The 113,775-nt window shown below is 73.0% G+C and carries 100 protein-coding genes and 2 pseudogenes (2 of these 102 only partly in view); 39 read left to right on the top strand and 63 right to left on the bottom strand.

Annotation, left to right across the window (positions count from 1 at the left end):
* The 12 genes from OG286_RS33450 to OG286_RS33395 form a co-directional block, all read right to left on the bottom strand.
* A protein-coding gene (locus tag OG286_RS33450) for an HAD family hydrolase (protein ID WP_405358950.1) crosses the window boundary here: on the bottom strand, positions 1 to 635 show its 5' portion. It extends 25 nt beyond the left edge of the window; the window shows 635 of its 660 coding nt (coding positions 1-635); it begins with the start codon at positions 633 to 635; its stop codon lies off the left edge, out of view.
* Between the two features lie 455 nt (positions 636 to 1,090).
* Positions 1,091 to 3,340 carry a pyridoxal-phosphate dependent enzyme gene (locus tag OG286_RS33445; RefSeq protein WP_405358952.1) on the bottom strand — a complete coding sequence of 750 codons (2,250 nt, stop codon included), beginning with the start codon at positions 3,338 to 3,340 and terminating at the stop codon, positions 1,091 to 1,093.
* Positions 3,337 to 4,290 carry a kinase gene (locus OG286_RS33440; protein ID WP_396321049.1) on the bottom strand — a complete coding sequence of 318 codons (954 nt, stop codon included), beginning with the start codon at positions 4,288 to 4,290 and terminating at the stop codon, positions 3,337 to 3,339. The genes OG286_RS33445 and OG286_RS33440 overlap by 4 nt, the downstream gene beginning before the upstream one ends.
* Positions 4,287 to 5,786 (bottom strand): argininosuccinate lyase, encoded by a 1,500-nt coding sequence (locus tag OG286_RS33435; protein ID WP_396321048.1) that lies wholly within the window; start codon positions 5,784 to 5,786, stop codon positions 4,287 to 4,289. Before OG286_RS33435 ends, OG286_RS33440 begins: the two co-directional genes overlap by 4 nt.
* Complete coding sequence (locus OG286_RS33430) at positions 5,783 to 7,090, bottom strand: phosphotransferase enzyme family protein (RefSeq protein ID WP_405358955.1); 1,308 nt, start codon at positions 7,088 to 7,090, stop codon at positions 5,783 to 5,785. The genes OG286_RS33435 and OG286_RS33430 overlap by 4 nt, the downstream gene beginning before the upstream one ends.
* A 45-nt stretch (positions 7,091 to 7,135) precedes the next feature.
* Complete coding sequence (gene ahcY / locus OG286_RS33425) at positions 7,136 to 8,572, bottom strand: adenosylhomocysteinase (RefSeq protein ID WP_396321046.1); 1,437 nt, start codon at positions 8,570 to 8,572, stop codon at positions 7,136 to 7,138.
* A gap of 1 nt (position 8,573) precedes the next feature.
* Entirely contained in the window at positions 8,574 to 11,111 is a 2,538-nt protein-coding gene (locus OG286_RS33420; protein ID WP_396321045.1) for a lantibiotic dehydratase, read from the bottom strand.
* A gap of 79 nt (positions 11,112 to 11,190) precedes the next feature.
* Entirely contained in the window at positions 11,191 to 12,102 is a 912-nt protein-coding gene (locus tag OG286_RS33415; protein WP_396321044.1) for a PHP domain-containing protein, read from the bottom strand.
* A complete protein-coding gene (locus OG286_RS33410) occupies positions 12,099 to 13,109 on the bottom strand; it encodes a radical SAM protein (RefSeq protein WP_396321043.1) in 1,011 nt (336 codons plus the stop codon). The genes OG286_RS33415 and OG286_RS33410 overlap by 4 nt, the downstream gene beginning before the upstream one ends.
* 1 nt (position 13,110) lies before the next feature.
* Positions 13,111 to 14,766, bottom strand: a complete 1,656-nt coding sequence (locus tag OG286_RS33405) for an ATP-binding cassette domain-containing protein (protein WP_405358958.1) — start codon at positions 14,764 to 14,766, stop codon at positions 13,111 to 13,113.
* The gene (locus OG286_RS33400) at positions 14,760 to 16,523 is read right to left on the bottom strand and encodes an ABC transporter ATP-binding protein (RefSeq protein WP_405358960.1); all 1,764 of its coding nucleotides are present in this window, start codon (positions 16,521 to 16,523) and stop codon (positions 14,760 to 14,762) included. Before OG286_RS33400 ends, OG286_RS33405 begins: the two co-directional genes overlap by 7 nt.
* Positions 16,524 to 16,528: 5 nt before the next feature.
* Positions 16,529 to 19,093: a lantibiotic dehydratase gene (locus tag OG286_RS33395; RefSeq protein WP_396321040.1), complete on the bottom strand. Its 2,565-nt coding sequence runs from the start codon at positions 19,091 to 19,093 to the stop codon at positions 16,529 to 16,531.
* Positions 19,094 to 19,437: 344 nt separating this feature from the next.
* On the opposite strand from OG286_RS33395, the pseudogene OG286_RS33390 reads away from it, so the two are divergent.
* The 3 genes and pseudogenes from OG286_RS33390 to OG286_RS33380 form a co-directional block, all read left to right on the top strand.
* Positions 19,438 to 19,668: pseudogene (locus OG286_RS33390) on the top strand (hypothetical protein); the annotation flags it as partial.
* A gap of 240 nt (positions 19,669 to 19,908) precedes the next feature.
* Entirely contained in the window at positions 19,909 to 20,853 is a 945-nt protein-coding gene (locus OG286_RS33385; RefSeq protein WP_396321039.1) for an ROK family protein, read from the top strand.
* Positions 20,854 to 20,876: 23 nt separating this feature from the next.
* Positions 20,877 to 21,281, top strand: a complete 405-nt coding sequence (locus tag OG286_RS33380; RefSeq protein ID WP_405358962.1) for a hypothetical protein — start codon at positions 20,877 to 20,879, stop codon at positions 21,279 to 21,281.
* Between the two features lie 354 nt (positions 21,282 to 21,635).
* On the opposite strand, the gene OG286_RS33375 is transcribed toward OG286_RS33380, so the two are convergent.
* From OG286_RS33375 to OG286_RS33360, 4 genes and pseudogenes are all read right to left on the bottom strand, one after another.
* Entirely contained in the window at positions 21,636 to 22,172 is a 537-nt protein-coding gene (locus tag OG286_RS33375) for an acyl-CoA thioesterase (RefSeq protein ID WP_396321036.1), read from the bottom strand.
* Positions 22,169 to 22,498, bottom strand: a complete 330-nt coding sequence (locus OG286_RS33370) for a hypothetical protein (RefSeq protein WP_396321035.1) — start codon at positions 22,496 to 22,498, stop codon at positions 22,169 to 22,171. Before OG286_RS33370 ends, OG286_RS33375 begins: the two co-directional genes overlap by 4 nt.
* A gap of 254 nt (positions 22,499 to 22,752) precedes the next feature.
* A pseudogene (locus OG286_RS33365) lies at positions 22,753 to 23,328 on the bottom strand (DUF6528 family protein); the annotation flags it as partial.
* Positions 23,329 to 23,451: 123 nt separating this feature from the next.
* Entirely contained in the window at positions 23,452 to 23,799 is a 348-nt protein-coding gene (locus OG286_RS33360) for an ArsR/SmtB family transcription factor (protein WP_405358964.1), read from the bottom strand.
* A gap of 107 nt (positions 23,800 to 23,906) precedes the next feature.
* On the opposite strand from OG286_RS33360, the gene OG286_RS33355 reads away from it, so the two are divergent.
* Positions 23,907 to 24,893, top strand: a complete 987-nt coding sequence (locus OG286_RS33355; protein ID WP_396321033.1) for a zinc-binding alcohol dehydrogenase family protein — start codon at positions 23,907 to 23,909, stop codon at positions 24,891 to 24,893.
* Between the two features lie 117 nt (positions 24,894 to 25,010).
* Here the strand turns inward: OG286_RS33355 and OG286_RS33350 are convergent, their stop codons facing one another.
* Positions 25,011 to 25,409 carry a cupin gene (locus OG286_RS33350; RefSeq protein WP_396321032.1) on the bottom strand — a complete coding sequence of 133 codons (399 nt, stop codon included), beginning with the start codon at positions 25,407 to 25,409 and terminating at the stop codon, positions 25,011 to 25,013.
* Complete coding sequence (locus OG286_RS33345) at positions 25,406 to 26,854, bottom strand: MFS transporter (RefSeq protein WP_405358966.1); 1,449 nt, start codon at positions 26,852 to 26,854, stop codon at positions 25,406 to 25,408. Before OG286_RS33345 ends, OG286_RS33350 begins: the two co-directional genes overlap by 4 nt.
* 107 nt (positions 26,855 to 26,961) lie before the next feature.
* Here OG286_RS33345 and OG286_RS33340 point away from each other — a divergent pair, with 107 nt between their 5' ends.
* Complete coding sequence (locus tag OG286_RS33340) at positions 26,962 to 27,630, top strand: TetR/AcrR family transcriptional regulator (protein WP_405365978.1); 669 nt, start codon at positions 26,962 to 26,964, stop codon at positions 27,628 to 27,630.
* 89 nt (positions 27,631 to 27,719) lie between these two features.
* Here OG286_RS33340 and OG286_RS33335 read toward each other — a convergent pair whose 3' ends face one another.
* Positions 27,720 to 29,132 (bottom strand): NAD(P)/FAD-dependent oxidoreductase, encoded by a 1,413-nt coding sequence (locus tag OG286_RS33335; protein ID WP_396321029.1) that lies wholly within the window; start codon positions 29,130 to 29,132, stop codon positions 27,720 to 27,722.
* A gap of 386 nt (positions 29,133 to 29,518) precedes the next feature.
* Positions 29,519 to 30,010, bottom strand: a complete 492-nt coding sequence (locus tag OG286_RS33330) for a cysteine/serine endopeptidase inhibitor (protein WP_396321028.1) — start codon at positions 30,008 to 30,010, stop codon at positions 29,519 to 29,521.
* Between the two features lie 292 nt (positions 30,011 to 30,302).
* Here OG286_RS33330 and OG286_RS33325 point away from each other — a divergent pair, with 292 nt between their 5' ends.
* The gene (locus tag OG286_RS33325) at positions 30,303 to 30,491 is read left to right on the top strand and encodes a hypothetical protein (protein WP_396321027.1); all 189 of its coding nucleotides are present in this window, start codon (positions 30,303 to 30,305) and stop codon (positions 30,489 to 30,491) included.
* 85 nt (positions 30,492 to 30,576) lie between these two features.
* Here OG286_RS33325 and OG286_RS33320 read toward each other — a convergent pair whose 3' ends face one another.
* Entirely contained in the window at positions 30,577 to 31,389 is an 813-nt protein-coding gene (locus tag OG286_RS33320; protein WP_405365977.1) for an SMP-30/gluconolactonase/LRE family protein, read from the bottom strand.
* A 1,001-nt stretch (positions 31,390 to 32,390) separates the two neighbouring features.
* Here OG286_RS33320 and OG286_RS33315 point away from each other — a divergent pair.
* From OG286_RS33315 to OG286_RS33290, 6 genes are all read left to right on the top strand, one after another.
* Complete coding sequence (locus OG286_RS33315) at positions 32,391 to 33,044, top strand: 4'-phosphopantetheinyl transferase (protein WP_405358975.1); 654 nt, start codon at positions 32,391 to 32,393, stop codon at positions 33,042 to 33,044.
* The gene (locus OG286_RS33310; protein WP_405365976.1) at positions 33,041 to 33,424 is read left to right on the top strand and encodes a barstar family protein; all 384 of its coding nucleotides are present in this window, start codon (positions 33,041 to 33,043) and stop codon (positions 33,422 to 33,424) included. Before OG286_RS33315 ends, OG286_RS33310 begins: the two co-directional genes overlap by 4 nt.
* 277 nt (positions 33,425 to 33,701) lie before the next feature.
* Positions 33,702 to 34,013 (top strand): WXG100 family type VII secretion target, encoded by a 312-nt coding sequence (locus OG286_RS33305; protein ID WP_396321022.1) that lies wholly within the window; start codon positions 33,702 to 33,704, stop codon positions 34,011 to 34,013.
* 3 nt (positions 34,014 to 34,016) lie between these two features.
* The gene (locus tag OG286_RS33300; RefSeq protein ID WP_396321020.1) at positions 34,017 to 35,597 is read left to right on the top strand and encodes a peptidoglycan-binding protein; all 1,581 of its coding nucleotides are present in this window, start codon (positions 34,017 to 34,019) and stop codon (positions 35,595 to 35,597) included.
* Positions 35,598 to 35,622: 25 nt separating this feature from the next.
* Complete coding sequence (locus OG286_RS33295; protein ID WP_396321019.1) at positions 35,623 to 35,994, top strand: hypothetical protein; 372 nt, start codon at positions 35,623 to 35,625, stop codon at positions 35,992 to 35,994.
* Entirely contained in the window at positions 35,991 to 36,452 is a 462-nt protein-coding gene (locus OG286_RS33290; protein ID WP_405358980.1) for a protease inhibitor I42 family protein, read from the top strand. Before OG286_RS33295 ends, OG286_RS33290 begins: the two co-directional genes overlap by 4 nt.
* Positions 36,453 to 36,510: 58 nt before the next feature.
* On the opposite strand, the gene OG286_RS33285 is transcribed toward OG286_RS33290, so the two are convergent.
* The gene (locus OG286_RS33285) at positions 36,511 to 37,443 is read right to left on the bottom strand and encodes a polysaccharide deacetylase family protein (protein ID WP_405365975.1); all 933 of its coding nucleotides are present in this window, start codon (positions 37,441 to 37,443) and stop codon (positions 36,511 to 36,513) included.
* A 224-nt stretch (positions 37,444 to 37,667) separates the two neighbouring features.
* On the opposite strand from OG286_RS33285, the gene OG286_RS33280 reads away from it, so the two are divergent.
* The 4 genes from OG286_RS33280 to OG286_RS33265 all read left to right on the top strand — a co-directional run bounded on the left by OG286_RS33280 (position 37,668) and on the right by OG286_RS33265 (position 41,146).
* Entirely contained in the window at positions 37,668 to 38,549 is an 882-nt protein-coding gene (locus OG286_RS33280) for an SMP-30/gluconolactonase/LRE family protein (protein WP_405358984.1), read from the top strand.
* Positions 38,550 to 38,662: 113 nt separating this feature from the next.
* Positions 38,663 to 38,902, top strand: coding sequence for a hypothetical protein (locus tag OG286_RS33275; protein ID WP_396321015.1), 240 nt, complete (start codon positions 38,663 to 38,665; stop codon positions 38,900 to 38,902).
* Positions 38,903 to 39,046: 144 nt separating this feature from the next.
* Positions 39,047 to 39,553 carry an ATP-binding protein gene (locus tag OG286_RS33270; protein WP_396321014.1) on the top strand — a complete coding sequence of 169 codons (507 nt, stop codon included), beginning with the start codon at positions 39,047 to 39,049 and terminating at the stop codon, positions 39,551 to 39,553.
* A 606-nt stretch (positions 39,554 to 40,159) separates the two neighbouring features.
* Positions 40,160 to 41,146, top strand: a complete 987-nt coding sequence (locus OG286_RS33265) for a MinD/ParA family protein (RefSeq protein ID WP_396321013.1) — start codon at positions 40,160 to 40,162, stop codon at positions 41,144 to 41,146.
* Between the two features lie 201 nt (positions 41,147 to 41,347).
* On the opposite strand, the gene OG286_RS33260 is transcribed toward OG286_RS33265, so the two are convergent.
* Positions 41,348 to 41,854, bottom strand: coding sequence for a DinB family protein (locus OG286_RS33260; RefSeq protein ID WP_396321012.1), 507 nt, complete (start codon positions 41,852 to 41,854; stop codon positions 41,348 to 41,350).
* Between the two features lie 474 nt (positions 41,855 to 42,328).
* On the opposite strand from OG286_RS33260, the gene OG286_RS33255 reads away from it, so the two are divergent.
* The gene (locus tag OG286_RS33255; protein WP_396321011.1) at positions 42,329 to 43,138 is read left to right on the top strand and encodes a class I SAM-dependent methyltransferase; all 810 of its coding nucleotides are present in this window, start codon (positions 42,329 to 42,331) and stop codon (positions 43,136 to 43,138) included.
* Between the two features lie 168 nt (positions 43,139 to 43,306).
* On the opposite strand, the gene OG286_RS33250 is transcribed toward OG286_RS33255, so the two are convergent.
* From OG286_RS33250 to OG286_RS33235, 4 genes are all read right to left on the bottom strand, one after another.
* Positions 43,307 to 43,948 carry a hypothetical protein gene (locus tag OG286_RS33250; RefSeq protein WP_396321010.1) on the bottom strand — a complete coding sequence of 214 codons (642 nt, stop codon included), beginning with the start codon at positions 43,946 to 43,948 and terminating at the stop codon, positions 43,307 to 43,309.
* Between the two features lie 27 nt (positions 43,949 to 43,975).
* Entirely contained in the window at positions 43,976 to 44,371 is a 396-nt protein-coding gene (locus tag OG286_RS33245; RefSeq protein ID WP_396321009.1) for a hypothetical protein, read from the bottom strand.
* Between the two features lie 164 nt (positions 44,372 to 44,535).
* On the bottom strand, positions 44,536 to 45,654 hold the full coding sequence (locus OG286_RS33240) for an alpha/beta hydrolase (RefSeq protein ID WP_396321008.1): 1,119 nt from the start codon (positions 45,652 to 45,654) through the stop codon (positions 44,536 to 44,538).
* Positions 45,655 to 45,732: 78 nt separating this feature from the next.
* Complete coding sequence (locus tag OG286_RS33235; RefSeq protein WP_396321007.1) at positions 45,733 to 46,569, bottom strand: trypsin-like peptidase domain-containing protein; 837 nt, start codon at positions 46,567 to 46,569, stop codon at positions 45,733 to 45,735.
* Between the two features lie 487 nt (positions 46,570 to 47,056).
* Here OG286_RS33235 and OG286_RS33230 point away from each other — a divergent pair, with 487 nt between their 5' ends.
* Together OG286_RS33230 and OG286_RS33225 are read left to right on the top strand one after the other, a co-directional pair.
* Positions 47,057 to 49,654, top strand: a complete 2,598-nt coding sequence (locus OG286_RS33230; protein ID WP_405365974.1) for a helix-turn-helix domain-containing protein — start codon at positions 47,057 to 47,059, stop codon at positions 49,652 to 49,654.
* A 293-nt stretch (positions 49,655 to 49,947) separates the two neighbouring features.
* Entirely contained in the window at positions 49,948 to 50,682 is a 735-nt protein-coding gene (locus OG286_RS33225) for a dienelactone hydrolase family protein (RefSeq protein WP_396321005.1), read from the top strand.
* Positions 50,683 to 50,899: 217 nt separating this feature from the next.
* Here the strand turns inward: OG286_RS33225 and OG286_RS33220 are convergent, their stop codons facing one another.
* The 7 genes from OG286_RS33220 to OG286_RS33190 all read right to left on the bottom strand — a co-directional run bounded on the left by OG286_RS33220 (position 50,900) and on the right by OG286_RS33190 (position 57,926).
* Positions 50,900 to 51,751, bottom strand: a complete 852-nt coding sequence (locus OG286_RS33220; protein ID WP_396321004.1) for a class I SAM-dependent methyltransferase — start codon at positions 51,749 to 51,751, stop codon at positions 50,900 to 50,902.
* Between the two features lie 284 nt (positions 51,752 to 52,035).
* A complete protein-coding gene (locus OG286_RS33215) occupies positions 52,036 to 52,380 on the bottom strand; it encodes a hypothetical protein (protein WP_396321003.1) in 345 nt (114 codons plus the stop codon).
* Positions 52,381 to 52,684: 304 nt separating this feature from the next.
* Positions 52,685 to 54,211: a M1 family metallopeptidase gene (locus OG286_RS33210; protein ID WP_396321002.1), complete on the bottom strand. Its 1,527-nt coding sequence runs from the start codon at positions 54,209 to 54,211 to the stop codon at positions 52,685 to 52,687.
* 207 nt (positions 54,212 to 54,418) lie between these two features.
* Positions 54,419 to 55,291, bottom strand: a complete 873-nt coding sequence (locus OG286_RS33205) for a sulfurtransferase (RefSeq protein ID WP_396321001.1) — start codon at positions 55,289 to 55,291, stop codon at positions 54,419 to 54,421.
* A 133-nt stretch (positions 55,292 to 55,424) separates the two neighbouring features.
* Positions 55,425 to 56,504 carry a class I SAM-dependent methyltransferase gene (locus OG286_RS33200; RefSeq protein ID WP_396321000.1) on the bottom strand — a complete coding sequence of 360 codons (1,080 nt, stop codon included), beginning with the start codon at positions 56,502 to 56,504 and terminating at the stop codon, positions 55,425 to 55,427.
* Between the two features lie 328 nt (positions 56,505 to 56,832).
* On the bottom strand, positions 56,833 to 57,159 hold the full coding sequence (locus OG286_RS33195) for a hypothetical protein (protein ID WP_396320999.1): 327 nt from the start codon (positions 57,157 to 57,159) through the stop codon (positions 56,833 to 56,835).
* A 161-nt stretch (positions 57,160 to 57,320) separates the two neighbouring features.
* On the bottom strand, positions 57,321 to 57,926 hold the full coding sequence (locus OG286_RS33190) for a polysaccharide deacetylase family protein (protein ID WP_396320998.1): 606 nt from the start codon (positions 57,924 to 57,926) through the stop codon (positions 57,321 to 57,323).
* Between the two features lie 526 nt (positions 57,927 to 58,452).
* On the opposite strand from OG286_RS33190, the gene OG286_RS33185 reads away from it, so the two are divergent.
* Positions 58,453 to 59,310 (top strand): SAM-dependent methyltransferase, encoded by an 858-nt coding sequence (locus tag OG286_RS33185; protein WP_396320997.1) that lies wholly within the window; start codon positions 58,453 to 58,455, stop codon positions 59,308 to 59,310.
* A 104-nt stretch (positions 59,311 to 59,414) separates the two neighbouring features.
* Here the strand turns inward: OG286_RS33185 and OG286_RS33180 are convergent, their stop codons facing one another.
* Entirely contained in the window at positions 59,415 to 60,284 is an 870-nt protein-coding gene (locus tag OG286_RS33180; RefSeq protein ID WP_396320996.1) for an Fpg/Nei family DNA glycosylase, read from the bottom strand.
* A 110-nt stretch (positions 60,285 to 60,394) separates the two neighbouring features.
* Here OG286_RS33180 and OG286_RS33175 point away from each other — a divergent pair, with 110 nt between their 5' ends.
* The 4 genes from OG286_RS33175 to OG286_RS33160 all read left to right on the top strand — a co-directional run bounded on the left by OG286_RS33175 (position 60,395) and on the right by OG286_RS33160 (position 63,225).
* Positions 60,395 to 60,868, top strand: a complete 474-nt coding sequence (locus OG286_RS33175) for an SRPBCC family protein (RefSeq protein WP_396320995.1) — start codon at positions 60,395 to 60,397, stop codon at positions 60,866 to 60,868.
* Between the two features lie 69 nt (positions 60,869 to 60,937).
* The gene (locus OG286_RS33170) at positions 60,938 to 61,630 is read left to right on the top strand and encodes a hypothetical protein (protein ID WP_396320994.1); all 693 of its coding nucleotides are present in this window, start codon (positions 60,938 to 60,940) and stop codon (positions 61,628 to 61,630) included.
* A 114-nt stretch (positions 61,631 to 61,744) separates the two neighbouring features.
* On the top strand, positions 61,745 to 62,614 hold the full coding sequence (locus tag OG286_RS33165) for a DsbA family protein (protein ID WP_405359000.1): 870 nt from the start codon (positions 61,745 to 61,747) through the stop codon (positions 62,612 to 62,614).
* Positions 62,611 to 63,225 carry a vitamin K epoxide reductase family protein gene (locus OG286_RS33160; RefSeq protein WP_396320992.1) on the top strand — a complete coding sequence of 205 codons (615 nt, stop codon included), beginning with the start codon at positions 62,611 to 62,613 and terminating at the stop codon, positions 63,223 to 63,225. Before OG286_RS33165 ends, OG286_RS33160 begins: the two co-directional genes overlap by 4 nt.
* Before the next feature lie 74 nt (positions 63,226 to 63,299).
* On the opposite strand, the gene OG286_RS33155 is transcribed toward OG286_RS33160, so the two are convergent.
* Positions 63,300 to 63,686, bottom strand: a complete 387-nt coding sequence (locus tag OG286_RS33155) for a tyrosine-type recombinase/integrase (RefSeq protein ID WP_396320991.1) — start codon at positions 63,684 to 63,686, stop codon at positions 63,300 to 63,302.
* A gap of 83 nt (positions 63,687 to 63,769) precedes the next feature.
* On the opposite strand from OG286_RS33155, the gene OG286_RS33150 reads away from it, so the two are divergent.
* Positions 63,770 to 64,192: a trehalase-like domain-containing protein gene (locus tag OG286_RS33150; RefSeq protein ID WP_405365973.1), complete on the top strand. Its 423-nt coding sequence runs from the start codon at positions 63,770 to 63,772 to the stop codon at positions 64,190 to 64,192.
* A 62-nt stretch (positions 64,193 to 64,254) separates the two neighbouring features.
* On the opposite strand, the gene aspA is transcribed toward OG286_RS33150, so the two are convergent.
* The 5 genes from aspA to OG286_RS33125 all read right to left on the bottom strand — a co-directional run bounded on the left by aspA (position 64,255) and on the right by OG286_RS33125 (position 69,824).
* Entirely contained in the window at positions 64,255 to 65,664 is a 1,410-nt protein-coding gene (gene aspA, locus OG286_RS33145) for an aspartate ammonia-lyase (RefSeq protein ID WP_396320989.1), read from the bottom strand.
* Between the two features lie 44 nt (positions 65,665 to 65,708).
* Positions 65,709 to 66,725, bottom strand: a complete 1,017-nt coding sequence (locus OG286_RS33140; protein ID WP_396320988.1) for an asparaginase — start codon at positions 66,723 to 66,725, stop codon at positions 65,709 to 65,711.
* Positions 66,726 to 66,835: 110 nt separating this feature from the next.
* The gene (locus OG286_RS33135) at positions 66,836 to 68,275 is read right to left on the bottom strand and encodes an amino acid permease (RefSeq protein WP_396320987.1); all 1,440 of its coding nucleotides are present in this window, start codon (positions 68,273 to 68,275) and stop codon (positions 66,836 to 66,838) included.
* Positions 68,272 to 68,949 carry a FadR/GntR family transcriptional regulator gene (locus OG286_RS33130; RefSeq protein WP_405363666.1) on the bottom strand — a complete coding sequence of 226 codons (678 nt, stop codon included), beginning with the start codon at positions 68,947 to 68,949 and terminating at the stop codon, positions 68,272 to 68,274. The genes OG286_RS33135 and OG286_RS33130 overlap by 4 nt, the downstream gene beginning before the upstream one ends.
* Positions 68,950 to 69,035: 86 nt before the next feature.
* Positions 69,036 to 69,824 carry a gamma-glutamyl-gamma-aminobutyrate hydrolase family protein gene (locus OG286_RS33125; RefSeq protein WP_396320986.1) on the bottom strand — a complete coding sequence of 263 codons (789 nt, stop codon included), beginning with the start codon at positions 69,822 to 69,824 and terminating at the stop codon, positions 69,036 to 69,038.
* 262 nt (positions 69,825 to 70,086) lie between these two features.
* Between OG286_RS33125 and OG286_RS33120 the strand changes: the two genes are divergently transcribed.
* The gene (locus tag OG286_RS33120) at positions 70,087 to 70,995 is read left to right on the top strand and encodes a LysR substrate-binding domain-containing protein (RefSeq protein ID WP_396320985.1); all 909 of its coding nucleotides are present in this window, start codon (positions 70,087 to 70,089) and stop codon (positions 70,993 to 70,995) included.
* A gap of 73 nt (positions 70,996 to 71,068) precedes the next feature.
* Here OG286_RS33120 and OG286_RS33115 read toward each other — a convergent pair whose 3' ends face one another.
* The 3 genes from OG286_RS33115 to OG286_RS33105 form a co-directional block, all read right to left on the bottom strand.
* A complete protein-coding gene (locus OG286_RS33115) occupies positions 71,069 to 72,331 on the bottom strand; it encodes a hypothetical protein (RefSeq protein ID WP_396320984.1) in 1,263 nt (420 codons plus the stop codon).
* Positions 72,332 to 72,929: 598 nt separating this feature from the next.
* Positions 72,930 to 75,512, bottom strand: a complete 2,583-nt coding sequence (locus tag OG286_RS33110) for a GH32 C-terminal domain-containing protein (RefSeq protein WP_405365972.1) — start codon at positions 75,510 to 75,512, stop codon at positions 72,930 to 72,932.
* Between the two features lie 91 nt (positions 75,513 to 75,603).
* The gene (locus tag OG286_RS33105) at positions 75,604 to 76,614 is read right to left on the bottom strand and encodes a carbohydrate kinase (RefSeq protein ID WP_405366092.1); all 1,011 of its coding nucleotides are present in this window, start codon (positions 76,612 to 76,614) and stop codon (positions 75,604 to 75,606) included.
* Between the two features lie 211 nt (positions 76,615 to 76,825).
* Between OG286_RS33105 and OG286_RS33100 the strand changes: the two genes are divergently transcribed.
* The 4 genes from OG286_RS33100 to OG286_RS33085 are packed head-to-tail and all read left to right on the top strand — an operon-like array spanning position 76,826 to position 80,798.
* The gene (locus tag OG286_RS33100) at positions 76,826 to 77,839 is read left to right on the top strand and encodes a sugar ABC transporter substrate-binding protein (RefSeq protein WP_396320982.1); all 1,014 of its coding nucleotides are present in this window, start codon (positions 76,826 to 76,828) and stop codon (positions 77,837 to 77,839) included.
* Between the two features lie 56 nt (positions 77,840 to 77,895).
* Positions 77,896 to 78,894, top strand: coding sequence for an ABC transporter permease (locus tag OG286_RS33095; protein ID WP_396320981.1), 999 nt, complete (start codon positions 77,896 to 77,898; stop codon positions 78,892 to 78,894).
* Entirely contained in the window at positions 78,891 to 79,718 is an 828-nt protein-coding gene (locus tag OG286_RS33090; protein ID WP_396320980.1) for an ATP-binding cassette domain-containing protein, read from the top strand. Before OG286_RS33095 ends, OG286_RS33090 begins: the two co-directional genes overlap by 4 nt.
* Before the next feature lie 57 nt (positions 79,719 to 79,775).
* On the top strand, positions 79,776 to 80,798 hold the full coding sequence (locus OG286_RS33085; RefSeq protein ID WP_396320978.1) for a LacI family DNA-binding transcriptional regulator: 1,023 nt from the start codon (positions 79,776 to 79,778) through the stop codon (positions 80,796 to 80,798).
* A 169-nt stretch (positions 80,799 to 80,967) separates the two neighbouring features.
* On the opposite strand, the gene OG286_RS33080 is transcribed toward OG286_RS33085, so the two are convergent.
* A complete protein-coding gene (locus OG286_RS33080) occupies positions 80,968 to 82,299 on the bottom strand; it encodes a PHB depolymerase family esterase (RefSeq protein WP_405365971.1) in 1,332 nt (443 codons plus the stop codon).
* Between the two features lie 414 nt (positions 82,300 to 82,713).
* Between OG286_RS33080 and OG286_RS33075 the strand changes: the two genes are divergently transcribed.
* Positions 82,714 to 83,172: an RHS repeat-associated core domain-containing protein gene (locus tag OG286_RS33075; RefSeq protein WP_396321293.1), complete on the top strand. Its 459-nt coding sequence runs from the start codon at positions 82,714 to 82,716 to the stop codon at positions 83,170 to 83,172.
* Positions 83,173 to 83,381: 209 nt separating this feature from the next.
* On the opposite strand, the gene OG286_RS33070 is transcribed toward OG286_RS33075, so the two are convergent.
* A complete protein-coding gene (locus OG286_RS33070) occupies positions 83,382 to 84,398 on the bottom strand; it encodes an adenosine deaminase (RefSeq protein WP_405365970.1) in 1,017 nt (338 codons plus the stop codon).
* 309 nt (positions 84,399 to 84,707) lie between these two features.
* Here OG286_RS33070 and OG286_RS33065 point away from each other — a divergent pair, with 309 nt between their 5' ends.
* Together OG286_RS33065 and OG286_RS33060 are read left to right on the top strand one after the other, a co-directional pair.
* Positions 84,708 to 84,938 (top strand): DUF6269 family protein, encoded by a 231-nt coding sequence (locus tag OG286_RS33065; protein ID WP_396320975.1) that lies wholly within the window; start codon positions 84,708 to 84,710, stop codon positions 84,936 to 84,938.
* A gap of 98 nt (positions 84,939 to 85,036) precedes the next feature.
* Complete coding sequence (locus tag OG286_RS33060) at positions 85,037 to 85,228, top strand: hypothetical protein (protein WP_396320974.1); 192 nt, start codon at positions 85,037 to 85,039, stop codon at positions 85,226 to 85,228.
* 244 nt (positions 85,229 to 85,472) lie between these two features.
* Here OG286_RS33060 and OG286_RS33055 read toward each other — a convergent pair whose 3' ends face one another.
* Together OG286_RS33055 and OG286_RS33050 are read right to left on the bottom strand one after the other, a co-directional pair.
* On the bottom strand, positions 85,473 to 86,315 hold the full coding sequence (locus OG286_RS33055) for a LuxR family transcriptional regulator (protein ID WP_396320973.1): 843 nt from the start codon (positions 86,313 to 86,315) through the stop codon (positions 85,473 to 85,475).
* Positions 86,316 to 86,393: 78 nt separating this feature from the next.
* Complete coding sequence (locus OG286_RS33050) at positions 86,394 to 87,074, bottom strand: response regulator transcription factor (RefSeq protein WP_396320972.1); 681 nt, start codon at positions 87,072 to 87,074, stop codon at positions 86,394 to 86,396.
* 755 nt (positions 87,075 to 87,829) lie between these two features.
* Here OG286_RS33050 and OG286_RS33045 point away from each other — a divergent pair.
* Genes OG286_RS33045 through OG286_RS33035 form a run of 3 tightly spaced genes read left to right on the top strand, consistent with a single transcriptional unit; the run spans position 87,830 to position 91,955 of the window.
* A complete protein-coding gene (locus OG286_RS33045) occupies positions 87,830 to 90,589 on the top strand; it encodes an AMP-binding protein (protein ID WP_396320971.1) in 2,760 nt (919 codons plus the stop codon).
* Positions 90,586 to 91,539: an NAD-dependent epimerase/dehydratase family protein gene (locus OG286_RS33040; RefSeq protein WP_396320970.1), complete on the top strand. Its 954-nt coding sequence runs from the start codon at positions 90,586 to 90,588 to the stop codon at positions 91,537 to 91,539. Before OG286_RS33045 ends, OG286_RS33040 begins: the two co-directional genes overlap by 4 nt.
* A gap of 11 nt (positions 91,540 to 91,550) precedes the next feature.
* Positions 91,551 to 91,955, top strand: a complete 405-nt coding sequence (locus tag OG286_RS33035; protein ID WP_396320969.1) for a nuclear transport factor 2 family protein — start codon at positions 91,551 to 91,553, stop codon at positions 91,953 to 91,955.
* A gap of 59 nt (positions 91,956 to 92,014) precedes the next feature.
* Here the strand turns inward: OG286_RS33035 and OG286_RS33030 are convergent, their stop codons facing one another.
* On the bottom strand, positions 92,015 to 93,604 hold the full coding sequence (locus OG286_RS33030) for a tryptophan halogenase family protein (RefSeq protein ID WP_396320968.1): 1,590 nt from the start codon (positions 93,602 to 93,604) through the stop codon (positions 92,015 to 92,017).
* 159 nt (positions 93,605 to 93,763) lie between these two features.
* Between OG286_RS33030 and OG286_RS33025 the strand changes: the two genes are divergently transcribed.
* Positions 93,764 to 93,913 (top strand): hypothetical protein, encoded by a 150-nt coding sequence (locus tag OG286_RS33025; RefSeq protein ID WP_396320967.1) that lies wholly within the window; start codon positions 93,764 to 93,766, stop codon positions 93,911 to 93,913.
* Positions 93,914 to 93,958: 45 nt separating this feature from the next.
* Here the strand turns inward: OG286_RS33025 and OG286_RS33020 are convergent, their stop codons facing one another.
* The 3 genes from OG286_RS33020 to OG286_RS33010 form a co-directional block, all read right to left on the bottom strand.
* The gene (locus OG286_RS33020) at positions 93,959 to 95,878 is read right to left on the bottom strand and encodes a BTAD domain-containing putative transcriptional regulator (RefSeq protein ID WP_396325241.1); all 1,920 of its coding nucleotides are present in this window, start codon (positions 95,876 to 95,878) and stop codon (positions 93,959 to 93,961) included.
* A 241-nt stretch (positions 95,879 to 96,119) separates the two neighbouring features.
* Positions 96,120 to 99,149 carry a BTAD domain-containing putative transcriptional regulator gene (locus tag OG286_RS33015; RefSeq protein ID WP_396325242.1) on the bottom strand — a complete coding sequence of 1,010 codons (3,030 nt, stop codon included), beginning with the start codon at positions 99,147 to 99,149 and terminating at the stop codon, positions 96,120 to 96,122.
* A 76-nt stretch (positions 99,150 to 99,225) separates the two neighbouring features.
* A complete protein-coding gene (locus OG286_RS33010) occupies positions 99,226 to 99,666 on the bottom strand; it encodes a hypothetical protein (protein ID WP_405359011.1) in 441 nt (146 codons plus the stop codon).
* A 315-nt stretch (positions 99,667 to 99,981) separates the two neighbouring features.
* Between OG286_RS33010 and OG286_RS33005 the strand changes: the two genes are divergently transcribed.
* Positions 99,982 to 102,132 (top strand): MMPL family transporter, encoded by a 2,151-nt coding sequence (locus tag OG286_RS33005; RefSeq protein WP_396325244.1) that lies wholly within the window; start codon positions 99,982 to 99,984, stop codon positions 102,130 to 102,132.
* Between the two features lie 124 nt (positions 102,133 to 102,256).
* Here the strand turns inward: OG286_RS33005 and OG286_RS33000 are convergent, their stop codons facing one another.
* From OG286_RS33000 to OG286_RS32970, 7 genes are all read right to left on the bottom strand, one after another.
* Positions 102,257 to 103,297 (bottom strand): polyprenyl synthetase family protein, encoded by a 1,041-nt coding sequence (locus OG286_RS33000; RefSeq protein ID WP_396325245.1) that lies wholly within the window; start codon positions 103,295 to 103,297, stop codon positions 102,257 to 102,259.
* Between the two features lie 196 nt (positions 103,298 to 103,493).
* The gene (locus OG286_RS32995) at positions 103,494 to 103,706 is read right to left on the bottom strand and encodes an MbtH family protein (protein WP_396325246.1); all 213 of its coding nucleotides are present in this window, start codon (positions 103,704 to 103,706) and stop codon (positions 103,494 to 103,496) included.
* A gap of 73 nt (positions 103,707 to 103,779) precedes the next feature.
* Positions 103,780 to 104,421, bottom strand: coding sequence for a 2-hydroxychromene-2-carboxylate isomerase (locus tag OG286_RS32990; protein ID WP_396325247.1), 642 nt, complete (start codon positions 104,419 to 104,421; stop codon positions 103,780 to 103,782).
* 110 nt (positions 104,422 to 104,531) lie between these two features.
* On the bottom strand, positions 104,532 to 105,257 hold the full coding sequence (locus OG286_RS32985) for an IclR family transcriptional regulator (protein ID WP_396325248.1): 726 nt from the start codon (positions 105,255 to 105,257) through the stop codon (positions 104,532 to 104,534).
* Between the two features lie 4 nt (positions 105,258 to 105,261).
* The gene (locus OG286_RS32980) at positions 105,262 to 106,008 is read right to left on the bottom strand and encodes a thioesterase II family protein (protein ID WP_396325249.1); all 747 of its coding nucleotides are present in this window, start codon (positions 106,006 to 106,008) and stop codon (positions 105,262 to 105,264) included.
* A gap of 22 nt (positions 106,009 to 106,030) precedes the next feature.
* A complete protein-coding gene (locus tag OG286_RS32975; protein ID WP_405359012.1) occupies positions 106,031 to 106,990 on the bottom strand; it encodes an ACP S-malonyltransferase in 960 nt (319 codons plus the stop codon).
* Between the two features lie 403 nt (positions 106,991 to 107,393).
* Positions 107,394 to 108,215, bottom strand: coding sequence for a LuxR family transcriptional regulator (locus OG286_RS32970; protein ID WP_396325251.1), 822 nt, complete (start codon positions 108,213 to 108,215; stop codon positions 107,394 to 107,396).
* Between the two features lie 281 nt (positions 108,216 to 108,496).
* On the opposite strand from OG286_RS32970, the gene OG286_RS32965 reads away from it, so the two are divergent.
* Complete coding sequence (locus tag OG286_RS32965; protein ID WP_405359013.1) at positions 108,497 to 109,027, top strand: YbaK/EbsC family protein; 531 nt, start codon at positions 108,497 to 108,499, stop codon at positions 109,025 to 109,027.
* Between the two features lie 74 nt (positions 109,028 to 109,101).
* Here OG286_RS32965 and OG286_RS32960 read toward each other — a convergent pair whose 3' ends face one another.
* The 4 genes from OG286_RS32960 to OG286_RS32945 all read right to left on the bottom strand — a co-directional run.
* The gene (locus OG286_RS32960) at positions 109,102 to 110,214 is read right to left on the bottom strand and encodes a prephenate dehydrogenase (protein WP_396325253.1); all 1,113 of its coding nucleotides are present in this window, start codon (positions 110,212 to 110,214) and stop codon (positions 109,102 to 109,104) included.
* Complete coding sequence (locus tag OG286_RS32955; protein WP_396325254.1) at positions 110,211 to 112,655, bottom strand: aminotransferase class I/II-fold pyridoxal phosphate-dependent enzyme; 2,445 nt, start codon at positions 112,653 to 112,655, stop codon at positions 110,211 to 110,213. The genes OG286_RS32960 and OG286_RS32955 overlap by 4 nt, the downstream gene beginning before the upstream one ends.
* 347 nt (positions 112,656 to 113,002) lie before the next feature.
* Positions 113,003 to 113,257, bottom strand: a complete 255-nt coding sequence (locus tag OG286_RS32950) for a LysR family transcriptional regulator (protein WP_396325255.1) — start codon at positions 113,255 to 113,257, stop codon at positions 113,003 to 113,005.
* 188 nt (positions 113,258 to 113,445) lie between these two features.
* On the bottom strand, positions 113,446 to 113,775 hold the 3' portion of the coding sequence (locus tag OG286_RS32945; protein WP_396325256.1) for a hypothetical protein. It continues 66 nt past the right edge of the window; only the last 330 of its 396 coding nucleotides appear in the window; its start codon lies beyond the right edge, outside the window; its stop codon occupies positions 113,446 to 113,448.

The raw sequence follows: 113,775 nt of genomic DNA, 5'->3' as shown, positions 1-113,775 counted from the left end.
GCAATCAGGTCCGGGAGCTCGGCAAGCAAGTCGATCCGGAAAGTCGCGCGATCGGCTTCGGGGTCGTGCTGTTGGATCCAGCCCCACGGCCCCCGGCGGATCAGCGCGGTCAGCATCCCTGCGCGGGCGGCGGGAAGCACGTCGTTGTCCAGGCGATCGCCGACGTAGAGGATCTGGTCGGGTTCGGCCGGTACCACTGCGGCGACCCGGTTGAAGAATGCCTGGTCCGGCTTGCTCGCGCCCCAGTCGTCGGACGTGCCGATCAGGTCGACGTCGTCGGTGAACAGCCGGCGAAGGATCGCCCCGGCCCGCACGGTCTGGTTACCCGCGATCGCCAGCCAGAGACCGTCCGCCCGAAGCCTGGCAAGGGTCGGACGAACGTCCGGGTACAGATCCTCCTCGCCGAACGTCTCGGGCCGGCCTGCCATCGCCCGCTTCTCGCGCTCCTCATACAGATCGAAGCCGGGCCGGAAAACCTGGAAGGTCTCGCGGTAGTCGCGCCCCTCGGCGATCACCGCGCCGAACTGCGCCACAAAGGTATGCCGAGGCACACCCAGCCAGTCCGCCCAGGTCCCGTACTCCCGGGTCTCGTCCACCAGGCACTCGCCGACATCGAACACCACTGCGCGAATCATGGCCGCAGCCTAGCGAGACGACCTGCCCGCCGCGCTCGGGCGAGCGCGGCGGGCCTCTTTCGGGGGTCCTCCGTGGCGGTGGTGGTTGTCGGGTTGAGCGGGGTCGCCGGGGTGTTCCAGCCCCTCGACCAGGGTGAGGCGTTGGGCGCGGGCGTGGTCGCGCCAGCGGACGAAGGCCACCCTGCGGAGTCCACAAGGACCTCCAGGCGACCCTCGCCCTGATCATCGCCGTCACGGTGCTCGCCCTGGCGCTGGGCTGGCACCTGGTGGCCTCGATCGGCGGCGGCCGGGCCGAGCACCAGTCCGAGGAACCCGACCACCGCCGCTTCGATCAGCAGCAGCACCGCTGCCGCCGTCAGTACCGCCCTGCGCATGCGCCTTCCCGTGTCCGCGAGAGCCCGAGGTTACTGACAAGTTGTCTTGCCCCGCCAGGGGTCGGCGCCGCTTTGCGGCGGTCAGACCACCAGCCGCACCGCCGCCGTGGCGGCGTCCAGCACGGGACCCACGGCCGCGGACTCGTCGGCGCGCACGATCACATGCCCGAGGCGGTCGTAGGCGCTGCGCGCCGGACGGACGGTGTCGCCCACCCGTCCGGTCACCCGCACCTGCGTCACCCCGGGGACGAGCGCCGCCTCCGCCTCACCCTGCACGGCCGTCAGCACACCCTCCCGGCCGGCCAGCAGGAACTGGATCCCCGCATACCCCTCCCGGCTCGGCTCAAGCTGCGGCCGCAGGCCGACCGCGGCCCGCAGCTGCTGCTCCAGCAGGTCGACGCCGGTGGCCAGCCGGACCAGCTCGGGGATCATGCCGCCGGCGAGCCGCGGGTTGATCTCGATGATCGCCGGCCCCTCGGCCGTCAGCCGCACCTCGGTGTGGGTCGGGCCCTCCTCGATGCCGCAGGCGGCCAGCGCGGCGGCCACGGCCGCCGTGAGCGCCCCGGCCGAGGCCTCGGGCAGCGCGGCGGGGAAGAGGTGGCGGTGCTCCACGAAGTACGGCGAGCCGCCGACCTGCTTGGCGGTGATGCCCACGCACGAGGCCCGTCCACCGCTGCTGAACATCTCCACGCTGAACTCGGGGGCGTCCACGAACTCCTCGACCAGCACCGTCCGGGCCGTCGGCATCCCGCGGACGTTGGTGTGGATCGCCAGGATCAGCTCCGCGTGCGCCCGCACCTGCTCCGCCGAGGTGCACAGCAGTACGTTGTTGGAGGCCGAGTCGTCGGCCGGCTTCACCACGCAGGGCAGCCCCACGGCCGCCACGGCATCGTCCGCCTCGGCCGCGTCCCGGACGATCGCGTACCGGGGCTGGCGCACACCCGCCCGGTCCAGCGCCTCGCGCAGCAGCGCCTTGTTGCGGCAGGCCGTGACCGCCCGTGCCGGGTTGCCGGGCAGCCCGAGCCAGTCGGCGATCTCCGCGACGGCCGGGACGTAGAAGTCGCTGGTCGTGGTGACACCGGCGATCTCCTCGCGGGCGAACCGCCCCTGGATCGCGTCCTGCAGCGCGTCGAGCACGTTGGTGTCGCAGCGCAGGATCTCGCAGCCGGTCTCCTCCAGGCCCGCGTAGCGCTCGGGAGCACCGGTCAGCAGCACCGGACGCAGGTCGAGCTCTGCGGCGGAGCGCAGCGCCATCATCCCGGTGCCGGTGGTGTTGGACTCGACGAACAGCAGGTAGCGGTCGCCGTCGACGGCGCTCTTGGCCATCGCCCGGGACCACGACCGCACCGGGGTCCCGTAGTCCACCGCAGTCGGCGCGGCCGCCGCCTCCAGCTCGCCCAGCCTCTTCGCGGCCCAGTACTCCGGGCTGTGCACCGTCTCGGCGTAGCGGTCGCCACGGTCGGGGAAGATCCCGACGATCCGGGCTCCCGGCTGCGCCCGGGCGGCCACGTCACCGAGCACCCGGTACACCGATCCGGCCGTGTTGCCGGCGAATATCTGCTGCTCCACGGCGAGTGCGGCGGCCGCCTCGAAGGCCTCCCGGTCGTTCAGCCAGTGCACCTCGTCGACCACCCGCCGGTCGAGATTCTTGGGGTGCAGGCTGTTGCCAAGCCCGCTCTGCAGCCGCTTCGGCTCGTCCGGCTGGTCGAACAACACACTGCCCACGCAGTCCACACCCACCACCCATAGGTCCGGCTGGCCGCGCCGCAGGGCGCGGGCCGAGCCGCACAGCGAGCCGCCGGAGCCGACGGCGCCGACCAGCACGTCGACCCGGCCCAGGTCCTCGCGGAGTTCCTCGGCCAATTGCCGGTAGGCGCCCGGGTTGTCGGGGTTGCTGTACTGCTGCGGCCAGAAGGCGCCGGGGAGTTCGCGCATCAGCTGGTCCAGCCGCTCCAGCCGGGCACCCTGCCAGCCCTGCTCGGACATCTCGGTGACGATGTGCAGGGAGCAGCCCAGCGCGCGCAGTTTGGCGAGGGTCACCGAGTCGATCCTCGGATCGGTGACGATGTGCACCTCGTGGTCCAGGGAGCGGCCGACCAGGGCGACCCCGAGGGCCATGGTGCCGGAGGAGCTCTCCACGATCGGCGCTCCGGGGCGGAGCACGCCGCGGCGGCGGGCGCTCAGGATGGTGTGCCGTGCCACCCGGTCCTTCATCGCGAACGGATTGGCCAACTCCAGCTTGGCGAACACCTCGACGCCGGGCGGAGCGTCCATCCGCAGGCGGACGAGCGGAGTGCGCCCGATCACCTCGTGCATGCTGTCGTAGATCACGGCTCTTCCCTCCCATCGGTGCCGGTGGACCACACGCCGCCGCGGCCGAGCGAGCGGAAGACCGCCGTCGTGCCGGGCAGTGGTGCGCACACCGCGCGTATGTACTCGGTCTTCCGGGCCAGTTCGGGGTCATCGGCGTCGAAGGCGACGCCGAGCATGGTGCCGCTGTGTGCGAGCACCAGGCCGACCCCGTCGGTCTCCTGGCAGGCGAGGCGCATCGGGGCGAGGTCCTGCCGGGCCCGCACCGCGGAGTTCAGCTCCGCGCTGCGGGTGGAGACCCGCCCGACGGTCGCCAGGTCACCGCCCGCGACGGCCTCCCCCAGTTGCTCCAGCAGCCTGGCGTACTCCGCCCGTTCGGCCGGGCCGTGCCGGAGCGGGATCCGATTGTGGCTCACCGTGTCCACCTGGCCGCCCTCGTCGTGCGCCACGATCGCAAACGCGGGCAGCCGGCCGAGGCGTTGGCGCAGCCGCACCTCCCGGTGGTGGAAGGCCACGACCTCGTCGTACATCACCCCGTCGGAGGGCTCTATCCCGCGCAGAAACTCCTCGATCTCGGCGGGGCCGAAGCCGACGCCGGCCGCCTCGGCCACCGCCCGGACGGTGGCCACCAGGTCGGCGGAGGAGCTGGCCAGGCCCTTGCCCTCGGCCAGCTCGCTCGCCAACTCCAGGACTCCTCCGCCGCGGTGGCCGACGGCGTCGAGCACCAGGCGGGCCACCGCCCGGGCCTTGTCCTTGCCGTCGGGCCGGACCAGGATCTCGCCGAGGTCCTCGCGGCGCTCGAATCTTGCCCGGCTCCAGCTGTCGATGGGCAGGGTGACCAGGAAGGCGCTGCCGTCCGGCAGCACGCCCTGCAGCAGTTCGCCGAAGGTGCCGAAGGCCGCGCCCGTCCCCACGGGCCCGCCCGGGCGGGCCGGGTGGAGAAGGGAGTCGCCCGGCAGCACCCGGCTCATCGGCCGATCCCCAGCAGGCCGTCCGTCTCCCGCAGACCGGCCGCCACTCGGTCCGCCCTGCTCGCCAACTCCTCCTCCAGACGCAGGTACTCGCCCCGCTGGGCGTCGAGCACGGCCAGCGTCGCGTCCGGGTGCGCGGAGCCGCTGGACGCCAGGCGGCGCAGCCCCGCGTCGACGTCCTGGATCGCTGTGAGCACCTTGGCCGGATCGGCGAGGGTGAAGCCGTGCTCGGCCGCGACCTTCCGCAGCAGATCCGCGTCGGGCCGGGCCGGCGGCAGGCCCGCCGCCATCGCGGCGACGATGTACGCCCCGGCCACCACCTGCGCCCGGCGCCAGGGCACGCTCTCGTCGACGGTCAGCGCGTTGGCGAGGCTGAAGCCGCCCAGGTACTCGCGCTCGCAGGCGGCCCGCATCCGGTCGGCCCGGAAGCCCAGCCGCTCGACGACCTCGGTGAACAGCCGCAGCACGCTGCGCAGCGTCCCGAAGGCGGTGGCCAGGTTGGCTCCGGCCTCCTTGCCGACCTCGACCAGGTTGGTGTACGGGGTGTTGCGCTGGCCGAGCACCGCGTCGAGGTGGTAGCTGGTCAGGTGCGCCGTGCGGCCCCGGATCCGCTCCAGCACCGGGAAGTTCTTCTTCTGCGGCATCGCGGAGGAGATGCCGCAGAGCTCGTCGGGCAGATCGATGAAGCCGAGGTCGCTGCTGCCCCAGGTGAGCAGGTCGGTGGTGAAGCGGCTGAGCGCGACGCCCAGCAGCCCTAGCTCGGCCGTCACCTCGGCGACCCAGCCGCGGGAGGCGACGGCGGTGAGTGCGACGGGCTGGGCCTGCCGGAAGCCCAGCAGCCGGGCCATCCGGTCGCGGTCCCAGGCGAGTTCCTGGCCGGCCATCGCCCCCGCCCCGAGCGGGCAGGCGTCGAGGCCGTCGTAGGTCGCGAGCAGCCGCCGCAGGGTGTGCAGCACCTGCTCCGAGACGGCGGCGAGGTAGTAGCCGGGGGTGATGATCTGCGCGGCCTGGAAGTGCGTGTAGCCGGGCATCGGCAGCTCGCGGGTGGACCCGGCCAGCCGGTGGACGGCCCGGCCGAAGGCCAGCAGCCGGTCGGCGGTGACGGCCAGTTCCTGCCGCCCGAACATCAGTTGGGCGCAGGCCTGGAGGTCGTTGCGGCTGCGGTCGACGTGCCAGGCCGGGACGGACTCGGCCAGCTCCTGCTCGACGTGCCGCTCCAGCGCGAAGCTGATGTCCGACATGTTGGCCGCCGGGTCCGCCACCAGCCGGTCGGCGGTGACGGTCTCCAGGGCCCGGCCCAGCCGGCTGGACTCGGCCGCGGTGAGCACGCCGAGCCGCTGGTACTCGACGGCCAGCACCTTCTCGATCGCCCGGTACCAGGGCAGCAGGTTGGCCAACTCGTACTGGAAGTGCGGGCCGAGCACCTCCTCGTGCCACATCGCACTGGGTCCGGCGTTGACGCGGCCGCTGAGCGGCGCGGGGGCATCCTGGCTCACTTCACGTCCTTTGCGAGAGTCCTGGCCCGCTCCACGAGCATCGCCAGGCGTTCATGGTCGACATCGCCGGTGCCGAAGACGACGCAGAGCATCGTCACGCCGTCCAGCCGGAGCACGGCCTCCACCGCACTGTCCACCTCGGGGAGCGGGGCGACCTTGCGGTAGCCGGCCAGCAGAGCCTCGATGTCCAGCCCGTTCTCGGGCAGTTCGGCGTTCTCGGCCACCCGGGCGAGCTCCAGGGCCGGGTGGCCGATCATCGCGCAGCCCCAGTCGAAGAGTCCGCCGACCTCGTCGCCCACGGCCGCCATGTTGCTGCCGCGGACATCGAGGTGGAGCAGCCGGGACTGCTCTGCGATCGGCTCAAGCAGCTCCAGCATCCGTTCCAGGGGCGGAAGTTCGGGCAGGTCGGCGACGCGCTCGGCCAGCCAGGTCCAGCGGGCGGTGACCCGGCGGGCGATGTTCACGTCGATCGGCCAGCCGTCGTGGTCGAGCGGGCGGATGCCGGGCGGCGGGGTCTCCTGGTGCAACCGGGCCAGCAGTGCGCCGATCCGGTCAGAGGCCGGCACCGTGCCCGCTCCGGGCAGGAAGCGGGAGGCCAGCACGGGGGCCGTCGCGGTCGGCACGACGGCCAGCGGCTCGGCCACCGGCAGCCCCCGGGCGTGCAGGTGGGCCGCGATGATCCGCTCCTGCTCCAGCGCCTGCCGGGTGGTGTAGGGCGGCCGGCCGGTGTAGTGGCTCACCGGCAGGCGCGGCACCCGCAGGGCGACCTCGCCCGCCTCTCTGCTCTGCGCCCGGAAGACGACGAACTCCAGACCCTCGCCCACCGGTTGGGGTCCGGAGAGCCCGAGCCGGTGCGCCGCCTCGGCGGCGATCTCCTCGACTGCCGCGTGCTCGCGCTCCGCGTCGCGCTGTGCGGTGGCGTCCCAGCGGCCGAACAGCGGCCGGATCCGGCCGAGTTCGTCCGCCGCCAGTACCTCGGGGTCGGCCGCGTACGCGTCGGCCAGCCAGGGGATCGACGCCACCGGGTTACCGGGGAGAGCGCCGTCGGCGCCCACCGCCTGCCGGACCGCCTGCGGGTCGAGGCCGGCGGCTCGTCCGGCCACGAGCAGCGGCACCCCCGGGTGCGCCACCCGCGCGGCGGCCGCCGCGCGGGCCATGCCCTCGGTCGGGGCGGGCTCGCCGGTGAGCAGGACCACGAGGTCCGGCCCCGAGGCGGCCCCCGCGTCGTGCCCGGCCGCGGCGAGCGCGGCTGCCACCCGGGGCACCGCCCCGTCGCCGTGGTGGTCGAGGAGTTGGATGTGCAAGGTTGCGTCCTGACGGTCCGTAGGATTCGGTGGCCCGGTCCGGGTTCAGTACCGGTAGTCGTCGCGCTTGTACGGGCCCTCCACCGGCACGCCCGCGTACTCGGCCTGACGTGGCGTCAGGACAGCGAGCTTGACGCCCAGCGCGTCGAGGTGAAGCCGGGCCACCTGCTCGTCCACGGCCCGGGGCAACAGGTGCACACCGATCGGGTACTCGCCGCGGTTCCCGGCGAGTTCCAGCAGGGCGAGCGCCTGGTTGGTGAACGAGGCCGACATGACGAAGGCCGGATGGCCGGTGGCGTTGCCGAAGTTGAGGTCGCGGCCGTCGGAGAGGACGAGCAGGGAACGGCCGTCGGGCCAGATCCACTCGTCGACCTGGGCCTTCAGCTCCCGCTTGCGCACGCCGGGGACCTGGGCCAGCCCGGCCACGTCGACCTCGACGTCGCTGTGGCCCATGTTGCCGAGGATGGCGAGGTGCTTCATCCGGGCCATGTGCTCGGGGCGGATCACCTCGCGGTTGGCGGCGGCCGTGATGAAGATGTCGCCGATCGGCGCGGCCTCCTCCAGGGTGGTCACCTGGTAGCCGTCGAGGGCGGCCTGTAGTGCACAGATCGGGTCGACCTCCACCACGATCACCCGGGCGCCGATCCCGGACAGCGCCGAGGCGCAGCCCTTGCCGACGTCGCCGTAGCCGACGACGACGCCGACCCGGCCGCTGATCAGCCGGTCGGTGGCCCGGTTCAGACCGTCGATGAGGGAGTGCCGGCAGCCGTAGATGTTGTCCAGCTTGGACTTGGTCACCGCGTCGTTGACGTTGATGCCGGGGAACATCAGCTCCCCGGAGTCGGCGAGGCGCCGCAGCGCGCGCACGCCGGTGGTGGTCTCCTCGGCGACGCCGCGCACACTCGCCGCGATGCCGGTCCAGCGGCCGCCGTCCTCGGCCATCGAGGCGGCGATGAACCGCAGCAGCGCGGCGCGCTCGGCGTCGTGGGCGGTGGCCGGGTCGGGCGCGGTTCCGTTCTTCTCGTGCTTCACCGACTCGTGCAGCAGCCGGGTGGCGTCGCCGCCGTCGTCCTGGATGAGGTCGGGGCCGCTGCCGTCGGGCCACTGGAGGGCCCGGGAGTGGGCCCACCAGTACTCGTCGAGGGTCATGTCCATCCAGGCGAAGACCGGGATGCCCTGCGGGTCGTCGGCGCTGCCCGCCGGGCCGGCCACGATGGCGGCGGCCGCGTGGTCCATGGTCGACAGCACGTTGCAGGTCGCCCAGCGGACGTCCGCGCCGAGCTCGATGAGGGTCTCGATCAGGACGGCGGTCTCGACGGTCATGCCGAGCGAGCCGGCTATCCGGACGCCCGCGAGCGGCTTGCTCGGGCCGTACTCCCGGCGGACGGCCATCAGGCCGGGCATCTCGTTCTCCGCGAGCCGGATGGCGATCCGGCCCTCCTCGGCCAGGCCGAGGTCGGCGACGCGGTGGTCGAAGGTCATGTCAGCTCTCCCTGATCGGCTCGGGAACGGTCGGCTCGGGAACGGTGGTGAAGACGGAGCAGCGCAGCTCGCTGGTGTAGCTCAGACCGTTGCGACGCAGCCACAGCTGGTCCGGGCCGGGCAGCATCTCGCTGAAGGTGGCCAGGCCGGTGTCGCCGTGGGCGAGGCGGAACATCTGCCGGACGAGCAGCGGCGCCTCGAAGTCCACGTACAGCGGCTTGGGTTCGGAGTCGAACTTGACGAACGCGTGCCGCGGCAGCCCGTGCCGGGCGCGCAGCTCGCAGGCGGCGAAGAACTCGGCCGCGTTGCCCTTGCGGCGGGAGCCGTCGGCGCCGAGGCCGGCCAGCTCGGCGACCGGGATCCGCCACAGCCGGCGCTGGAGGACGGTCCGGCCGGTGCGGATCCGCGGCATGTGGGCGTGGTGGTCGGCCTGGAGTAGCAGACCGCCGAGCCGCCGCGCGAAGGCGAACGGGGCGAGCGGGTCGAGCCTGATGCTGGGACCGCCCGACGGCGGGGCGAGCAGCCGCAGCCGGCCGGTCACGCCCTCCGCGTACAGGCCCAGCCGTCCGCCGCTGACCTTGAGGTACATCGCGGAGGGCTGGACGACCTGCTCGCGCGGGCGGCTGGAGCGGCCGAACACCTCGACGTCGACCATGTCGAGCGGCGCCCGGGAGGCCGTCTTGTCGGGGTGGACGCGGGCGAGGTCGCACAGCACCTCGTCCTCGTCGACCAGTTCGCGGTAGGCGGCGGTGACGTCCTCGGTGAAGCCGGCGTACTCCTCGGCCATCAGCGGCGCGAAGGAGGAGTGGCTGAGCAGCTCCCGGGTGCCGTGGCAGTCACCGACGATGGCGAGGTACTCGCCCCGGGCGAGCGCTTCGGTGTTCTCGGCGGCGAGCATCACATCGGGGTTGAGCAGGGCGGGCGGACCGTCGGGGCAGCGAGCCAGGAAGGCACGCAGCCGCTCGGGGGCGACCTCGATCTCGGCGATCGCCGGGTCGGCGTCGCCGAGCAGAAGGTCGGTCAACTCGGCGTCGAGTCCGTCCAGTTCGGCGTCGATCCGGTCGCACTCGCGGAGCAGGGCCGGGCGGTCCTCGAAGTAGGCGGCGTAGAACCGGTCCAGCGGGACGGCGGTGTCGCTGCCGAAGCGCTGCGCGGCCCAGCGGCTGAGCACCTCGCCCTCGCGCAGGATCCGCAGCCGGGGCACGGCCAGGGCCAGGGCGTAGACGGGTGCGAGCTCGTCCTCGATCAGCTCCGCGAGGTCGGCGCCGAGCCGCACGTCCCCGACCGGGCCGTGGCACTCCTCGTAGAAGACGCTGCGGTCCGCGTAGTGCAGGCCGGTGCCGCGGTTGGCGGCGCTGCCGGTGGTCTCGACGAAGGTGGACTTGAGCCGCTCGATCGCCGCGGGGCGGTCGGTCGGCTCGGCGACGGGGATCGCGGCGAGGTCGGCGGCCATCCGTTCGACGGCGGCGGCCTCGCCGACCTGCTCGCGCAACGCCTCCAGCGGCTCGGTGACGCCGACCGGCACCTCGAAGCGGGCGACCACGAGCTCCCGTTCGACCAGCGAGGTGAGCGCGGCGTCGACTCCGGCGCCGAGCTCCTCGCGCAGCCGGGCCAGCGTGGTGCTGCCGTCGCAGCGCCGGAAGACGGCGAGTTCCTCGGCGGAGAGGGCCACCGCCGGGCGGTCGCGGAACTGCCAGTCCGCGGAGAAGCCGTCCTCGGTGGTGAACTCATAGAGGGTGACGGCGCCTTCGCGCTCGAAGGCCCAGGGGCGGCGGCGCGGGCGCACCTGGCCGGCCAGGGCGGGGTCGCGGCTCAGCGCGCCGGCCAGCTTCTCGGCCGCCCAGGCCGCCAGGAAGACCCGCCGGCGCAGCGGCGCCTGCGCCCAGTCGACGCCGTGCAGGTCGCGGTCGAACCGGCCGACGCTGAGCGGGCCGAAGTGGGAGGCGGTCTCGTTCTTGGTGGTGACCCGCTGGAGGTAGCGGATCAGCAGGTCCGTCATCTTCCTGCCGCGCGGCCCGGCGACTCCCTCGGGACCGTCCAGCCACTCGGCGAACAGCTGGTAGCCGGCCTCGTTGGAGAGCAGCAGCGCATCACGCAGCAGCGGGTCGGTACGGAAGGCCTCGCGCAGCGTCGACTTGGCGGCCTTCAGGCGCTCCTCGTAGGCCTGCTCCCACTTCAGCCAGCTGTCGGCCAGCCCGGTGGCGGCCCGCTGGTAGGCGTGCAGGGTGCGCAGGTCCTCCGGTGCGAGCAACTCCTCCAGCAGGGCGAGCTGTTGGGCGGAGAGCGGGCGCTTGGTGGCGACGGCCGAGGAGCAGCCGCCGCTGTCCGCCGGGCGGGCCTGGCGGATCCGCTCCTTGAGTGCGGGTATCAGCCGGTCGAGCTCCCTGCGGGTGTCCGCCATCCGCCCGGCCTCGGCGACGGCGTCCGGCTCCGCGTACGGCTCCAGCAGTTCGAAGCCGAAGCCGGACTGGCGGAGCGCGAACGCGGGCAGCAGCCGCCAACTGTCGGCGGACCGGCCATGGTGCGGCCGTGTGCTCATCTGGGGCTTCTCCCTTGGTTCCTGGGGTGGTTCACGGTGTCTGGGCGGCCGGGCCGCCCATAGGGCGGGACGGGCCGGTTCAGGCGCTGGCCCGGTGGAGGCGGTCCAGCAGGGCGAGCGGGTCGGGTGCGGCCTCCGGGACGAGTCCGGGCGCGGGCGACCAGGGCTTGAGCCGGCCGCCGTGGAAGTCGGAGCCCTGGGTGGGCACCAGGCCCAGGGCCTCGCAGGCCGCCACCACGCGCCGGGTGTCCGCCGGGTCGTGCCAGGTGGTCCAGGCCTCCAGGCCGGTCACGCCGAGTCCGGGCAGCTCGGCGAGCGCCTGCTGCGGGTCGTCGGTGATCCGTCCGGGGTGGGCGAGCACGGCGGCGCCGCCGGCCTCCCGGATCCAGCCGACCACCTCGGCCAGTGGCGGTCGCCGGGGCGCGGGGACGTGCAGCGGCTTCCCGGCCTTGCACCAGTCGGTGATGAACTCGCGGTGGTGGCCTCCCTGTTCGTAGCTCGCGAAGCGAGGGTCGGGGTCGGCCGCGGCGAGGAAGAGGTCGAGGTAGTCGCCGAGGAAGGCGACTCGGTCCGCGCCGAACCGCTCAGCCGCCACCGACCAGTCGATGTCCACGCCGAGAGCGCCGGCCTGCTCGAACCAGGTGCGCCACCAGGCGACTTCGGCCCCGCGCACCCCGGCGAGGCGGGCCTGGAAGGCCTGGTCTGCCGGGTTGACGAAGTAGCCGAGGCAGTGGATCTCCTGGCCTTCCCAGTGGGCCGTGATCTCGGCGCCCGGGACGACGGTCAGCCCGGCGGGCTCCGCGACGGCGCGGAACTCCTCGTAGCCGGCCATGCTGTCGTGGTCGGTGATCGCGACCGCCTTCAGCCCGGCCGCGACACAGGCGCGCGCGAGGGCGGCCGGGGTGTCGTCGCCGTCCGACACCGTGCTGTGCAGGTGCAGGTCCACGGTGGTGCGGGCGGTGGCGGTGGGCCGGTCGGTGACGATGCTCACTGCGGGCCGACCCCCTCCGGCACCTCAAGGGTGTTGAAGCAGACGCAGCGGCGGCAGGTCGGGTCGTTGGCGACGTCCAGTTCGGAGCGCCAGCGCACGGCCTGCGGGGAGTTGATCACCGCGTCCAGACTGCCGGTCTCGTGCAGGTTGCCGTAGGCCTCCTGGAAGAAGCACGGCCGCACGGTGCCGTCCACCTCGATGACGGCGGAGGCCCAGGGCAGGTTGCAGGTGACGGCCGGGTACTCGGCGCGGCGGTGGAAGCCCTCGTAGTACTGGAGGATGTAGGTGCGGACGTAGTCCGGGGTCTCCTTGACGATCCCGCCGTCGAACTCGTCGGCACACTCGGTGAACATCCGCTCCAACTCGGCTTCGAGCTCCGAGAGTTCGTCAGCCGGGACGACCAGGTCGCCCTGCCGGTCGGCGTCCCAGCCGCCGGCCCGGTTGAAGGCCTCGCTGGTGACGTCGGCGGGGATGAAGCTGAGCCGGTTGACGCCGAGTTCCCGCGCGGCGCGCACCGTCTCGGCCAGGTGCCGGTAGTTGTGGCGGTGCACGGTGCAGCGGGCGGCGACGCGGATGTCGGGCCGCAGCTCGCGCAGGGCGTCCAGGCCGGCCTTCAGGTGGTCGAAGGCGCGAGGCACCCGGCGGACGCTGTCGTGCACCTCGGGCGGACCGTCGAGGCTGACCAGCACCACCTCGTAGTCCTCGACGACCTGCTTGGCATGCTTCTTGAGCAGCAGGCCGGTGGAGAGCAGCACCAGCGGGATGCCGCGCTCGCGCAGCGGCCTGGCGACCGCCGACAGGTCGCGGTGCATCAACGGCTCACCGCCGGTCAGGATCACCTCCTTGACGCCGAGCCGCTCCCAGTCCTCGGCCCAGCGTTCGATGTCCTCGGCGGACAGCTCCCGGCGGGACTTGTCCTGCCAGATGTCGCAGGAGATACAGCGGTGGTTGCAGCCCGCGTGCGGCCAGATGAAGAGTTCGGCGATCTGCGAGATGGCGTGTGGCATGTCAGGTTCCTCGGAGCTCAGGGATGTGTACGGTCAGTTGGGAATCGTCGAGATGCAGGATGTGGCTGGCCCGGGCGCGCAGGTCCGCGCGGTCCGAGACGACCACGACGGTGCGGTGCCGGGCGACCTCGATCAGTTCGGCCGCGAGCCGGCGTGCCACGCCGGCGTCCAGCGCGCTGAACGGGTCGTCGAGCAGCAGTACGTCGGCTCTGGAGAGCAGGGCCCGGGAGAGCGCGACGCGCTGGCGCTGCCCGCCGGAGAGCGCCGCCCCGCCGGTGCCGAGCCGGGCGTCCCAGCCGTCGGGCAGCGCGGGGACGAACTCGGCGACGCCGGCCTGCCCGGCCGCGGCGCGGATCTCCTCCCCCTCGGCGCCGAGCCGTCCGAGGCCGATGTTCTCGGCCAGGCTCATGGAGAACAGTGCGTCGTGCTCGGCGACCAGGACCACTCGACGCGCGAGGTCTTCCCGGCGCCACTCGGTGGCGTCCACGCCGCCGATCCGCACCGAGCCGGCGGCCGGGGCCTCGACTCCGGCCAGCATCTGCAGCAGGGTCGACTTTCCGGAGCCGGTGGGCCCGGTGACCACCGCCAGCGAGCGCGGCGGGAGGGTCACCGCGATCCGCGGGGGCAGCTGCCGTCCCTCGGCGGGGACCGCGTCCACCGCCTCCAGCTGCGGCACGTCCGCGTCCGGCCGGAACGACCCGCCGTCCGCGGGCCGCAGGCCCGTGAACAGCTGGTGGATCCGCGCGATGGCGGCGAGTCCGTTGGCGAGGGCCGGGTAGGCCGCCCCGGCCGAGAAGGTCGGGCCGCCCAGCAGCAGCAGAAGGCTGTGGTAGCCGACCATGTCGCCGACGGTGAGGCGGCCGTCCCTGGCCAGCAGCAAGGCGTGGGCGAAGCCGATCCCCTGCACCACGCCGAGCAGCAGGAAGAGCGGGGTGCGTCGCTCCTCGCGGCCCTGGCCGACGACGGCGTCGCGGTGGGCGGAGGCGGAGGCCCGCAGCCGGCCCCAGACGGCGTCCGGACCGCCCGCGTCGCGGACCGCCTCGATGTTCTGCAGCGCCTCGGTGACCCGCTCGGTCATGTCGGCCGACTGGGCCCGGGTGGTCCGCGCGGCACGGCTGATGCCGCGCAGCATCCGGACCGACACCCACGCGAAGCCGATCGCGTAGAGCGCCGGCGCCAGCACGAGTTGCGGCGACCAGATCACGGCGGAGCCCAGCACCACGACCACGAAGGCGCAGGCCGCCACGCCGACGTCGACCCCCGGCGTGATCATGTACCGGACCGCGCGGACGTCGCTGATCAGCGTCGACAGCCGGACACTCCGGTCGCCGGGGCGGGCGTCGGTGAGCACGCCGGTGACGAGCTCGGACCGCAGGTCCCGCTCGAGCGCGGTGCCCAGCCGGATGCTCGCCAGCTGACGCAGGTAGAGCACCAGGGCGCGGATCAGCTGACTGGCCAGCAGCGTCCCGCCGAGGGCGAGCAGCGGCCCGGCACCGACACCGCGCTTGAGCGCCTCGTCGAGCGCCATGCCGGTCGCCCAGGAGGCCACCACCGCGAGGAACGCGGTCACGACGCCGCCCGCCATGACCAGCAGCAGCGGCAGCCGGGAGGCCCGCAGTCGCGCGGCGAGCCAGCGGACCTGTTCGGTGGTCAGCACGGGCCACCGCCGACCGGTGCGGTGCGGGTGTCGGCGGAGGCGTACGCGAAGTCCTCGTACAGCGCCGCGTACTCCCCGGCGGCGGCGAGCAGTTCGGCGTGCGTGCCGCTCTCGGTGATCCGTCCCTCGCGCAGGACGGCGATCCGGTCGACGCTTCGGACGGTGTTCAGGCGGTGCGCGATCATGACGCAGGTGACTCCGGCAAGCAGGGTTCGCAACGCGGTCTGGAGGTGCTCGTCGGTGGCCGCGTCCACGTTGGCGGTCGGCTCGTCGAGCAGGACGAGGAACGGCTTCTTGGCCAATGCCCTTATCAGGCAGACGATCTGGCGCTCGCCGTGGGAGAGCTGCGCGCCGCGCGGTCCGACCGGGGTGTCGAGCCCCCGCGGAAGGGCGGCGAGCCAGTCGGCCAGTCCTGCTTCGGCGACCAGCCGGGTCAGCTCCTCGTCGGTCGCATCGGGGGCGGCCAGCCGGAGGTTGTCCGCGAGCGTGCCGTCGAACAGCTGCGGCTGCTGCGGCACGTAGGCCACCCCGCGGCGCAGTTCGGCCTCCGGGATCGAGGCGAGCGGACGGCCGTCCAGGTGGACGGTGCCTCCGGTAGCGGACTGCATCCGGGCCAGCACCTTCAACAGGCTCGACTTGCCGGAGCCCGAGGGCCCGACCAGCCCGAGGTGGCAGCCGGCCGGCACCTCCAGCGAGAGGCCGCGCAGCGCCTGGTTGCCGGAGGAGTAGGTCAGGCTGAGGTCGGTCACCCGGATCTCGCCCTTGGCCGGCGCTGGGGGCTCGGCGGCCGCGGTGTCCTGGACCCGCGCGTCGATCAGTTCGAAGACCCGCTCGGCGGCGGCGAGCGCCGTCTGCGCCTGGCCGTCCAGGGCGCCGGTCGAGCCCAGCAGCCAGGCGACCCGGTCGGTGGCCAGGACGAACAGGTACCAGGCGGAGACGGTGAGCACCGCGTCCTCGACCATCAGGCCGCCGGCGAACACCAGCATCGCCATGATCGCCCCGCTGATCACCGAGAGCAGCGGCTGGAGCAGCGCAGCGAAACCGTCGGACCGCCGGTTGGCCTCGAACAGACGGGAGTTGAGCCCGGCCGCGGCCGAGATCAGCGGCTCCTCGCAGCCGAAGGCCCGGACGGTGGCCAGCGCCGAGGTGCTCTCCGCGATGGCCGCGGTCAGCTCCCCCGTCGCCGCCGCCGCGCGGCCGGCCCGTCCGCGGGTGACCCGGCCGAACCTGCGGGTGGTCCAGGCGATCAGCACACCGCCGAACAGGGTCGCCAGCGTGAGGCGCCATTCCAGGAAGAACATCAGCGGCACCAGCAGCACCACGACCAGCAGTTGCTGCAGCAGCTCCAGCAGGTTGAACGTCGCCTCGCCGAAGGACTCCAGGTCGTTGGTGATCCGGCTGGTGATCTCCGCCCGGTCGTTGCGGTCGTAGTACTCCAGGTCCTGGCCGAGCGCCGAGCGCAGCGCGTCGAGCCGCAGCTCCAGGACGGCGTCGGCCACCAGGCACTTGGTCAGGTAGGCCCGCCACCGGTTGAGCGCCCAGACCGCCACACCGCCGGCGATCACCCCGGCGGCGAGCAGGTTCCCGCCGGTGGTCGAGCGCAGGCCGTAGCCGGGGCCCTGCGCGATCAGCACCGGCGCGGACGCGCTCACCAGGGCCATCGCCAGGGCGACCAGGGCCAGCCGGGTGAGCCGACCCCGGTCCCGCCCGACGTAGGCCCACACCCTGCTGCCCGGGCCTCGGGTCGTTGCGTCCACGGCGGTCACCGCCCTTCCGGTCGGGAGAACACGGCGTACCGGAACTCCGCGGTGTGGCCCCGGCCGTCGAGCTCCAGCCAGAGCTGATCGGGGCCGGGCAGCATCTCGCTGAGCTCGACCTCGGTGACGGCGGATCCGACCGCGCGGCACAGCTGACGGACCAGCAGCGGCGCGTCCAGATCGAGGTAGAGCGGCTTCGGCTCGCCCGGCACCTTGGCGAACAGGTGCCGGGGCAGGCCCAGCCGGTGCCGGAGCCCCTGGACGGCGTGGAAGTCCACCGCGTCGCTGTCACCGGCGCCCGGGAACGGCCGGGCGCCGCGGAGTGCAGTGGCCGGGACCCGCCAGCTCTCGCGCCGCAGCACGATCCGGCCGCAGTTGATCCTGGGCACGTGGTCCCGGTGGCGGGCGCGCAGGCTGACCCCGCCGTAGTGGCGCGGGAATCCGAGCGGTGCGAGCGGGTCCTGCCGGATGCTCTGCCCACCGGCGGGCACCGAGAGCGGGCGCAGCCGCTGCTCCAGCCCGTCGGCCCGCAGCTCGATCCGCCCCTCGCGAACCAGCAGGTACAGCTGCTGGGGCTGGAGCACCTGCCCGCGGGGTTTGCCGGAGCGGCCCGTGATCTCCACATCGGGGATGGGAAGCAGCAGTTGGGCACCGGTCTTGTTCGGGTGGGAGCGGACCAGGTCGCAGAGCACCTCGTCCGGTCCGAGCATCCGCTGGTAGGCCTCGTGCACCAACGGGCCGAGGTCCGGCGCCCGTTCGGCCAGCAGCGGCGCGTAGCTGGCGTGCGACAGCAGCTCGCGCACCGCATGGCACTCGCCGAGCACGGCCGTCAGCCGGCCGGCCGCGAGGTCGGCCGCACTCGCGGCGGCGAGCAGCACGTCCGGGTTGCACACCACGGCCGGGTCGCCGGGCCGGGCCGCGGCCAGCGCGGTCAGGATGTGTGGGGTCACCTCGATCGCCCGGGCCCCGGGACGGGCGTCCGCCAGCAGCGCGGCGGTGATGTCGTCGTCCAGCGCGAGGAGGTCGCGATCCACCGCATCGCACGAGGCGAGCAGGGCGTCCCGGTCCTCGAAGTACCCGGCGTAGAACTCGCCGAGCGGCACCGGGCGTTCGGCCCCGAAGCGGTCGGTGGCCCAGCGGGCGAGGATCTCCCGCTCGCGGCGCATCCGGAGCCGGGGGCCGGCCAGGATCAGGTCGTAGACCGGAGCGAACTCCTCGGCGAGCAGCCGCTGGATCTCGTCGCCGATGGTCAGGTCGGCCACGCGGCTGTGGCCCTCCTCGTAGAAGACCGCGCGGTCCGCGTAGTGCCGTCCCGAGCGGCGGTTGGCGGCGAGGCCGGTGACGGCGGTGAACTCCTCCTTGACGGCCGCCAGCGCGGCGGGGCGCTCGGCCGGCCCGGCCGCAGAGAACTCGGCGAGCCGCTGCTCCAGCGAGGCGACCAGCCGGTGTGCCTCGTCGACAGCAGGCGAGTGGCCCGGATCGGGCAGCGCCTCGCGCAGCGCGCGGAGCGGATCGGCGGCACCGATCGGGATCTCGAACCGGTCCACCAGCCAGTCCCGCCGGGCGAGGTCGGCAAGACACTCGTCGAACCCGCCGTCGCTTCCGCTTTCGGTCCCGGCTTCGGGTACGCCTTCGGATACGCCGTCGGATGTGTCTGCGGACGGGCCGAAGGGCCACTCGCGGCGAAGCTCGGCGAGCTGGCGGACCCCGTCGCAGCGCTCCAGCAGCCACTGCTGCCGCTCGGTCAGCCGTTCGTCGGCGGTCCGTTCGAAGCGCCAGTCGGCGAGGAAGCCGGTGGCCGTCGTGGGGGCGTAGAGGGCGAGCCGTCCGGCCTCGGCGAAGGCCAGCGGACGGCGGCGGGGGCGGACCAGGCCGCGCAGGTCGGGATGGCGGCCGAGCACCTCGGCGAGCGCCTCGGCCGCCCAGTGCGCGGCGTGGACCCTGCGCTCCGGCGCGCCGGTGTCGGTCCAGCTCACCCAGGCCGCGCCGGGCACCACCCGGCCGGTGGCGATCGGCCCGAAGTGGGCGGTGGTCTCGTTCTTGGTGGTCACCCGCTGGAGGTAGCGCACCAGCAGGTCGGCCATCCGGCGGTCGGCCTTGCCGAAGCGCGCGCCGTCGCGGTGCTCGTCCAACCAGGCGGCGAACCGGGGGAAGTGGGCGTCGTTGGAGAGCAGCAGCACCTCGCGGAGCGCCGCGTCGGCGCGGAACTCCGCGGCCACGTACCGCCATCCGGCCTCCAGCCGGTCCCGGTGCGCGGTCTCGTACCGCTCCCACCGGTCGACCAGCTCGGCCCGCGCCCGCTCGTACTCCTGGGCGTGCGGCACACTCTCGGGCAGCGCGGCAAGCATCCCGATCCGGGAACCGACCCCCGCCGGTGCGGCCGTTCCGCGCAGCTTCTCCAGCAGTGCCGAGCCTGCCTCGGCGGCCCTTTCGGCGGCCTCGCGCAATGCCGCGGCCTCCAGCCCTGCGTCCCGTTCGGAGAGTGCTTCCAGCAGCTCAACGGGAAAGCCCGCGTGCCGCAGCGCCACCACCGGCAACAGAGACCAGCCATTTCCCGGATTCACGCCCATGCGCCCTTTTCTTTATGTCAATCCCGGTTGGTTCGACGACGGAAGAGGATGGCGAGAAGAGAGAGCGGAGATGTCCGAATTTCGCCGGAATCGACGCCCCCGCGCAGGCAGGCCTGCAGATGCACCAATTGCATCAACTGCACGAGAAATCCCCCTGGTTACACCCGACCCGTCCGTCACGACGTTACCTGAAAGAAACTCTACTAACAAAGGCCTATCCGAAAAGACCCGGCTTCACCGCTTGGGCAGCATCTCACCGGATTGCGTCCCGTCCGCACACTTGATGGCGATTCTGCAGGATCATGCCAATCGCGTTCAATTCCATTGACAAGTCATGTCATATGATGGCGGTGGCACTTCCGTCCGGCCCTCGCCAGAATGGCCGGACGACCCTCACCACCGCCGAGGCGGAGCAGATCCTCAGCGACAACCTCGCCCCCTGGGCGCACGCCCTCGGCCTCACCGTCACCGAGACCGGAGCGCAGCGCACCGTGCTGCGCCTGCCCTGGTCCGACCAACTCACCCGCGAGGGCGGCGGGTTGTCCGGGCAGGCACGAATGGCCGCCGCCGACACCGACCTGACCGGGGCCGGCTCACCGCCTCGTTCCCGCCGGCCGGGGCGGTGCCCTGCGACCTGCTGGAGCGGCCGTGGGACGGCACCCGCGGCGAGGTCACGGTGGTGCTGGAACTGCGGCCGTTCGAGCTGGTCACACTGCGGCTGACGCCCGCGTCCGCCTGACGTACGCTGCTCGACTGCCCCCGCCCGCCCGGGCGGGGGCGCTCACCCCCCGCTTCTCGTTCTGGAGCCTCCCGCGATGACCGTCTCCCCGCCCGCTCGCCCGCTGTTCGCCGCCGTCGACATCGGCGGGACGAAGATCGCCGGAGCGCTCGTCGACCGGCACGGGGAGCTCTCCCACCGGGTCCAGCTGCCCACCCCCGCCCGGGAGTCCGGCGCGGCCGTGCTGGCCGTCGTGCACCGGGTGCTGGACCACCTCGCCGCAGCCCCCGGGTGGTCCGCGGTGACCGCCGTCGGCATCGGCAGCGCCGGGCCGGTGGACCTCCAGGACGGCACCGTGAGCCCGGTCAACATCCCCGGCTGGCGGGCGTTCCCGCTGGTCGCCGAGGTCGCCGCCCATCCGGCCGTGGCCGGGGCCGGGGTGCCGGTGGCGCTGGCCGGGGACGGTGTCGCCATGGCCGCCGCCGAGCACTGGCGCGGCGCGGCCCGGGACGCCGACAACGCGCTCTGCCTGGTCGTCTCCACCGGCGTCGGCGCCGGGCTGGTCCTGGACGGCGCCGTCCGCCCCGGCCCCAGCGGCAACGCCGGCCACCTCGGCCACATCACCGTCGACCTCGACGGCGACCCGTGCCCCTGCGGCTCCCGCGGCTGCCTGGAGGGCCTCGCCAGCGGCACGGCCATCGCGCGGCGGGCCCTCGCCCAGGGCTGGCGGCCGTCCGGCGAGGACCGCTCGGCGCGCGCCATCGCCGCCGACGCGCTGGCCGGCGACCAGGTCGCGCTGGCCTCCTTCGACCGGGCCGCCCAGGCCCTGGCCGCCGGGATCGCCGCCACCGCCGCCCTGGTCGACCTCGACCGGGTGGTGATCGGCGGCGGGGTCGCCGAGTCCGGCCCCGCCCTGTTCGACCCGCTCGCCCGCCACCTCGACCGGTACGCCGCCCTGCCCTACATCCGCGGCCTCGACGTGCGCCGGGCCGAACTCGGCACCGACGCGGGCCTGATCGGCGCGGCGGCCCTCTGCCGATAGGGCCTGTCACGAGAGAGCGGCCCATGCCCACACGCGCCCGCCCCCCGTTCGCGCCGCTCGCCAACCCGGGCCTCACCGCCAAGCACCTCGACGTGGACGGCCTGCTGGCGGTGACCTCCTTCCGCGCCGGCGAACCCCGCGTCCTCACCCCCGAACCGGGCACCGACCCGGTCGAGGAGGTGTTCCCCTCCCCCGCCGCCGAGTTGCGCCTCTCCCGGCTCCACTCCACCGGCACCCCCACCCGGGTCGACCTGCCCGCAGCCCCGCAGATCCTCCTCTGCACCGCCGGCCACGCCCGCCTGCACGCGCGCGACGGCCCCCGACTGGACCTTTACCCGGGCCGGTCCGCCTACCTGCACCCCACCGGCGAGCCCGTCCACCTCACCGGCGCCGGCGCGGACCTGTTCCGTGCCACCACCGGCCACTGAGGTTCACCGCCCGGCGGGCTCACCGGATGCGGAGCTGGGCGGGCGCCAACGGATCGGGCAGGCCGTCGGGCTCTCCCCCGAAATCGACGCGGGTGCGGGGGTGGCCGAAGAGGGGCGAAGGCGGCCGGACGGCGGGGCTGCGCCCGGCCGGCGACCGCCGGCGACGCCCGCTCGGCTGAGCGGTGCCGGCCCGGCGGTGCGGTCCCGGGCGCAGGGCCCCGGCGTGGGCGCGCCCCGGCCGGCGGCTCCGTTGCCGCTGTCCGTGCCGTGGGTGCTGCCCGTGCCGCGGCTGCTGTCCGCGTGGTTGTTGCTTCCCCTGCTGCCGGCAGTTTCGTCGGTGCCGGCAGGACGCCGTCAGCGCGCCGAGGCGCGGCAGCGTCTGCGCGGCCGGTGTGCCGTGACCGTGGCGCGCGAGGCCTTCACCGGCACCCGCTGGGGCGGCGCCGTAGGCAGCGGATCGGCAGCGGCCCCGCCCGGCACGAACGCCTCGAGAAACCGCCGCTCGGACTGGCTGAGTTCGCGGGAACGACCGGAATCCCGGTCCCGCGCGACCACCACGGTGCGCGCCCGCATATACGTCAGCGGATCGCGGCAGACATTCACCTCGACATGCGCGGAACTGCGGCCCAGCCGTGCCACGGTCAGCCGGACGAGCAATGGTTCCGACGCGTGGTGGAGCTGCTCCAGGTAATCGATCTCATGGCGCGCGATCAGGAATCCGGACGGGAAAAGGGATTCCCGGACGGCGACCGCGTGGTGGCGGAAGAGGTCGTAGATCCCCTCCTGGACGTAGGAGACCAGCCGGGCGTTGTTGATGTGCCCGTTCTCGTCGACGTCGCTCCACCGGGTGGGACAGGTCAGGACGTGCGCGTTTGGGTGCGGCGCGCTCACTGCTTCTTCAGCCCGGCGTCGCCCTGGCCGCCGGCCCCGGCGGGCAGCAGCGCCCGCTGCAACCTGGCGTAGTAGACGGCATGTTCCGAAGCCATCCGGGCGGCGGTCCACCCCTCCTCCGCGGCCTCGGCGGCGGCCTGGACGACCAGGCTGTCGAGCACCCCGTCCACGGCGCGGCAGAGCTCGGCCACCGCGGCCAGGCGGTCGGGGACGTCCACGTCGACGCCGCCGGCCCCGCCCCGGGCCGGGGACGCCGCGAGGGAGTCCACGGCGAGCCGCAGCTCGTCGACGGCGTCCGACCGGATTTCCGAAAGGCAATTGCGCACGGTTATCTCCCGAAAATATACTGCATTGTCTGATGCGTTCGAATACACCGGAGCGGTTCAGGCGCGGATCGCGCAACCCCCCGGTGGAACGGACGCTATCCCAGCCCGGCCACGCCGTCACAGGATTACGGATGCCCACGGGAAACTGCCCACCATTGGAGTAGTTTGCGGGGGCATAAAATCTGCCGCATCATCCGAATGCCCTCCCGGCCCGTCACCCAGCGTCACCGCGGCACCGGCCGGGCCCCCGTGGGTCAGCCGGTCCAACTGGCCCACCAACGCGCCGTGTACAGGTGCGTGCCGGACAGCACGCGGACGCCGTCCGGGCGGTGGAAGGTGACCACCGAGGTGCACCAGGAACGGGGCCCGGCACGGTCGGGGGCCGCGGTCAGCAGCCGCCCGGTGCCCGGCTCGCCGCCGACGCTCTTGACGTCCCGTCCGGCGGCCTCGGAGCCGAGCGGCACCCGGGTGAAGCGGCCGCCCGCCGGCTCGTACTGCCACACGTTCGAGGCGGTGCTCACCCAGAACCGGCCGGGCGCGGCGAGCACCGGAGCGAGGTCGTGCCCGCCCGGCTCCGGCAGCGCGGCACTGCGGACGGCGACGAGCTCGGGCGCCGCCGGCGTGCCGCCGACCCGCAGGGCGGCGAGCGTGTCGTCCCCCACCGCCCAGAGCAGCCCGTTGCGCCGGTCCCACTGCACGCCGTGCGCGCCGGGCAGCCGGTACTCGGCGTGGACGGTGCTGCGCGGCCCCCGCGAGGCCGCGTACGGCCGGACCCAGCCACCGGCACTCGCCGCGAGGGCGACGTTCCCGTCCGGGAGCAGCTCCGCGCTGTGCGGGTTGGCGCGGCCGGTGTCGGCCGCCCAGGAGGTACGGCCGGTCGCCGTGTCGACGGATCCGGCTCGACGCGGGGACGCCCGGGCGGGGAGGCCGGGGCCGGACTTGCCGCAATCGCCCTAGCCGGCACCGGCCTCGGTGCGGGCGTGGGCGGCGAGGACGGTGTCGAGGAGGCCGGGGAAGCGCTGCTCCAGGTCGGCGGCGCGCAGGGCGGTCAGGCGGCGGTTGGCCTCCTCGCGCTGGCGGACCACGCCGGACTCGCGCAGCACCTTGAAGTGGTGACTGAGGGTCGAGGGTGCGACGTCGACCGGGAAGGTGCCGCAGGCGCGTTCGGTTTCGGAGCGCAGGATGCGCACGATGGTCATCCGGGTGGGGTCGGCGAGCGCGTGCAGCACGTCGAACAGGTCGATCTCCCCGGTCTCGGGGTGCGCGAGCGGCGCCTTGCGCCGGGTGCTGCTGCGGGGCACGGACGGCCCTCCCTGTCAGTCATGTTCGACAATCATCGAAATTGCGTGCTACCAATGTCGCACAGCAATTTCGTCATTCGTCGAACATCGTAGCTGAGGGGCCCGACATGCGCGCACTGGTGATGACCGCACCCGGTGGAGCCGAGAACTCGCAGATCCAGGAGGTCGGGGCGCCGCACCCCGGCCCCGGCCAGGTGGCGGTCGACGTCGCCTACGCCGGGCTGAACTTCGTCGACGTGATGACCCGTCGCGGCGACGCCGCCTACGACTCCGGCTGGCCGTACCTGCCGGGCAAGGAGGTCGCCGGCACGGTCCGGGCGGTGGGCGGAGGGGTCACCGGGCTGGAGGTGGGCGACCGGGTGGTCGCCGCGCCGCCCGGCGGCGGCCTCGCCGAGGTGGTCGTCACCGAGGCCGCCCTCACCGTGCCGGTACCGGACGGGCTCGCACTGCGCGAGGCCGCGGCCGCCCCGCTCGGCCTGGCCACCGCCATGCTGCTGCTGACCGACGCGGGCCGCTTCACCGCCGGGGACACCGTCCTCGTGCACTCGGCGGGCGGCGGGATCGGCAGCGCGATCGCCCAGCTCGTGCCGCTGCTCGGCGGCGGCCTGCTGATCGGCACCGTGGGGCGCCCCGAGAAGGCCGCGGCCGCCGAGGCGTCCGGCTACCACCACGCGTACGCCCGTGACGAGCGGCTCCGCGAGGCCGTCCGGGAGGCCACCGGCGGGCGGGGCGTCGACCTCGTCCTCGACCCGCTGGGCACCGAGGCCCTGGAGCTGGACCTCGACCTGGCCGCGGTGGGCGGCCGGATCGTCCTGTTCGGCAACGCGGGCGGCGGCGACATCGGCGCGCTGCCCCCGGTCGGCCGGCTGCTCGCCGGCAACCTCACCGTCACCGGTTTCAGCCACCGCGGCCTGGCCGCCACCGCCCCCGAGCGACTGGGCCGGGCCATCGCCCGGGTCGTCGGCCTGCTCGCCGACGGCCGGCTCGCCCTGCCCGTCACCGAGCTGGCCGGCCTCGCCGACGTCCCCGCCGCCCACGACGCCATGGCCGCCGGCCGGGCGACCGGCAAGTACGTGGTGCGCGTGGGCGGTTGAGCGGCGCCGACCGCCACGGAGGACGGGAACGGCGCGGGCGCCGTCCTCGGCTCCCGGAGGACGGACCGCGGCGGCGGCCCGGCAGCGCCTGCGCCTGCGCCTTCGCCCGTAGTCCGGTCAGCGAGGGCCGGTGCGCCTCTCGAGGCGGGTGCCGTGGCGGAGGGTGATCGACATCAGGTCGCTGGGGGCGTCCAGCTCGAGGCGGTGCCAGCGGCCTCGGGGGACGATCGCGGCGGTGCCCGCCCGCAACCGCACCACGGACTCGTCGCCGCCGGGAGCGGTGGGACGGAGATGCAGGCGGACGCCGCCGGTCAGACAGCACACCGCCTCCTCGGCCTCCGGGTGCATCTCCCAGTGGTCGGCGTGGACGTCGGCGTCGGTCTCCGCGTGGAACGTCGCGATCTGCCAGGCGCCGGGGGCGCCGCTCACCATCCGCCGCTCGGCGGCCCGGACGTCGCCGTCGGGGTGGATGTGCAGCGCCGAGGCGAACAGGTCGACGGGGGTCGTCGTAGTCATGATCGCGTTCCTTCCAGTCGGTTCTCCGCCCGGACGGCGGGTCGCGGGTCAGGTGCTCCGGCCCGGAGGCCGGGGAGCACGCCGATCGCCACGGCCGCCGCGAGGACGAACAGGGCGGCGGTGACGGCCAGGCCCAGGGCGTAGCCGTCGTTGAGCGCGGCGGGTCCGGCGGCCGTGCCCGTGCGGTGGGCGGCGACCGTGGCCAGGGCGGCCAGGCCGACGCAGCCGCCGAGTTGGCGGGAGCTGTTGAGGACACCGGAGGCCGTGCCGGCCTCGTGGGGGGCGATGCCGGTGGTCGCGGCGGCGGCGACCGGGGCCAGGACGAGCCCGGTGCCGACGCTGGTGACGAGGGACGGGCCGAGGACGTCGGTGAGGAAGCCGCCGTCGGGGCTGATGAAGGCGAACCAGGCCAGGCCCGCGGCCGCCAGCAGGGCGCCGGGCACCAGGGAGGCGCGCGGGGAGCGGGCCGCGGTGACACGGGTCGCGACGACGGTGCCCGCCACCAGGCCCGCCGAGAAGGGCAGGAACGCGGCGCCGGTCGCCGCAGCGCCCAGGCCCAGGACCTGCTGCAGGTAGAGGGAGACGAGGTAGAAGGCGGTGAACTGCCCGGCCGCGGCCAGGAACACCAGCAGGTTGGCCCCGGCGACCCAGCGGCTGCGCAGCAGGCCGAGACGCAGCAGGGGCGCGGGCGTCCTGGATTCGACGAGGACGAAGGCGGCCAGGAGAACGGCGGCGGCGGCGAGGGTCGCCACCGTGGCCGGGGAGGCCCACCCCCGGGCGTCGGTACGGACGACACCGAACACCAGCAGCCCGACTCCGCCGGTCGCCAGAACGGCGCCGGGCACGTCCAGCCGTTCGCGCCGGCCGGGCCGCGCTCCGGCGGGTACACCCGCCAGGACCAGGGCGAGACCGGGGGCGACGATGGGCAGGTTGACCAGCATCACCCAACGCCAGCCCGCGTACTCGGTGAGCAGTCCGCCCGCCAGCACGCCCAGCGCTCCCCCGGCGGCGTTGACCGCGCTCCACACCCCGAGCGCACGGACCCGCCGGGGGCCTTCGGGGAAGGTGGTGGTGAGCAGCGCGAGCGCGGCCGGCGCGGCCGCGGCGGCGCCCAGCCCCTGGCCGGCGCGGGCGGCGACCAGCTGCCAGGGCTCGCGGGCCAGGCCGCCCGCCAGGGAGCAGAGCCCGAAGACGGCCAGGCCGACCAGGATCAGCCGCCGCCGGCCGTAGAGGTCGCAGGCGCGGCCGCCCAGCAGCAGGAGCCCGCCGAAGGTGAGCGCGTAGACGTGCACGACCCAGGACAGGTCGAGCGCCGAGAAGCCCAGCGCGGTGCGGATCGCGGGCAGGGCGACATTGACCACCGACATGTCCAGGGCGAAGACGAACTGGGCGACGCAAGCCGCCGCCAGCACCGCTCCCGGGTGCCCTCGTAAGTTTTTATACATGTAAGGAAATTAGCGCGGGCGGCCGCCGTTGTCGACTCCTCGGGTCGTCGGCGCCCCGGGGCTGCCAGCGCCCCGGGGCTGTCGGCGCCTCGGGGATGATGGGGGGCATGCCGCACCCGCCCGCACCGCGCAGATCCCCCGGCCGCCCTCCCCGCATCTCCCGCGAGGAGGTCATCGGGACGGCCCGTCGGATCGTCACCGAGGAGGGCGTGCACCGGCTGACCATGCGTCGGCTGGCCACGGAGGTCGGCAGTACGCCGATGGCGCTCTACCACCACGTCCGCAACAAGGAGGAGCTGCTCGTCCTGCTCCTCGACGACTACGCCTCACGGACGCTGCGCCGGACCGAACTGCCCGCCCCGCCCCGCGAGCGGGTCGTCGCGGCCGCCACCACGATCCACGAGGCGCTCGCCACCTGCCCCTGGATCGTGGAGGTGCTGACCGCCGACGACCTGATGTCCGCGTCCGCGCTCTGGTTCGTCGAGCAGATCGTCGACGGCCTGGTCGCCTGCGGACTCTCCCCCGAGCAGGCCGTGCACGGATACCGTGCGATCTGGTACTACACCGCCGGAGAGATCGTGGTCCGGGCGACGGCGGCCCGGCGGCGCGCGGACGACGACCGTACGACCTACCGCGAGCGGGTCTTCGCCGAGCTCGACCCGGACGAGCTCCCCCGCCTGGCACAGGTCGCCGGCCGCTGGGCGCCGCTGACCGCGGAGGACACTTACGCGGACGGGCTCCGAGCCCTGATCGACGGCCTCACCGCCACCCGCTGACGGGCCGCCGCAGGACGCCCGCTCGCCCGACTGACGGGCCGCCGCAGGACGCCCGCTCGCCCGACTGACCGACCGCCGCAGGACGCCCGCTACCCGCGCCCAGAGACCGCGTCCGCCAGGCGGGCGAGCGGGGAGGTGGTGGGGCGGCCGGTGGACTCCTGGTGGTCGGCGGCGTGGTAGGCCGCGTAGAGGGCGTGGACGCCGAGCCAGCGCAGCGGTTCGGGCTCCCAGCGGCGGACGGTGTGGCCGACCCAGGGCAGGCGGGTGAGTCCGGTGTCGTGGCCGAGGACGAGGTCGCGCAGGGTGCGGCCGGCCAGGTTGGCGGTGGTGACGCCGCTGCCGACGTAGCCGCCGGCCCAGCCGAGGCCGGTGGCGCGGTCGAGCTCGACGGTGGCGCACCAGTCGCGGGGGACGCCGAGCACGCCGGCCCAGGCGTGGTCGATCCGGGCGTCGGCGGCGGCGGGGAAGAAGCTGTCGAGGATCGCACGGAGCTGGCGGACGGTGGCCGGCTGGGTGGTGCCGTCGGAGTCGGTGCGCGAGCCGAAGCGGTAGGGGACGCCGCGCCCGCCGAGGGCGATCCGGTCGTCGGCGGTGCGCTGCGCGTACATGTAGGCGTGGGCGAAGTCCCCGAGGACTTCGCGCCCCTCCCAGCCGGCCGCGGCCCAGAAGGAGGGCGGCAGCGGTTCGGTGGCGATCATCGCGGAGTTCATCGGCAGCCAGGTGCGCCGTTCGCCGCTCAGCCCGGCGGTGAAACCCTCGGTGGCACGCAGCACGTGGTCGGCGGTCACGGTGCCGTACGGGGTGACGGCCCGGGCGCGGCGGCCCGGTCCGGCGGGGTGGACGGCCGTGACCGGGGTCTCTTCGTGGATGCGCACGCCGAGCGCCCCGACCACCCGGGCGAGGCCGCGGGCCAGTTCGGCGGGCTGGATGCGCGCGCCGTACGGCGTCCAGGTGCCGCCGAGCGCACCGGCGACACGGATCCGGCCGGCGGTCTCGCGGCCGGTCAGCAGGTGGATGCGGTCCGGACCGTAGGCGGCCTCGGCAGCGGCGAAGGCCTGGAGCCGGGCGAGCTGGGCGGGGGTGCGGGCGACTTCCAGGACGCCGCCGCGGACGATGTCCGCCTCGATGCCCTCGGCGGCGGCGGTGTCGGCCACCTCGCCGACCGCGGCGTCCATCGCGCGCTGCATCGCGGCGGCCGGCCCGGGCCCGTACCGGCGGGCGAAGGCGGACCGCCCGGCGAAGCCGTTGTAGAGCCAGCCTCCGTTGCGCCCGGAAGCGCCGTACCCGCAGAAGCGCTGTTCGAGCAGAGTGATCCGCAGCCCAGGCTCGGCCTTCTTCAGGTAGTACGCCGCCCAGAGCCCGGTGTACCCGCCGCCGACGATGCACACGTCGGCGTCCGCGTCGCCCGACAGTGCCGGCCGGGGTTCGGGCAGGCCGCTGCGCGCGTACCAGAAGGAGACGCCGCCGTTGACGGCCGGGGTGTCGTCGCCGTTGCGGGCCACGGGAACCTGCTTTCGCTCGGTGATCTGCGGGGACGCTACGCCGCGCCCTCCCGTGCGGACCACCACCACGCTGCCAGGATCCGGCCGCCGCGCCCTGCACCCTGTCAGGCTTCCCGGGCGGGCTCGCCGTCTCGCGCCTCGGCACGCCGATGCGGACGCCGGACGGCGGTCCGCCTGGCACCGACCCCCGGGCCTCCGGGTCCCCGGGCTCCCCGTGCCGGGGCGGCGCCGGGCCCGGGCGGGCACCCGCTCACCGCGACCGCCGGGAGGGGCTGTGAGGGACGGCGCCCCGAGGGCGGCCGGGTCACCGTTGCCCGGCCGCCCTCGGGTGGCCGCTCTTGGGGCGGCGGCCCGGCAGCGGGCGCCGACCGCCCGGCCGGTCCCGCCTAGCCGATCGTCGAGCCCTCGACGGGTGCGGAGAGCGGGATGGTCTCGCCGGCGAATCCGGTCTTGACGAACTGCCAGGTGAGGCCGGTGATCACGCCCTTGTCGAGCGGCGCGAGCCGGGCGAAGGCGGGCTGGCTGAGGTCGATGTGGGTGGAGTCGCAGGACGGACACTGGTCCTTGACGGGCACGGTGACGGTCTTGCCCTGGTAGGTCACCTTGACCGAAATGCCCTTGCAGACAGGGTCGTTGTTCGGATTGGCGGTGGTCCACCAGGTGTGCGAGACGGCCACCAGCAGCTGGGTGGCGGCGTTGATCCGGGTGCCGCAGGCGCCGTAGCCGGCGTCGTTGTAGTAGGTGGCCTTGCCGTTCATCGGCTTGTTGATCGGGATCGCGGCACTGGCCGAACCTGCGGTCAGTGCGATCAGGGCGGCGGCGGCGAGCGGCGCGCCGGCCAGGATCCGGGCGCTCCTGATGTTCTTGACGATTCGCATGGTTCCCCTCCGGTTCTTGGTGCGGACGGCATACCGAGCACGGGCGGGGCCGCAGCCTCCCTCACACTCGCCGGGTCAGGCCAATTCAGCGGCGAAGCAGAGGAGTTCGAGCACGTCCGACCCTCCCGGGAAGGGACGCTATGCCGGGCCGGCTGACGAGGTCCAGACCTTTGATGTGTTGTCATGAACACAAGGCAAGATGCTTTACGAACGCGGCCGAAGGCGGGACGATACGTGACCGCAGCACGGGATGGCGCGTTGTCAGGGCACGTTCCGCACCCCAGGAGGCCCCGTGCACCCCACGCTTCGCACCGCTCTCAGCGCCGCGCTCCTCGGCGCCGCCGTGCCGGCCGGCGTCACCCCGGCCGCCGCGACCACCGCCGCACCCCGGGAGGCCAACCAGGGGTACAGCATCCCGGTCGGCGGGGTGACCGACCTCGGCAGCCTCGGACTGGACTTCGCCCGCCTGCTCGGCACATGAGGGGGCCGCACGCGGGCGCCACTCCTCCCCTACTCCGCCCGCCCCTACTCCCGCCGCCCCGCCGGAGCGGCGGCCGCTGACGGCATCAGACCTGGCCGAGCGCGAACAGGGCGCCGGAGAGCGGGTGTTCGGCGGTCCGGGCGGTGGTGATGTAGAGCGTGTGCAGGTCCGGGCCGCCGAACGCACAGCTGGTCACGCGCGGCGCCGGGAGCTCCACGGTGGCGAGCAGGTGTCCCTCCGGCGAGAGGCAGTGGACGGCGGCGCCGTCCCAGAACGCCACCCAGAGGTTCCCGGCCGCGTCGAGGGTCATGCCGTCGGGCAGGCCCGGCAGGTGGGAGACGTCCAGCGAGCGGATCCGGCGGCCGACCGGGCCGTGCTCGGGGTACTCGTAGAGGTCGATCCGGCGGGTCGGGGTGTCGATGTGCCAGAGCCGGTCCGGCTCCGGCCAGGCCAGGCCGTTGGGGACGGACAGCCCGTCCAGGACGGGCCGCGCGACGCCGTCGTCCTCCAACCGGTAGAGCGGGCCGGGCTGCCAGGGCTCGGCCCGCTGCATGGTGCCGGCGACCGGGCGGCCGTACGGGTCGCAGGCGCCGTCGTTCATCCGGCGCTCCGGCCGGTCGGCCTCGACCGGGGCGAGCAGCTCGGTACGCCCGGTGGCGGGGTCCAGCAGCTCGAAGCCGCGTTCGGTGGCCAGCACCGGACGGCCGTCCGGGCGGAACATCAACGCACCGGGGGTGACGGCGAGTTCGGTGACGGCGACACGACCGCTCGACGCGTCCAGGGTGAGGAAGCGGCGGTCGCGGATCCCGATCCAGTGGAGGCGGCCGTGGGAGGCGTCCCAGCGCGGGCCCTCGCCGAGGGCGAGTCGCGGGGTCTCGGCAACGGGTTCGGCACGCATCGGGCTTCTCCTCGGGGGATGTCAGCGGGATCTCAACGGGATCTCAAGGCAGCAGGGCCTCGGGCAGCAGGGCCGCGCTCGGCTCCGGGTCGGTCCAGAAGTGCCGGTGACGCTCCACCGGGACGAATCCCGGCACAACGGCGTTGCACCGCACCCTACGTGGTCCCGCTCGAACGGCGACGGCGCGGGTGAACGGCGGCCCCCGGCGCAATCGCGCACCTCGCCTCCCCGCACGCGTTCGGCACCGTGGCGGGGTTCGCCGCCTTCGCGGGCATGCCGCAGTTCCAGGCTCGGCACCGTCCCCCTCGCTCGGGCCCAGGGCGTGCCCGGCAGCGCCGCGGAGCGTCTCCGGGGTTTCTTGACCGGAGGGGGCACGGGCACCGTCGAACGGCCGCGACTGCCGGTCGACGTCGACACCGGGCGGGTCGCGGTGGCCGGGCTGCACATCGAAGTGCCGTACACCACCCTTTCTCGCTGCTCGACCTCTGCGGAAACGTCATCCACCGCCGGGAGTTGAGCAATCCGGGCCGCACCGGGCACGCCGTGCTCCGGCCGTTGCTGGAGCGGCTGCCCCGACTGCTCGCCACCGTGCCGGGCGGCCGCAGGGTGGTCGCGCTCGGCGGCCGTGACCGGTGGCACGGTGGATCCGGAGCTCGGCATGACGGCTCGTCATGAGCAATTGCAGTGGCGGGACATGCCGCTCGGCGAGCTCCTGGCCCGGGCCTCCGGGCTGCCGGTTCGGGTGGACAACCACGCCCGGGCGCTCACCCAGGCGGAGATCCTGTTCGGGCACCGGGCCGCACGCCGCTCGATGGTGCAGCTCTTCGTCGGCCATGTGGTGGACGCCCACCGCCACGCCCACCGCCACGCCCACCGCCACGCCACCGCGCACCCCGCCGAGCACCCGGCCGCTCTGCAGCCGCTCACCCGGCCGGCCCCCGTCCCCGGCGCCGGCCGGGTTAGGCTCGTCCCGTCCGCACGGCACACACTCAGGGGGACCTGTGATCGGCGAACTGCTGCCCGAGACCGTCGTGGTGGAGGTCGCGTACGACGACCCGCCGCAGGCCCGGCTCGAACCGGAGGAAGAGGCCGTCATCGCCCGCGCCGTCGACTCCCGGCGGCGCGAGTTCACCACAGTCCGCCACTGTGCCCGTCTCGCCCTGGGCCGCCTCGGCTTCCCCTACCGCGCCCTCGTCCCCGGCCTGCGCGGCGCCCCCGGCTGGCCCGACGGCGTGGTCGGCAGCCTCACCCACTGCGCCGGGTTCCGCGGCGCCGCCGTCGCCCGCGCGGGCGACGTCGTCTCCCTCGGCATCGACGCCGAGCCCGCCCTCTCCCTCCCCGAGGGCGTTTTCGAGGCCATCGCCCTCCCCGCCGAGCAGAAGCGCATCGCCGAGTTGCTCGCCGAGCACCCCGACACCCCGTGGGACCGGATCCTGTTCAGCGCCAAGGAGTCCGTCTACAAGACCTGGTTCCCGCTCACCCACCTCTTCCTCGACTTCAGCGAGGCCGACCTCACGCTCGGCACCGACGGCACCTTCCACGCCGAACTCCTCGTCTCCGGCCCGGTGGTCGACGGCCGGCGCCTCGACTCCTTCACCGGCCGGTGGACCGTACGCAACGGCCTCCTCGCCACCGCGATCACCGTCCTGCCGTGACCGTCACCTACGTCGTCGACGGCACCCGGATCACCACGCTGGAAGACTTCTGGGCCGAGGCCGGCCGCTCCATCGGCTGCGGCGGCTACTTCGGCCGCAACCTCGACGCCTTCGCCGACTGCCTCCGCGGCGGCTTCGGCACCCCCGACGACGGCGACTACGTGATCGAGTGGCGTGACCACGAGACCTCCCGCCACCACCTCTCCCACCCCGAGACGGCCCGCCAGCTGGAACTGACGCTCGCCCGCTGCCACCCCAGCAACCGCGACCGGGTGGCCGTCCGCCTCGCCGAGGCCCGGGCCGGCCGGGGCCCGACCGTCTTCGACCGGCTGGTGGAGATCATCGAGGACGAACTCCCCGGCGGGTTGCGGCTGCGCTGACCCGGCGGTGCGACGAACGGGGGCCGGCCGGTGCCGTGCCGCCCTCCGTCGGTACGGGCGCGTCCTCCGCCGGCTCCGCCCGTCGCCCGCCGTTACCGGTCTTCGGCCCGGCCCCGGCCTTTACCTCGGCAAGACCGGAGATGGCCGTTTCCGATCGATTTGTGCCTTCCTCGCGACAGTGTCGTAACAGGCGCGCTCGGGCGGCCGGACCACCTCCGAGCTGCGGCTATGCTGTGCGGCGGCCTTGACGGGCCGTGAGTGAAACGGGGGCAGGACAATGACCGACAGCACAGGAACGGGCTTCACCGCCCACCCGGAGAAGCTGGACTCGGCGGCGGGCAAGCTGACCACCGCGGGCAACGACGTGGGGACGATCCGCGACACCCTGGGCCGGCTGAGCATGTCCGGCGAGGACACCTTCGGGCCGTACGGCGCACCGGAGGCGGCGAAGGCCTTCTGGTCGGCCTGGCAGGACGAGCTGGGCGTCAACACCGACGCGCTGCACGACCTCGGCGACAAGGTCGGCAAGACCGCCGCCAACTACGCGGGCGTGGACGGCAAGATCTCCCAGCACCTCCAGGCGCGGTGACCGGTGCCCGACCACGACGCACATCCGCTGGGCATCGACCCGGGCAGCCACCGGGCCCAGGTCGAGCGCCTCAAGAAGACCATCGACGAGTCGCACGGCATGTGGGGCGCCGGCGACCTCAAGTACGCGGTGCACGACGCCCTGCAGCTCGACGCGCCGAAGGGGGACCCGGGGAAGCTGGGCGAACTGGCCGCCGCCTACCACAACGCGGGCAGTCAGCTCGACCAGGTCCAGCTGGAGGTCGCCCGGACCGCGTCCGAGCGGCTCCCGGAGGCCTGGACCGGCCAGGTCGGCGAGAAGGCCGTCGAGGTCGTCAAGGCCTCCGCCGACGACCTGCAGCGCTGCCGCGAGACCCTGGCCAAGGGGCACGACCAGCTCAAGGCGCTCGCCGGCTCCCTCGGCGAGGCGCAGTCGCTGCACGGCCAGGGCGACGCCCCGCTGCGGGAGGCGCTGGGGCTGCTGCACGACATCACCGTCGGCGGCGCACCCGACCCGGTGCACTGGGACGACGACAAGATGCACTCGGCCCACGCCAAGGCCAAGGACGGCATCAAGTCGATGTTCGACGCGGCCGTGAAGGCCGAGGACGCCGGCCGGGCCGCGGCCCGCGAACTGAACGGGCTGGCGGGCAAGGCGCTGGCCGGCAAGTTCAAGAACAAGGGGCTCGGCGCGGCCGACAAACTCGTCCTCGTCGACGCCTCCCTCCAAGGCAGCGACAGGGCCGGTGCGATCCTCACCGCCAACGACGTGACCCGGGCCGGCCAGTTCATGGACAAGATGAGCGACGCCGACCGGGCCCGCTTCGACGAGCTGCTGGCCGGCGCGAAGTCCCCGGAGGAGCGCGCCTACCTGATGAAGGCGCTGGCCGCCGGGCACAGTTACGACGAGGTCAAGGCCTTCGGGGCGCAGATCCACGAGCACGGCGACGACCCGAACTGGCTGGCCCAGCGGATCTCCCCGGTGCAGCTCACCTCCCTCTCGTCCGACACGAACGGCACCGGCTACGGGGGCGTCGCCTGGGGTCAGGGCCAGCACCCGACCTGCGTCGCCGCCTCGACCGTCACGGCCCGGGCGATGGTCGACCCGATGTTCGCCTTCCAGCTCACCACCGGCGGCCACCCCGGCGATCCGAAGTTCGACAACGGCCAGGCTGCGAAGGACCGTTGGGACAAGGAGACGAACCGGGTCTACGACGAGCGCAGTTGGTGGGGCAGCTGGCAGGACGGCATGTCCGACGGCGACTCCAAGGACGTCGCCAACGACGAGATCGGCAAGCACACCGGCGCGAGCTACCGCACCGTGGACCTGGAGGGCGCCGAGCAGCGCCGCGACGTGCTCGCCAAGGTCGAGGAGGCGGTGGACCAGGGCAAGCCGGTGCCGGTCGGCGTCAAGGAGGACACCTGGTTCCGTCCCGACGGCCACCAGATGATGATCATCGCGCACCGCGGCGACCAGCTGGAGATCTACAACCCCTGGGGTTACACCGTCTGGGTCAGCGAGAGCGACTTCGTCAACAACCGTATGGAGGGCGCCGCCGCCGGTGGCGGAATGCCCGTCGCCGACCACGTCCAGCTCCCCAAGTGAGGCCGCTGTGAGCACTCCGCAGTCCATGAGCGACAGCCAGCTGGCCGCGCTCGACATCGAGATCCTGCTGCGCTTCGGCCTGCCGTCGGAGGGGGCGCACCGCTCGGCCCTGTTCGGGGACGGCGCGGTGGCCGCCGCTATCACCGCCGACCGGCTGGGCGTGCTGCCGCGCGCGCTCGTCTTCCTCGGCGAGGTGGTCAAGGCGGGCGGCACCCGCTACGCGGCCGGTCTGCCCGAACCGCTGCCGGGCCCGGCTGCGGCCGTGGCCCGGGGGTGGCTGGAGGCGGCCGCGATGGTCGTCCAGGACCCCTCGGGGGACTTGCTGGTGGCCCGCTGGCTGGACGCGGTCGCCGCCGTCCTCGCCCTGCGGGTGACCAACCGGGAGGCGACGTCATGACGCGACGCCGGATTCTGCTGACGGTGGCCGGCGCACTGGTCGTCGTGGTCGCGGCGGGAGCGGTGGGAGTCCACCTGCTGACCCGGGGCAAGCTCGACCACGGCAAGGTGTTCACCGCGGCGTCGGGACAGCTCACCGTCAAGCCGGGGCAGCTGTTCTCGATCGAGGTCGACGCGCACCCGTCCTGGGGAGACGAGTGGACGGTGGCCGTGCCGCGCCCCGACACGGCCACCGTTCAGGTGTCGGACGAGGAGTACATCGCCAACCTCCACCTCCTCGGCAGGTCCGGCAGCGTGTTCGGTTCGGGCGGCCGCCACTTCTTCGTCTTCCGCGCCATGGGCCCTGGCCGGACGGAGATCGCCCTGCACAACCTTTACGCGGGCGGGGTGATCGCGCCGCCGGCCGACATGGCACCCGAACAGGTCGACCGGCGATTCACCGTGGACGTGCGGGCGTAGGACGGGGCCTTCGGAGGGACGCGCTGTGGGGGCGGGCCCCTACGGCGCGTCCGTCTGCTCAGCCCAGCACGTCCGAGAGCCGGACGAAGCGCCTGCCTGCGACCAGCAGCGCCGGGAGGGCGGCGCCGAAGCCGGGGGCGGTGCCGCCGGCGGGGTGGTTCATGTGGGCGATGACGATGCCGCCGGGCGGGGTGGCCGCGACCTCCTGGCGGACCTGGCTCCCGGTGAAGGTGGCGCCGCCGTCGGCGTTGACGGTGAAACCGGCAAGGCGTTGGCCGACGTCGGCGGCGATGCGGGCAGCCACGTCGTCGTAGTGGGCGGTGCCCGAGCGGAAGAAGCGGGGCGGGTGGCCGAGCAGGGCGGCGAGCTTCTCCCTGTTCCCGGCGACCTCGTCGTACGCGTCGGCCGCGTCGCCGGTGCCGGCGATGCCGTAGGCGGAGCGGCCGGTGACGGAGAGGGGGCGGTGGAGCGTGCCGTGGTTGGCGATCTCGAACAGCGGGTCGCCGGCGAGGCTCTCGAACTCGGCGGGGTTGGCGTCGATCCAGCGGGCGTTGAGGAAGAGGGTGGCGGGGACGTCGTGGCTGCGGAGGAGCTCGATGAGGTCGGCGTCGTAGGCGGAGCCGCCGGGCCCGCCGCAGGCGTCGAACGTGAGTGCGGTGGCCTGCTCGCCGTCGGGCAGTGCGGTGATCACACCGGGCACCTCCAGGCCCCAGTCGGCCGGCTCGACGGCCCCGTACCGGTCCACCGCCACGGCCCGGGTGAAGGCGGGACCAGCGGGCGCAGCCGGCGCGACCTGCGCGACCTGCGTCACCGGGGCGGTTGGCGCGGACGGCGCGGCGGAGATGACCGGCGCAGCCGGCTCCGGGGTGGCCGGAGCAGCCCCGGCCGGCACCGCCGCCATCACCCGCTCGGCGGGCCTTGCAGTCGCCTGACACCCCGCCAGTGCGCTCCCGGCCGCAACGATCAGCAGTGTCCGCCGACTCAGCGACATACCCGCCTCCACATATATCCGACATTCCGATCATCTGTTTCTATGAACCGATCGATCGTCACCCGCCGCAACCCCACCCGGCCGTCCCGGCACCCGGCCGTCCCGGGCCCCCGCCGCTCCGGCACCCGCCGCCTCGCCTCCCCCGCCGGCCCGGCCACCGTCCGTTGCGGCACCCGTCCATTCCGGCACCCGTCCGGTCCGGCACCCCGCACAGGGAGTCCCCGATGCCCGCCACCCCCGCCACCCCTGTCCCCCTGCTCACCGGCCTCGCGCTCGGCGAGTCCCCCCGCTGGCACGACGGCCGGCTCTGGGTCTGCGACTGGGGCGCTCAGGAGCTGCTCACCGTCGACGGGACCGGCTCGGCCACCGTGGCCGCCCGCATCCCCTCGTTCCCGTTCTGCATCGACTGGCTGCCCACACCCGACGGCCGCCTGCTCGTCGTGGCCGGCAGCGACCGGCAGCTGCTGCGCCGCGAGGCGGACGGCGCGCTCACCCCCTACGCGGACCTGCGGGCGGTCTGCGACCGGCCGTGGAACGAGGTGGCCGTGGACGGGCGCGGCTACGCGTACGTCAACTGCATCGGGTTCGACCTGATGGGCGGCGAGGACGCAGGGCCGGGGCTGATCGCGCTGGTCACCCCGGACGGGGCCGTCCGGGAGGTGGCCGGGGACCTCGCCTTCCCCAACGGGATCGCCATCACCCCGGACGGCTCGACACTGATCGTCGCCGAGTCGTACGCGGGCCGGCTCACCGCGTTCACCGTCGCGCCGGACGGCGGCCTGACCGACCGGCGGGTCTGGGCGGCGGTCGAGGGTTCGGCCCCGGACGGGATCGCCCTGGACGCGGAGGGCGCGCTCTGGTTCGCGGACGTGCCGAACCGCTGCTGCGTCCGGGTGCGCGAGGGCGGCGAGGTGGTGCAGCGGGTCACGCTCGACCGGGGGTGCTTCTCGTGCGCGCTGGGCGGCCCGGACGGTCGGACGCTCTACCTGACCGCCGCCGAGTGGCCGCCGCCGGAGGGCGCCCGGACCGGGCAGGTGCTGGCCGTGCCGGTGGACGTCCCGGGTGCGGGCGGTCCGGGTGCGGGCGGTCCGGGGCTCCTTCACTGACCCGCCGTACGCACGTGGGGCCCGGCTCACCGCGGGTTCACCGATGCGGGTAGGGAGGCGGGCGAGCAGGCGGGGAGTCCGCCCGCCGCCGCTGCCCGAGACCGGAGGCCCCGATGACCGACCGCGACGACCCGCAGCCCGACCGGCAGCACGCTCTGCCCGGCGGCCGACAGCCCCTCCTCGACCGCCGCGACCTCCTCCGGACCGGCCTGGCCGGCGTCGGCGCCGACCTGCCGTGGGGCCCGATGGCGGCGCTGACCAATCCGATCGTGCTGCGGCCGGCGGCCCCGCCGCAGGAGCAGTCCGCGGAGCAGCCGGCAGAGCGGTCGGCGGAGCAGTCCGCGGACCGGTAGGGGGGAGGACTCGGGATACCGCCGTGGACTAGGTTGATCTCCGAGAGCAGTCAGTCGTAGGGGCGAGGCACCCGGCTGTCCGTACCCGGGTCCGACCCGCCCCGGCACCCCGTCCGCCCCCGGCCCGCGAAGGGATCAGCAGCCGTGAACCGTACGACCGTAGGTGGGCCGGAGATCGGGGGCGGCCGGGGCGCCGGCGGCGTGGTCGTGCTGGCCGACCCGGCCGGGGCAGGGAGCGGCACGGTCGCGCCCCTGCTGGCGGACGCCCTCCACCCGAGCGTGCACCTGCGGGCGGACGACTTCCAGCGGGCGGTCCGGCAGGGCTACGTCCCGGCGCACCTGCCGGAGGCGCGGCGGCAGAACACGACGGCTCTGGCCGCCACGGCGCAGGCCGCCTTCGCGTTCGCCACCGGCGGGTACCAGGTGGTGGTGGAGGCGGCGGTGGAACCGGCGGCGCTGGACGCCTTCCGCCGCGAGAGCCGCACCACCGGGGCGGCCCTGCACTACGTGGTGCTGCGGCCGGCGGGTGCGCCGGCCGAACCGGGCACGCCGGACCGGCACGCGGTGGACGCCGAGCCGGTCGCACCGGAGGAGGCGGCCGGGGCCGTCCTGGCCGGCCTGGCGCAGGGAGCGTTCCTGCTGGGGTGGTGAGGGCTCGACGGTGGGGCATCCGTGGTGAGACCGCGGCGGTGAGACCGCGACGTGGTGAGACCGCGGCGGTGAGACCGCGACGTGGTGAGACCGCGGCGGTGAGACCGCGACGTGGTGAGACCGCGGCGGTGAGGCCGGGGTGCGCGAGGGCTCCGGCGGCCGCCCTCCCACAAGGGCGGTCGCCGGAGCGTCCCGGTCCCGCTGCCGCCGGGGCGCGGAAGCCGGATGGACCGGGCGGGGCCGGAGACCGGAGGCCCCGGCGGGCGGTCCGCCCCGGAGGGTGGTCCGCCCGCCCGGACGGCTGACCGGCGCCCGCACGGGGGGTCGGGCGCCGGTAGCAGTGCCGCCACCCCGTACTACGGACAGGAGCGTCCCCTCGGTTCACCGGTTCGGCAACCCGTCGCCCGAGCTGCCTTCCGGCTGGTCCCCCGCATCGCTCTGAGGCCGCGCCCCTACGGGCCCGGGCCGCGTCTCCCCGGTCCACGCCGGGGCGCCGGTGCCCGGTTCGAACCCCGGCCGGGTGGCCGGTCGGTGAACTGACCTGCGCCGACGCTCCGTAGAGCCGGGTAACGAGCGTGCACCGCAGACCGCGCCGAAGGAGACACCGTGAGGAACGCCGCCCCCGCACCGCCCCTCGCCCCTTTCGGCGCCCGAGTCCTGCCGTCATCGCCGTCGCTGCACCACGCTCCCCACCCGAGCCCCCTCGCCGCCCCCGCACCCGCACCCGCCCACGCACCTGCACCTGCACCTGCACCGGCCCACGCACCGCGGCGCAGTGTGCTGGAGCGGCTGCGCAGCGGCGAACGCCGGGGCCGGGAGCAACTGCGGCTCATCCGGTCACCGCTGCACGGGAGTTGGCGGATCGCCGTGCTGAGCGCCAAGGGCGGCTCCGGCAAGACCTCCGTGGTCCTCGCGCTGGGCGCGATGCTCGCGGCCGAGCGTGGCGAGCCCGTCGTGGCGGTCGACTCGGGCTCGCACGCCGGCTCGCTGGCCCGCCGCGTCCGGCACCGCACGACGGCGGGGATCACCGGCCTCGCGGCGGCCCGCCACCTCGTCGACCTCGACCGGTACGTCTCGCCGACGCCGAGCGGCCTCGCGGTGCTCGCCGGACCGGACCGCCCGGGCACACTCTCCGACGCCGGCTACCGCGCCGCCCTGGAGCTGCTCGCGCAGCGGTACCCGATCGCGCTCACCGACTCCTGCACCGGCCTGCTGGAGGCCCCGATGCACGGAGTCCTCGACCTGGCCGACCAGTTGATCCTTGCCACCACCCCTGGCGTGGACGGCGCCGGCAGCGCGGCCGCAACCCTCGACTGGCTGCACGCCCACGGTTACGGGGAGTTGGCCGAGCGCTCGATCACCGTGGTCTCGGCGGTACGCGGGACCACCCGGCCGGTCGACCCCGCCGGCCTGCGGGCGTACTTCGGCGCACGCTGCCGGGGCGTGGTGGAGCTGCCGTTCGACGACCACCTGGCGGCAGGCGCCGAGTTCGACCCCTGTCGGCTCGGCCACCGCACCGGCGCGGCCGTACGCGAGCTGGCCGCCCTGGTCGGCGCCGACCTCTGGCGCGCAGGCCGGCCCACCGTATGGTGAACCACCCCACGATGCGCGGCCGTTGGCTTCCCGAGCCGCCGGGCCCCGGGCGGACGTCCGCCCGGGACTCGGCCCGCCGGGGCCTTGGCCGGCCGAGGGTCCGGTCATCCGGCCTCCCGCGCTGCCGGGCCCGGGCTGGCGGGCTGACGGGCTGACGGGCTGACGGGCTGACGGGCCCGGGCCGACGGGGCAGGGGCCTCGTTACGCCCCCACCTCACCGTCGATCGACTCGCGCAGGAAGTCGGCGTGCCCGTTGTGCCGGGCGTACTCGTGGATCAGGTGCAGCATCACCAGGCGCAGCGAGACGTCCGCCTCCCACTTCGGCATGTAGCCCGTCACGTCCAGCGACTCCGCCTCCCGCTCGATGCGGCGGGCGTGCTCGACCTCCTCCTGCCAGACGGCGAACGCCTCCGTCCGGTCGGCTCCCCGCGCGTCGTACGCGGCCTGGTAGTCGCGCTCCGGGGACCAGACGAACGGGATCTCCTCCTTGTTGATGACCCGGCGGAACCACGTCCGCTCGACCTCGGCCATGTGCCGGACCAGCCCGAGCAGGGACAACGTGGACGGCGGGCTCGACTGCAGCCGCAGCTGGTCGTCGGTCAGCCCGTCGCACTTCATCGCCAGCGTCGCCCGGTGGTAGTCCAGGAAGGCGCGCAGCATCTCGCGCTCGTCCCCGGTCAGCGGTGGCGCGATCCGTTCGGTGGCCATGTCGGTCTCCTGTCCTCCCCGGTGGCGCGGCCCCTTTGGCGCACGCCTCCCGTCCGTCGCCCTCCGAAAGCCCGAGAACGTGTCTGCCCATTCCCGCCAGACGCGCTGATCCGACGGGATTGTCGGACACACCCGTACCTGCCGAGCCCCGGTGTCCACACCGTACCGGGGAGCCGGGGCGCCCGGCCCGCGGGCGGTGCGCCGCAGGCGGATGCGGAACCCGTGGCCCCGCTCACCGCCCTCCGCCCTCCGCCGGGCCTGCACCGAGAACCCCGGGAGCCCGCGGGGCCGCCGGGCCGATGACCCGCACACCGTCGGGATGCTCATCGTCCGGTCACACCACCAACCCCTGACCAGCCGGTTGTCCGCTCGAATCCACCCTGGCGTGGTGTTCGGCCACGATCCCGTCTGGGTACGTACTGCGGCGCACGCCCGAGGCCCCGGGCGGCGACCCGCAAGGAGACCGAGCAGCCCATGACCCACGACCGCATTCCCGCAACCGTGCGACAGACCTACGGCGCCGGCGATCTCGCCCTGGCGGCGAGCTTCGCCGGCGGCTTCATCAACTTCGGTGACTGGCAGGGGATCGACACCACGTCGCCGACCCCCGAGGACCGGGTGCACAGCCAGGAGCAGTTGTACCGGCGGGTGCTGCGCGCCCTTCCGGCGCCGGCCGAGCAGCTGCGGCTGGCCGAGGTGGGCTGCGGGCGCGGGCTGGGTGCGGCGCTGGCGATGCGGGAGTTCCGGTTCGCCGCGGTGACCGGGGTGGACATCCATCCGGACCAGGTCGAGCGCGCCCGGGCCGTCAACGCCAAGGCGCTGGCGACGTTCCCGGACCGGCTGGCCTTCACCCTCGGCGCGGCCGACGAACTGCCCTTCGCGGACGGCTCGCTGGACGGCGTGTACTCCGTCGAGGCGGCCCAGCACTTCCGCGAGCTGACCGGCTTCGCGCACGAGGCGGCCCGGGTGCTGCGGCCCGGCGGGCGGCTGGTGGTGACCACGTTCTTCAGCTCCGGCCCGGAGGTCGCCGAGCGGCTGAGCATCCTGCTCGCCAGCTTCGCCGACGGCCTGGACGTGGCCCACCCGCTCAAGGACTTCGCGGCCGACCTCGCCGCCGCCGGCTTCGGGAACGTCACCACCGAGTCGATCGGCGCGAACGTCTGGCCCGGCCTCGACCGCTACCTGGAGGACACCGTCCCGCCCGGCCACTGGGCGCGCAACTTCCTCACCGCCTGGCGGAGCGGCCTGCTCGACTACCACCTGGTGACCGCCGACCGCGACTGACCACGGCGGGCCTGCTCCGTCACGGAGAACCGCCGGGCACCTGCCTGCCTTCGGGGGCCGGCCCCGGCCGGAGAGCGGCCCGGCATCGGCGCCGGGCCGCGGCTGGGACCCGGGCGCCCGCGCCGGGTCGTGCGGTTCCGCCCCGGCCGGGCGCGCGTCCCGCCGTGCTCAGCCGAGGACGGATTCGATGCGGGCGGCCAGGTTCAGCACGACATCGGAGCGGAGCGACCAGCCACGGGCGGCGGCACGGTGGAGGGTGCGCAGGAGGAGGACCGACCCCTGGGGCAGTGGCTCGACCGCCAGCAGCCGTTCGATCGACCAGGTGTGCGAGGTGTCCGGCCCGGCCTCCAGGGGGGTGAGTGCGTTCGCCTCGGCGACCAGCTCCCGGTCCGCGTTCAGGCGGCCGGCGGCCTCGGCGTCACCCTCGAAGGACGACGGGCCGAAACGCCGCGGCGCGCTGAGGGCGACCCGGCAGGGCAGCGGCCGGCTCAGCGGCACGGCGTAGAGGAGCTGGCCCAGTCCCAGGCTTCGGCGGAGCGCGGCCCGCCCGGCCATGAGCGACGCGCGAAGCTCGAACGGCCTCGGCGCCTGGGCGTCCACATAGACGTAGCAGAGTGTCGGTGCGGGCATTCCGCTGAACCGCTCCCGCGGCGGCAGCAGGCTGCCGGCCGGGACACCGGTGCTGTCGGGCGGGAGCGTGGCGGCCACCGGCGGCCGGTCGAGGCCGAGTTCACGGCCGAGCGCCAGGGTGAGGTCGGCGGTCACGCGGTCCGGGTCGGCGTCCCGGCCGGTCCAGAGGGCTGCGGGCATGGCGGTCTCCTCGCTTCGTCGGGTATGTCAGCCGAGCCCGACGATCTCCTGGCGGACTCGTGCCGCCTCGTCCGGCCGGCCGGCGGCGGCGAGCAGTTCGCCGAGCCGCGTCAGGGCTGACTGCCGTTCGGCCTGGAACCGTCCCTGGCGCATCTCGGTGAGCCGGCGCCAGAGATCGGCGGCCGTCCGGGCCGGGTCGAGCGCCGCGGCGGGGCCGGCCTGGGCGGCCAGCGCCTCGCGGCTCCGGTCGGCCTCCTGGGCCTGCCGCAGCAGGGTCTGCGAGAGGTCCTCGACCGGGGCGGGCGCGGCGGCCTCCGCCCTGGCGACCCGCCTCCGACGGACCAGGACGCTGAGCCCTCCGACCAGTGCGATCAGCCCACCGCTGAGGGCGCCCGAAACCAGCTTGTGCATCAGATCGTCCATGGAATCCTCGCTTCTTCGCAGCGTCACAGCTCTGCGCGTTCGTCTGTCGTGGGTTCGTGCGTCGTGCTTCGTGGGGCGGTGGGACCGTGGGCCGGCGGCCCCCGACCGCCGCTCCGCGCGATGACGCGGAGCGGCGGTCGGGCGGAGGGCCTCCGCCCGGCGGGTCAGCCCGCCGCGGCGAACGCGGCCCCGAGCCGGGGCACGTAGTCCGCGAGCGCGGGCGCCCAGCAGCCGTAGTTGTGGCCGCCGTCGCAACCGGGAGCCAGCGACGCCCCGTTGCCGTAGTCGACCAGGGTGCTGGGGAGCCCCAGCTGGTCGAGGCGGGCCTTGACGTTGTTGGAGGCGATCTCGGTGAAGTGGTCGATCGGCCCCTGGTTGCCGGTGTAGAGCGTGATTCCCGCACCGGTGAGCTTGGCCAGGTTGGCCTTGGCGGCGGGATCGACCTCCTTCCAGATGTGGTCCGCGTTGAAGACGGGGTACGGCGAGCCGAAGATCGCGTCGCTGTCGACGTAGGGGCCGTAGCCGGTGCACTGTCCGGTGCCGGAGGGGGTGGAGGTGCTCAGCGCGCACCACGCGCCCGTGAGATTGAGTTCGGTGGCCAGGACGGCCCCGCGGATCTCCGCCATTCCGAGGTCGATGCCACCGGAGAGTGCGGCCACCTGCCCGAACAGGTCGGGGCGGGCCTCCGCGTAGTGCAGCGCGCCGTAGCCGCCCATCGACAGGCCGACGATGCCCCGGTGGCTCCGGTCGGCGATGGTGCGCAGGTTGGCGTCGATGAAGGGGACCACCTGGTTGAGGTGGAAGGTCTCCCAGTTCGCCGCGCCCAGGGCGGTGTTCCGCATGAGCCAGTCCGCGTACCAGCCCTTCAGGCCCCCGTCCGGGACGACCGTGATCATCGAGTCCGAGTGCAGGGTCGGCGCCGCCGCGGCATCGTCCACGTTGCCGCCACCGCCGTGCAGGAAGTACGCCACCGGCCAGCGCTTGCCGGGCTCGGCGGCGTAGCCGCTGGGCAGGAAGATCCGGATCCTGTGCCGGCCGGACAGCTGTCCGGTGGTCACGGTGATCGTGAAGTCGGTGCCGGAGTGGACTTCGGTGGCGCCGGCCACCTGGGTCAGGCCGTAGCCGTCGGCGAAGACCGGAACGCCCGGCGCGTCGGCCTGCGCGTCGGCGTGCGCGCCCGGCCCGGTGAAGGCGATCAGCGTTGCCGCCAGCGCCGTCGCGGCGGCGGCTGCGGTGGCGCGCATCGCGGCGCGCACGCGCGCACCGGACAGCGGGGATGTCATGAGGGTTCTCTCTCCGTGAGGGTGAGTCGGAGGGTGAGTCGGAGGACGAATCGCAGGAGAAGGCACAGGGCCGGGAGGTCAGCCGGCCAGGTGGAAGCCGGCGCCGACGCCGCCGTTGGCGTTCAGCTCGTCGATGATGCTCAGGATCGGCGAACTGTGCTGGGCGCCCCAGGCGTTGCCGACCAGCGTCGTGCCGGAGACGACCGGGGAGCCGGAGTCGCCGCCGTCGGTCCAGATCAGGTGGGTGAACCACATGCCGTTGGAGCCGATCCTCATACCGCAGGTCAGACCGGTCCGGTGGCCCTCCTTGCACATGCGCGTCCCCACGGCCGGCGGGGCGCCGATCGACTTGATGGTCACGCCGCCGACGGTGTCGGTGGCCGCCACCCGGCTCTCGTCCAGCTTGATCACCGCGTAGTCGAGCCCCTTGGGGCCGTTGTTGAGCAGGTTGTTGGGGGTACTGACATACGTCACCTCGCCGATCGCCCCCGTCGCCACGTCGGGCCGGCTGGCGTTGAGCGGCGCCGGGGAGAACGCCGTCCCGGCGGGCGAGGTGTCCCGGTACACCTGCGAGCCGACGAGCTTGTTGCCCTGGTCGTCGATGAAACAGTGGGCGTTGGTCAGCGCCACCAGGTTGTCGGCGGTGTCGCGGCCGACGGCGGTGAGGGTGCAGACGTAGTAGCTCTGCGGGTTCTCCGGGCTCGGCGCCATGCGGAAGATGATGCCGGTGCCGCCGCCGATGGGCGTGCGCGTGTCCGCAGCGGTGCCCACGGCGGCGGTGGTACCGGCGGAGGCGGTGGTGACGGTGGAGGCGGTGGCGCGGGCGGCGGTCGCCGCGCCGGCGGACGGCGCGGTGGCGAGGGCCATTCCCGCCAGGACGGCGGCGAGACCGAGGGCACGTATTTCGCGAAGCATACGATCACTCTCCAATGTGAAGCCGAAAGCGGCGGGGCACCGGTCGCGCCTCCGCCCGGACATCCGGCCGGCTCGGACGGAATTCGGTCGACGGAATCCGGTGTCAGCGGCGGCACGAAGCCGCGAGAATCAGCAGCAGAACGGCGATTCCCAGGACCGGCAGACATCCCGGGCCTCCGCCCGGGCCCCTGCGACCGGCCTCCACACTGCCCCCCGGAGGAATTCCGGGGTGCTGTTTGGCGTAGTGCAGGATCTGCTGCTGCTCGCTCTCCGCCCGGGGGAGCCACGCCGTCTTGTATCCGCACTCACCGCACCAGTGGCGGTAGGCCATGTCGACTCCTCACTCCGGGTCGGGCCGGCGACCGGACACCACCGATGGTGGCGTTCGCGCAGGTCGGAGGACAGGCCATGGCACCGGCCACATATGACCGGTGGTCACGATAGGCTCCTCGCAGGCCGTACTCGCGGGGGGAAAGAGGGCGCCGACGTGGCGGATCAGCTCGGCACACTGTTGCGCCGGCTGCGCAGGCAGTCAGGGCTGACACAGGAACAGGTGGCGGAGCGGTCGGGAGTGAGCGTCCGCACCATCCGCAGACTGGAGACCGGAAAGTCCGCCGATCACCGACTGGGTACGGTCAATCTGCTGGCGGACGCCCTCGGCGTGGGGCCCGAGGATCGCCTGCTGCTGGCAGCCACACTCGCGAACGCATCGTCAGAGGCGGCTCCCGAAAAGATTTCCGGACCTTCTCCCGAATCCACCCGCGACCCGGCTCCGGAATCCCCCGTCGATTCCGGACCGATTACCGGCCCCGTTCCCCTTCCGTCCCCTTTCCCGCGGATTCCGGGGGCACTCGCCGAGGCGACCGCGGAACTGGCGACGGAAGTCAGGCGCCGCTGGCAGATCGAGGAGGAGCAGCGCCGCGTCCACGATCCGTTTCCGTTACCGGTGCGCTGGCGACCCGCTCCCGCGGGGCTGACGGACCACGCGGAGAACATCCAGCGCCTTCCCCCGGGGTCCGCGTCCGACGGGGTGGACCTCAGCGGTGATCTGCGCGCGGTGGCCGAGGTCTACCGGCGGATCCCGTCCGGGCGGCTCGTGGTGCTGGGCCGGGGCGGGTCGGGGAAGTCCATCCTGACGATCAGGTTCGTCCTGGACCTCCTGGCCGGCCCGGCCGTCGCCGACCGGGTGCCGGTGATCTTCAGCCTCGGGTCCTGGGACCCGACGGCCACCGCGCTGCGCGACTGGCTGATCGACCTGCTGCTGCGCGACCACCCCCACCTGGTCCAGCGCGTCCCCAGCGGCTCGACGCTGGCCGCCGCGCTGGTCGACGCCGACCTGGTCCTGCCGGTGCTGGACGGTTTCGACGAGATCGCCGAAGGCCTGCGGCCGCACGCGCTGGAGGCGCTCAACGCCACCTCGATGCCGCTCGTGCTGACCAGCCGCCGCGGGGAGTTCGCCGAGGCGGTGCACGCGGCGGGGACACCGCTGGTCTGGGCGGCGGGCGTCGAACTCGTCGATCTCACCCCCGGCGACCTCACGGACTACCTGCCCCGCACCTCCCGCCCCGTCACCACCCGGGGAACCGGCCCGGACACCGCCCTCGGAGACGGGAACGGGTCCGGGAACGTCTGGGACGCCGTCCTGGAGGTGCTGCGCAGGCAGGACACCCCCGCGAGTCGGAACCTCGCCGGCGTCCTGAGCACCCCGCTGATGGTCATCCTGGCGCGGACGCTCTACAGCGAGAACGCCGACGCCGACCCGGCCGAACTGCTGGACACCACCCGCTTCCCCACCCGGCACTCGCTCGAGGAGCACCTGCTGGCGGGCTTCGTGCCCACGGTCTACCGGCGTCTCGCCCCCGTACGGGCCACCGGCGGCCCCCCGCGCAGGCGGCCCGACCACGACTCGGACCCGGGGTCCGAACGGGTCCGGCGCTGGCTCGGTCACCTCGCCCACCACCTGGCCCGGCTCCCCGACCTCGACCAGCAGGACCTCGCCTGGTGGAAGATCGGCGACTCGCTGAGGCCGTCGACGCGCCTCCTCGCTGTCATGCTGACCTGCGCGCTGTCCGTCACCCTCACCGAGTGGTCCGTCGGCCTGATCGCCCACCAGTTCGGCTCCGTTCTCGCGGCGGACCTCGACGGGATCGTCCTGGAAGGCTCCCTGATGGGACCGATCGCGGGCGTGGCCTTCGGATCGGTCTACTGGCTCATCGCGAGGTTCGGCAGCACCGCCTTCGCACCGTCCCAGGTCCGGCTACGACTGCCCGGCAACCACAACCGCGTCGGCCGCGGACCGATGCGCACCTTCACCTCCCGGTTCGGGACGGTGCTGCTGGGCGGCTTCGTGATGGGCGTCGGCTGTGCCGGCGCCATCACGCTGGAACGCGCGCTGAACAACAGGGTCTCGCTCACCGACGGCGCGGTGATCGAGGGCACGCTCATCAACATGCTGGCCTTCGGACTGATCTTCGGTTCGGCGGCCGGCCTCGTCTTCGGGCTGATGGCCGCACTCGAGGCACCCCTGGACATCGCCTCCGCCGCGACCCCGGCCGGCCTGCTGTCCGCCAACCGCACGACGGTGGGCCGGCAGGTCCTCGTCCTCGTGCCGGCGCTCACCCTCGCGATCGCCCTCGGCGGCCGCCTCGTCATCGAACTGCTGCAACCGCTCCTGGGGCCGATGAACTGGCCGCTGTCGGACGGCCTCTTCATCGGAGTGGTCGGCGGGCTCGGCGGCACCTTCTCCTACGCCCTCGGGTTCACCGCCTGGGGTCAGTGGGTGATCTTCTGCCGCATCTGGCTGCCCGCGACCGGCAATCTCCCCCGGGACACGGCCGCCTTCCTGGACGACGCCTACCGCCGGGGAGTGCTCCGCCAGACCGGCGCGGTCTACCAGTTCCGCCACAGCCGCCTCCAGCACCACCTCGGCGACGCCTACCGCCTGCATCACGCGCACTACGCCCCGGCCACCTTCACCGCATCGACGTCGACGCTCATTCCGCCGCCCCGGGGCGGGGACGCGCCCGACACCGGTGCGGCGCGGCTGCGGACGGGCGAGGCCGCGACCCGGACCGACTCCCCGTGACCCGCCCGTCATTCGGACGGATGATCCCGGTGCCGGGCGCGCCCGGCACCGGCTCCGCTCCCGCCCCACCCTGTGCGTCGTATCTCCGTGGTCTCCGGCCACGGAGACCACGCAAAAACCGTGAGGCGGACGAAGGCGACCACTGCTACATTTCCGGAGGCCGTGCAAGAGATCGAGGAGGTGGTACCCGTGAACGCAGTATCGACATGGGTGCTCCCCTCCGGGGTCACGGTCGGGCGATAGAAAAGGTCGTCCGGGAGCGCCGTTGCAGTGCACTCCCGAAAGGCACGACCATGCATGTCACTTCTGAGCAGCGCCTCGGCGACGGCGTACTCGAACGCAACTTCAGCCTCGGTGAGATCCCCGGCATCCTGTGGACACCCGCATCGGCATCCGCACCGGCGCCGCTGATCCTGCTCGGCCACCCTCCCCTCGGGCTGCGCACGATGTACCCGCGGCTGGCGGCCCGGGCCCGGCAGTCCGCGGCGGATGGCTTCGCCACGGCCACCATCGAGCTCCCCGGAAGCGGCGACCGGCCCCGGTGGGCCGCCGTCGAGCAGGCCCGCGCCGACCTGCGCCGGGCGATCGAGGCCGGCGAGCCGGTCACCGACGAGATCGTCGACGCTCTCGTCCTCCCGCTGGTCGAAAAGGCGGTCCCGGAATGGCAGGCCGCCCTGGACGCCCTGCTCGAGCTGCCCGAGATCGGCGGCCCGGTCGGATACTCGGGGGGAGTGATCTCCATCGGCATCCGGCTGGCGGCGGTCGAGCCGCGCATCGCGGCCGCCGTTCTGTTCGCCGGGAGTTTCGTGCCTCGCGCCGTGTTCGAGGAGGCCCGCCAGGTCACCGTTCCGCTGCACGTCCTGCTGCAGTGGGACGACGAGGGGAACGACCGGCAGGCGGCCCTGGACCTGTTCGACGCGTTCGGCTCCGAGGAGAAGTCCCTGAACGCCAACATGGGCGGGCACACCGGCGTCCCGCAGTTCGCGGGGGACGCCGCGGCCCAGTTCTTCACCCGCCATCTGAAGTGAGGCCGGGCCGTCGGACCGCCGGCAGGCGGTAGCTGATGCCGGCCGGCACGCCGCTCATCGAGGACGGGCCGGCCCTCCGCAGCTCTCTGCACCGTGGGCCCCTGCCGAACTCCCGGCAGGGGCCCACGGTGTCTGACGTCACTGTCCGTTCGGTTTCTGCAGAGCTTCGGGTGCTGCCCGAATCCGGGGTCGATCATCCGGGGAACCGGGAGGCGCTCTACCGGCGGACCGCCGAGATCAGTCCGCCGGGCTGCTCCTCGCGCTGCGGCGGGTTGCCGATCGGGCGGCCGTAGGCGGCAGCGCGCTCGCGCAGGGTGTGGCTGTCGGCCTCCCAGCCGTGCCCGGCCAGCCAGCCCACCGGGTCGTCGGGCATCTCCGAGATCCACATGGAGGCCGCCGATCCCGGCGCGGCGTCCGCGCCGAAGCGCTCGATCACGCCGCGCGAGCCCAATGTCAGCCCCATCCGACTGCCTGGCGCGGACTGCGCACTGATCCGGGCCATCAGCAGCTCCACCGCATCCTGGGGCAGATAGATCAGCAGGCCTTCGGCGATCCATGCGGTCGGCACGGCCGGATCGTGCCCGGCGGCGGCCAGCGCGCCTGGCCAGTCCTCCCGCAGATCCACCGCGACCGTGATCCGCTCGCAGCGCGCGACGGCCCGCTCCTGGCGCAGCACCGCAGCCTTGAAGTCCAGTGGAGCGGCGGTGTCGACCTCGAACAGCCGGGTGCCCTCGGGCCAGTCCAACCGGAAGGCCCGGCTGTCCATGCCGGCGCCGAGCAGCACGACCTGCCGGACCCCGGACGCGGAGGCCTGCTGCAACAGGTCGTCGAGGAACTTCGTCCTGATGACGATGGAGAACGACACGGCCAGCCGGCGGCGGCGAGCGGCCTCGTCGTCGGGCAGCGGCGGCGAGGAGGGCCACAGGCCGCCGGCGGTGGCGAAGGCCCGTGCCAGTGGGTCGCGGAACAGCGCGTTCTCCCGTTCGGTCTCCAGCGCCCGCACCCTGGCCACCCCCACCGCCGTGGCCCACACTCCCGACGGCTGCACCCACTCCTGCTCATCAGTCACCGCGCCAGCCTAGATGTGGACGCGCGTGAACCGCCACCGCACGGGCCTGCAGCCGGGTCGGCCGGCGACCGGCGGCCTCCTCGGCGTCCAACAGCGGTAGCGGACGGCCGTGTTCCGAGGCTCGACGCGACCTGGGCGGTGCGCCAGACTCCTGCCCCGGCAGCACACGCGTTCCCACCGCACCTCCCGCCCCGCCCGGACGCGCGGCGCATCACGCAGCACGCACCGAGCCCGGAACCACACATCGGAGAGCCACACGGTGACCACGAGCCAGCTGCTGGAGATCACCTTCTCGTCCGGCCGGGCAGGCACCCGGCCGCCCTGCCCAGCAGCCCTTGGAGGAAGCCGAGTTCCAGCACTCCGAGCGCGGCCGACGGCGACGCCAACGCCCGCGCGCACGTTCTGCGCAAACTGCGCTCGGGCCCGCCGCGCCTCTTCCCGCCCGCCCGGAACGACGAGCCGCAGCCGTTCCCGAACGCCGCGCTCAGCTCCCCCGCGCTGCTCCGGGCGGTCGAACTCGTCGCGGCCGGCCACCGGGTGAGCACCTCCTCGGTGCTGCTCGCCGCGACGGCGGTGATGACGGCCCGGCTCGCCGGCTCGTCCGACGCCGTGCTCCAGATCGTCGTCAACAACCGCTTACTGCCGGGCCTCGCGGACGCCGTGAGCGTGGTGGCCGGCGACGGGATCCTCCATCTGCCGGACGTGGACGGCGAGTTCGGCGCCGCCGTCCGCCGTACGCACGCCGCCCCACCGCGCGGCAGACAGGCCCTGGCAACGGCGTGGCCCGGCCGCCCGCACCCAGCGGCCGGCCGGGCCACGCCCGTCACCTCATGGCACGCCACACCACGTCACCAGGTCACCGAATCCGTCACCGCACCCGGTCAGCGCCCGTGTGCAGCTCCCAGTGCTCGTGCCAGCGCTCGCGTGCACCCGTCAGTGCGCGTGGTCGTGCAGCGAGTTGGTCTCCTGGATCTTCTTCCACGACTTCGGCTCCTGCACCGTCGCCTTGGCACTCGGCGCCAGGCCCGCCGTGCCAGTCGCCCCCGCCGCCGGAACGCCCGCCGACGACACCGACGGCTTCGAGGCCGTGAACAGCCAGGTGGTGAAGAGGTCCGCGAGCGGCTTCCCGGAGATCCGCTCGGCGTACGCCTGGAACTGCTGGATGGTGGCGTTGCCGTACTTGCGCTCGGCCGGCCACCCCTTCAGGATCTGGAAGAACTTCTCGTCCCCGACGGCGTTGCGCAGCGCCTGGATCGCCACCGCGCCCCGGTCGTAGACGGCGCCGGCGAACTGGTGGTCCGCCCCGGGGTCGCCGGGCTTGACGCTCCAGAAGGCGTTGTCGGCCGGGTAGGAGGTGTAGACGTAGTCGGCGAGTTCCTGCGCCGTGCCCTCGTTCTCGTGCTCGGACCAGAGCCACTGCGAGTAGCGGGCGAAGCCCTCGTTGAGCCAGATGTCGCTCCAGCGCTGGACGGAGACGCTGTCGCCGTACCACTGGTGGGCCAGCTCGTGGACGACGACGGACGTGTTGGAGCCGCGGGAGAACTGCGCGGGGCTGTAGAAGATCTGGGTCTGGGTCTCCAGGGCGTAGCCCGTGGGCACGTTGGGGACGTAGCCGCCGACCGAGTCGAACGGGTACGCCCCGAAGTAGCCACTCAGCCAGTCGACCAGTTCGCCGGTGCGCTCGACGCTGGCACGCGCGGCGCCGTCGTTGTCGCCGAGGTCCTTGCTGTAGGCGGTGACAACCGGGATCCCGCCCGGTGTGGTGTCGGTCCGGAGGTCGAACCTGCCGATCGCGAGCGTGGCCAGATAGGTCGCCTGCGGCTTGGTCTGGCGCCAGTTGTAGCGGGTCCAGCCGGCCCGGGAGCTCTGCCCGGTGAGGAGGCCGTTGCTGATGGCCTGGGTGCCGTCGGGCACGAGGACGGAGACGTCGTAGGTGGCCTTGTCGGTGGGGTGGTCGTTGCTCGGGAACCACCAGGCCGATCCCTCGGGCTCGTCGGCCGCGATGCCGCCGTCGGGGGTGCGCAGCCAGGCGGAGTAGCCGCCACGCTCCACCTCGCCGGGCTTGTCGGCGTAGCGGACGACGACGGTCACGGGGCTGCCCTTGGTGAGCGGCCGGGCGGGGGTGATCTCCAGCTCCGACTCACCGGTGCTGGCGAACTTCGCGGTCCGGCCGTTGACCAGCACCTCCTTGACGCCGAGCACGAAGTCCAGGTTGAAGCGGGAGAGGTCCTGGGTGGCGGTGGCCAGGATGGTGGCGGTGCCTTCCAGTTCGTCGGTGACGGGCTGGTATTTGAGGCGGATGTCGTAGTGCGAGACGTCGTATCCACCGTTGCCGGCATTGGGGTAGTACGGGTCTCCGATGCCCGCCGCGCCGGGGCCGAACTGGGCGGCGGAGGCGGGCACGGTCAGGAGCAGGGCGAGCGCGCCTGCGGCGGCAGAGACGATCAGCCTCTTGCGCACGGTGGTCCTCCAGGGTCACTGGGACAGTGGGTCGCATCGATCCCTGTCCCGGTGAGCCTGGGCCCACTCCTGCCCGATGAAATGTTCATGAGAAGAAACAGGCCGAAATGGAGCCGCCGCGCCCCCGTCACGCCGTGAACACGCCGACCCGGCCCCCGGACCTCGCCTCACGCCCCCGGACCTCGCCTCACGCCCCCGGCCGTCGGCTCACGCCCCGAGCGCCACCGGCGCCCGCACCAGCGAGCCGTACTCCGTCCACGACCCGTCGTAGTTCTTCACGTGCGGGTACCCGAGCAGCTCGGTCAGCGCGAACCAGGTGTGCGCCGAGCGCTCCCCGATCCGGCAGTACGCGATCACCTCGCGTTCGGCCTCCACGCCCTGCCCGCCGTACAGCGCGCGCAGCTCGTCCGCCGAGCGGAAGGTGCCGTCGTCGTTGGCCGCCTGCGACCACGGGATGTTCACCGCGCCGGGGATGTGGCCGGGCACCTGCGCCTGCTCCTGCGGCAGGTGCGGCGGCGCCAGCGCCTCGCCCCGGTACTCGGCCGGGGAGCGGACGTCGACCAGCACGGAGTCCGAGCCGGGCTTGGCGAACACCTCCGCCTTGGCCAGCACCTCGTCGCGCAGCGCCCGCACCTCGGGGTGCTCGGGGCCCGCCAGCCGGTAGGCGCTGTGCTGGTAGTCCATCACCTCCTCGGTGAGCTCCCGCTCCTCCAGCTCCCACTTCTTCCGCCCGCCGTCGAGCAGCTTCACCGGCCCGTAGCCGCGCAGCCGCAGCAGCCAGTAGGCGTAGGCGGCGAACCAGTTGTTGTTGCCGCCGTACAGCACCACGGTGGTGTCGTCCTCCACCCCGGCCGCGCGCAGCAGGTGCTGCATGCCGTCGCGGTCGGTGTAGTCGCGCCCCACCCGGCTGTGCAGGTCGGTGGTCCAGTTCCAGCCGACCGCGCCGGGAATGTGCCCCTGCTCGTACGCGGTGGTGTCCTCGTCCACCTCGACGACGCGGATCGTGCCGTCGTCCAGGTGCCGGGCCAGCCATTCGGTGGGGACCAGCGCCTCGGGGTGTGCGTAGCCGTTGCCGGTCATCGCCGCCCTCCTTCGCTCGGACACTTCGAACCTACGTCCGACCTTCCGCCCCGGCCACCCGCACCGGGGCTGCCCCCGCCGGCCCGCCCTGCCGGGGCCCGCCACGGCCACGGAGCCGCCCGGACGCGGCCGCCTACGCCCCGGCACCGTCCAACCGCGCCAGGTAGTACACGTTGAGCACGTCCCCCTCCACCTGCGCGGTCTCCACCGAGCCGAACCCGGCCTCGGCCAGCATCCGCCGGGCCGTCTGCTCCCCCCAGACCGTCCCCAGCCCCGCGCCGCCCTCGCCGAGCGAGACCGTCATGCAGTAGAAGGTCGAGAAGGTGTAGAGCGCCGGCGCGAGCGGGTGGTCGATGTTCTCCTCCAGCCGGCTGCTGGCGGCGATGTCGCCCATCAGGAAGACGCCGTCGGGCCGCAGCACGCCCGCGACGGCGGCCAGCGTCTCGGCCGGGCGGGCCAGGTCGTGGATCACGTCGAAGGCGGTGACCAGGTCGTAGGAGCCGGTCAGCCCGGCCGAGTCGGCGACCTCGAAGCGCGCGTTGGACAGGCCCAGCGCCTCGGCCTCGGCCCGGGCGGCGGCGATGCCCGTCTCGGAGATGTCGACGCCGGTGAACCGGCCGGCCGGGAAGGCCCGGGCCAGCAGGTTGACGACGTGCCCCTGCCCGGTGCCGATGTCGAGCGCGTCGACCCCGGCGTGGAGCCGCTCCGGCAGCCCGGGCACGAGCGGGACGATCCCGTCCACCAGGGCCAGGTCGTAGACCCGCCCGGACTCCTCGGCCTGGAGCTCCTGGAACCGCGGGTACGCCGAGTACGGCATCCCGCCGCCCTTGCGGAAGCACTCGACGAGCTGCTGCTCGACCTCGCCCATCAGCGCGAGGTACTGCATCATCCCGGCCAGGTTCTCCGGTCCGGCCGCCCGGGTGAGCGCGGCCGCGTGCTCGGGCGGCAGCAGGTACGTGCCGTGTCCGGGGTCGTACTCGACGATCCCGCCGACCACCATCGCGCCGAGCCACTCGCGGACGTAGCGTTCGTCGAGCCCGGCGGCGCGGGCGACCTCCGCACCGGTCGACGGGGCAAGGCCGGCCATGGTGTCGAACAGGTTGGTCTGGTGGCCGATGCTGGCCATGAATCCCAGGCAGGCGTCGTTCAGCACCTGCACGATCCGACCCGCGAACTCCTCCTGCTCCACCGGGTCCGGCTCCCGTACGGACATCGTTCCTCCTCCGCCACCGGGACCAGCGTGAACCCTCCCCTCCTCACGCTACGCCGCTGCACCCGGCCGCCCCAGACCCGCTGTCCGGCCGGCCCGGGGGTGAGCCGGGCGACCTCGGCGACGACGTCGCAGGGGCGGTCGTCGATGTCGACGGCGGCGACCGTCCACGGCTCCCCGGCGCGCGCCGGCGTCCGGACGGTCAGCGGTCCGCTGGACCGGGCGGACAGCCCGGCGATTCGTGTCGGCAAGGCCTCCCCAGGTGTCGGTTCACCGGAATGGTCTCAACCAATCGCCGAACTGTCCCGCACTTCACCGGAATCGGCCGGCCTCAGGAGAAGACGACGGACCGCAGCTTGAGCCGGTCGCCGAGCTTCTTGCCCGGGTTCATGACGTAGAAGACGTCGCCGTTGCAGTCGAAGTCGAGGAAGGCGGTGGCGGTCGAGGTGGTGAAGTTCTGCGGCGCGAACGCCGGATCCTTCTCGGTCGCCCCGAAGAGGTTGATGCACTCGCCGCTCTGCGGGTCGGCCAGGCCGGCCGGCACCCCGGGGCCGACCCTGTAGAGGAAGTCGCCGGTCGCCGCGTCGGCGGAGGCGGGGACGGCGAGGACGAGGGCGATGGCGCTGGCGGCGGCGAGCGTGGCATTGCGGAGACGCATGGGGGCTGGGCCTTTCAGGGCGGTACGCGGTGGTGCCGGGGACACTGATGCGAGATCACCCTAGAAGCCCCAAATCCGCAGAAACGGTTCTCCCAATCCACTCTTTTGAGTGGTTTAGCTGGAAACGCCGCGACCTACCACCCTTTTCTCCGCGGCCGAACTCATCCCGGCGGGGCGGTGAAGTAGTACCCCGCATCGATCAGCACCGGCAGGTACGTCTTGAGCGCGGCCACCGTCTGCGAACGGTCCCCGCCGCCGTCGTGGTTGAGCACGATCGCACCCGGGCGGACGTCCTTGAGGATCCGGTCGGTGATCACCGACGTACCGGGCCGGGCCCAGTCCCTCGGGTCCACCGACCAGGCCATGTTCCGCATCCCGAGGTCGGCGCTGACCTTGAGCGACGCGGTGGACCAGTCACCGCCCGGCGCGCGGAACCAGGTCGGCGGCTTCCCGGTGGTCCGGTTCAGCAGCTCCGAGGTGCGCTCCAGCTCGTCCCGCACCTTGGCCTCCGACAGCTGCCGCAGATCGGGGTGGGTCCAGGTGTGGTTGGCGATGTGGTGACCGCGGGCGGCGATCTCCCGGACCAGTGCGGGGTGTTCGACGGCGTTCTCCCCGATCAGGAAGAAGGTGGCCCGGATCCCGTACTGCTCCAGCAGGGCCAGCACGGTGGGCGTGTACCGCGGATCCGGACCGTCGTCGATGGTGAGGGCCACCACCCGCCGCCCGGCGTCCAGCTCGTACACCGGCCTGCTCTCGACCTCCGTCACCTTCCGCGGCGCGGCCACCGGTGAGCCGGAGGCGACGGCGGAAGCGGCGGGAGCGGCAGGAGCGGCAGGAGCGGCAGGAGCGGCGGGAGCGGCGGGAGCGGCGGGAGCGGCGGGAGCGGCGGGAGGAGGAGTGGAGGGGCCGGCGGAGGCCGACGGCGACGCCGGGCTCGGAGCGGCACCCAGCGCCTCGGGCGCCCCGCCGGCCGCCCCGGTACTCGGCGCACCGCCCCCGGGCCCGTCGGATCCCCGGCAGCCGGCGAGCCCGAGCAGCGACATCCCGGCCGCGGCCAGGAGCAATCTACGCGAAGTAATCTGACGATCAGACAGCATGATCGATGCATCCCCCGCGGACCGTCGCGCCTCCCACCGGCAACCCCGACGGCCCCCAGTGCCACCCCGACGGCCCAAGCGCACACCCGCCCGGGATGCCGTCCGCCCAGAACCCTGCAGCGCACACCCGCGACCGCTCCAGGACCGCTACGCTGACGTCCCTCAGTGTGATGATCCGTCTTCAGAGGACGTGGCCATGACGACAAGTCAGGACTTCTCCGACCAGCCCGGGAACGACGAGGCCGTGTTGCCGAGCGAGTGGGAGCGCCTCGGAGTCGACACCAGTGCTCCGCACTCCGCCCGCGTGTACGACTACTGGCTGGGCGGAAAGACCAACTTCCCTCCGGACCGCGCCATGGGCCGGGCCATCGAGGAGGCCGTCCCGAGCGTCAGGGCGATGGCCAAGGAGAACCGGGCGTTCCAGAGCCGCGCCGTCCGCCACCTGGCCGAGCAGCAGGGCATCCGCCAGTTCCTCGACCTCGGCACCGGCATCCCCACCTCGCCGAACACCCACGAGATCGCCGAGGCGGTCAGCCCCGGCACCCGCGTGGTCTACGTCGACAACGACCCGATCGTACTGGCCCACGCGCGGGCGCTGATGGTCTCCACCCCGGCCAGCCGCACCACCTACATCCACGCCGACCTGGGCAAGCCCGCCGAACTGCTGGGCCACCCGGCGCTCACCTCCACGCTGGACCCCGGCCGGCCGGTCGGCCTGCTGATGATCGCCGTGCTGATGCTGATCGCCGACGAGGACGACCCGTGGGGCAAGGTCGCCGCACTGCGCGACGCGCTGCCCTCCGGCAGCTGCCTCGCGCTCACCCACCCGACCCAGGACTTCGATCCGGAGAGCGTCGCCAAGGTCGCCGAGGCGGCCCGGGCCGGCGGGATGACGCTCGTCCCGCGCACCCGCGAGGAGGTGGCCCGGTTCTTCGACGGCTGGGAGCTGATCGAGCCCGGCGTCGCCCCCGTCATGGCCTGGCACCCGGGCGGCGAGCCACCGGCCGACCCGCACGCGGCGTACTACTGGGGCGGCGTCGCCCGAAAGCCGTAGTCCTGTCCGGCTGATCGTGCCGGGCGCGCGACGCCGGGCACGATCGGCCGGACAGGACCTGGACGCTGCAGGCCTCCACCGGCGGCGCGCCGCCGGTGGCCGGCCTACTTCAGCAGCCGCGACAGCCGGCGGTCGGCGAGCGGCTTGCCGCCGGTCTGGCAGGTCGGGCAGTACTGCAGCGAGGAGTCGGCGAACGACACCTCGCGCACGGTGTCCCCGCAGACCGGGCACGGCTGCCCGGTGCGGCCGTGTACCCGCAGACCGAGCTTCTTCTCCGCCTTCAGCTCCCCCGCCGCAAGCCCGCGCGAGCGCTCCACCGCGTCCCGCAGGGTGCTGCCGAGCGCCTCGTACAGCCGGGCCGTCTCCTCCCCGGTCAGACCCGACGCCGGCTTGTACGGGGACATCCGGGCCGCGTGCAGCACCTCGTCCGAGTAGGCGTTGCCGACTCCGGCCAGCACACTCTGGTCCCGCAGCACGCCCTTCATCCTGCGCCGCTCGCCGTGCAGCAGCGCGGTGAACGCCTCCAGGGTGAACGACTGGTCCAGCGGGTCGGGACCGAGCCGGGCCACGCCGGGGACCTCCGCCGGGTCCTGCACGACGTACACCGCGAGGCCCTTCTTCGTGCCCGCCTCGGTGAGGTCGAAGCCGTCCCCCGCGTCGCCCTCCAGCCGCACCCGCAGGGCGAGCGGGTTCCTGCCGCCCGGGCGCGGAGGCTCGGCGGGCAGGCTCTCCTTCCAGCGCAGCCAGCCGGCCCGGGCCAGGTGGACGACGAGGTGGAGGCCGCCCGCCTCGATGTCGAGGAACTTGCCGTGCCGGGTGACCGGGCCGACCGTCCGCCCCTCCAGCGCCGTCACCGGCGGGTCGTAGGTCTTGAGCGCGCTGATCGCCACCGGCTGCACCCGGGCGATCACCCGCCCGGTCAGCCGCTCGGACAGGAACGCGGTGAGGGCCTCGACCTCGGGCAGCTCCGGCATGCGCCCAGTCTCGCGCAGCGCCCCCTCCTTTGCCTGTCCACCACCGGCAGGCGCAGGCTGGAGGTGCCCGGCGCCCGCAGCGCGACCGGCCTAGGAGGTCCGTCCCCGCGATGAGCACGCTCGAGGAACAGATCGACATCGACGCCCCGGTGCTGGCGGCCTGGGATCAGCTGCACCGGGTCCACGACTACCCGCGCTTCGTGGGCGGTGTGCGCAGCGCCCACCCGCACGGCCGTAACCTCGCGCACCTCGGGGTGGAGATCGCCGGCACCGCCCGCGACGTGGAGACCGAGATCACCGACCACGGCCGCGGCCGGGTGATGGCCTGGCGGACGCTGGACGGCCTGGACCTGCACGGCGCCTTCGCCCTGCTCCCGCTCGGCCGGCAGCACACCCGGCTGCAGATCCGCATCCAGTACGACCCGGAGGCGGTGCACGAGGTGTTCGGCGGGCCGCGCGGCTTCGCCCTCGCCGGGGCGGTCGAGCGCGTCGTCCGGGCCGACCTGGAGCTCTTCCGGCAGCTGGTCGAGACCCGGGTCGCGTCCGCCCTGCCTTCGCACCCCGAACCCGTAAAGGACGCATAAGCCCAGTTCAGGGACGGTGGTGAGGATCCCCACAGCGGACCTTCGGCCCGGTCGTCCACCATTCGACCTGTGGCAGACTCGGATGCCATGCAGATGCACACCGGCCGGACGGGCCCGGGCTTCAGGACGCTCCGCGCGGCGCTCTTCGCCGCGCTGGTCGTGCTGCTCGCCGGGCTCGGCCAGGTGCTGGTGACCGGCCGCCCGCTGCCGCTCGGCACGCTGGCCGTGGCCGGCGGCGCCGTCTTCGTGGCGGCCTTCGCCCTCGCCGGCTCCGAACGCCGCTACCCGGCGATCGCCGCGGTCTTCCTGCCGCTGGAGCTGGGCCTGAGCACCCTGTTCGACCTCGCCCAGACCACCTGCCCCTCGCTGCCTCCCGGCTCCGCCCGCGGCTTCGAGCCGCTGCTCTGCGGCGGCGGCTCGCTCGGCGGGTTCCTGCTGGGCCACGGCGTACCGCAGTCCGCCGGCGTGCTGCTGCTCCTCGCCCTGCACACCACGATCGCGCTGGCCGCCGCCTTCTGGCTGCGCCGTGCCGACGCCGCGCTGACCGGCCTCGCACGGTCGCTGCGCGTCCTCGGCGACTTCGCCCAGCGGTTCCCGGCCGCGGCCGGCCGCCTGCTGATGCTTCTCGCCGCGCCCGTTCCGGCCCGCCCGGTGGCCCGGATGCCCTTCCCGCGTGCCAGCCGGGTCCGCGTCCCGGCCGAGTCCGTGCTGCTCCGCCCCGCCGTCCGCCGCGGGCCGCCCGCGGCCGCCCCGGCCTGCTGAGAGACCCTTCCCCTTCCGCGTCTCCGCCGGTCGCCCCGCCGCGCGCCCGTACGCGCGCCTGCCCTGCTCCCCGCACGGAGCACAGGACCGAGAGCACAGGACGACACCTCCGCCATGAGCAAGAAGCCCCAGACCCCCGCCTACGCCTCCGCCTCCGCCTCCGCCGAGAAGAAGACCGGCGGGACGAACACCGGCGGCAAGCAGAGCAGGAGCGCCGCCCGCCGCGCCGCCACCGAGCGAATGCGGGAGGAGCGCGAGCGCGCCGAGCGGTCCGCGAAGATCCGCCGCCGGACGGTCGTCGGCGCCGCCACCGCCGCCGTGCTCGCCCTCGCGGCCGGCGTGGCCTTCGCCGTCGGCGGCTCCTCCGGCCCGGGCGACGCCGCCGCCCACGGCCCGCTGGTCACCCCCGCCAACGCGAGCGGCGCCGACGGCACCGTGATCACCTACGGCAAGGGCGACGCGCCGCACACCCTGGAGATCTACGAGGACTTCCGCTGCCCGTACTGCGAGCGGCTGGAGACCACCGACGGCAAGACCATCCAGCAGCTCGCCGACGCCGGCACCTACAAGGTCGAGTACCACCTGGCGACCTTCCTGGACCAGGGCCTCGGCGGCAAGGGCTCGCGCACCGCGCTGGCCGCCGCGGGCGCGGCGCTCAACGAGGGCGTCGACAAGTTCAAGCAGTTCCACGACGTGCTGTACGCCAACCAGCCGGACGAGCGCAACGACAGCTTCGCCGACGTCAACCGCCTGCTCGACCTGGCCGGGCAGGTCCCCGGCTTGAAGACGGACTCCTTCGTCAAGGCCGTCCAGGGCGGCACCTACGCGCCGTGGGCGGACCAGGTCGGCAAGGCCTTCGACAAGAGCGGCGTCACCGGCACCCCGACCGTGAAGCTGGACGGACAGAAGCTGGAGGTGTTCGCGGGCGGCGCGCCCGTCGCGCCCGACAGGTTCACCGCCATGGTCAAGCAGGTGACCGGATGACGTCCGCCGCCCCCGCGCGCACCTACGGCGCGAGCCGGCCGTTCGCCCTCCTGCTGCTGATCGGCGGCGCGGTCGGGCTGTTCGCCTCCGCCGTCCTCACGCTGGACAAGATCCGGCTGCTCAAGGACCCGTCGTACGTCCCCAACTGCAACATCAACCCGATCATCAGCTGCGGCTCGATCATGCGCAGCGACCAGGCCGAGGCCTTCGGCTTCCCCAACTCGCTGATCGGCCTGGTCGGCTTCGGCGTCGTCATGGCGATCGGCGCCGGGCTGCTGGCCGGGGCGTCGTACCGGCGCTGGTTCTGGCTCGGCCTCCAGGCCGGGACGGTGTTCGGGATCGGCCTCGTGACCTGGCTGATGTACCAGGCGCTGTACGAGATCGGCGCGCTCTGCCCGTACTGCATGGTGGTCTGGGCGGCGATGGTCCCGCTGTTCTGGTACACCACGCTGCAGAACCTGCGCTCCGGCGTGATCCCGGTGGGGCCACGGCTGCGCCCGGCCGTCCGGGAGGCCGCCCGCTACCACTGGGTGGTGCCGGCGCTCTGGTACGCGGTGATCGCGCTGCTGATCCTCAACCGGTTCTGGTACTACTGGCAGACGCTTCTGTGAACCGCGCTGACCTGCGCAAACATCGCTGAATCAACCTGGCGGGGCATTTTCGGGGCACATTGACCCCGCCGGGCTCACACAGCCACCAGAACCCCGCCCGGAGCGGGCACATCAGCCGCAAACAGCGCCCTGCTGATCGCGGCGCGTGCCCGCTCATCTCTCTTGGGCACGAGGTGCACGTAGGTCCGCAGAGTGAAGGCCTCGTCGGCGTGCCCCAGGTAGGCGGCGAGGTCCTTGATCGAGCAGCCGCCGTAGATCAGTGCGGCAGCGAAGGCATGCCGTAGGGCATGCATACCGTCCTCCGGCGACGCCTCGAACTTCTGCGCCCTGATCGGTGGCGGGATCACGCCCGCGGTGACAAGTGCCGGCTTCCAGACCGTCAGATTGAACGTGGATCGGTCAGGTGTGGCGGTAGTCCAGGCGAGGCGGGTGACTGCCGTCCACACCACGCTGGCCGCCACCGTCGCCGCCGCTCTCCAGCAGCTGGCAGCCCTCCGCGTCGCCTGAACTCCCCTCCCACCCACGCTTTCCCCGGAGCCGCCGCATGTCCGTGTCCGCCCAACCCGGCGTCGCCCCTGGTCTGATCGAGGACCACGCCGTTATCGGCAACACCGGCTCCGCCGCGCTCGTCCGCCGGGACGGCGCCATCACCTGGCTGTGCCTGCCCCGCTTCGACTCCCCCGCTATCCTCGCCTCGCTGCTCGGGACCGACGACCACGGGCTGTGGCGCATCGCCCCCATCGACGCCACCGAGCCTCCGGTCCGCCGCTATGAGGGTGCGGGCGCCGTCCTGGTCACCGACTGGCAGACCGCCACCGGCACGGTGAGGGAGGTCGACTTCATGCCCACCCCTGTCCCCGGCGTCCCCGGCCCAGGCAACGCCCCCGCCCCGCAGGTGAGCCGTACGGCTGATCCCCGCCCTGGCCGGTTCCTGATCCCGTGCCGTGCGACCCGCCGCCGTACCTGAGCTTCCAGGTGCGGCGGCGGGTCACTCAGCTCATCGCCGGCGGCTCGGGGACCACCCCGCCGTCAGACCACGACGGCGCCGCTGCCGGCGATGACCTCGGGCCGCAGCAGGGCGGCGAGCCGCTCCGCCGGGAGCAGCCCCCGCTCCAGGACCAGCTCGGCCACGCCCCGGCCGCTGGCCAGGGCCTCCTTGGCGATGTCGGTGGCGGCCGTGTACCCGATGTGCGGGTTCAGGGCGGTCACCAGGCCGATGGAGTTCTCGACGGTCGCGCGCAGCACCTCGATGTTGGCGGTGATGCCGACCACGCAGCGCTCGGCGAGGGTGAGGCAGGCTGCGCGCAGATGGGTGACGGACTCCGACAGCGAGTGCAGGATGATCGGCTCGAAGGCGTTGAGCTGGAGCTGGCCGGCCTCGGCGGCCATGGTGATGGCGACGTCATTGCCGATCACCTCGAAGGCGACCTGGTTGACGACCTCGGGGATCACCGGGTTGACCTTGCCGGGCATGATGCTCGAACCGGCCTGGACCGGCGGCAGGTTGATCTCGCCGAGGCCCGCGCGCGGCCCGGAGGACAGCAGCCGCAGGTCGTTGCAGGTCTTCGAAAGCTTGACGGCGATGCGCTTGAGCACGCCGGACATCTGGACGAACGCGCCGCAGTCCTGGGTGGCCTCGACCAGGTTGGCGGCGGTGACCAGGGGCAGTCCGGTGATGTCGGCGAGGTGGCGGCGCGCCGATTCGGTGTACCCGGCGGGGGCGTTGAGGCCCGTGCCGATCGCCGTGGCGCCGAGGTTGATCTCGTGGATCAGCTCGACGGCCTCCGCGAGCCGGCTGCGGTCCTCGTCGAGCATGACGGCGAAGGCGGAGAACTCCTGGCCGAGCGTCATCGGCACGGCGTCCTGCAGCTGGGTGCGGCCCATCTTCAGCACGTCGCGGAACTCGACGGACTTGCGGGCGAAGGCCTCCTGGAGGACGGCCATCGCGTCGAGCAGGCCGCGCACCGCGAAGACGGTCGCGATCCGGACGGCGGTCGGGTAGACGTCATTGGTGGACTGGCCGAGGTTGACGTCCTCGTTGGGGTGCAGGTGCCGGTACTCGCCCTTGGCGTGGCCCAGCAGCTCCAGCGCCCGGTTGGCGACGACCTCGTTGGCGTTCATGTTGGTCGAGGTGCCGGCGCCGCCCTGGATGACGTCGACGACGAACTGGTCGTGCAGCTTCCCGCCGCGGATCTCGCGGCAGGCGGCGACGATCGCGGCGGCCTTGCCCGGCTCCAGGAGGCCGAGTTCCTCGTTCGCGAGGGCGGCGGCCTCCTTCACGGCGGCCAGGGCGTCGATCAGGTGCGGGTAGGCGGAGATGGGCGTGCCCGTGATGGGGAAGTTCTCGGTGGCGCGCAGGGTGTGGACGCCCCAGTAGGCGCCGGCGGGGACGTCGCGGTCTCCGAGCAGGTCGTGTTCGCTGCGGGTGGCGGCGGTCATGGGTGTGCGGGTCCTCTTCCTGGGATGTGTGGTCGGGGTGCCGGTCAGGCGGAGGCGAGAGCGGCGGTCGGGTCGAGCTCCGCCACCGGCCGGACGCCGCCGACGGGCCGGCCGCCGCCGGTCGTCGGCTCCCCGGCGAACCGGGTGAGCAGCCGCGGGTCGACTCCCGCCCGCGCCAGGGCGGCGGCCGCCACCGGGATGCGCGCCCGGTTCGCCCCGTCGGCGATCTTCACGGCGACGGCGCGGCCGTCCGGCAGCGCGGCGATCTGGACGCCCTCGAAGCCGTCCTTGGCGATCAGCCCGGGCACCGCGCGCATCAGCTCGGCCACGTCCCGCCCGGCGCCGGAGGCCATCTCCGGGTGCCTGCGCAGCGCGTCCGCCACCCGGAACTCAGGGGTCCCGGGCGCGGCGGTGGCGATCCGCGCGGCGGCGCGGGCCAGGCCGTGCAGGGAGACGGCGAACAGCGGGGTGCCGCAGCCGTCCACGGTGACGTTCGCGATGCGCCGGCCGGTGAGGTCCTCCACGACTTCCGCGATCATCCGCTGGAGCGGGTGCTCGGGGGCGTCGTAGTCCTGCAGCGGCCATCCGTTGAGCTTGCAGAGGTGGAGCATCGCGGCGTGCTTGCCGGAGCAGTTCTGGGCGAGCCGGGAGGACGGGCGGTCCTCCCGGATCCAGGCGTCGCGGATGGCCGGGTCGTACGGCAGGTCCGGGACGTTGCGCAGGTCGTCCTCGGTGAGGCCGGCGAGCGCCAGGATCCGCCGGGCGCCCGCGAGGTGACGCTCCTCGCCGGAATGGCTGCCCATCGCGAGGGCGAGCAGTTCGCCGTCGAGCGGCAGTCCGGCGCGGACCATGGCGACGGCCTGGACGGGCTTGAGGGCCGATCGCGGGTAGCACGCGGCCTCCGCGTCGCCGAGGTGGAACCGGATCCTGCCGTCGGCGCCGAGGACGACGACGGAACCGTAGTGGGTGCTCTCGACCACGCCGCCACGGGTGACGTGGGCGACGGGCGCGTGGCGGGGCTCGCGGATCTCGGGCGCGTCCGCGAGGGGGCTGGTGAGCATGACTGCCTCGATCGGTGATGGCTTGGGGGTGCTGACCTGTGTGCCTGCGGGCGGCGGTCGGCCCGGGCGGATGCGCGGGTGGTCCGCGGATCCCCCCGGGCCGACCGGGTTCAGTCGTCGGTTCCGGCGGCGGCGCGCGCGATGCGCCCGCGGATCGCGTACCAGCCGGCGACGAGTACGGCGGCGATGAGCGGTACGCACAGCACCGTGGTGCGCCCGGCGCCGCCGTCGGCGTACATGAGGACCAGGACGGCAGCGAGGAAGGCCAGCGTCACGAGTTCGGTCCAGGGCGAGCCGGGCAGCCGGTAGTCGGGGCGGGTCAGTTCACCGGCCGTGGTCTTCCGCCAGAAGAGGAGGTGGCAGACCATGATCATGCCCCAGGTGGCGATGATGCCGACGGCCGCGAGGTTGAGCACGATCTCGAACGCGTCGGCGGGGACCACGAAGTTGAGGACGACGCCCAGGACGCACATGCCGCTGGTGAGCAGGATGCCGCCGTAGGGCACCTGGCTGCGGCTCATCCGGGCGGTGAAGCGCGGGGCCGATCCGTTGACGGCCATGGAGCGCAGGATGCGGCCGGTCGAGTAGAGGCCGGAGTTGAGCGAGGACATCGCCGCGGTGAGGACGACCAGGTTCATCACGCTGTCCGCCGCCGGGACACCGATGTGGGAGAGCACCGTCACGAAGGGACTCTGACCGGAGGTGTACGTGTTCCACGGCATCAGCATCGACAGCAGCACGACCGAGCCGACGTAGAACAGGCCCACCCGCCACATGATCGAGTTGATCGCCTTGGGCATGATCTTCTCGGGGTGCTCGGTCTCCCCGGCCGTCACGCCGACCAGCTCGACGGAGGCGTAGGCGAAGACGACGCCCTGGATGATCAGCAGCATCGGCAGCAGGCCGTTGGGGAAGATCCCGCCGTTGTCGGTGATCAGGGACGGACCGGGCACGGCGCCGTCGACCGGGTGCCGGGTGACCAGCAGGAAGATCCCGATGCCCATGAACACGACCAGGGCGCTGACCTTGACGATGGCGAACCAGAACTCCAGTTCGCCGAAGATCCGCACGGAGATCAGGTTCACGGTGAGGACCACGGCCAGGGCTATGAGTGCGATCACCCACTGCGGAACGTCGGAGAACAGGCGCCAGTAGTGGGTGTAGGTGGCGACGGCGGTGATGTCGGCGATGCCGGTGGTCGCCCAGTTGAGGAAGTACATCCAGCCGGCGGTGTACGCGCCCTTCTCCCCCATGAACTCCCGGGCGTACGACACGAAGGCGCCGGAGGACGGGCGGTACAGGACGAGTTCGCCGAGCGCTCGTACCACGAGGAAGGCGAAGACGCCGCAGATGGCGTACGCGACGAACAGGGAGGGCCCGGCATCGGCGAGTCGACCGCCCGCGCCGAGGAACAGCCCGGTGCCGATGGCTCCGCCGATGGCGATCATGTTGACGTGCCGGGCTTTCAGGGACTTGCTGTAGCCGGTGTCACCGGCGTCGACGTGACGGGTCGTGGGGCGCTTCTCGTCTTTGAGGAACTGCTCGCTCACGCCTCGGCTCTGCCTTCTCTTGAGGTGTCCGCGCGCTGGGGGCGCACGATGTCGATGAGGGTGGCCTCCACACGGTGGAGGTGGTGGGACATCGCCTCGACGGCGTCGGGCTCGGAACCGTCGATCAGGGCCTCGACGATCGCCCGGTGCTCGCAGTTGGACTGCTCGCGGCGACCGCCGAGTTCGTTGAGGAAGGTCGACTGACGCGCCAGTGCGTCACGGATCTCCTCGATCACCCGGCGGAACACCGGGTTGCCGGAGGCCTCGGCCACCGCCAGGTGGAACACGGTGTCCAGGGCGACCCACGCGGTGGTGTCGGTCTCCCGCTCCATCCGGTCGAGCAGGTGGGCCAGGTGGTCGAGGTCCTCCGGGGTCCGGCGCAGCGCCGCGTACCCGGCGACCGGGATCTCGACGTGCCGGCGCACTTCCAGGAGGTCGCTGGCCGCGTAGTCGCCGAAGGTGGGGTCCTCGACCGCGTTCGCCACGACGAAGGTCCCCTTGCCGGTCTTCGAGACCGTCAGGCCCATGGCCTGCAGGGCACGGAGTGCCTCCCGCAGCACGGGTCGGCTGACCTCCAGGGTCCGGCACAGCTCTGCTTCCGAGGGGAGCTTGTCCCCCACGGCGTACTGACCGCGCTCGATGGCGCTGCGCAGGTGGCCGAACACCGCTTCCATCGCGCTGACGCGCCGCGGGATCCCACCACCTGTCTGGCTGTCTGACAGGTTCACGGGCTGATCCTGGGGGCTGGAGCGCAGCGGTGTCAAGACACCCGGGTCGCCGTACGCACATCCGGCGAACTCCGCCGGACCCGCTCCTTCTGCTCGCCGACCCGACCCGCAGCGGGGTTCGGCGTCGACCCGGCGGCCGCCACCAGAGCGTGCACCACCGTCGAGTCGAAGGCCATCTCGGGGTGCCACTGCACGCCCACCACAAAGCGGTGCCGGGTGCTCTCGATCGCCTCGATGGTGCCGTCCGCCGTGCGGGCGCCCACGACCAGACCGGCCCCGAGGGACTCCACCGCCTGGTGGTGGTGCGTGGCGACCTGGCGGGTCCCCGGGAGCAGCGCGCCGATCCGCGTCCCCGGCACCGTGGTGACGGCGTGGGGCGAGAAGTGGCCGCCGTGCAGGTTGTGCCCGTGGTGACCCACCGCTTCGGGCAGGTGCTGGATCAGGGTGCCGCCCGCGTGCACGTTCATCAGTTGCATTCCGCGGCACACTCCGAGCACCGGCATGTCACGCGCCAGCGCCTCGGCCAGCACGGCCCACTCCCACCGGTCGCGCTCGCGCACCGGCGGCCCGGTGCACGGATGCGGCCGCGCCCCGTACAACGCGGGATCGACGTCCTCACCGCTGGTCAGGACGACCGCGTCCAGACGCGCGACGACCTCGGCCGCGGCCTCCGGCGCGTCCGGCGGCAGCAGGACCGCGCGGCCGCCCGCCGCCTGGAGACAGCTGATGTACGCCGCGGGCAGCAGCGCGGCGGGCAACTCCCACTCCGCCCACTGCGCGTGGGCGAGGTAGGTGGTAAGTCCGATGAGTGGCTTGGGCATACCACTTCCTTTCAGGGGCCGGAGTCGATCGTCGGCGGCCGTCTCCTGCGCAGCCCGCCCGACGGAGGCGGGTGCGGGCGGGCTGCGGAGGAGGGGGTGCACGGCCGCGGGGGCACACGAACGCGCCCGACGGGGGTGGGGGTTGGTCGCGGACCCGGGGGCGGAGGCTTGCGCATCCGGGCCGCGAGCAAGAATCATGCTGCCGTTCATGCTTAAGCACAAGAAAAGACATCTTCGCGACAGATAAGTGAGCCTTAACTCCGTGCAGAGACTCGACCCCCGGCTGCTCGCCACCCTCGAAGCCGTGGTCCGCCACGGCTCCTTCAACGCCGCCGCACGCGAGCTGGGCTACAGCGCGCCCGCGGTCTCGCAACAGATCGCCGAACTCGAACGCCGGGCCGGCCTCATCCTGATGGAGCGCCGCCCCGTGCGCGCCACCCCGGCCGGCACGGTCCTCCTCGACGCCGAACAGCGCGTCCGAAGCGCCTTGGCGGCGGCGTCCCTGGAACTCGACGCCATGCGCGCGGGCACGGCCGGACGGATCAGGCTCGGCGCCTTCGCCTCATCCGCCGCCGGCATCGTCCCGCAGGCGCTGGCAGAGCTTCACGCGACCTATCCCGATGTCCAGGTCAGCCTCGCCCAAGTGGAGCCCGAAGCCGGCTACAGCCGGCTCAAGCGGGGAGACATGGACCTTTCCCTCTGCTACGACTACGACTTCATCCCGATGCCACCGCCCCGGACGCTGCGCCGAACGCTGGTCGCCCGGGACCCGGTCGTGGCAGTCGTCCCGGCCGACCACCCCCTCGCCCACCGGGACGTCATCCACCTGGCCGACCTCGCGTCGGAGACGTGGATCGCAGCTCCGGAGGCCGCCTTGCGCCTGGAACTGCTCGCTCAGATGGCCAGGACCCCGGGCTTCCGGGCCCGCCTGGAATACGACGGCGACGACTTCAACACCGTGCTCGGCTTCGTGGCCGCCGGCCTGTGCGTCGCCGTCATGCCACGGCTGGCCCTCCCCCCGGGCAGTACCCAGGTCGTGGCGCGCCCCCTCGCCGACCCGGAGCTGACGCGCTTCATCTACACCGTCCGCATCGACACCCGGCACGCCCCGCGCGCCCTCCTGGCCCTGGAACGGATGCTCGCCGCGCAGGCACTGGCCGCCCTCTCATGAGGCGGGGGCCAGTGCCTCGACCAGTTCGGAACGTTGGCCGGCCCGCCTGCGGGCCGGCCCTCCGGGCAGCCCCTCACGCCTCGGACCGGACGACCCGGTCGGCGGTGAGCCGCTCCCGCCACTCGGCCACGGCGACGGGGGACATCGCCGCGAGACGGGCGATCACCTCGTCGTCCCGCCCATCGGTCCAGCTGAGGACCCGGGTCAGGACGGCGTTCCGGACCATGCGGACCTCCTTCAGCAACTCCTCCAGGCGCTTGAGTTCCTCCCCGGTGGCGATGAGCGTGTCGTCGACCGCCGCCCTTTCCTCGGCCCGCTGTTGCCGCAGGTAGGCCGTCAGGCCGGTGAGGACCACGCCGTCGTCGGCCGCAGCGCTGCGGAACGTCTCGGCGAGGTGGTCCAACACGCAGTCAGGGGCGTCGGCGAGACTCGCGCCCACGACCTTCGCGCCCTCCCAGCTGCTCCGTCCGGCATCGCTGGTCCGCAGCCAGAGCCCGGCTTCGACCGGGGTGCGGTCGCCGCAGGCGGCCGCGCGGTAGGCGTACAGAGCCGCACGGTGACCGTAGAAGGTGTAGCCCTCCTCGATCCGGACGCCCGCCGGAGCGCACATCCGTCCCGGAACGCCGCCGTAACCGGAATCGGGTTCGTACGTGGCGTAGCCGTCCAGCTCGGCGTCGGTGGCTTTCGCCCACGCCGGGTCGCACAGCTCCGGATTCCGGGCGAGGAAGTCCGCCACTTCGACCCGCCGTGCGGGAACCGGACTCATGCGGGGCTCGGCCCAGGCCACCGTTCCCCTCGCGTCGAGCGTGTACCGGCAGGCCTGTTCGAGATCGTTCCAGGCCGTGGCGGCTTCGGCGGACCATTCCAGGTCCGCGTCCGGGCCCACCCGGTGCAGCGAGCCGATCATCCGCTGGACCAGGGGCAGCACCCGTCGGACCAGTGCGTGGAGCTCCTCGGCACTGAAGAAGCGCCAGGTGTCGCTGCCCTGGTCGTCGACAGCGCGGTGGGTGAGCGGGAGCGCGAACACGGCCGGGGAAGGCAGCGCCCCATCGCCGACCGCGGCCCGGCGGTGTCCCGGGAGCCAGGAGCCCGCGTCCTCGCCCTGTGTCCGCCAGTCGGTGTCCCCGTACCACACGGCGCCGGTGGCGGCGTCGAGGGCGAGCCACTGCTGGTAGCCGTTGCCCGGCCCGTACCGCTCCTCGCGGTGCTCGGCCCGTCGGTCGTGCCACACGTATTCCACTGGAGGCGGATCGAGTTGGACGGCGACGAAACCGTCCTGCGGGGTGTACCCGACGACGACGTGTGCTGCCGGTTTGCTGTGCTCGGTCCCGGACATGCGGCTCCCTCCGTGCCGGACCGTGGCGGTTCCGCCACTGTGCGGCACCGAGCCTGCCCTGCGACAGCCGTACGATCAAATCCGATCACTTGCGGACTTGCCGCCCCCTGGGGTTCCGCGCACGAGCGGAGCCGACGACAGGCGATCCCGGAACGCCGCTGCTCCTCGCCGGCGCAACGGGGCACGAACCGGACCTTGACGCGGCGCCGTCGGGCGTCGCATGATCGACCCGTAAACCTGTCAGACAGCAAGACAGGCAGTGCGTACAGCGCGCCTACATCGACGGCTTCTACAACCCCCGCCGCATCCAAAAGCGCCTCGGCTGGCCAGTGGCCGTCGAACCGCCTGAAACCATCCATGGTCCGAGCGTCCTGGCAGGAGCGTGGGCCGGCGGCAGCGGGTGGTGAATAGGTGACCCGCCACAACCCCTCCTGTCCGTCAGAGGGGTGAGATGGTCGCACACCCTCCTGCCGCGCGGCACCGCGACCACCGTCGTCGACACCGACTGCCGACGACTGACGGCCGGCACCCGGTCCGCCGGGGGTCGGGCCCCTCGGCGGACCACCCGACCGGCAACAGCTCCCGGACCACTGCCCGTTCACGTCCGACCGGCACCCCTCGGGACCGGACCGACGACAGCCGACCTCAGGTGATGGACCGCGACCGTCTCCGCCCGCGCCACGCCCCCGGCGGCGTAGAGGGCGACGCCGGTGTCGGCCGGGTCGGGGAACACCTGGTCGGTGAGGACGAGCGTGCCGTCGCCCGCGTAGACCTCGACCGAGGAGGTGTCGACCAGGACGCGCAGGTCGAGCCCGCCCTTCGCGTCCAACGGCAGCTTCGCCCGGTGCACGGCCGCGAAGGACTCGTGGAAGGCGGTGTTGCCGGACGCCGTACGGTCGACGTACAGCTCGCCGGTCGCGGTGTCGTAGCCGATCCGGGTACGGTGCCCGCCGCCGGTGTGCACCGCGAGGCCGAACTCGCGGGCGGTGCCGGCCCGTAGCCGGGCGTCGATCTCCAGGGTGGCGCCGCTCACCGGGAGCGGGAGCGTGGTGTCGCGCACCGGCAGGTCGGAGCCGTGCCAGGGGCGTCCATCGCGCAGTTCGTCCAGTTCGCGCACCGGGCGCTGGACGAGCACGGTGCGGCCGCCCCGCGTGGTGAGGGCGAGTTCGCGCGGGAAGCTGTCGGCGCCGCGCCAGGGCGAGGTGGGGATCTTGTCGGCGTAGGCCCAGTCGTTCATCCAGCCGATCACCACCCGGCGGCCGTGCGGCTCGTCGTTGACGCTGGTGGCGGCGTAGAAGTCGGCGCCGTGGTCGAGCCAGTGGGCGCGTTGGACCATGGTGGGGGCCGGGGCGTCGGCGAGCGTGAACTGGTCGGCGAGCACGTGCCCCCAGCCGCCGGTGGCGTGGTCGGCGATCTGCAGCTGTACCTGTCGGCCGATCAGATCGCCGAGGTCCCAGGCGGTCCAGTCCAGGGCCTCGCTGTTGCCGCCGGTGGCGCTGCGGACCACCTGGCCGTCCAGCAGCAGGTTGACGGCGGTCTGCCGGTCCGTGGGCCGGGCCTGCTGGTCGGACAGCTGGAGGTCGTCGACCATCAGGTGCCCCCAGCCGCCGGTGGCGTTGTCGACGATCCGGATGGTGGCCCGGCGGCCGGCGAACTCGCCGACGTCCCAGCCGGTCCAGTTCAGCTCGCCGCTGTCACGGCCGGTGGCGGTGCGGACCACCCGGCCGTCCGCCACGAGGTTGACGGTGGTCTCGCCGTCGGCGCCGGCCGGGTGTTTGCCGCCGCCGATCAGGAGGTCGAGGTAGCGGTGGTCGATGGTGAACTCGGGTGAGCTCACCGTGCCGGTGGCCGCGTCCCCGGCGGCGGGGGTGAAGGTGTCGAGCACGCCGGCGCCGAGGCCGCCGTCCAGGTGCTCCTCGGTGGGGGCGATCCCGGTGAGGTCGGCGGTGGCGGTCCAGCCGGGCGGGAGGGCGCGGCCCTCGAAGTCGGCGAGGGTGGTGCCGGGCGGCGCCGAGCCGTTCCCGGCGCCCGGGACGTACGGGTGGTTGCCGCCGCCCACCTGGAAGTCGTAGCGGCGGGTGACGGTGAAGGGCGGCGAGAGGAGGTCGCCGGTGGCGGCGTCGCCGCCGAGGAACGTGTTGACCAGGCCCGGTCCGGTGAATCCGGAGACGGGCTGCTGCCCGGGCAGGGTGCCGGTGGCGGGGGCGGAGCCGAAGGCCGTCCCGGTGGACGTCCAGCCGCCGTAGCCGCCGCCGTCGAAACCGTTCAGCAGGGTGCCGGTGGGCGGGGTGTAGGTGCCGGCCGGGTCGTCGGCGGTGAAGCGGGTGCCGTCGAAGTCGCCGATGAAGTACTGGACGGCCGTGGAGTTCTGGGGGCCGCCGTTGGTGGAGACGGTCAGCACCCACTTGGTCCGCGCGGGGTCGCCGTCCACGACGAGGGGGAAGAGGTCCGGGCACTCCCAGACACCGCCGGTGGCCCCGGCCGGGCCGAACTCGCTGAGCTCGGTCCAGGACTTGAGGTCGTGGGAGGCGTAGAAGCGGATCCGGTGCCGGTCCGAGAGGGCGACGGCCATCAGCCAGCTGCCGGTCCGGTCGTCCCAGAACACCTTGGGGTCGCGGAAGTCGGAGGAGCCGATGTCCAGGACGGGGTTGCCCCGGTACTTCGTCCAGGTGGTGCCGTGGTCGAGGGAGTAGGCGAGCGACTGCGTCTGGCGGCCGTCCGGGGTCCGGGCGGCGCTGGTGTAGACCGCGACCAGCGGCGGGTCGGCGGCGGTGCCCAGGCCGCTGGAGTTGGCGCGGTCGTCCACCACCGCGCCGGAGAAGATCATCGCGGTGTCGTCCTGCGGGATGGCGAGCGGCTGCTCGGTCCAGTGCACCAGGTCGGGGCTGGTGGCGTGGCCCCAGGACATGTTGCCCCAGGTGGTGCCGGCCGGGTTGTACTGGAAGAACAGGTGATAGGCGCCGTGGTGGTAGATCGGGCCGTTGGGGTCGTTCATCCAGTTCCGGGCAGGCGAGAAGTGGAACTGCGGGCGGTAGGGCTCCTGGTAGGCGCCCGCAGCCTGGTCGCCGGCGGCGGCCGCGGCCGGAGTCGACGGCAGAGCGGTGAGGGCTGCGAGGGCGGTGGCGGCGAGTACGGCGAGCAGTCGGCGGGCACGGGAAACGGGCGCGGGGGGAACAGGCATGGTGGGGTGCTCCTCCGGGAGGGTGTCATCGTTGACTCATGTCATCGATGACAGCGGCTGCGGAGGATGATGGGCGGCCGCCGACGCGCCGTCAAGAGCCCTGGCGCTGACGGGGTGTGCCGAGCTGCTCCGCCCACGGCGGGTTGGGGCCGGGAACCGAGCAGGTCAGGGCCGCGACCTCGGCGGCGAAGCGGCAGGCCGCGGCGGCCTCGGCGAGGCTCAGCCCGCCGAGCCGCCCGCCGAGCCGGCCCAGGTGCGCGAGGCGGTGCAGCAGCCCGGCGGTGAACGAGTCGCCCGCACCGACGGTGTCCACCACCGCGACCTCGGGCGCCGGCACCCGGACCCGCTCGCCGTCCAGCGAGACCAGCGCCCCCGCGCCGCCGAGGGTGATCACCACCAGCCGGGCGCCGGCCGCGTGCCAACCGTCGCAGGCCCGCTCCGGCGGGACGCCGGGCAGCAGCAGCTCCAGGTCGTCCGAGCTGAGCCGCAGGATGTCCGCCAGCTCGCACCACCGGTCGAGCCGGGCCCGGTAGACCGCCGGATCGACCAGCTGCGGGCGGACGTTGGGATCGATCGAGACGGTGAGCCCGGCCCGCGCCCGCTCGACGAGGTGCTCGACCAGAGCGCCCCCGGGCTCGCGGACCAGCGCGAGCGAGCCGGTGTGCAGGCAGCTCGCGTCGGCGAGCGGCAGGGCGGCGAGCTCGGCCCCGCTCCACTGCCAGTCGGCGGCGCGGTCGGCGTGGAACGCGTAGCGCGCCTGGCCGAGGTCGTCCACGGTGGCGATGGCGAGCGTGCTGGGCTCGGGGGCCGCCACCACCGCGCCCAGGTCGACCCCGGCGCTGCCGAGGTGGGCGCGGAACAGGCCCCCGAAGGCGTCGTCGGAGATCCGGCCGAGGAAGCGGGTGGGCGTGCCGAGCCGGGCCAGCGCGACGGCGGTGTTGGCCGGCCCGCCGCCGGGCAGCACGCGCAGGGCCAGCTCGCCCGGACGGGCGCCGGCCGGATCGGCGAAGGTGTCGGCGACGCACTCGCCGAGGACCGCGACAAATCGCTGGGACACGAAGGACCGCCTCTCGCGGATCGGTGGAGGAATGTCGCGCGGCATGGTCGTCAACTCGCGGCTGTCACGTGGCATTTCGACCGCGTTACCCAGTTGTTACGCCCGGGGGGCTTGCCCGCCGCGCCGGGCTGACTTCATCATCCTCGGCAAGGCGATGTCAACGTTGACAGTCAACGTTGACAGTCGGCGCGTCGACTTCGGCCGGCGAGACCTGACACCGCCCCGGACCTCCGCACACCGCTCAGGGAGCCACCGCATGCCCCGTATCCCCGCCCTCGCCCGCGTCGCCGCCTGCGCCACCGTCGCGGCACTCGCCCTCACCGCCTGCGGCTCCGGCTCCAAGGGCTCGTCCGGCGCCGACGCGTCGGGCGGCGCCGTCAAGGTCGGCCTGATCACCAAGACCGACACCAACCCCTTCTTCGTCAAGATGAAGCAGGGCGCCGAGAAGTCCGCCAAGGAGAACGGCGCCACCCTGGTCACCGCCGCCGGGAAGTTCGACGGTGACAACGCCGGCCAGATCGCCGCCCTCGAGAACATGGTCGCCACCGGGGTCAAGGGCGTCCTGATCACCCCCAGCGACTCCAAGGCGATCCTGCCCGCGATCAAGAAGGCCCGGGACAAGGGCGTGCTGGTGATCGCCCTGGACAGCCCGACCGACCCGCAGGAGGGCACCGACGCCCTGTTCGCCACCGACAACAAGCAGGCCGGCGTGCTGATCGGCCAGTACGCCAAGGCCGCCATGGCGGGCCGGACCGCGAAGATCGCCACCCTGGACCTCGCCCCCGGCGTCGCCGTCGGCCGGCTGCGCCACGACGGCTTCCTGCAGGGCTTCGGCGTCGCCGCCGACGACCCCGCCCTGGTCTGCTCGCAGGACACCGGCGGCGACCAGGCCAAGGCCCAGACCGCGATGGAGAACTGCCTGCAGAAGGCGCCCGACCTCAACGTCGTCTACACCATCAACGAGCCCGCCGCGCTGGGCGCGTACACCGCGCTCAAGGCCAAAGGCCGGGAGAAGGACGTCCTCGTCGTCTCGGTCGACGGCGGCTGCACCGGCACCCAGGCCGTCAAGGACGGGAAGATCGCCGCCACTTCGCAGCAGTACCCGCTGGTCATGGCCGCCAAGGGCGTCAAGGCGGTGGCCGACTACGCCAAGGGCGGCGCCAAGCCCACCGGCTACACCGACACCGGCGTCACCCTGATCACCGACCAGCCGCAGGCCGGCGTGGACGCCAAGGACACCGCCTACGGCCTGGAGAACTGCTGGGGCTGACCGGCCCGCCCCTCAACACCCCGCCTCCGCTCCCCCGCTCCCCCGAGGATCCGCCGATGACCACGACCACCGCCCCGTACGCGGAACTCCAGCCGCCACCGCTCGCCCGCCGCCTGCTCGCCGCGCCCACCGCCGGACCGCTGGCCGCGCTGGTGCTGGCCTGCGCCTTCTTCACCCTGACCACCGACACCTTCCTCTCCGGCGGCAACTTCTCGCTGATCATCCAGCAGGTGATGGTGGTCGGGGCGCTGGCGATCGGGCAGACCCTGATCATCCTGACCGCCGGCATCGACCTCTCCTGCGGTGCGGTGATGGCCTTCGGCTCGATCACCATGGCCAAGCTCGCCGCCGAGGGCACCGTGCCGCCGCTGGTCGCCATCGCCCTCGGCCTGGCGGTCTGCGCGGCCTTCGGCCTGGCCAACGGCCTGCTGGTGCAGCTCATCCCGCTGCCGCCGTTCATCGTCACCCTCGGCATGCTGAACGTCGCCTTCGCGCTCACCCACGTCTACTCGGACGAGCAGACCGTCACCGACCTGCCCGGCCCGCTCACCTTCCTCGGCGGCACCTTCCCGCTCGGCAACACCGACATGACGTACGGTTCGGTGCTCGCCCTGGCGCTGTTCGCACTCTTCGCCTACCTCCTCTCCCGCACCGCCTGGGGCCGGCACGTCTACGCCCTCGGCAACGGCCGCGACGCCGCCCGCCTCAACGGCATCCGCACCGGCCGCCTGACCATCGGCCTCTACGCCCTGGCCGGCCTGGTCTACGGCGTCGCCTCCCTGCTGCTGGTCTCGCGCACCGGCGTCGGCGACCCGCAGGCCGGACAGACCGACAACCTGGACTCCATCACCGCCGTGGTGCTCGGCGGCACCAGCCTGTTCGGCGGCCGCGGCAGCGTGCTCGGCTCGCTGATCGGCGCGTTGATCGTCGGGGTCTTCCGCAACGGGCTGCAGCTGATGGGCGTCGCCTCGATCTACCAGACCCTGATCACCGGCGTGCTGGTGATCCTCGCCGTGACCGTCGACCAGATCTCCCGGAAGCGAGCCAGCCGATGACCACGACCCCCGTCCTCCAGGCCCGCGGCCTGGTCAAGCGCTACGGCCACGTCACCGCGATCGACGGCGCCGACTTCGACCTCATGCCCGGCGAGGTGCTGGCCGTCATCGGCGACAACGGCGCGGGCAAGTCCAGCCTGATCAAGGCGCTCACCGGCGCGATCACCCCGGACGAGGGCGAGATCCGGCTGAACGGGGAGCCGGTCCGGTTCGCCGGCCCGCAGGACGCCCGGGCGGCCGGCATCGAGACGGTCTACCAGGACCTCGCCGTCGCACCGTCCATGGACATCGCCGCCAACATGTTCCTCGGCCGGGAGCTGCGCCGGCCGGGCGTCCTCGGCACGGTGTTCCGCAGCCTGGACCGCGCGCGGATGCGCGAGGAGGCGGCCGCCCACATGGCCGACCTGAAGATCGGTCTGCGCTCGCTCACCCAGCCGGTGGAGACCCTCTCCGGCGGCCAGCGGCAGGCGGTCGCGGTGGCCCGCGCGGTCGCCTGGGCGCGCAGCGTGGTGGTGATGGACGAGCCGACCGCGGCGCTCGGGGTCAAGGAGTCCGGGCAGGTGCTCGACCTGATCCGGCGGGTGCGCGACCGCGGCCTGCCGGTCGTGCTGATCAGCCACAACATGCCGCACGTCTTCGAGATCGCCGACCGGATCCACGTCCACCGGCTCGGGCGGCGGGCCGCGCTTATCCGGCCCGGTGACCACTCGATGTCCGAGGTGGTGGCCATCATGACCGGTGCGCTCACCGTCGCCGAGGACGGCAGCGGTACTGTCGTCGCGGACGCGGACGCCGCCCAGGCCGCCGGGGTCCGCACCAGCTGAGCAGTCCAGGGCGGCCCGGGCCGGGGCCGGGCCGCCACCCGACAGAAACGGTGATCCATGGCCGCGACCCGTCGTCCGACGCTGCACGACGTCGCCCAGGAGGTCGGCGTGAGCGCCAAGACCGTCTCCCGCGTGCTCAACAACGACGGACCGACCTCCGCCGCGACCCGGGAGAAGGTCCTCGCTGCCGTCGCCCGGCTCGGCTTCCAGCCCAACCTGATGGCCCGCAACATCCGCACCGGCGGCCCGGACACCACCATCGGCCTGGTCGTCCCCGACATGGGAAACCCCTTCTTCGGCACGGTCGCCGGCGGGATCGAGTCCGCCGTCCGCGAACGCGGGCTCACCCTGCTGCTCGGCTCCTCCGGCGACGACCCGGCCCGCGAACGCGACCTGATCTCCACCTTCCTGGCCCGCCGGGTCAGCGCGCTCATGGTCGTCCCGGCCGACGGTTCGGACCACGCCCACCTCAAGTCCGCCCGCGCCGCCGGGCTGCCGGTCGTCTTCCTGGACCGCCCCGGCGCCGGCCTCGCCGCCGACTGCGTGGTCTCCTCCAACCGCGACGGCGCCCGGGTCGGCGTCGCCCACCTGATCGCCCGGGGTCACCAGCGGATCGGCTTCATCGGCGACCTGCCGACCACCCTGTACACCCGCCGCGAACGCCTGGCCGGCTACAAGGACGCACTCGCCGCCGCCGGCCTCCCGTACGACCGCGCGCTGGTGGCCGGCGCGCACGGCCAGCCGGACGCGGCCACCGCCACCGACCGGCTGCTCTCCCTCCCGGAACCGCCCACCGCGCTGTTCGCCGCCAACAACTTCGCCGCCATGGGCACCGTCTCCGCCCTCGCCCACGCCGGACGGCGCGAGGTCGCCCTGGTCGCCTTCGACGACATCCCCCTCGCCGACATCCTGGAGCCCGCACTCACCGTCGTCGCCCAGGACCCGGCCGAACTCGGCGCCGCCGCCGCGCGCACCGCGCTCGCCCGCCTCGACGGCGACCGCGGCCGCGCCCGCACCGCCGTGGTCACCACCCGCCTCATCCCCCGCGGCTCCGGCGAACTCCCCCCACCCCGCCGCTGACCCGGCGTGGCCGGTCGGATCGGGCGCTCGGCGAGGGCCTCCGCCGAACGGCCCGACGGCCGCCAAGAGCCCCGACCGGGGCCGGGGCCGGCATCAACCCATCCGAGGCGGCAGATCTGGCGGGACCCCGACGGGCGGTCGCCAGGGTCCTACCATCGCGCACGCGGTGTCATCCCAGGGTCCACTGCTGATTCCTGCCGCCGCTGCAGGTCCACAGCTGGACGGGCGACCCGTCAGCGGTGGCCAAGCCGGCCACATCCAGGCAGAGCCCCGACTGCACCCCGGTGATGGTGCCGTTCGAGTTCAGCTTCCACTGCTGGTTGGCCTGGCCGTTGCAGGACCAGACGATCGCCTTGGTGCCGGGACTCGTGCCGTGCGCATTGGCGTCCAGGCACAGCGTGGTGCCGCCCACGGTCACGGTCAGCTGGTTCGACGGAGTACGGGTCCAGGTCTGGTTCGCACCGCCGTGGCAAGCGTAGATCTGCTGCTGCGTGCCCAGCGTCGCGTTGTTCGCATCGGTCAGGCACTTGCCCGCATCCACCGCGTGCAGCGCGCCGGTCGTACCGCCGCCGGAGGACCCCGCGTCCAGGCCCATGAAGTGGATGGCGGACGCGGCCATCGCGGAACCCTGTACCGGCAGTTGGTGCCCGGCCCCGGCGATGCCGTACGCCTCGACCTGGGTGGCGCCGGCGCTGTTGTTGTACCGAGTACGGGTCCAGTTGGCCACGGGGGTGTCCGTGGCCGACGGGGTCTGGCTCACGCCGAGGACATCGGTCCACTGCTTGATTTCTTCACCGAGGTTGTTGAAGCTCAGCGTCGTGTCGGCGGTTCCGTGCCACAGCTGCACGCGCGGACGCGGACCGGTGTAGCCGGGATCCCCCGTGTTGCGCACCAGGCCGCCCCACTGCTGCGGGGTCATGGACAGCTTGCCCTGGGCGCAGGCCGGGTTCCAGCCGCGTACGGAGCCGGTGTAGAAGCAGTGGTAGGGAACTCCCATGAACGCCGCACCCGCCTTGAACACATCGGGGTAGTCGGCGAGCATCACGTTCGTCATCATCCCGCCCGACGACTCGCCGGTCACGTACACGAGGTCGGCGTTGCCGCCGTAGTGCTGCTCCGTGTAGGTGATCATCGACATGAGCCCGACCGGGTCACTGCCGCCGTTGCGGGTCAACGCCTGGTCGGAGGAGACGTCCCAGCAGCTTCCGCCGGGGTTCGTCGAAGGGTAGATGACCAGGAAACCGTACTGGTCGGCCAGCGACGCGAAGTCGGTACTCGAGTACAGGTAGGGCCCCGTCCCCTGGCACCCGTGCAGGGCCAGCAGGATCGGGGGGTTGGCCTTGACGTTGTTCGGCACGTACAGGTGCATGAGCAGCCCGGTCGGATTGGTGCCGAAGTTCGTGATCTGGGTCAGCGAGGCGGCGGCGGCCTGCGAGGCGGCGGCGGCCTGCGGGGCGGCCTGGAGGCTCAGGCCGAGCGCGAGGCCGATCGCAGCAGCCATGCCGAGCAAGCGGGACCTGAGGGAGCGGGATCGGAACATGGGACCTCTCCGTCCGAAATTGTTTTGAGCCTGAATTATGTTCCGGTGCGACCGCCGAAAAGACAACACTCCGAGCAGCACCGGTCCCTGTGACGGTCAGTCGAACAGGGCTCCGGGCCGGACTCCGCCGCGGCGGGACCGGTCCACCGGCGCCCTCACCAGCGCCCAGGCCGGCGGACAGTCCACCGACTTCGTCTATGACGCCGACGGCAACCGCCTCATCCGCCGTACCCCCGATGGCCACCGCACCCTCTACATCACCGGAAGCGAGATCACCGCGGACAACGCCGGCACCGTCACCGCCACCCGCTACTACGCCACCGGCGACACCACCGTCGCCGCCCGCCGCACCGGCGGCGCCAACGGCACCCTCTCCTGGCTCATCGGCGACGCCCAAGGCACCCAGCACCTCGCCGTCAACACCGCCACCAACACCGTCGACCGCCAGGACTACACCCCTTCGGCACCCAGCAGGGCACTACTGGCAGCCTCCGCACTGCCACCGACCGGGGCTTCCTCAACAAGACCGAGGACGACACCACCGGCCTCACCGCCCTCGGCGCCCGCTACTACGACCCCACCATCGCCCGCTTCATCTCCCCCGGCCCCCTCCTCGACCAACGCACCCCCAACTACGAGCAAGCGCAGGCCAGGCGGATCTCCGCCCGGTCCGATCAGAGGGCACACTCGGGGGCACATTCGAGCGGGTCACCCCGGGACAGTCCAGGTCAGAGCAGTGTCCGATTACCCACTATCAGTCCACATATAGGCTCATTTGCGCAGGCCGGCGCGGTCCGCGTCCAGTCCTGGTACTACTGGAGCACTCTGGTCTGAGTTCCCCGCCGGCCCGGGGCGGCGACGACCCAGTCCCGCATCTACGTCCACCCCGTCCGCCTGGGCCGCGGCACCCCGCTCTTCCCCGCCACCGCCCACCACGACGACCTCACGCTCCTGGAGACCCACCCCTTCCCCAACGGCGTCGTCCTGCTCCGCTACGGCCGGGAAGGCGCCGGGCGGGAAGGCGCGGGCCGGGAGGACGCCGGTCAGGCGTCGACGGGCTCCAAGGCCTCGAGGGGCTCGAACGCGTAGGCCGCCACCTCGGCGAGGAGGGCGGCGCGGCGGGGCTCGTCCAGGAAGGACGCGCGGAAGGAGTTGGCGGCGAGCAGGCGCAGCTTCTCGCGGTCGAGCTTCAGGGCCTCCTCGACGGCGCGGAAGTTGTCGTCCGCGTAGCCGCCGAAGTAGGCGGGGTCGTCGGAGTTGACGGTGACCAGGAGGCCGGCGGCGAGCATGGCCGGGAGGGGGTGGTCGGCCAGGGTGTCGATGCAGCGGAGGCGGACGTTGGAGAGCGGGCAGAGGGTGAGCGGGATCTGCTCGCGGACGAGGCGGTCGACCAGGTCCGGGTCCTCCAGGCAGCGCAGGCCGTGGTCGATCCGCTCGACCCCGAGGACGTCGAGGGCCTCGGTGATGTAGGCGGCGGGGCCCTCCTCGCCGGCGTGGGCGACGCGGTGCAGGCCGGCCTCGGCCGCCAGGCGGTAGACCTCACGGAACTTGGCGGGCGGGTGGCCGACCTCCGCCGAGTCGAGGCCGATGCCGGTGATCCGGCCGAAGTACGGGCGGGCCGCCTCGAAGGTCTCCAGCGCGGACTCGGCGGACTCGTCCCGCAGGAAGCACATGATCAGGCGGGTGCTGACGCCGTACCGCTCCTCGCTCCGGTCCAGCGCGCGGCCGAGGCCCTCCACCACGACGCCTAGCGGCACGCCGCGGGCGGTGTGCGCCTGCGGGTCGAAGAAGATCTCGGCGTGCCGCACGCCCTGCGCGGCGGCCCGGGCCAGGTAGGCGTCGGCGAGGTCGGCGAAGTCCTGCTCGGTGCGCAGCACGGCCATCAGCGCGTAGTAGAGGTCCAGGAAGGACTGCAGGTCGGTGAAGGAGTACGCGCGGCGCAGCTCCTCGGTGTCGGCGTACGGGAGGGTGACGCCGCCGCGCGCGGCGAGGGCGAAGGCGAGTTCGGGCTCCAGCGTGCCTTCGATGTGCAGGTGGAGTTCGGCCTTGGGAAGCGGCATGGGTGATCGGTCCGAGCTGTGGGAGGGAAAGGGAAGGCAACGTGACGGCAGGACGGCGGAGTAGTCATCGTACGATCCGATCGACGAGCACCGGCCCCGAGGGCCGCACCGGACCGCTGCACGGTCGGGCCGGCGATGCCGGGCCCGGCCGCCCGGGCGGCCGTGGCACTGCCCGGCCCACCCGCCCGGAGGGCCACACAGGAGTGACGGGCTGCGGAAATATAGGTTGATTAAAGGCTCGCCATACCGGGGCCGCCGAAGCTCGGCGTACGGGGTACTACACCATCGGCTCCACGCTCAGGAGGAGACATGTACGACGACCGGGTCGACGGAGTTCGAGTCCCCCACCCGCTGACCGTCCTGGACCGGATCGAACAGGACAACGCCTGCGAACAGGAGTCGCAGCTCCAGGAGGGCGGCACGCCCTGGGCCGAGGTGCTGGCCGCGTACATCGACGTGCTGACCGAGCTGATCGTCTCGCACCACGAGGAGCAGGCGAAGACCCGGCCGAAGGTGCGGATCGACGACGAAGGCCTGTGAAAGCGATTCGAAAGGGCCCCGGAATCGGCCGTCCGTAGCGTTCTCGGAACGAGGTCGCAGGCATCGAGCGCCTGCCCCAGGAAGCCGAGGAGAACCCCGTGCGCCGCAGCGCCGTCACCGCCCGGACCCGTGCCCGCCTCGCTCAGCTGGTCGCCCGTACGGCGATGGTCCTCGCGGTCGCCGGAGCGGTCACGGTCGCGCAGCCGTCCCAGGACACCGGGCAGGCCCGGTCGGCGCAGGTGTCCGCCACCGTGGTGGCGGTGGCCACGCACGACGACCCCTGGGTGTGACCGGCGCAGCCGCTCCAGCGGTGAAGGAATTCCAACAGCTGCGCGTCGACCGGCTGCTCGATGAGGTCCCCGGCCGGCGCCGGACCGGACCGCCCGGCCCTCGACCCGGATGTCGAGCGGGCCAGGACCCGGACGACCAGCCGATGCACGAGCTGCCCTCCTCCGGGCGGCCGCGACGACCGCGCTGTCAGGAAGGTCCCGGCACGGGCCGGTGCCGGGCCGCCGGGGCCGCCGGGGCCGACACTCAGCCGGTCTCGGGCCGGCCGGGGCCCGGGCTGAGCCGGTGCGGGGCGGGTCCGGGGCGGGCGGGGGCAGGCCGGCCGTCCGGACCGGCCGGGGGCAGCAGACCCAGCTCGGCCGCGCGGACCCCGGCCTGGAAGCGGGAGGACGCGCCAAGCAGTGTCATGATCTCCGCGACGTAGCGCCGGTAGGTGCGCACCGAGACGGTCAGGTCGCGGGCGGCGACCTCGTCGGTGACCCCGGCTCGCAGGGCGCCGAGGATCTGGCGGGCGAAGGCGGCACGCGTGCGGTCGCCGAAGACGATCCGCTCGTTGGCGGGCACGGCGGTGCGCCAGACGTTCTCGAACAGGATGCGGAGCGTGTGGATCACCTCCGGCACCCGGATCACCGAGGAATGACGGGCGGCCACCGACCCGGTGACGACCAGCGCGGTCGTCTGGTCGACGATGATCGCCTGGAGCGGTGGGACCCTGGCCACCCGGATCGCGACCGGGCGCTCCCGGCCGAGCTGCTCGCGGACGAAGCCCTCGTCGAGCAGGTCGGGGGCGGTGAGCAGGCGCACTCCGACGGTGGGGTCCGCGTTGTAGAGCAGCTCCCGCTCGGCGCGTTCCTCCCGGTCCTCGCCCTGGAGGCGGCGGGCGTGCATGATGTCGATACTCGTCCGGGCCCCCTCGATCATCTCCTCGGCCGTGTCGAGGATGGCGTCGTACCGCCCACCGACCGTGGTGATGAGCCGGTCGTCCGAGTACCGGTCGCGGTGCATCACGACGGTGGACTCGATCAGTGCGCTCACCCCGAGCAGTGCCTCCTCCAGTTCGTCAGCGGCCCGGTCCGACACGTTACTCATGTCCCCTCAACAGTTCTGCTCGATTCACCCGCTGCGCGGGCACACTCCTGGGCGGCGCCGGGCTTCTCCCGGGGCCGGTCAGCCGTTCGCGGAGAGAAGCCCCAGTTCCACGGCCCGCACGCCCGCCTGGAAGCGGGACGTGGCACCCAGTTCGCGCATGATCTCGGCCACGTGGCGGCGGTAGGTGCGGAGCGAGACGTTCAGCTCCTGCGCGGCCGCCTCGTCGGTGTGACCCTCGCGCAGCATCTCCAGGATGCGCCGGGTCGGCTCCTTGCAGAGCTTCGGGCTCAGGCCGAGGTGGTCGAGCAACGGACGGGCACGGGACCAGGCGCCGGCGACCAGCAGGTCGAGCGCGCGGACCACGGCCGGATCCTTGATCTGGACGGCATGGCCGCCGCAGTCCTGCGACGTGGAACGGACCAGTGCGCCGCGGCCGTCGACGAGCAGTGCCTCGCGCAACTCGGCCTCGGAGACGCGTACTTCGACCCGGAGACCCGGCAGTCGCCGGGCCACGGCGAGGGCGGCGTCGGTCGCGGCGCCGGAGCAGAGCACCCGTACCACGACTGCGCCCTCGGCTGACGGGTCCGCACCCGGACGGACGGAGCCGGACGCCCCGTGGGCCGCCAGGCGGGTCAGCGCCGCGGTCGCCAGGCCGACGAACTCACCCGCGGCGGTGAGTGTCAGGCTCACGGACCGGCGGGCACCGCCGACCAGCTCGTCCAGGGCCCCGATCATCGCGTCGCCGTCGGTCCGCGTCACGAGAGGGTGACCGCCGGCCCGCTGCCGGTGCAACGAGACGGTCGACTCGATCAGAGCGCGGGCCTGTAACAGAGCCTGCTCCACGTGTTCCGCATGTGCCCGCGGGTCGCCTGCCTCCGCCGCTCCCGTACCTGATGTCTCTACCACTGCCACCGCCCCCGTTGATCCACCCCGTGTTGCTCCCTTACACGCGATCGCAGCCACCGATTTTCGTCAAGCGGTTTTCGGACGCACCGCTGGACGGACCGAGTCGACTGTTCAGGGATAAACCAGATTCGCGTGAATGGGCCAAAGATCGCCGCAACACTAGTTTGCGTCCTTCACCCAGTCAACGAGAGGCCCGCCTCGACGGCGGGCGCACTGATACCAGAGCATTCCCCGCGACATCGGCGGATCGGATATTTTGTCAGCAAGCTGCCGACTCCTTGCCGAAGAGACGGTCACTCGCTCCGCTTTCGGCACCGGCGGCGATCCGCCCCTCACGTGCCGTGAGCGCGCGGCGCCGCTTCAGGCCAGCACCCGCTGCCCCGACCGGGGGCCGACCTACGGTTCCCCCGTGACCACAACCGCCACAACCGCCCCATGGCGACCGGGTTGCCGCCGGCCACATCCGGCCCACTCGGCTTGAACATCTGTCCCATCTTTCCCTCATGTCTTCCCCGAATGGTCCGCCGCTATGCCGGAATCCACCGGAAATGCGGTCTTCTCCCGATCCACGCCCGTCCGAACCGACAGCCAAGGCACTGGAGAAAACCATGGAATTCCCCCCAAAGACCGTCGCCGACCTGCTACTTCGCGCCGCAACCGCGCACCCCGGCACCGGGATCCGCTACTGCTCGGGTGCAGCCGGCACCGACTACCGCGACCAGAGCCACTCCGAACTGCTGCAGGAGGCACGCCGCGTGCTCGCCGGCCTGCGCGCCCGCGGAGTCCGGCCGCAGGACAAGGTCGTGCTCCTGCTGGAGCACCAGCCCGACTTCCTCGCCGCGTTCTGGGCCGCGGTGCTCGGTGGCTTCGTCCCCTGCCCGATGGCGCCGCAGCGCGGCGACCAGGACCGCTGGAGCGCCCAACTCACCCATGTCAACGAGCTGCTGGACCAGCCCCTGGTGATCACCAGCGAGACGATCGCGGCCGAACTGCCCGCGGTGGACGGCCTCGCCGTCGCCACCCTCGCCTCGCTCCGCGAGGCCGCGCCGGACCCGGCCGAGGAGCTGTACCGCGCGGCGCCGGAGGACCTGGCCGTCCTCGTCCTGACCTCCGGCTCGACCGGCAACTCCAAGGCGGTCAGGCTCAGCCACGCCAACCTGCTGGCGTCCATGGCCGGAAAGAACGGCTACCACCGCCTCACCGCCGCCGACACCAGCCTCAACTGGGTCTCGTTCGACCATGTCGCCGCCCTGCTGGAATGCCATCTGCTGCCGCTCTCGGCCGGCTGCCGCCAGGTCCATGTCCCGGCGCAGGTCGTCCTCGGGGAGCCCCTGGAGTTCCTGCGGCTCGCCTCCGAGCACCGGGTGACCATGACCTTCACCCCCAACTTCCTTCTGGGGCTGCTGAACTCGGCCGCCGACCGGGTGTCCGAGGCGGAGCTGGAGCAGCTGGACCTGACCGGACTGCGGCACATCGTCAGCGGCGGCGAGGCCGTGGTCTGCACCACCGGCCGGACCTTCCTGGAGCGGTTCGCGCCGTACGGCCTCACCCCCACCGCGCTCTGGCCCGCGTTCGGCATGACGGAGACCTGCGCCGGCAGCATCTACTCCCTCGCCTTCCCCCGGGCCGACGAGGGCGAGGAGTTCGCGAACCTCGGCACGCCGGTCGCCGGGCTGCGGATGCGGGTCGCCGGCCACGAGGACCGCGCGCTGCCCGAGGGCGAGGTGGGCGAACTCCAGCTGAACGGCCCGATGATCACCGGCGGCTACCACAACAACGAGCAGGCGACCCGGGACGCCTTCACCGCCGACGGCTGGTTCCGCAGCGGCGACCTCGGCCGGATCGACGGCGGGCGGCTCACCCTCGTCGGCCGCAGCAAGGACAGCGTCATCGTCAACGGCGTCAACTACTTCAGCCACGAGATCGAGACCGTGCTGGAGCGGCTGGACGGTGTCGCCCGTTCCTACGTCGCGGCGTTCCCCACCCGCCCGGCCGGCAGCGACACCGAGCAGCTGGTGATCGCCTTCAGCCCGGAGGTGCCCTGGGAGGACGAGGCCGGCCTCTACCGGGTCCTGGCCTCGGTGCGCAGCAGCGTGGTGATGCAGTGGGGCTTCCGGCCCGCCCTCATCCTGCCGCTGCCCGCCGAGGCCTTTCCCAAGACGAGTCTCGGAAAGATCCAGCGTTCGCTGATGCGCAACCGGCTGGAGACCGGCTGGTTCGAGCAGGAGGTCAGTGACGTCCGGGAGTTGACACTGCGCCGGCTCGGCGGTCACATCGCGCCGGAGGGCGGGACCGAGCGCGTCCTCGCCGGGATCTACGGCGAGCTCTTCGACACCGACCCGGCCCTGATCAGCGCCACCGCCAGCTTCTTCGACCTGGGCGGCACCTCGCTGGACATCCTGCGGCTGCGCAGCCTGGTGGCGGAGCGCCTGGGCGTGCCCGGTCTGCAGATCATCACCGTCCTGACCTCACCCACCGTCCGGTCGCTCGCCGCCCGGCTCACCGGGCCGCGGGGGCCCGGTGAGCCCGACTTCGACCCGATCGTGCCGATGCAGCTGAGCGGCGACAAGACACCGCTGTTCTGCGTCCACCCCGGTGTCGGCGAGGTGCTGGTCTTCGTCAACCTCGCCCAGTACTTCGTGGGTGACCGGCCGTTCTACGCCCTGCGCGCCCGGGGCTTCAACGACGGGGAGAAGCCGTTCCGGACCTTCGAGGAGATGGTCGACACCTACGTGGCCGCGATCCGGGCCCGGCAGCCGCACGGCCCCTACGCCGTCGCCGGCTACTCCTACGGCGGCGCGGTGGCCTTCGAGATCGCCAAGGTGCTGGAGGAGCAGGGCGAGCGGGTCGACTTCGTCGGCAGCTTCAACCTGCCGCCGCACATCAAGTACCGGATGGACGAGCTGGACTTCGCCGAGACCGCCGTCAACCTGGCGTTCTTCATGGCGCTGATCGACAAGAAGCAGTCCCTGGAACTGCCCGGCCAGCTGCGCGGGCTGCCCCGGGAGGAGCAGCTGGCCCGCCTGCTCGCCGTCGCCCCGGCCGAACGGGTCGCCGAACTCGACCTGGACGCCGACCGGTTCGGCGCCTGGGCGGAGATCGCCGACCGGCTCACCGACCTGGGCCGCGATTACCGGCCCGCCGGCAGGGTCCGCGAGATGACGGTCTTCTACGCGGTGCCGCTGCGGGGCACCAAGGAGGACTGGCTGGAGAACGAGCTGCGCCGCTGGGACGACTTCACCGACGGTCCCAACCGGTACGTGGACGTTCCCGGTGAGCACTACACGCTGATGGGGCCGCAGCACGTGGCGGCCTTCCAGGCGATTCTGCGCAAGGAGCTGGACCGGGCGATGGGAGAAGGCAAGTGAGGGGCAAGAAGATCCTGGTGACCGGCGGTACCGGTCAGGTCGCCCGGCCGGTCGCGGAGGCGCTCGCCGCGGAGAACGACGTCTGGTGCATCGGCCGCTTCGGCACTCCGAGGGTGGCGGACGAGCTCCGGGCGCGGGGCGTCACGACCTGGCGGTGGGACATGGAGGACGACTCCGAGCATGCGTTCAAGGGCCTGCCGGAGGACTTCACCCACGTCATCCACTCCGCGGTCAGGCGCGGCGAGGACGGCGACTTCAACCGGACGATCGACGTCAACGTCACGGCCACCGGCCGGCTGATGGCACACTGCCGCACCGCCGAGTCCTTCCTGTTCGTGTCGACCGGCGCGCTGTACGCGCGGCAGACGCTCGACCACGCCTACACCGAGGACGATCCGGTGGACGGCGTCGCGGACTGGCTTCCGGCCTACCCGGTCGGCAAGATCGCGACCGAGGGGGCCGTCCGGGCCATGGCCCGGGTGCTCAGCCTGCCGACCACCATCGCCCGGCTCAACATCGCCTACGGCCCCGGGGGTTACGGCGGCGTGCCGATGCTGTACTTCCAGCGGATGCTCGCCGGACAGCCCATCCCGGTGCCGTTGGAGGGGCAGAACTGGTGCTCCCCCCTCTACACCAGCGACGTCGTCTCTCAGGTGCCCCGGCTGTGGGACGCCGCCTCGGTGCCCGCGACCCTGACCAACTGGGGTGGCGACGAGGCGGTCGGAATCACCGACTGCGTCCGCTACCTCGAAGAGCTGACCGGGGTGCCCGCGAAGCTGGTGCCGAGCGAAGTCACCCGGGAGACATACCAGTTCGACCCCACACTGCGCCGCCGGCTGACCGGCCCATGCGAGGTCGACTGGCGCGAGGGAATCCGCCGTACCCTCGCGGCCCTCCACCCCGATCACCTCAGGCCCGAGTACGCCGGGTCCGAGCACGCCGAGCACTGAGGAGCCCGCACATGCCCCGAGAGAACGACAACCTCGCCGTCGTCCACGCCGCCTACCGCGCCTTCCACGACCGGGACGTGACCGCGCTGCTGGCGACCATGGACCCTGGCATCGAATGGGTCCACCCCGAGGGCCTCGCCGAGTACGGACTGGGCGGCACCAAGATCGGTCACCAGGGCGTGCTGGACTTCCTGGCCAGGGTCCCGGCCGTCCTGGGCGGGATGCGACTCGAACCCCAGGAGTTCGTCCATTCCGGCGACCGCGTGGTGGTGTTCGGCGTCCGCGCCGTCACCTCACTGAGCGGCCACACCGAGACCCTGCCGTTCATCCACTCCTGGAGCTTCCGCGACGGTCGTGCCGTCCGGATGGAGGACGTCTTCGACACCGTCACGTTCGCCCGGCTGATCGACAGCTGATCCCTGACGACCTGTCCGGACGCGAGAGATACCCCCGCCGGGGCGCCTCTCGCGGCGTCTCACCGCCCGTGCAGCCGGCGCAGACACGCGTAGGCGTCGGGCAGGGTGTCCAACAGGTTCCGCTGCTGGCGCCGGACGCGGTCGAAGACCGGTCCGGCGCCACGCACCGATTCGGGCCGATGGGCGAGGGCCGGTGGCGGACCGTCGGTCTCCAGCCCGAGGCCGGACAGGACGCAGTAGTAGTCGGAGTCGCTCCACGGACTGATCGGCTCCTCCCGGCTGCGCCCGTAGTAGCGGGCCTCCTCCCCCAGCACCGATCCGGTGGTCAGCCCGGCCCGGTAGAGCTCGATCCTGGTCCCCACCCCGCCGGAGAGGGACAGCCCCCGGGCGGCGCGCCAGAACGGCGTGTCCGTCCGCGGTGAGCAGGCGTAGCGGACCTGGACGAAGTCCCGCGCCTCGTCGAACGAGCAGGCCACCGCCCGGTTGAAGCGCTCGGTCAGGACCGGGCGGAGCGGCCCGGCGGGGAAGTGGCCCACCAGCAGCTGGAGCGTACGGACCACCAGGTGCAACCCACCCACCGGGCCGGGCTCCAGCACGCCCGCCGCCGGGCCGACGGCCACGCAGTTGCGCACCCACGCCCGACGCACCCGCCCGGGGCGCTGCTCCAGGTGGTGGACCTCGGTCCGCTCCGGATCCAGTCCCCAGAGCAGGCAGAGGTCCCGGGCCGCATCCTCGCGGGTGGCGAACTCCCGCGCGTAGACGTAGTCGGCGCCCGCGCGGCCCAGCACCGGGTGGAGCCCGGCCCGCCCGGCCGGCATCGCGAGCAGCGTGCTGTGCGGCTCGATGCCCCGGCGGCGGGCGTCCGGCTGCGGGACGTTCACCGACACCGCCGCATCACAGGGCAGTTGCCCACGCAGATCGAGGAACGGCTCGGCCAGGACCTCGCCGATCAGACGGCGGCCGGGGGTGCAGTCCAGGAACAGCTGGCCGCTCAGGCGCTCGCCGGCAGTGGTGCGCAGCGCCACCAGGTCGTGGTGCCCGTCCCGCTCGACCGCGGCCAGGGCGCCCCGTGCCCGCCTCACCCCGGGCCGGGCGGTGGCGTGGCGGCGCAGGAAGCCCGTGAGCACCTGGTGGTCGACGTGCCAGCCGTAGCGGGTCGCGGGCCGGCCGTCGAACCAGCACGGGGAGCGGCGGGCGTCCAGCAGCGGGGGCTCGCGGAAGCAGGCGTAGTCGAAGGGCTCGGTGGTCTCCCCCCGGTGCCGGCGGTGCTGCCAGTAGTGCGAGAGCGGCAGCCGGTCGTGCTCGGGGAGCAGCCCGAACGGGTGGTAGAAGGCGTCGGGCCGGGCTCCGGGCAGCTCCCGGGGGCGTGCCTCGGCGGGCCCCGCGGTCCGCCAGTTCACGTACCGGTCGGCCGTGCGGAAGGTCGCCGCACAGGCCCGAACCCAGTCGGTGTCGGCAATCCCGAGGACGTCCAGGAACCCCGAGAAGGACGGGAGCACGCTCTCCACGCCGTGTCCGGAGACGTTCTCCGACTCCTCGAGAACCGTCACGGATACCGTGCCCTGGAGCTCCCGGGCCAGATAGGCCGCGCTCATCCAGGCCGCCGGCCCACTGCCGAGAACGATCACGTCCCTGATACTGGTGTCCACGTCGGAACGTTGCCCGCGAGGCCCATAGGACTCCTATAGGGAAACTGTCGGGTTCCGACAGCGGCCCGCAGAGGACTGATAGGAACGCCATAGCCACCGGCCGGATCCTTGTCTCGCGACCAGGAGATCCGCGGGATAGGACCGGAGGCCACCATGGAAATGACGACCGCTGACACCGCCGTGACCGAACGGGCGGTCCCGGACTACATCGACATCGAACTTCTTCTCAGCGACCCCGACCTGCTGGCCACGGCCGCGCCGATGCCGACCCGCAGTCTGGATGTCGGCCACGCCGGTGGCTGCGGCTGACCGTCGTCGTGCTGTGCCCTGCCGGGCAGGGCACAGCACGACGACTCAAGCGACGAGCGCGGCCGCCGGCTGCTCCCGGGCGACCAGACGGACCAGCGACGCGATGCGGTAGCGAAGTTCGGCCGGGTCGGGGTCTGCGGTCAACAGCCCGGCCTCGGTCAGCAGTTCCAGCATGTCCTCCGCCTCGCGCTCGGACGAGCGGAGCAGTACGGCGACGTCCTCGGGGGTGATGCTGTCGGCCCCGGCCCGGGCAAGGGCCCGCAAGGCGGTACGGGCGGCCGGGCGGACTCGCGACAGGTCCGCGGCCAGGCTGGCCCGGACGTCCAGCTCGCCGAGGCGCAGTTCGTCCAGCCGGTGCTCGACCGGAGTGAGGCGAGCGGCCAGCCTGGCCGTCGTCCAGTGCGGGTGGGCGGCCAGCCGACCGGCACAGATCCGCAGGGCGAGCGGCAGCCGGTCGCAGAGTTCGACGATCCGGGCGGTGGCCGCCGGATCCGCGCTCACCCGGTCCCGGCCGGCCGTGGCGAGCAGTTGGTAGGCCTCCGGAAAGTCCAGCGGGCCGACCCGGAAGCGTTGCGCCCCTTCGATCGTGCCGAGCGCGAAGCGGCTGGTGATCACGGTACGGCCGCACGCGTCGGAGGTGAGCAGCGGACGGACCGACCGCTCGTCCTCGGCGTTGTCCAGCACCACCAGGACCTTCCGGCCGGCCAGTCGGCTCCGGTAGAGGCGGACCAGTTCGTCCGGACTGTCGGGCAACTCGCGTGCGTCGGCCCCGAGGGCGCGCAGGAAGGCGCGAAGCACCTCGGCCGGGTCACGGGGGAGGCCGTCGGGTCCGCGCAGGTCCGTGTAAAGGACACCGTCGGGGAACGCCGGCCGGGCGAGGTGGCAGGCGTGGACGGCCAGCGCGGACTTCCCGCACCCGGCGGCGCCGGTCAGCACGACCGGTCCGACCGGATCCACCGGGCAGGCCAGAGGATCCTGCGACGCCCCACCCAGGGTGGCCTGCAGCGCCGCCAGGTGGCGCTGGCGCCCGGCGAAGTCGGCGACGACGGGCGGCAGCATGGCCGGCACGAGCCCGCTCCACGCGCTGGTGGGGCGCTCGGACGAGCGCTCGTCACCGGCCGGGGCCGGGACCGGGCGCGCAGCCGTCGGCCGGTCGGCGGCGGCCGGGCCGGGAACGGTGCCGGAGAGAACCTGCCGGTGCAGCTCGCGCAAGGTCGGGCCCGGGTCGACACCCAGCTCCTCGGCGAGCAGCCGTCGCCCCTGGTCGTACACCTCCAGGGCGTCGCTCTGCCGGTCGCAGCGGTAGAGGGCGGTCATCAGCTGCCCGCGCAGGCGCTCCCGGGTCGGGTGCTCGGCGACCAGCCCGCGGAGTTCGGGGACGCCCGCCCGGTGACCGCCCAGGGCGAGGTCCGCCTCGATGCGGTTCTCCAGGGCCGCGAGCCGGCTCTCCTCCAGCGCCGGAAGCTCCTTCTCGGCCAGCTGCGCGGTGACCCCGGTGAGCGGAGTACCGCGCCAGTGCGCCAGGGCGGCGGAGAGCAGCTCGGCGGCGCGGGCGTATTCGCCGGCCTCCAGAGCCCGACGGCCGGCGTCGGCGTCCCGGCGGAACTCGTGCAGGTCCACCCGGCCCGGACCGATGTACAGCCGGTAGCCGGGCGCGCGGCGGACCAGGTCGACGCGCGGGCCGAGCCTGTTGCGCAGCCGCGACGCGTAGGTGTGCAGTTGAGCGTTCCAGGTGGCCGGCGGGTCCCACCCCCAGAGCAGGGCACTCAGCCGCTCGTCGGGGAGCAACTGGCCGTCGGACAGCAGCAGGGCGGCCAGGACGGAGCGCTGCTTGGCGCCGTCCAACCTGATCTCCCGACCGTCGGCCATCGCCTCCACCGGCCCGAGGAGACGGAACTCCAGGGCGGGTACGGCCTGCCGGGTGCTCGGCTGCTCGACGGCCTCCGGGGTTTCGACGTGCGGCATGACACATCCGTTCCGCGCAGCTGACACTATGACCGCCCGACTGTACGAAGCCGTCCTTTCCCGGCCCTGTCAGTGGAGTTTCCGGCCCGGGCCGCGCGATGTGAAAGGACTTCGAAAGAGGGTCGAAATCCCCGCTCGCTACAGTCGGCGGTGGACGGGGCCCGCGAGAGTGAGGAGATCCCATGACCACCGGACACGGCGACGACCCCTGGACCGTCACCCCTTTCGGCCGCGCCGTCGGCTAGGTCCTGGCCTCCAGCAATTGCCAGAGTCGTTCGGAGACGAGTGCGCCGGCGCCTCGCACCACCCGGTCGAGCCCGGCCACCCGCATCAGCCACACCGGTGCGCCGAGCTCCTCGAACTGTCGTGCCGCGGCGGCCAGGAGCCCTGCCGCCGCCACCCGGTCCCCCGTCAGGCCCGTCACGCACGCGAGCACGGTGCGGACCCTGGCCGCCAGGAAGCGGTCCGTCACCCGGTCCGCGGCGGCCAGTGCCCCCTGCAGGACGTCGGCCGCCTCCGCCGGGCGGGCCTGCCTCCACAGTGCCTCTCCGAGGCAGCGCAGCGAGTGGGCCTCGCCGCGCAAGTCGCCTGTGGCGCGCACCAGTTCCAAAGCCCGCCGGCTCGCCTCCTCGGCCCGTTCGCCCTCCCCCTGGCTGACCAGAACCTCGGCCAGCCGGACGGTGCTCTGTGCCTCGCCCCGGGCAGACCCCAGCCGGAGGCTGACCGCGATGGCCTGTTCGGTGAGTTCCAGACCGTTGCCCGGCTCGCCGTACTCCAGCTCGATCCGGGCCAGGATACCCAGCACATGAGCCTCGGCGTAGTGGTCTCCGACCGCCCGGAAGCCGGCCAGGGATCGGTAGCCCTCCTCCCGGGCGGCGGCCAGCGAGCCCCGGTTGCGCTCGTACAGGGCGAGATTGCGCTGGACGAGCGCCACACCGCGTCGCTCGCCCTGCTCCGCGAAGAGCCTCCGGGCCGGTTCGAGCCGGGCGCCCGCTTCCGTCCAGCGGAACTGGACGATCTCCAGGGTGCTGAGCGAGTGCAGCATCGCCGCCTCTCCGAGGGCGTCGTCGGCGTGCCGGACAGCGACCAGCGCGCGCTCCGCGCACCGGCGCCAGTCCTCGAGGTGGTTGCGGTTCTGGAAGAGCGTGACGCTGGTCATCGTCAGGTCCCAGGCGAGCGCGGACTCACCGCATTCGGCCGCCTGATCGACGCTGCCGACGATCGAGGCCCGTTCGCTTTCGAACCAGGCCATCGGGTCCGCCATCAGGACACCGACCAGCTCGTCCGGCAGCCGGTGCCTCGGCCCGGGCCCGTGCACGACGGTGAAGTCGCCGCCGTAGGTGCGCCGGTGCGCCTCCTCGGCGAGGAACAGCAGCGCGCCGAACACCCGGCGCTGCGCGTCCGCCCGGGCCTGCGGGGTCTCCTCCGCCTGTGCGCACTCTGCGGCGAAGAGCCGGAGCAGGTCCTGGAAGCGGTAGCGAACGTGGCCGCCGCCCCGGTCGGCGACCACTTCCAGCAATTGGGCGTCGACCAGTTGCTCGATCAGGTCCTCGGCGTCCAGTGGGTCGACGTCCAGCAGCGCGGCGCCCACCCAGGCCGAGAAGTCGGGGAGGTTCAGCAGGCCGAGCAGCCGGTACATCCGGGCGACGTCGGCGGACAGGCCGCGGTAGCTCAGTCGGAAGCCGGCCCGCACCCCGCACGAACCCTCGCTGAGTTCGTCCAGTCGGCGGTGCTGGTCCTTCAACCGGTCCACCAGCTGTCGTACCGTCCAGTGCGGCTTGCCGGCCAACCGGGCCGCCGCGATGCGCAGGGCGAGCGGCAGGCCGTCGCAGAGCGCGCCGAGTTCGCGTACGCCCTCCGGGTCCGCCGACAGCCGCTCGCCGCCCACCACCTTGGTGACCAGCTCGGCCGCCTCGCGCTGGCCGAGCGCGCCGAGCGGCAGGTGCAGGAAGTCGTGATCACCGGCCAGGCCCTCGACCGGATGGCGACTGGTGACCAGGACGCAGTGCCGGCCGCTGCCCGGCAGCAGCCAGCGGATCTGCTCGTAGGAGCGGGCGTTGTCGAGTACCACCAGGACGCGCCGGCCGCCGAGCTCGCTGCGGAACCGGTCGGCCCGCTCGACCGGGTCGGCGGGGATCTCCTCCGCGGGTACGCCGAGGGCGCGCAGGAAGCGGTCCAGGACGGCGTTCGCGGTGAGCGGCTCCTCGGAGTCGTCGTATCCCCGCAGATCGGCGAAGAGCTGGCCGTCGGGGAAGCGCGCGGCCGCCCGGTGGGCCCAGTGCCGGGCCAGCGCGGTCTTCCCGACCCCACCGATTCCGGTGATCAGTCCGACCGGGAGCACCGAGCTGTTGCTGCGCTCGGCCAGCATTCGGTCCAGCGCGGCGAGTTCATTGGTGCGACCGGTGAAGGCGGCCACGTCGGAGGGGAGTTGGGCAGGGATCGCAGTCGCCGCGACGACCGCGGCGACCGGACCGGGTTTCGGCTGATCGATCGTCACCGCGGCGGGCGGCGCGGTCAGCCAGGACTCGTCGGCAAGTACCGCATCGTGCAACTTGCTGAGCATCGGACCGGGCTCGATCCCGAGATCGTCGACGAACAGCCGACGGGCCTCCCGATAGGTCTCCAGTGCCTCGGCCCGCCGCCCGGAGCGGTACTGGGCAAGCATCAGCTGCGCCCGGGCCTGTTCGCGGAGCCCGTTCTCCTTGATGAAGGAGCCGAGTTCGCCCACCAGTTCGCGGTGGTGCCCCAGGTCGAGCCGGAGCCCGGTGTGCTCTTCGTAGACACCCAGCCGCAGCTCGCCGAGCCGTGCCGCCTCGGCCGCCACGCGTTCGCCGACCACACCCTCCAGGGCGGCGCCGCGCCACAGACCGAGCGCCTCGTCCAGCAGTTCGACGGCCTCGACGGTGCGCCTCTGCCGCACCGCTTCCCGGGCCTGGCCCACCAGTTCCTCGAACTCGACCGCGTCGACCCGGTGTTCACCGGTCACGAGCTGGTAGCCGGGATGGGCGGTGATGATCAGGTCGTCCTGGCCGACCGCGGCCTTGAAGGTCTTGCGCAGGCCGGACACGCAGATGGCGATCTGGTTCACGAAGGTGTTCGGCGGCCGGCCCTGCCAGACCGCGTCGGCGAGGGCGTCCACCGAGACGACCCGATTGGCGGAGAGCAGCAGCATCGACAGGATGGTGCGCTGCCGCGCCCCGGAGAGCGGTACCGGCCGGCCGTCCACCTGGACGTCCAGGGGGCCGAGGATCCGGAATACCACTTGGTGCATCAGCCGCCTCCCCTCGGCCAAGGCCGTACGTTTTCGATCTTGCTACTGCGCGTTGTTCGTACCAGTGGGGCCGCTTTCACGCCAAGCGGCCTCGCAGGAAGCTGTCACGCCCGGCCCGGCCGCGGGCGGGACGCGACGCGCTCCCAACGGGCCGCGCCGGCTGACCGCCCCGCGCCGTCCGGCCGGCCGGACGGCGGCGGGCCGCCGGCACCAGGCCCGCGGCCGGGACGGCCACCTCGTCGGTGGTCGGACACCCGTGCACCACCCGCGACTTCGGGTCCGGCGCGGCTGCGGGGTCGTCCCGGGCGGTCACGGCGGCGGCGTTCCCGTGCGTGCGGCACGGCAGCAGCCCGCGCTCGGCGGACAGCATCTCCAGCGCGACGAGCATCGCGCGGGTCCCGGCCGGGTCGATCACGTCGTCCACGAGGCCGCGCTCGGCCGCGTGGTACCGGTGCATCAACGAGAGGAGGTAGCGCACCTCCTCGATGCAGGACTGCTCCTCGACCCGGTCACGCACGGTGGACGCAGTACCCGGCACCGGCCATCCCCCCTGAACGCTCGACAGTGACTCGACGGTAGGCGGGGCCCGGCCCGCGCCACCATGGTCCACCCCCTGGCCGTCCGCAAGCTGAACCGTCCACGACGGACAAGCGGAACGATCCGGGCCTAGTGGCCACAAGCTGCCACGGCGCGGGTGCCGACGAGGGTCACGGTGCAATGCTGCAGCCTCACCCTCTGCGATCGCGAACTTTGATCGCGCACCATCCACCGGTTCGGATCGCCCGCCCGACATCACCCCTGATGCCGGGGCTTTCGAATGCCAAGGAGTGTCATGTTCACACGGATCGGGCGGTTCGTCGTCCGCCGGCCCTGGCTGGTCGTCGCAGCCTGGCTGATCGCGGCGGTCGCGCTGACCGCGCTCGCGCCCAAGCTCAAGTCGACCACCGACCAGGCCGAGTTCCTTCCCTCGCACTACGAGTCGGTCCAGGTGGCCGACGTGCAGAAGCGCGCCTTCCCCGGGCCCGACCAGCCCGCCGCGATCGCCGTCTTCAAGCGCACCGACGGCGCCGCGCTCACCGACGGCGACAAGGCCGACCTGGCGAAGATCGCCGCCGGGCTGGAGGCCAAGCAGTACGCCCACCTCAAGAAGGTCCAGAGCGACCCGAGCTCGATCTCCCCGGACGGCCGGATCGGCCTGGCACAGGTCTATGCGGACCTCAAGGACTCGTACGACGAGGCCGTCACCAACGACGTCAAGCAGTTGCGGCTGGACGTCAAGGAGCTCCTGAACGGCACCGGCCTCAAGGTCGGCGTCACCGGCGACGCCGCCACCGCGCTGGACGCCCAGGACTCCGGCGACAACACCGACGGCATGATCATGATGGCCACCCTGCTGCTGATCATCATCCTGCTCGGCGTCATCTTCCGCAGCCCCCTGATCGCGCTGCTGCCGGTGCTCGTGATCCTGATGGTCTACCTGACCGCGACCGGGCTGATCGCCACTGCCAGCTCCGCCTTCGGGATGACCGCCGACTCCTCCGTCTCGACCATGCTGATCGTGGTCCTGTTCGGTGTCGGCACCGACTACCTGCTCTTCCTGCTCTTCCGTTACCGCGAGTTCCTGCGAGCCGGGATGGAGCCGCGCCCCGCGATGGCCGAGGCCGTCGCCAGGGTCGGCGAGACCATCGCCTCCGCGGCCGGGGCGGTGGCGGTGGCCTTCCTTGCGCTGACCCTCTCCACCATGGGCATGCTGCGCGCCATGGGCCCGTCGCTTGCCATCGCCGTCGGTGTCAGCATGGTCGCCGGCGTCACGCTGGTGCCGGCCGTGTTCGCTCTGCTCGGCCGGGCCGCCTTCTGGCCTTCCAAGGCCTGGAAGCGCGAGCCGAAGAACGCCCTGGCCCAGAAGGTGGGCGGCCTGACGGCCCGCCGCCCGGGGCTGGTCGCAGCGGTCTCCGGTGGTGTGCTGGTGGTGCTCGCGGCCGGCGCCCTCGGGTTCAAGGCCGACTTCGACAGCGGCTCCTCGCTGCCGAAGAACCTGGAGTCGGTGCAGGCGATGGACGACCTGCAGGGCGGCTTCTCGGCCGGCCGGGCCCAGCCGACCCTGGTGTTCCTGGAGAACACCGGCGGCGGCAAGCTGGCCGAGGACCAGCTGACCGCCTACCACGACAAGCTCGCCTCCATCAGCGGTGTCGCCCAGGTCGACCCCGCGGTGGGCTCGGCCGACGGCACGGTCGCCCAGTTCAGCGTCTCGCTGGTCTACAAGCCGATGGAGGAGAAGGCGATCGACCTGGTCGACGGCTCACTGCGGGACCAGGCGCACGCCGCCGCACCGACCGGTACCCGGGCCCTGGTCGGCGGCATGACCGCCGTCATGGGTGACATCCGGACCGCCACCAACCACGACTACACCGTGGTGTTCCCGGTCGCCGCCCTCGCCATCATGCTGATCCTCGGCCTGCTGCTGCGCAGCGTGGTCGCACCGTGGTTCCTGATGCTGTCCGTCGGCCTCGGCTTCGTCGGCACCCTCGGCGCCACGGTCTTGCTCTTCCAGGGCGTCAAGGGCACCAACGGCGTCATGTTCAGCCTGCCCATCCTGGTCTACCTCTTCGTGGTCGCCATCGGCACCGACTACAACATCCTCATGATCGCGCGCTTGCGCGAGGAGATCCGCGGGGGCACCGACCCCCGGGCGGCGGTCAAGCACGCGGTGGCCCAGTCCGCTCCGACCATGGGCGCCGCGGCGGTCATCCTGGCCGGCACCTTCGGTGTCCTGATGCTCGCGGACAACTCGATGCTCCAGCAGATGGGCTTCGCGGTGGCGTTCGGCATCCTGCTCACCGCCTTCGTCATGGCGCTGTTCCTCGTTCCCGCCACCACCACGCTGCTCGGCCGCCGGGCCTGGTGGCCGGGTCTGAAGGACGAAGCGCCGAGCCCGGCCGGAGAGGAGCCCGTCCTGGTCGGCAGTGGCCGCACCACGGGCTGACCTCGTCGGCGACGGCGAAGGGGCCGCCGGGTCGGATTCGACCCGGCGGCCCCTTCACGTGCGAGCAAGCGCTGTGGCCCGTCCGCAAACCGCCGCCTGCCGGGCGGGGGTTTGCGGACGGGCCCTACGCGGTGCGGTGTTCGACCAGTCCGACCAGGCTTTCCAGTGCGGCCCGGGCCGGGAGGTCCGGCAGGGCGGACAGCGCGTCGCGGGCGTCCGTCGCGCAGGAGTGCAGGAGTTCCCGGGCCCGGGCCTCGGCGCTGGAGCTGCGCAGCAGCTCCGCCGCGCGGCGGCGGTTGCGCTCGTCGGCGAGAGGGCCACCCTCCAGCAGCCTGCGCAGCTCGGCGGCGCGCGGCCCGTCCTCGCTGAGCGCCAGCAGCACCGGCAGGGTCCGCACCCCGACGGCGAGGTCGATCCCGGCGTCCTTGCCGGACTCCGCCGGATCCGCAACGAAGTCCAGTAGGTCGTCGGAGAGTTGGAAGACTATGCCGAGCTGCTCACCGTACTCGGCCAGCGCCCGGACGGCCGGTGCGGGCGCGCCCGCCACCTCGGCGCCCAGGCGCAGCGCCAGGGAGATGAGCGAGGCCGTCTTGTCGGCGATCACCGCGAAGTGGTGGGTCAGCGGGGACTCCCCCGCCGCCGGCCCGGTCAACTCCCGCAGCTGGCCCCGGACCAGACGTTCGGCGGCGCCGCCCTGCATCCTGATCACGTCGTCCCCGAGGCCCGCGGCGAGCCGGCCGGCCCTGACCAGCAGTCGGTTGCCGAGCAGCACCGCCGTCCGGTTGCCCCAACGGGCCGGGGCGCTCGGCACGCCGTGCCGGCTGCGGGCGCCGTCCATCACGTCGTCGTGGTGCAGCGAGGCCACGTGTATCAGTTCGACCATAGCGGCGGCGTCCAGGACCTGGCCCGTCCGGCCGTCCTCGGCCCCGGCGCCGAACTCGGCCGCGAGCAGCACCAGCAGTGGCCGCAACCGCTTTCCGCCGGCCTCGATCAGGTATCGCGACCGCTCTGCGACCAGCGCGTTCGGTACATCGGCCGCCGTCTCGCGCAGGCGGGTCTCGGCGTCGGCCAGGCCGCGGTGCAGCCGGGCGGTGAGCCCCGGGTCGGCCAGGGCCAGGCGGGCCACGAGGGAGTCCGGCCGCGGCTCGGCGGTCAGCGTGGTCATCGTTCCTCCGGGCAGAGCGTCAGCACGATCGTTCGAGCCCGACCCTAGGTCCCCACACGCGGGACCGGCCGTCTTCCCCGCGCAGGCTGGCAACAAGCTGTCAGCGGGCAGACGGCAGGCCCCGGTCCGCGTGGGGTCGGACCGGGGCCTGAGTGCGTGCCGCGGCCCTGGGGAGCCGCTGTCAGGTGATCGAAGGTCAGGCGCCCATCGCCTCGACGAGGCTCTTCGGGCGCATGTCCGTCCAGTTGGTGTTGATGTAGTCGAGGCAGGACTCGCGGCTCTCCTGCCCGTGCACGACGGTCCAGCCGGCCGGGACCTCGGCGAAGCCGGGCCACAGCGAGTGCTGGTTCTCCTCGTTGACGAGGACGTAGTAGGAGGCGTTGTCGTCCTCGAACGGGTTGGTCGCCATGATCGATCGGACTCCTGTCGGTTGGTTGCGGATGAAACGGGCGTCGGCGTCGGTTGACGTCGGCCGACGTTGGTCAGCGGGCGGCCGCGGTGGCGGCCGCCATGCGGTGGCGCACCGCGGAGACGAATCCGGGCAGCCGGTCGATGCCCCAGAAGCGCTGGTAGCCGTCGATGAAGTACGGCACTCCGAACACCCCGTCCCGATAGGGGGCGTTGAGCGCCTCCAGGCCCTGGGCGCGCACCTCCGGGTCCTGCCACGCGTGGCCCAGCACGGCCGGATCGAGGCCGATGCCCGCACCGATGCCGGCCACGACCTCCGGGGAGGAGATGTCCAGTCCCTCCTCCCACCTGGCCCGGTAGGTCTCGTCGATGAACTGCCGGCCACGGCCGTGGTCCCTGGCCACCAGGTAGGCCAGGTGCGAGACCTCCCAGTTGGGCGTGCGGTCCACTGGCCAGACCATCTGCAGGTCGCGCTCGACGGCCAGCCGGCGGACGTCCTGGAGGACGTAGAGGTACTTGTCGCGGGACAGCTCCACGTAGGGCAGCTGTACCCCGGAGGACTCCAGGTGGTCGTGGTGGACGTCGTCCGGCTCCCAGAACGGCAGCCAGTCGATCGCGTCCGCGACGTCCGGATACCGGGTGATCAGATCCCGGTACGCCATCCACGAGTACGCGCTGCCGAACGAGAAGTACCAGCGCGGCGGCTTTCTTGCCATCACTGTCTCCAAGGAATTCGTCATGAACAGCCGAACGGATTTCTATCGATTTCCCGAGGGAACGGGCAAGACTTTCTGCAGCTAACTGTCAGGAGTGAGCGGCCCGCCGATCAGGTAAGCCCGGTCTCGAGCCCGGCGGCCGCGTCGATCAGCAGACCGCCGTACTGCCGACCCGGTGCCCGGGACATCAGCGTGACCGGCCCGTCCAGCACGAGCGCGGCCACCACCTGCCCGGCGGCCCCGCGCACGGGCACCGCGGCCGCGCCGAACCCCAGCTCCCCGACCCCCAGGCTCTGCGCCCAGCCCTGTCGGCGCACCTTGGCCAGGGTCACCGCGCCGAAGCCCGCTCCCCGGATCGTCTCGGCGATCGCGTGCGGGTCCTCCCAGGCCAACAGCACCTGGGCGCCCGCACCGGCCTTCATCGGCAGCGCCACGCCCTCCGCCGACCGGGCCTGCCGCCCGGTGCCCGGGCCCTCCGCCGTGGCCACGCAGATCCGCAGGCTGCCGTGGCGCCGGTAGAGCCGCGCGCTGGCCCCGGTACGCACCCGCAGCTCCGCCAGCACGCGACCGGCGCTGTGCAGCAACCGGTCGCGGCACGCCTCCTCGGCCAGCTCGCCGATCCGCGGGCCGATCAGGAACCGTCCCCGGGCGTCGCGGGTCAGCAGGCGGATGTTCTCCAGGGCGAGCGCGAGCCGGTGCACGGTCGCCCTGGACAGACCGGTGACATCGCTCAGGGTCCGCAACGAGGCCGGGCCGTCGGCCAGTACGCCGAGCAGCAACGAGGTCTTGTCCAGGACGCCGACGCCGCACCTCGGCTCCGAGATCACGGTGCCCATCGCGTCACGCGATCCGTGCGGCGAGATCGCGCACCAGCGCGTCCCGCTGGTCCATCAGGTAGAAGTGGTCACCCGGGAACACCGTCAGGTCGAAGGAGGCGGTGGACACGTCCACCCAGGCCGCCATGTCGGCCGGCGTGATCTCGTCGCGGTCGCCGACGTAGCCGACCACCGGGCAGTTCACCGGGCGCGCCGGCCTCGCACGGTAGGTGCCGACGATCTCGAAGTCGGCGCGTAGCGCAGGCATCACCAGCTCGTACAGGTCCGGGTCGCGCAGCAGTTCCGCCTCGGTGCCGCCGAGCCTGATCACCTCCTCGATCACGGCTTCGTCGCCGCCGAGGTAGGTGGACCTCGGGGTCACCTGGTGCGGTGCCTTGCGGGCCGACACGTACAGCCCAGCCGGCTGGACGCCGTGCTCCCGCTCCAGCTTCAGCGCCACCTCGTAGCCGAGCGAGGCGCCCATGCTGTGGCCGAACAGGTGCACCGGCAGATCGAGGAACGGGAGCAGCGCCTGGGTGACCGCCTCGGCTAGCTCCGCCATGCTGGTGATGCAGTCCTCGGCGATCCGCTCCTGCCGGCCGGGATAGCGGGTCGCAAGCACCTCCACCCCGCCGCCGAGGTGGTCCGCCCAGCCGTGGAAGGCACTGGCGGTCCCGCCCGCGTGCGGCAGGCAGACCAACCGTTGGACGGTCCGGCCGTCCGACTGCGGGTAGCGCCGGAACCATCGGCTTTCGACTGCGCTCTTGATCATCTCTCCCTCTCCTGTCCGTACGTCATCCCCGCGCACTCGACACCGCCGGGCCGACGGCCCCGAGGGCCACCGGGCTGTCGACGGAGAGCACTTCGACCGCCGGGGCGATGCGACGGGCCATGCCGGCCAGCGTGCGGCCGGGGCCCAGCTCGATCAGCCGCGAGCACCCGAGCCGGTCGACCAGCGTCCGGATCCCGGCCTCCCAGAGCACCGGTGAGACCAGTTGACGGTCCATCAGATCAGGCCAGTCGGCACCCGAGGCGTGCGGGCGAGCGTCCACATTGGCGACTACCGGGGTGTGCAGCGCGGCGAACTCGACACCCGCCAGCGCTGCCCGCAGCCGCGCGGCGGCGGGCGCCATGTACGGGCTGTGGAAGGCCCCGCCGACCGGGAGGCTGATCAGCTTCGCGCCGATCCCGGGCGCCTCGGCGGCAGCCGCGGCCACCCCGTCCACGGAGCCGGAGAGCACCACCTGGCCCGGCGCGTTCACGTTTGCCACCCAGACCCGGTGTCCGGCGATCCGTGCGTCCGCGGCCAGTGCCTCGACATCCGCCAGCGGCGCGCCGACGAGCACTCCCATCGTGCCGTCGGACAGTTCGGCCGCCTCCCGCATGGCCCGGCCGCGCACCGCGACCAGCCCGGCCGCGTCCGCGAGCCCGAGCGCTCCCGCGGCCACCAGGGCGGCGAACTCGCCGAGGCTGTGGCCGGCGCAGGCGGCGACCGGCGCCTCGGACAGCAGTCCGTGCCGCCGCGCCTCGTCGTGGGCCATCACGTCGACGGTGAAGACCACCAGCTGGGCCAGGTCGGTGCGGCGCAGCAACGCGCCGTCGGTGTGCAGCAGCAGTTCCGCGACGTCCTCGCCGACCCGCTCGGAGACCGCCCCCACGAGGGACCATGCTTCGGTGTCCCGCCAGGGCGCGCCCATGCCCTGCTTCTGGGTGCCCTGTCCAGGAAACAACAGCGCGATCGGTTCGGGGGTCATGGTCCACACCTTCCAGCCGGCGGATCACCGAGTTGTCCTGTCTGAGGCGGAGCCGGTCCCGCCGGGGGTGCAGGACCGGCTCCGCCGCGTGCCGCCGCCCGGGACGCGCCGTTGCCCACCGCGACGACACGTTCCTCGTCCGGAACGGCGACTCCGGCGGCCCGCCCGGGGGCGGCGGCTGCCGGAGGCTTACTGGTACAGCTGAGGTCGACCCGCGGAGCGGATCCCGGGCCGGTGACGGGCCCGGGCCGAGTCGATGTCCGGCCGGTAGCCAACTGCCCTGCTCCGCCGGGTGTGCGCCGACTGCTGGTGTCCGCCGCCAGTTCTATCCGGCTGCCCGGAGCGGCGACAATGCCCGCTTCAGGAAGCTGCCACCGCCCGGCCGGCGGTACCGCGCCGCAGGTCAGGCGGTACGGCGGGCCGGATGCGGGGCCTGCCCCGCGGCCAGCAGCCCGAGTTCGGCGGCCCGCGCCCCGGCCTGGAAGCGCGAGTTCGCGCCGAGCGTCTCCATGATCTCGGCGACGTACCGACGGTAGGTGCGGACCGAGACCGAGAGGTCCCGGGCGGCCACCTCGTCCGTCATCCCGGCGTTCAACCGGTCGAGGATGCGCTGGGTGAACTCCTTCCGGGCCGCGTTCCCGAAGTCGGGCCGATCCTCGATCGGAACGGCACGCCGCCAGACGCCCGCGAACAGGTTGTGCATGGTGCGGATCACGGAGAGGTCCCGGATCATCGCGGCCCGCCGCCGGTTGCCGGTCACCAGGTCCCCACAGGCGAGCACGACCTGATGGTCGACCATGATGGTCTCGATCCAGGGCAGTTGGCAGATCCTCGCCTCCAGCTGGCAGCCCGCGTCGAGTTGCTCCCGGACGAACTCCCGGTCGAGCGTCTCCGGCACGCACAACAGCCGCACGGTGACCTCGTCGTCGCAGGCGGCGAGCATCTCGCCCAGCGCGCCGTAGATCACCCTGGCCCTGGGCACGTCCGAGGCGAGCACCACCTGGAGCCCGTGCCGGGTGCGCCCGATCAGCCGGGCGGTCTCGGCGAACAGCTCCTCCTCGTCCGGCGGCGCCGCGGTGACGACGACCGATCGGGACACGAAGTCGCGGTGCCTCACCACGGTTTCCTCGATCAGGGCCTGAACCTCCAACAGCCCCTGCTCCACGTCGTCCCCGAGCCGGCGCCCGCGCAGTGCCGGTGCTCGCGTGCTCGACAGTTCCCTCATGGCTACCCCCCATGACGTGCGACTCCGTCCACCGCCATCTCACAGCGCGGCCCCCCGGAGTCCTACGGCAATGTCAGCAAGCTGCGCGCCCGGCTGGCCCCCGCCCTGGAGCGGGCCGCGATTGGCGACGGCCCGTGCTCGCGCACCCACAGGGGGTGGCGGGGCCGCCCGTCAAGCCAGCCCGGTTGACCGATTCCGGTCATGACAGCTAGTGGCCAGTCCCGGATTTCCGATCCCGGCAGGCATTACGTTCGGGTCAGCCTTTCGAGGGAGGAGATTCCGTGAACAGGACTGAGCTCACGGACGAACCCGAATACGGCGTCTACCACCGGATCATGACAATGATGTCGTCGTCCGGAACGCCGTTTCGTCTTATTCACCACCGGCCGGAAGGACGCACTGCCGAGGCCAGTGAAATGCGCGGGCATACGCTCCGGCAGGCCGCGAAATGCATCGTGGTCCGCACCAGGACCGCCGGGAGCCCGCCCCGGCACAGTGTCGTCGTCGTGCCCGGTGACCGCCGGGTCGACCTGGAAGCCGTCACACACCATCTCGGCGGCGACCGGACGGCGTTCGCCGACCAACGGACCGCTGAGCGGCTCACCCGGTGCCGCAGCGGCTCCATCGTTCCCTTCGTCTTCGACCAGGACCTCGAGCTGCTGGCCGACCCCGCACTGCTCGAACCCGAAGAGATCTTCTTCAACGCGGCCCGACTCGATCGCTCACTGGCGGTCGCTCCCGCGGACTGGGTCGCACTCGCCCGCCCGCTGATCAGGCCGGTGGCGCAGGACGATCCGGTGGCCGTCGGCTGATCGAACCGACGGCACCGGCAAGCAAGGAGCTCCGGAGGTGCGGCGATCCCGCACCCCCGGAGCTCCGCTTTCGGTCATCGGGAACCGGCCCCGACCGCCGCCTTCTCCGCCACGGTCCAGCCGTCCGCGTCCAGCAGCCGGCTGAGTGCCGACGCGGAATGCTGCTGGACGAGCAGTTCGACCAGGCCGCGCGGCCGGTCCATCGAGTGCTCGATCCGCAGGTCCTCGATGTTCACCCCGATCTCGCCCACCGCGGTGAACAGCCTTGCCAGCGCGCCGGGTTGGTCTGGCACCAGCACCGGGACGGCGGCCAGGTCGGTGAGCGGGGTGCCCGACTTGTGGGCGACCCGTGCCCGCCCCTGGTTGCCGTGTCGCAGGACGTGGTCCAGGGTGGCCGCGGCCTCCTTGCGACGCGCGCTGTCGGTTCCGGCCAGGCCCCGCAGTGCGGAGATGGTCCTTCCGAGGTCGGACGCGTACTCATCGAGGACGTCCGCGACGGCGGCGGCGTTGGCGTCCAGGATCTCGCCCCACAGACCCGGGTCCCCGGCCGCGATGCGGGTGACGTCCCGCACCCCCGGCCCCGCGACCCGGATGCTGGACTCCCCCGCGTCCGCCAGGCGGGCCGCCATCAGGGAGGACACCAGGTGCGGGGCGTGCGAGATGAGCGCGACGGCACGGTCGTGCGCGGCGACGTCCATCACCACCGGCGTGCCACCGCACAGCGAGGCGAGCTCAAGGGCGCGGTTGAGCGTCTCCTGACCGGTGTCCGAGGACGGCGTGAGCACCCACGGCCGGCCCTCGAACAGGTCGGCCCGCCCGGCCAGCGGTCCGGAGCGCTCGGTGCCGGCCATCGGGTGCCCGCCGATGTAGTTGGCCGGGTCCGCCCCGGCGCGCGCCACCTCTTCGTGCGGCTGCGCCTTCACGCTGGCGACGTCGGTGTAGGCGTGGGCCAGGCCGTCGCGCTGGGCGCGCGCCAGGACGGTGCCGATGTGCGCGGGCGGGACGGCGAGGACGGCGAGGTCGACCGGCCCCTCGGGTGCGGTCAGTGAGCCCGCGCCCATGGCCTCCGCGGTCCTCGCCGCCGTTCGGTTCACGTCGTCCAGGTGCACCGCCACCCCGTGCCGGCTGAGCGCGAGCGCGACGGACGTGCCGATCGCCCCGGTGCCGATGACGGCGGCGCTCCTCATCGGCCGGGCCCGTCGACGACCGCGGTCTCGGTCTCGACGAAGCGCGCCAGCCTGGCGATGCCGTCCTCGACGTCCGCGCGGGTCAGGTAGCTGAACGAGAGTCGCATGGCGTGCTCGCCACCTCCCTGGGGGTAGAAGTACGACATCGGGGTCCAGATCACCCCGTGCTCCTCGGCCGAGCGCAGCAGGGCGGCGTTGTCCGCCGGGAACCGCACCTTGACGGTGAGGAAGAACCCGCCGCCGGGGACGTTCCAGCTGATGCCGAGTGCGCGCCGCCGGCCCTCCGGGAAGTGCCGCTCCAGCTCCTCCAGCACGGCCTCCAGGACGTCCCCGTAGTGCGCGGCGGGCCCGGCGTTGAGCTCGGAGAGCCGCCCGTCCGCGGCCAGCAGCATCCCGGCCACCGCGGCCTGGGCGATCGGCGGGGTGTTCACCGTCACCATGCTCTTGATCTTGGCGAGTTCGTCGGCGAGGAGGCCGGTGGTCCCGACGGCATCCCGGACCGTCTGGTCCGCGATCACGAAGCCGATCCGCGCGCCCGGGAAGACCGACTTCGAGTACGAGCCGAGGTGGACCACCCGGCGGCCGGTGTCGAGGGCCTTGAGGGTGGGCAGCCGCTCGCCGGTGCTGACCAGGCGGTAGGGGTTGTCCTCGATCACGAGCAGGTCGAGGCGCTCCGCGAGCGCGAGCAGGTCCTCGCGGGTCTGCCGGGGCATGGTGGTGCCGGACGGGTTGGAGTGGTCGGGCACCACGTAGAGCGCCCGAGGCCGGCGCCCGCGGGCCCGCTCCGCGCGGACCGCCGCCTCCACCGCCGCGCAGGAGAGGCCGTCCGGCCCGTCATCGATCGCGGTCACCGGGATTCCGAGCAACGAGGCGGCGCCGGTGATCCCCACGTAGCAGGGGCTGGTGGCGAGCAGGACGTCCCGGGGGCCGGCGAACAGCGCCCGCAGGGTCAGGAACATCGCCTCCTGGCAGCCCACCGTGACCACGATCGAGGCGGGGTCGACGTCGATCCCCTCGTCCTTGCGCAGCGAGTCGGCGATCAGCCCGTTGATCAGTCCCGCGGTGGGGCCGTACTGGAACAGCTTGGTGCGCACGGCTGCGGGTGTGTCACCCTGCTCGGCCAGGTGGTCGAGGTAGCGGCGCAGGTGCGTGAACAGCTGCTCGGTGTCGAAGAAACCCTCGTACGGCCGGCCCGGTGCGAAGGAGACGGCCTCGGGGTAGCGGATGGTCACCTCGTTGAGGAAGTTCATGGTGTCCAGCACCGGGTCACTGACGCTGGCGTGCAGTTCCTCCTTGCGTAGTTCGACCGGGGTGAACGGCTGCTCGGCCGGTGCGGCGGCGCGCGGCGGGGGCGCGGTGGATGCGCCCGGCTCCAGCACGGCGGAGCCCGCGTCGGCGGCCGAGCGGGTGCCGGTCAACAACAGGGCGTCCTCGAACTCGCCGACCAGGATGTCGAACACGTCGGTGACACCGGTCTGCCCGGCCACTGCCAGGCCATGCAGCACCGGACGGCCCACCAGCACGGCGTCGGCGCCGAGTGCCAGCGCCGACAGCACGTCGGTGCCGCGCCGCACGCCGCCGTCCAGCAGCACGGGGCAACGGCCGTCCACCGCGCTGGCGACCTCCGCCAGAACGTCCAAGGAGGCGTAACCACCGTCGAGTTGACGCCCACCGTGGTTGGAGACGACCAGGCCGTCCGCGCCGGTGGAGAGCGCCCGGGTGGCGTCCTCGGCGGTGGTGATCCCCTTGAGCAGCACGGGCAGCGGGCTGATCGAGCGCAGCCAGGAAAGCACCGACCAGTCCAGTGCGGGGTCCAGTTCGGCGCGCCCGTGGCCGCTCGGCGACGAGTAGTCGGCCGGTGGCAGGTTGGCCGGCACGATGCCGTCGGGCAGCCGGAAGTCGTTGCGCAGGTCACGCAGCCGCCGGCCGAGCCGGGGCGCATCGACGGTGAGGACGATCGCCTCGAAGCCCGCTTCCCCGGCCTTCTCGATGAGTTGACGGGTCGTCTCCCGGTCTCGGAAGCAGTAGACCTGCAGCCAGAGCGGCGAACTCGCGGCGGCGGCCAGCTTGTCGAACGGCTGCCCGGCGAAGGTGCTCACCACGACCGGCAGGCCGGCCACCCCCGCTGCCTGCACGGTGGCGATCTCACCCCCGGGGTGCATCATCGTGTGGTACGCCATCGGCGCCACCCCCACCGGGGCGGCCCAGCGGCGCCCGAACACCGTGACCGAGGTGTCCACCTCGCTCACGCCGGTCAGCACCCGGGCGCGCAGCCGCGTCCGGTCGAAGGCGAGCAGGTTCTGGGTGAGCGTCCGCTCCTCCCCCGCCCCGCCCTGGATGAAGTCCCAGACCGACGGGTCCAGGCGCTCACGGGCCAGCGCGGCGTAGTCGTCCAGGGTCAGCGGCTTCGGAGTCGCGGCCCTCGCGTCGTCGACCGTCATGGGACGACCACCTCGCCTCGGTGCGCCGGGAGTTCGATGTCGTGTCCGCGCATGCTGAGTCCCCATCCAGTAATCGGAAGCATGTCGATTAGACGTCACGGGTCTCGCTCCGGAGGCCCGGCCGGCGCGGCTCGGCAACTTGCTGACAGCCCGGCGGGTGAGCCGTCCTTCCCAACGGCCGAGGTCCCGGCCGTCCCGCGCGGGACGGCCGGGACCTCCAGGGATGCCGGCGGGTCGGGTGGACGACGGAGCGGCGTCATATCGTCGCCGTTTTCAACTATTTGACGTGGCGGTGCGCCGCTGCCGCGCCCGGTGGATGCTGTTACCGAGCTCGAACGCCGGCGGGCTCACACCGCGCAGACGCCTTTCATGCTGTCGATGAGTGTCAGGACCGCCTTCGCCGAGGGCAGGATCATTCGCCCTTCGCGGGTGAGGTGCGCCCCGTTGGAATCGCGGATGAAGAGTTTCGTTCCCAGCATCTGTTCCAGGCATTTGATCTGGTAGCTGATCGCCGGCTGGGAATATCCCAGTTCCTTCGCCGCGTGATCCATGCGCCCTATCTCGGCCACGGAAACGAACGCTCGAAACTCCCGCTCATGCATAGCTCCCCCTGTTGTTTCGGCAGGTCGCCGAGGCAACCGAACTGATGTCCAGTCCATAACAGCGGATTCGAAGTGGCCGCGCAACAACGGCTACAGGAAGCTGCAACGGGGTCGATCCGTCCCGCTCATGCTGCCCCGTTCGGCACGCCCCGCGCAGGTCCCGGACGCGCGGCCGACCGGCGGTTCGCTTACAGAAAACAGATCATCCGGTACTCGGACCAGCTCTCCGCCGCGACCCGCGCACCGATCAACTCGACGCCCTCCAACAACTGCTCGCGGCCGACCAGCCCACTCGCGATCAGCCCCGGTTCCTCCGCCCGGACCCGGATGCCGGCGGCCAGCAGTGCCCGGACGTCCCGCCGGGGGTCGCTCAGGGTCTCCACCACGCGATTGCCGAAACGCAGTGGTGCGACCGTCGCGTCCCTGGCCGCGTAGCTGACCGCCTGCCCCCGCAGCAGGATGTCCATTCCCCCCATCTGCCGGTGGAGTTCACGCACCAGGTAGAGCGTGTCGACAAA

Origin of the sequence: Kitasatospora sp. NBC_00039 (genome assembly GCF_045160625.1) — a bacterium.
Lineage (GTDB): Bacteria > Actinomycetota > Actinomycetes > Streptomycetales > Streptomycetaceae > Kitasatospora.
The sequence above is the reverse complement of the archived record's forward strand: the minus strand, read 5'-3'. Positions and strand labels throughout refer to the sequence as shown.

Bases quoted from the DNA above. Each gene is read 5' to 3' on its own strand.
- OG286_RS33440 (WP_396321049.1), bottom strand. From the start codon at position 4,290: ATGAGCCGGGTGCTGCCGGGCGACTCCCTTCTCCACCCGGCCCGCCCG.
- ahcY (WP_396321046.1), bottom strand. From the start codon at position 8,572: ATGACCTTCGACCACCGCGTCGCCGACCTCGGCCTGGCCGAGGAGGGC.
- OG286_RS33420 (WP_396321045.1), bottom strand. From the start codon at position 11,111: ATGAGCACACGGCCGCACCATGGCCGGTCCGCCGACAGTTGGCGGCTG.
- OG286_RS33410 (WP_396321043.1), bottom strand. From the start codon at position 13,109: ATGCCACACGCCATCTCGCAGATCGCCGAACTCTTCATCTGGCCGCAC.
- OG286_RS33395 (WP_396321040.1), bottom strand. From the start codon at position 19,093: ATGGGCGTGAATCCGGGAAATGGCTGGTCTCTGTTGCCGGTGGTGGCG.
- OG286_RS33385 (WP_396321039.1), top strand. From the start codon at position 19,909: ATGACCGTCTCCCCGCCCGCTCGCCCGCTGTTCGCCGCCGTCGACATC.
- OG286_RS33380 (WP_405358962.1), top strand. From the start codon at position 20,877: ATGCCCACACGCGCCCGCCCCCCGTTCGCGCCGCTCGCCAACCCGGGC.
- OG286_RS33355 (WP_396321033.1), top strand. From the start codon at position 23,907: ATGCGCGCACTGGTGATGACCGCACCCGGTGGAGCCGAGAACTCGCAG.
- OG286_RS33350 (WP_396321032.1), bottom strand. From the start codon at position 25,409: ATGACTACGACGACCCCCGTCGACCTGTTCGCCTCGGCGCTGCACATC.
- OG286_RS33345 (WP_405358966.1), bottom strand. From the start codon at position 26,854: ATGTATAAAAACTTACGAGGGCACCCGGGAGCGGTGCTGGCGGCGGCT.
- OG286_RS33340 (WP_405365978.1), top strand. From the start codon at position 26,962: ATGCCGCACCCGCCCGCACCGCGCAGATCCCCCGGCCGCCCTCCCCGC.
- OG286_RS33330 (WP_396321028.1), bottom strand. From the start codon at position 30,010: ATGCGAATCGTCAAGAACATCAGGAGCGCCCGGATCCTGGCCGGCGCG.
- OG286_RS33320 (WP_405365977.1), bottom strand. From the start codon at position 31,389: ATGCGTGCCGAACCCGTTGCCGAGACCCCGCGACTCGCCCTCGGCGAG.
- OG286_RS33305 (WP_396321022.1), top strand. From the start codon at position 33,702: ATGACCGACAGCACAGGAACGGGCTTCACCGCCCACCCGGAGAAGCTG.
- OG286_RS33295 (WP_396321019.1), top strand. From the start codon at position 35,623: ATGAGCGACAGCCAGCTGGCCGCGCTCGACATCGAGATCCTGCTGCGC.
- OG286_RS33290 (WP_405358980.1), top strand. From the start codon at position 35,991: ATGACGCGACGCCGGATTCTGCTGACGGTGGCCGGCGCACTGGTCGTC.
- OG286_RS33285 (WP_405365975.1), bottom strand. From the start codon at position 37,443: ATGTCGCTGAGTCGGCGGACACTGCTGATCGTTGCGGCCGGGAGCGCA.
- OG286_RS33280 (WP_405358984.1), top strand. From the start codon at position 37,668: ATGCCCGCCACCCCCGCCACCCCTGTCCCCCTGCTCACCGGCCTCGCG.
- OG286_RS33275 (WP_396321015.1), top strand. From the start codon at position 38,663: ATGACCGACCGCGACGACCCGCAGCCCGACCGGCAGCACGCTCTGCCC.
- OG286_RS33260 (WP_396321012.1), bottom strand. From the start codon at position 41,854: ATGGCCACCGAACGGATCGCGCCACCGCTGACCGGGGACGAGCGCGAG.
- OG286_RS33255 (WP_396321011.1), top strand. From the start codon at position 42,329: ATGACCCACGACCGCATTCCCGCAACCGTGCGACAGACCTACGGCGCC.
- OG286_RS33250 (WP_396321010.1), bottom strand. From the start codon at position 43,948: ATGCCCGCAGCCCTCTGGACCGGCCGGGACGCCGACCCGGACCGCGTG.
- OG286_RS33245 (WP_396321009.1), bottom strand. From the start codon at position 44,371: ATGGACGATCTGATGCACAAGCTGGTTTCGGGCGCCCTCAGCGGTGGG.
- OG286_RS33240 (WP_396321008.1), bottom strand. From the start codon at position 45,654: ATGACATCCCCGCTGTCCGGTGCGCGCGTGCGCGCCGCGATGCGCGCC.
- OG286_RS33235 (WP_396321007.1), bottom strand. From the start codon at position 46,569: ATGCTTCGCGAAATACGTGCCCTCGGTCTCGCCGCCGTCCTGGCGGGA.
- OG286_RS33225 (WP_396321005.1), top strand. From the start codon at position 49,948: ATGCATGTCACTTCTGAGCAGCGCCTCGGCGACGGCGTACTCGAACGC.
- OG286_RS33205 (WP_396321001.1), bottom strand. From the start codon at position 55,291: ATGACCGGCAACGGCTACGCACACCCCGAGGCGCTGGTCCCCACCGAA.
- OG286_RS33200 (WP_396321000.1), bottom strand. From the start codon at position 56,504: ATGTCCGTACGGGAGCCGGACCCGGTGGAGCAGGAGGAGTTCGCGGGT.
- OG286_RS33195 (WP_396320999.1), bottom strand. From the start codon at position 57,159: ATGCGTCTCCGCAATGCCACGCTCGCCGCCGCCAGCGCCATCGCCCTC.
- OG286_RS33185 (WP_396320997.1), top strand. From the start codon at position 58,453: ATGACGACAAGTCAGGACTTCTCCGACCAGCCCGGGAACGACGAGGCC.
- OG286_RS33180 (WP_396320996.1), bottom strand. From the start codon at position 60,284: ATGCCGGAGCTGCCCGAGGTCGAGGCCCTCACCGCGTTCCTGTCCGAG.
- OG286_RS33175 (WP_396320995.1), top strand. From the start codon at position 60,395: ATGAGCACGCTCGAGGAACAGATCGACATCGACGCCCCGGTGCTGGCG.
- OG286_RS33165 (WP_405359000.1), top strand. From the start codon at position 61,745: ATGAGCAAGAAGCCCCAGACCCCCGCCTACGCCTCCGCCTCCGCCTCC.
- OG286_RS33160 (WP_396320992.1), top strand. From the start codon at position 62,611: ATGACGTCCGCCGCCCCCGCGCGCACCTACGGCGCGAGCCGGCCGTTC.
- OG286_RS33150 (WP_405365973.1), top strand. From the start codon at position 63,770: ATGTCCGTGTCCGCCCAACCCGGCGTCGCCCCTGGTCTGATCGAGGAC.
- aspA (WP_396320989.1), bottom strand. From the start codon at position 65,664: ATGACCGCCGCCACCCGCAGCGAACACGACCTGCTCGGAGACCGCGAC.
- OG286_RS33140 (WP_396320988.1), bottom strand. From the start codon at position 66,725: ATGCTCACCAGCCCCCTCGCGGACGCGCCCGAGATCCGCGAGCCCCGC.
- OG286_RS33130 (WP_405363666.1), bottom strand. From the start codon at position 68,949: ATGGAAGCGGTGTTCGGCCACCTGCGCAGCGCCATCGAGCGCGGTCAG.
- OG286_RS33125 (WP_396320986.1), bottom strand. From the start codon at position 69,824: ATGCCCAAGCCACTCATCGGACTTACCACCTACCTCGCCCACGCGCAG.
- OG286_RS33115 (WP_396320984.1), bottom strand. From the start codon at position 72,331: ATGTCCGGGACCGAGCACAGCAAACCGGCAGCACACGTCGTCGTCGGG.
- OG286_RS33110 (WP_405365972.1), bottom strand. From the start codon at position 75,512: ATGCCTGTTCCCCCCGCGCCCGTTTCCCGTGCCCGCCGACTGCTCGCC.
- OG286_RS33105 (WP_405366092.1), bottom strand. From the start codon at position 76,614: ATGCCGCGCGACATTCCTCCACCGATCCGCGAGAGGCGGTCCTTCGTG.
- OG286_RS33100 (WP_396320982.1), top strand. From the start codon at position 76,826: ATGCCCCGTATCCCCGCCCTCGCCCGCGTCGCCGCCTGCGCCACCGTC.
- OG286_RS33095 (WP_396320981.1), top strand. From the start codon at position 77,896: ATGACCACGACCACCGCCCCGTACGCGGAACTCCAGCCGCCACCGCTC.
- OG286_RS33090 (WP_396320980.1), top strand. From the start codon at position 78,891: ATGACCACGACCCCCGTCCTCCAGGCCCGCGGCCTGGTCAAGCGCTAC.
- OG286_RS33085 (WP_396320978.1), top strand. From the start codon at position 79,776: ATGGCCGCGACCCGTCGTCCGACGCTGCACGACGTCGCCCAGGAGGTC.
- OG286_RS33080 (WP_405365971.1), bottom strand. From the start codon at position 82,299: ATGGCTGCTGCGATCGGCCTCGCGCTCGGCCTGAGCCTCCAGGCCGCC.
- OG286_RS33070 (WP_405365970.1), bottom strand. From the start codon at position 84,398: ATGCCGCTTCCCAAGGCCGAACTCCACCTGCACATCGAAGGCACGCTG.
- OG286_RS33065 (WP_396320975.1), top strand. From the start codon at position 84,708: ATGTACGACGACCGGGTCGACGGAGTTCGAGTCCCCCACCCGCTGACC.
- OG286_RS33055 (WP_396320973.1), bottom strand. From the start codon at position 86,315: ATGAGTAACGTGTCGGACCGGGCCGCTGACGAACTGGAGGAGGCACTG.
- OG286_RS33045 (WP_396320971.1), top strand. From the start codon at position 87,830: ATGGAATTCCCCCCAAAGACCGTCGCCGACCTGCTACTTCGCGCCGCA.
- OG286_RS33035 (WP_396320969.1), top strand. From the start codon at position 91,551: ATGCCCCGAGAGAACGACAACCTCGCCGTCGTCCACGCCGCCTACCGC.
- OG286_RS33025 (WP_396320967.1), top strand. From the start codon at position 93,764: ATGACGACCGCTGACACCGCCGTGACCGAACGGGCGGTCCCGGACTAC.
- OG286_RS33020 (WP_396325241.1), bottom strand. From the start codon at position 95,878: ATGCCGCACGTCGAAACCCCGGAGGCCGTCGAGCAGCCGAGCACCCGG.
- OG286_RS33015 (WP_396325242.1), bottom strand. From the start codon at position 99,149: ATGCACCAAGTGGTATTCCGGATCCTCGGCCCCCTGGACGTCCAGGTG.
- OG286_RS33005 (WP_396325244.1), top strand. From the start codon at position 99,982: ATGTTCACACGGATCGGGCGGTTCGTCGTCCGCCGGCCCTGGCTGGTC.
- OG286_RS33000 (WP_396325245.1), bottom strand. From the start codon at position 103,297: ATGACCACGCTGACCGCCGAGCCGCGGCCGGACTCCCTCGTGGCCCGC.
- OG286_RS32995 (WP_396325246.1), bottom strand. From the start codon at position 103,706: ATGGCGACCAACCCGTTCGAGGACGACAACGCCTCCTACTACGTCCTC.
- OG286_RS32990 (WP_396325247.1), bottom strand. From the start codon at position 104,421: ATGGCAAGAAAGCCGCCGCGCTGGTACTTCTCGTTCGGCAGCGCGTAC.
- OG286_RS32985 (WP_396325248.1), bottom strand. From the start codon at position 105,257: ATGGGCACCGTGATCTCGGAGCCGAGGTGCGGCGTCGGCGTCCTGGAC.
- OG286_RS32980 (WP_396325249.1), bottom strand. From the start codon at position 106,008: ATGATCAAGAGCGCAGTCGAAAGCCGATGGTTCCGGCGCTACCCGCAG.
- OG286_RS32975 (WP_405359012.1), bottom strand. From the start codon at position 106,990: ATGACCCCCGAACCGATCGCGCTGTTGTTTCCTGGACAGGGCACCCAG.
- OG286_RS32970 (WP_396325251.1), bottom strand. From the start codon at position 108,215: ATGAGGGAACTGTCGAGCACGCGAGCACCGGCACTGCGCGGGCGCCGG.
- OG286_RS32960 (WP_396325253.1), bottom strand. From the start codon at position 110,214: ATGAGGAGCGCCGCCGTCATCGGCACCGGGGCGATCGGCACGTCCGTC.
- OG286_RS32955 (WP_396325254.1), bottom strand. From the start codon at position 112,655: ATGACGGTCGACGACGCGAGGGCCGCGACTCCGAAGCCGCTGACCCTG.
- OG286_RS32950 (WP_396325255.1), bottom strand. From the start codon at position 113,257: ATGCATGAGCGGGAGTTTCGAGCGTTCGTTTCCGTGGCCGAGATAGGG.